The 115,343-nt window shown below is 66.7% G+C and carries 97 protein-coding genes, 1 tRNA gene, 1 pseudogene and 2 riboswitches (2 of these 101 cut by a window edge); of the genes and pseudogenes, 37 read left to right on the top strand and 62 right to left on the bottom strand.

Annotated features, from left to right (window positions below; all coding sequences use genetic code 11):
- The 4 genes from SB771_RS28625 to SB771_RS28640 form a co-directional block, all read left to right on the top strand.
- A protein-coding gene (locus SB771_RS28625) for a class I SAM-dependent methyltransferase (RefSeq protein WP_175661370.1) crosses the window boundary here: on the top strand, positions 1 to 369 show its 3' portion. Its footprint begins 282 nt before the window's first position; 369 of the gene's 651 nt are visible here — the last part of the coding sequence; its start codon lies beyond the left edge, outside the window; it ends in the stop codon at positions 367 to 369.
- Between the two features lie 60 nt (positions 370 to 429).
- Positions 430 to 1,638 carry a dTDP-4-amino-4,6-dideoxygalactose transaminase gene (gene rffA / locus SB771_RS28630; protein ID WP_175661369.1) on the top strand — a complete coding sequence of 403 codons (1,209 nt, stop codon included), beginning with the start codon at positions 430 to 432 and terminating at the stop codon, positions 1,636 to 1,638.
- Positions 1,635 to 4,424: a glycosyltransferase gene (locus tag SB771_RS28635; protein WP_175661368.1), complete on the top strand. Its 2,790-nt coding sequence runs from the start codon at positions 1,635 to 1,637 to the stop codon at positions 4,422 to 4,424. Before rffA ends, SB771_RS28635 begins: the two co-directional genes overlap by 4 nt.
- A 309-nt stretch (positions 4,425 to 4,733) precedes the next feature.
- Positions 4,734 to 5,603: an ATP-binding protein gene (locus SB771_RS28640; protein ID WP_175661367.1), complete on the top strand. Its 870-nt coding sequence runs from the start codon at positions 4,734 to 4,736 to the stop codon at positions 5,601 to 5,603.
- Between the two features lie 465 nt (positions 5,604 to 6,068).
- Here the strand turns inward: SB771_RS28640 and SB771_RS28645 are convergent.
- Positions 6,069 to 6,144, bottom strand: a tRNA-Arg gene (locus SB771_RS28645).
- A 252-nt stretch (positions 6,145 to 6,396) separates the two neighbouring features.
- Here SB771_RS28645 and SB771_RS28650 point away from each other — a divergent pair.
- Complete coding sequence (locus SB771_RS28650; protein WP_175661366.1) at positions 6,397 to 7,305, top strand: c-type cytochrome; 909 nt, start codon at positions 6,397 to 6,399, stop codon at positions 7,303 to 7,305.
- Positions 7,306 to 7,393: 88 nt separating this feature from the next.
- On the opposite strand, the gene SB771_RS28655 is transcribed toward SB771_RS28650, so the two are convergent.
- A complete protein-coding gene (locus SB771_RS28655; RefSeq protein WP_175661365.1) occupies positions 7,394 to 9,481 on the bottom strand; it encodes a UvrD-helicase domain-containing protein in 2,088 nt (695 codons plus the stop codon).
- Between the two features lie 278 nt (positions 9,482 to 9,759).
- Between SB771_RS28655 and SB771_RS28660 the strand changes: the two genes are divergently transcribed.
- From SB771_RS28660 to SB771_RS28695, 8 genes are all read left to right on the top strand, one after another.
- Complete coding sequence (locus tag SB771_RS28660) at positions 9,760 to 10,482, top strand: SGNH/GDSL hydrolase family protein (protein WP_175661364.1); 723 nt, start codon at positions 9,760 to 9,762, stop codon at positions 10,480 to 10,482.
- 445 nt (positions 10,483 to 10,927) lie between these two features.
- Positions 10,928 to 11,980, top strand: a complete 1,053-nt coding sequence (locus tag SB771_RS28665) for an oxidoreductase (RefSeq protein ID WP_175661363.1) — start codon at positions 10,928 to 10,930, stop codon at positions 11,978 to 11,980.
- A gap of 225 nt (positions 11,981 to 12,205) precedes the next feature.
- Positions 12,206 to 12,574, top strand: coding sequence for a hypothetical protein (locus tag SB771_RS28670; protein WP_175661362.1), 369 nt, complete (start codon positions 12,206 to 12,208; stop codon positions 12,572 to 12,574).
- Between the two features lie 112 nt (positions 12,575 to 12,686).
- A riboswitch (glycine riboswitch) is annotated at positions 12,687 to 12,791 on the top strand.
- Between the two features lie 31 nt (positions 12,792 to 12,822).
- Positions 12,823 to 12,956, top strand: a riboswitch (glycine riboswitch).
- Positions 12,957 to 13,040: 84 nt separating this feature from the next.
- Positions 13,041 to 14,159, top strand: a complete 1,119-nt coding sequence (gcvT, locus tag SB771_RS28675; protein ID WP_006754102.1) for a glycine cleavage system aminomethyltransferase GcvT — start codon at positions 13,041 to 13,043, stop codon at positions 14,157 to 14,159.
- Between the two features lie 113 nt (positions 14,160 to 14,272).
- Entirely contained in the window at positions 14,273 to 14,653 is a 381-nt protein-coding gene (gene gcvH, locus SB771_RS28680) for a glycine cleavage system protein GcvH (RefSeq protein ID WP_041491064.1), read from the top strand.
- Positions 14,654 to 14,714: 61 nt separating this feature from the next.
- Positions 14,715 to 17,642, top strand: a complete 2,928-nt coding sequence (gene gcvP, locus SB771_RS28685) for an aminomethyl-transferring glycine dehydrogenase (RefSeq protein WP_175661361.1) — start codon at positions 14,715 to 14,717, stop codon at positions 17,640 to 17,642.
- Between the two features lie 152 nt (positions 17,643 to 17,794).
- Positions 17,795 to 18,931 carry an alginate lyase family protein gene (locus SB771_RS28690; RefSeq protein WP_138848425.1) on the top strand — a complete coding sequence of 379 codons (1,137 nt, stop codon included), beginning with the start codon at positions 17,795 to 17,797 and terminating at the stop codon, positions 18,929 to 18,931.
- 30 nt (positions 18,932 to 18,961) lie between these two features.
- Positions 18,962 to 20,350: an L-serine ammonia-lyase gene (locus tag SB771_RS28695; protein WP_175661360.1), complete on the top strand. Its 1,389-nt coding sequence runs from the start codon at positions 18,962 to 18,964 to the stop codon at positions 20,348 to 20,350.
- Positions 20,351 to 20,417: 67 nt separating this feature from the next.
- Here the strand turns inward: SB771_RS28695 and SB771_RS28700 are convergent, their stop codons facing one another.
- From SB771_RS28700 to SB771_RS28715, 4 genes are all read right to left on the bottom strand, one after another.
- Positions 20,418 to 20,819, bottom strand: coding sequence for a type II toxin-antitoxin system VapC family toxin (locus tag SB771_RS28700; RefSeq protein ID WP_175661359.1), 402 nt, complete (start codon positions 20,817 to 20,819; stop codon positions 20,418 to 20,420).
- The gene (gene vapB, locus SB771_RS28705) at positions 20,819 to 21,055 is read right to left on the bottom strand and encodes a type II toxin-antitoxin system VapB family antitoxin (protein ID WP_126228768.1); all 237 of its coding nucleotides are present in this window, start codon (positions 21,053 to 21,055) and stop codon (positions 20,819 to 20,821) included. Before vapB ends, SB771_RS28700 begins: the two co-directional genes overlap by 1 nt.
- A gap of 187 nt (positions 21,056 to 21,242) precedes the next feature.
- A complete protein-coding gene (locus SB771_RS28710; RefSeq protein ID WP_175661358.1) occupies positions 21,243 to 21,527 on the bottom strand; it encodes a type II toxin-antitoxin system RelE/ParE family toxin in 285 nt (94 codons plus the stop codon).
- The gene (locus SB771_RS28715) at positions 21,524 to 21,985 is read right to left on the bottom strand and encodes a hypothetical protein (RefSeq protein WP_410721835.1); all 462 of its coding nucleotides are present in this window, start codon (positions 21,983 to 21,985) and stop codon (positions 21,524 to 21,526) included. The genes SB771_RS28710 and SB771_RS28715 overlap by 4 nt, the downstream gene beginning before the upstream one ends.
- 280 nt (positions 21,986 to 22,265) lie before the next feature.
- Here SB771_RS28715 and SB771_RS28720 point away from each other — a divergent pair, with 280 nt between their 5' ends.
- Entirely contained in the window at positions 22,266 to 23,969 is a 1,704-nt protein-coding gene (locus tag SB771_RS28720) for a thiamine pyrophosphate-binding protein (protein ID WP_175661356.1), read from the top strand.
- The gene (locus SB771_RS28725; protein ID WP_175661355.1) at positions 23,966 to 25,069 is read left to right on the top strand and encodes an ADP-heptose--LPS heptosyltransferase; all 1,104 of its coding nucleotides are present in this window, start codon (positions 23,966 to 23,968) and stop codon (positions 25,067 to 25,069) included. Before SB771_RS28720 ends, SB771_RS28725 begins: the two co-directional genes overlap by 4 nt.
- Before the next feature lie 70 nt (positions 25,070 to 25,139).
- On the opposite strand, the gene SB771_RS28730 is transcribed toward SB771_RS28725, so the two are convergent.
- The 3 genes from SB771_RS28730 to SB771_RS28740 form a co-directional block, all read right to left on the bottom strand.
- A complete protein-coding gene (locus SB771_RS28730; protein ID WP_175661354.1) occupies positions 25,140 to 26,174 on the bottom strand; it encodes a helix-turn-helix domain-containing protein in 1,035 nt (344 codons plus the stop codon).
- A gap of 185 nt (positions 26,175 to 26,359) precedes the next feature.
- Entirely contained in the window at positions 26,360 to 26,902 is a 543-nt protein-coding gene (locus SB771_RS28735; RefSeq protein WP_175661353.1) for a hypothetical protein, read from the bottom strand.
- A gap of 326 nt (positions 26,903 to 27,228) precedes the next feature.
- Positions 27,229 to 28,755, bottom strand: a complete 1,527-nt coding sequence (locus SB771_RS28740; protein WP_011655645.1) for an aldehyde dehydrogenase family protein — start codon at positions 28,753 to 28,755, stop codon at positions 27,229 to 27,231.
- Between the two features lie 317 nt (positions 28,756 to 29,072).
- Here SB771_RS28740 and SB771_RS28745 point away from each other — a divergent pair, with 317 nt between their 5' ends.
- Positions 29,073 to 29,501 (top strand): pyridoxamine 5'-phosphate oxidase family protein, encoded by a 429-nt coding sequence (locus SB771_RS28745; protein ID WP_126226932.1) that lies wholly within the window; start codon positions 29,073 to 29,075, stop codon positions 29,499 to 29,501.
- Between the two features lie 174 nt (positions 29,502 to 29,675).
- On the opposite strand, the gene SB771_RS28750 is transcribed toward SB771_RS28745, so the two are convergent.
- The gene (locus SB771_RS28750; protein WP_175661352.1) at positions 29,676 to 31,283 is read right to left on the bottom strand and encodes an MFS transporter; all 1,608 of its coding nucleotides are present in this window, start codon (positions 31,281 to 31,283) and stop codon (positions 29,676 to 29,678) included.
- A 154-nt stretch (positions 31,284 to 31,437) separates the two neighbouring features.
- On the opposite strand from SB771_RS28750, the gene SB771_RS28755 reads away from it, so the two are divergent.
- On the top strand, positions 31,438 to 32,322 hold the full coding sequence (locus tag SB771_RS28755) for a LysR family transcriptional regulator (RefSeq protein ID WP_175661351.1): 885 nt from the start codon (positions 31,438 to 31,440) through the stop codon (positions 32,320 to 32,322).
- Between the two features lie 36 nt (positions 32,323 to 32,358).
- On the opposite strand, the gene eutC is transcribed toward SB771_RS28755, so the two are convergent.
- The 4 genes from eutC to SB771_RS28775 all read right to left on the bottom strand — a co-directional run bounded on the left by eutC (position 32,359) and on the right by SB771_RS28775 (position 37,750).
- Positions 32,359 to 33,153, bottom strand: a complete 795-nt coding sequence (gene eutC, locus SB771_RS28760; protein WP_175661350.1) for an ethanolamine ammonia-lyase subunit EutC — start codon at positions 33,151 to 33,153, stop codon at positions 32,359 to 32,361.
- Entirely contained in the window at positions 33,150 to 34,547 is a 1,398-nt protein-coding gene (locus SB771_RS28765; RefSeq protein ID WP_011655640.1) for an ethanolamine ammonia-lyase subunit EutB, read from the bottom strand. The genes eutC and SB771_RS28765 overlap by 4 nt, the downstream gene beginning before the upstream one ends.
- Before the next feature lie 111 nt (positions 34,548 to 34,658).
- A complete protein-coding gene (gene eat / locus SB771_RS28770; protein ID WP_175661349.1) occupies positions 34,659 to 36,071 on the bottom strand; it encodes an ethanolamine permease in 1,413 nt (470 codons plus the stop codon).
- A 215-nt stretch (positions 36,072 to 36,286) separates the two neighbouring features.
- Complete coding sequence (locus SB771_RS28775) at positions 36,287 to 37,750, bottom strand: mechanosensitive ion channel (protein ID WP_175661348.1); 1,464 nt, start codon at positions 37,748 to 37,750, stop codon at positions 36,287 to 36,289.
- A gap of 379 nt (positions 37,751 to 38,129) precedes the next feature.
- On the opposite strand from SB771_RS28775, the pseudogene SB771_RS28780 reads away from it, so the two are divergent.
- A pseudogene (locus tag SB771_RS28780) lies at positions 38,130 to 38,648 on the top strand (GyrI-like domain-containing protein); the annotation flags it as partial.
- Positions 38,649 to 38,952: 304 nt separating this feature from the next.
- Here the strand turns inward: SB771_RS28780 and SB771_RS28785 are convergent.
- The gene (locus tag SB771_RS28785; protein WP_175661346.1) at positions 38,953 to 39,318 is read right to left on the bottom strand and encodes a zinc ribbon domain-containing protein; all 366 of its coding nucleotides are present in this window, start codon (positions 39,316 to 39,318) and stop codon (positions 38,953 to 38,955) included.
- 10 nt (positions 39,319 to 39,328) lie between these two features.
- Positions 39,329 to 42,007, bottom strand: coding sequence for a heavy metal translocating P-type ATPase (locus SB771_RS28790; protein ID WP_410721836.1), 2,679 nt, complete (start codon positions 42,005 to 42,007; stop codon positions 39,329 to 39,331).
- An 81-nt stretch (positions 42,008 to 42,088) separates the two neighbouring features.
- Between SB771_RS28790 and cadR the strand changes: the two genes are divergently transcribed.
- On the top strand, positions 42,089 to 42,520 hold the full coding sequence (gene cadR / locus SB771_RS28795) for a Cd(II)/Pb(II)-responsive transcriptional regulator (RefSeq protein WP_011655635.1): 432 nt from the start codon (positions 42,089 to 42,091) through the stop codon (positions 42,518 to 42,520).
- Positions 42,521 to 42,588: 68 nt separating this feature from the next.
- On the top strand, positions 42,589 to 43,161 hold the full coding sequence (locus tag SB771_RS28800) for a PadR family transcriptional regulator (protein ID WP_175661344.1): 573 nt from the start codon (positions 42,589 to 42,591) through the stop codon (positions 43,159 to 43,161).
- A gap of 26 nt (positions 43,162 to 43,187) precedes the next feature.
- On the opposite strand, the gene SB771_RS28805 is transcribed toward SB771_RS28800, so the two are convergent.
- The 4 genes from SB771_RS28805 to SB771_RS28820 form a co-directional block, all read right to left on the bottom strand.
- Entirely contained in the window at positions 43,188 to 44,618 is a 1,431-nt protein-coding gene (locus tag SB771_RS28805; RefSeq protein ID WP_175661343.1) for an FAD-binding oxidoreductase, read from the bottom strand.
- 11 nt (positions 44,619 to 44,629) lie between these two features.
- Complete coding sequence (locus SB771_RS28810) at positions 44,630 to 45,418, bottom strand: ABC transporter substrate-binding protein (protein WP_175661342.1); 789 nt, start codon at positions 45,416 to 45,418, stop codon at positions 44,630 to 44,632.
- 115 nt (positions 45,419 to 45,533) lie between these two features.
- Positions 45,534 to 46,688 (bottom strand): pyridoxal phosphate-dependent aminotransferase, encoded by a 1,155-nt coding sequence (locus SB771_RS28815; protein ID WP_175661341.1) that lies wholly within the window; start codon positions 46,686 to 46,688, stop codon positions 45,534 to 45,536.
- Positions 46,689 to 46,916: 228 nt separating this feature from the next.
- Positions 46,917 to 47,585 carry a TetR/AcrR family transcriptional regulator gene (locus tag SB771_RS28820; protein WP_175661340.1) on the bottom strand — a complete coding sequence of 223 codons (669 nt, stop codon included), beginning with the start codon at positions 47,583 to 47,585 and terminating at the stop codon, positions 46,917 to 46,919.
- Positions 47,586 to 47,710: 125 nt separating this feature from the next.
- Here SB771_RS28820 and SB771_RS28825 point away from each other — a divergent pair, with 125 nt between their 5' ends.
- The gene (locus SB771_RS28825; protein ID WP_175661339.1) at positions 47,711 to 49,363 is read left to right on the top strand and encodes an acyl-CoA dehydrogenase family protein; all 1,653 of its coding nucleotides are present in this window, start codon (positions 47,711 to 47,713) and stop codon (positions 49,361 to 49,363) included.
- Positions 49,364 to 49,397: 34 nt separating this feature from the next.
- On the opposite strand, the gene SB771_RS28830 is transcribed toward SB771_RS28825, so the two are convergent.
- Complete coding sequence (locus SB771_RS28830) at positions 49,398 to 50,249, bottom strand: LysR substrate-binding domain-containing protein (protein WP_105830791.1); 852 nt, start codon at positions 50,247 to 50,249, stop codon at positions 49,398 to 49,400.
- Between the two features lie 113 nt (positions 50,250 to 50,362).
- Here SB771_RS28830 and SB771_RS28835 point away from each other — a divergent pair, with 113 nt between their 5' ends.
- The 5 genes from SB771_RS28835 (at position 50,363) to SB771_RS28855 (ending at position 53,949) form a co-directional block, all read left to right on the top strand.
- Complete coding sequence (locus SB771_RS28835; RefSeq protein WP_175661338.1) at positions 50,363 to 51,031, top strand: FMN-dependent NADH-azoreductase; 669 nt, start codon at positions 50,363 to 50,365, stop codon at positions 51,029 to 51,031.
- A gap of 626 nt (positions 51,032 to 51,657) precedes the next feature.
- The gene (locus SB771_RS28840) at positions 51,658 to 52,317 is read left to right on the top strand and encodes a PAAR domain-containing protein (protein ID WP_175661337.1); all 660 of its coding nucleotides are present in this window, start codon (positions 51,658 to 51,660) and stop codon (positions 52,315 to 52,317) included.
- 10 nt (positions 52,318 to 52,327) lie between these two features.
- A complete protein-coding gene (locus tag SB771_RS28845) occupies positions 52,328 to 52,873 on the top strand; it encodes a hypothetical protein (protein ID WP_175661336.1) in 546 nt (181 codons plus the stop codon).
- 4 nt (positions 52,874 to 52,877) lie between these two features.
- The gene (locus SB771_RS28850; protein ID WP_175661335.1) at positions 52,878 to 53,636 is read left to right on the top strand and encodes a M35 family metallo-endopeptidase; all 759 of its coding nucleotides are present in this window, start codon (positions 52,878 to 52,880) and stop codon (positions 53,634 to 53,636) included.
- Between the two features lie 16 nt (positions 53,637 to 53,652).
- The gene (locus SB771_RS28855; protein ID WP_244096816.1) at positions 53,653 to 53,949 is read left to right on the top strand and encodes a hypothetical protein; all 297 of its coding nucleotides are present in this window, start codon (positions 53,653 to 53,655) and stop codon (positions 53,947 to 53,949) included.
- 208 nt (positions 53,950 to 54,157) lie between these two features.
- Here the strand turns inward: SB771_RS28855 and SB771_RS28860 are convergent, their stop codons facing one another.
- The 4 genes from SB771_RS28860 to hemE form a co-directional block, all read right to left on the bottom strand.
- A complete protein-coding gene (locus SB771_RS28860; RefSeq protein WP_006751777.1) occupies positions 54,158 to 55,297 on the bottom strand; it encodes a branched-chain amino acid ABC transporter substrate-binding protein in 1,140 nt (379 codons plus the stop codon).
- Positions 55,298 to 55,381: 84 nt separating this feature from the next.
- Positions 55,382 to 59,314, bottom strand: a complete 3,933-nt coding sequence (gene putA / locus SB771_RS28865; RefSeq protein ID WP_175661333.1) for a trifunctional transcriptional regulator/proline dehydrogenase/L-glutamate gamma-semialdehyde dehydrogenase — start codon at positions 59,312 to 59,314, stop codon at positions 55,382 to 55,384.
- Positions 59,315 to 59,687: 373 nt separating this feature from the next.
- On the bottom strand, positions 59,688 to 61,949 hold the full coding sequence (locus SB771_RS28870) for a primosomal protein N' (protein WP_175661332.1): 2,262 nt from the start codon (positions 61,947 to 61,949) through the stop codon (positions 59,688 to 59,690).
- A 448-nt stretch (positions 61,950 to 62,397) separates the two neighbouring features.
- Complete coding sequence (hemE, locus tag SB771_RS28875) at positions 62,398 to 63,492, bottom strand: uroporphyrinogen decarboxylase (RefSeq protein WP_279607106.1); 1,095 nt, start codon at positions 63,490 to 63,492, stop codon at positions 62,398 to 62,400.
- A gap of 149 nt (positions 63,493 to 63,641) precedes the next feature.
- Here hemE and SB771_RS28880 point away from each other — a divergent pair, with 149 nt between their 5' ends.
- A complete protein-coding gene (locus SB771_RS28880; RefSeq protein ID WP_175661330.1) occupies positions 63,642 to 64,454 on the top strand; it encodes a transporter substrate-binding domain-containing protein in 813 nt (270 codons plus the stop codon).
- Between the two features lie 714 nt (positions 64,455 to 65,168).
- Here the strand turns inward: SB771_RS28880 and SB771_RS28885 are convergent.
- The 26 genes from SB771_RS28885 to SB771_RS29010 form a co-directional block, all read right to left on the bottom strand.
- A complete protein-coding gene (locus SB771_RS28885; protein ID WP_175661329.1) occupies positions 65,169 to 66,896 on the bottom strand; it encodes an AMP-binding protein in 1,728 nt (575 codons plus the stop codon).
- A 256-nt stretch (positions 66,897 to 67,152) separates the two neighbouring features.
- A complete protein-coding gene (locus SB771_RS28890; RefSeq protein WP_006477288.1) occupies positions 67,153 to 67,578 on the bottom strand; it encodes a F0F1 ATP synthase subunit epsilon in 426 nt (141 codons plus the stop codon).
- 150 nt (positions 67,579 to 67,728) lie between these two features.
- The gene (atpD, locus tag SB771_RS28895) at positions 67,729 to 69,123 is read right to left on the bottom strand and encodes a F0F1 ATP synthase subunit beta (RefSeq protein WP_175661328.1); all 1,395 of its coding nucleotides are present in this window, start codon (positions 69,121 to 69,123) and stop codon (positions 67,729 to 67,731) included.
- Positions 69,124 to 69,189: 66 nt separating this feature from the next.
- Positions 69,190 to 70,065, bottom strand: a complete 876-nt coding sequence (gene atpG / locus SB771_RS28900) for a F0F1 ATP synthase subunit gamma (RefSeq protein WP_006751770.1) — start codon at positions 70,063 to 70,065, stop codon at positions 69,190 to 69,192.
- A gap of 69 nt (positions 70,066 to 70,134) precedes the next feature.
- Complete coding sequence (gene atpA / locus SB771_RS28905) at positions 70,135 to 71,676, bottom strand: F0F1 ATP synthase subunit alpha (RefSeq protein WP_011655619.1); 1,542 nt, start codon at positions 71,674 to 71,676, stop codon at positions 70,135 to 70,137.
- 44 nt (positions 71,677 to 71,720) lie between these two features.
- Positions 71,721 to 72,260: a F0F1 ATP synthase subunit delta gene (locus SB771_RS28910; protein WP_006756468.1), complete on the bottom strand. Its 540-nt coding sequence runs from the start codon at positions 72,258 to 72,260 to the stop codon at positions 71,721 to 71,723.
- A 2-nt stretch (positions 72,261 to 72,262) separates the two neighbouring features.
- Positions 72,263 to 72,733 carry a F0F1 ATP synthase subunit B gene (locus SB771_RS28915; protein WP_006751767.1) on the bottom strand — a complete coding sequence of 157 codons (471 nt, stop codon included), beginning with the start codon at positions 72,731 to 72,733 and terminating at the stop codon, positions 72,263 to 72,265.
- A gap of 128 nt (positions 72,734 to 72,861) precedes the next feature.
- Positions 72,862 to 73,131: a F0F1 ATP synthase subunit C gene (gene atpE, locus SB771_RS28920; RefSeq protein WP_006482730.1), complete on the bottom strand. Its 270-nt coding sequence runs from the start codon at positions 73,129 to 73,131 to the stop codon at positions 72,862 to 72,864.
- A 75-nt stretch (positions 73,132 to 73,206) separates the two neighbouring features.
- A complete protein-coding gene (gene atpB / locus SB771_RS28925) occupies positions 73,207 to 74,055 on the bottom strand; it encodes a F0F1 ATP synthase subunit A (RefSeq protein ID WP_011655618.1) in 849 nt (282 codons plus the stop codon).
- 110 nt (positions 74,056 to 74,165) lie between these two features.
- Entirely contained in the window at positions 74,166 to 74,693 is a 528-nt protein-coding gene (locus tag SB771_RS28930; protein WP_175661327.1) for an ATP synthase subunit I, read from the bottom strand.
- Between the two features lie 572 nt (positions 74,694 to 75,265).
- Positions 75,266 to 76,396, bottom strand: a complete 1,131-nt coding sequence (locus SB771_RS28935; protein ID WP_175661440.1) for an SLC13 family permease — start codon at positions 76,394 to 76,396, stop codon at positions 75,266 to 75,268.
- A gap of 13 nt (positions 76,397 to 76,409) precedes the next feature.
- Positions 76,410 to 77,303, bottom strand: coding sequence for a ParB/RepB/Spo0J family partition protein (locus tag SB771_RS28940; protein ID WP_006751763.1), 894 nt, complete (start codon positions 77,301 to 77,303; stop codon positions 76,410 to 76,412).
- 31 nt (positions 77,304 to 77,334) lie between these two features.
- Positions 77,335 to 78,114, bottom strand: a complete 780-nt coding sequence (locus tag SB771_RS28945) for a ParA family protein (RefSeq protein WP_105830746.1) — start codon at positions 78,112 to 78,114, stop codon at positions 77,335 to 77,337.
- A gap of 51 nt (positions 78,115 to 78,165) precedes the next feature.
- Complete coding sequence (gene rsmG, locus SB771_RS28950) at positions 78,166 to 78,852, bottom strand: 16S rRNA (guanine(527)-N(7))-methyltransferase RsmG (RefSeq protein WP_175661326.1); 687 nt, start codon at positions 78,850 to 78,852, stop codon at positions 78,166 to 78,168.
- Positions 78,849 to 80,819 (bottom strand): tRNA uridine-5-carboxymethylaminomethyl(34) synthesis enzyme MnmG, encoded by a 1,971-nt coding sequence (mnmG, locus tag SB771_RS28955; RefSeq protein WP_175705066.1) that lies wholly within the window; start codon positions 80,817 to 80,819, stop codon positions 78,849 to 78,851. The genes rsmG and mnmG overlap by 4 nt, the downstream gene beginning before the upstream one ends.
- A gap of 484 nt (positions 80,820 to 81,303) precedes the next feature.
- On the bottom strand, positions 81,304 to 82,062 hold the full coding sequence (locus SB771_RS28960) for an ABC transporter ATP-binding protein (protein ID WP_138846902.1): 759 nt from the start codon (positions 82,060 to 82,062) through the stop codon (positions 81,304 to 81,306).
- Positions 82,062 to 83,846, bottom strand: coding sequence for an ABC transporter permease subunit (locus SB771_RS28965; protein ID WP_175661324.1), 1,785 nt, complete (start codon positions 83,844 to 83,846; stop codon positions 82,062 to 82,064). Before SB771_RS28965 ends, SB771_RS28960 begins: the two co-directional genes overlap by 1 nt.
- A gap of 4 nt (positions 83,847 to 83,850) precedes the next feature.
- Positions 83,851 to 84,906: a branched-chain amino acid ABC transporter permease gene (locus tag SB771_RS28970; RefSeq protein WP_175661323.1), complete on the bottom strand. Its 1,056-nt coding sequence runs from the start codon at positions 84,904 to 84,906 to the stop codon at positions 83,851 to 83,853.
- Between the two features lie 201 nt (positions 84,907 to 85,107).
- A complete protein-coding gene (locus SB771_RS28975) occupies positions 85,108 to 86,265 on the bottom strand; it encodes an ABC transporter substrate-binding protein (RefSeq protein ID WP_175661322.1) in 1,158 nt (385 codons plus the stop codon).
- Between the two features lie 82 nt (positions 86,266 to 86,347).
- A complete protein-coding gene (locus SB771_RS28980) occupies positions 86,348 to 87,082 on the bottom strand; it encodes a hypothetical protein (RefSeq protein WP_175661321.1) in 735 nt (244 codons plus the stop codon).
- Positions 87,083 to 87,368: 286 nt separating this feature from the next.
- A complete protein-coding gene (locus SB771_RS28985) occupies positions 87,369 to 88,343 on the bottom strand; it encodes a branched-chain amino acid ABC transporter permease (protein ID WP_164714849.1) in 975 nt (324 codons plus the stop codon).
- Positions 88,343 to 89,227, bottom strand: coding sequence for a branched-chain amino acid ABC transporter permease (locus SB771_RS28990; RefSeq protein ID WP_011655604.1), 885 nt, complete (start codon positions 89,225 to 89,227; stop codon positions 88,343 to 88,345). The genes SB771_RS28985 and SB771_RS28990 overlap by 1 nt, the downstream gene beginning before the upstream one ends.
- Before the next feature lie 119 nt (positions 89,228 to 89,346).
- Positions 89,347 to 90,546, bottom strand: a complete 1,200-nt coding sequence (locus SB771_RS28995; protein WP_012362755.1) for an ABC transporter substrate-binding protein — start codon at positions 90,544 to 90,546, stop codon at positions 89,347 to 89,349.
- Between the two features lie 77 nt (positions 90,547 to 90,623).
- Positions 90,624 to 91,379 (bottom strand): ABC transporter ATP-binding protein, encoded by a 756-nt coding sequence (locus SB771_RS29000; RefSeq protein ID WP_011655602.1) that lies wholly within the window; start codon positions 91,377 to 91,379, stop codon positions 90,624 to 90,626.
- Positions 91,376 to 92,155: an ABC transporter ATP-binding protein gene (locus tag SB771_RS29005; RefSeq protein ID WP_011655601.1), complete on the bottom strand. Its 780-nt coding sequence runs from the start codon at positions 92,153 to 92,155 to the stop codon at positions 91,376 to 91,378. The genes SB771_RS29000 and SB771_RS29005 overlap by 4 nt, the downstream gene beginning before the upstream one ends.
- A gap of 422 nt (positions 92,156 to 92,577) precedes the next feature.
- Positions 92,578 to 94,263 (bottom strand): GMC family oxidoreductase, encoded by a 1,686-nt coding sequence (locus tag SB771_RS29010; RefSeq protein ID WP_175661320.1) that lies wholly within the window; start codon positions 94,261 to 94,263, stop codon positions 92,578 to 92,580.
- A gap of 173 nt (positions 94,264 to 94,436) precedes the next feature.
- On the opposite strand from SB771_RS29010, the gene SB771_RS29015 reads away from it, so the two are divergent.
- From SB771_RS29015 to SB771_RS29030, 4 genes are all read left to right on the top strand, one after another.
- Positions 94,437 to 95,336 (top strand): LysR family transcriptional regulator, encoded by a 900-nt coding sequence (locus SB771_RS29015; RefSeq protein WP_175661319.1) that lies wholly within the window; start codon positions 94,437 to 94,439, stop codon positions 95,334 to 95,336.
- Between the two features lie 367 nt (positions 95,337 to 95,703).
- Complete coding sequence (locus SB771_RS29020) at positions 95,704 to 95,976, top strand: type II toxin-antitoxin system Phd/YefM family antitoxin (protein ID WP_105830758.1); 273 nt, start codon at positions 95,704 to 95,706, stop codon at positions 95,974 to 95,976.
- Positions 95,954 to 96,259, top strand: a complete 306-nt coding sequence (locus SB771_RS29025; protein WP_175661318.1) for a Txe/YoeB family addiction module toxin — start codon at positions 95,954 to 95,956, stop codon at positions 96,257 to 96,259. Before SB771_RS29020 ends, SB771_RS29025 begins: the two co-directional genes overlap by 23 nt.
- A 186-nt stretch (positions 96,260 to 96,445) precedes the next feature.
- The gene (locus SB771_RS29030; RefSeq protein ID WP_006751335.1) at positions 96,446 to 96,979 is read left to right on the top strand and encodes a class IV adenylate cyclase; all 534 of its coding nucleotides are present in this window, start codon (positions 96,446 to 96,448) and stop codon (positions 96,977 to 96,979) included.
- Between the two features lie 54 nt (positions 96,980 to 97,033).
- On the opposite strand, the gene SB771_RS29035 is transcribed toward SB771_RS29030, so the two are convergent.
- A complete protein-coding gene (locus tag SB771_RS29035) occupies positions 97,034 to 97,519 on the bottom strand; it encodes an Lrp/AsnC family transcriptional regulator (protein WP_006408082.1) in 486 nt (161 codons plus the stop codon).
- A gap of 140 nt (positions 97,520 to 97,659) precedes the next feature.
- Here SB771_RS29035 and phhA point away from each other — a divergent pair, with 140 nt between their 5' ends.
- Positions 97,660 to 98,553, top strand: coding sequence for a phenylalanine 4-monooxygenase (gene phhA, locus SB771_RS29040; protein WP_244096815.1), 894 nt, complete (start codon positions 97,660 to 97,662; stop codon positions 98,551 to 98,553).
- Between the two features lie 135 nt (positions 98,554 to 98,688).
- On the top strand, positions 98,689 to 99,054 hold the full coding sequence (locus SB771_RS29045) for a 4a-hydroxytetrahydrobiopterin dehydratase (protein ID WP_279607323.1): 366 nt from the start codon (positions 98,689 to 98,691) through the stop codon (positions 99,052 to 99,054).
- Positions 99,055 to 99,151: 97 nt separating this feature from the next.
- Here the strand turns inward: SB771_RS29045 and SB771_RS29050 are convergent, their stop codons facing one another.
- Positions 99,152 to 99,382, bottom strand: a complete 231-nt coding sequence (locus SB771_RS29050) for a DUF3717 domain-containing protein (RefSeq protein WP_041491056.1) — start codon at positions 99,380 to 99,382, stop codon at positions 99,152 to 99,154.
- Positions 99,383 to 99,504: 122 nt separating this feature from the next.
- Between SB771_RS29050 and SB771_RS29055 the strand changes: the two genes are divergently transcribed.
- Together SB771_RS29055 and SB771_RS29060 are read left to right on the top strand one after the other, a co-directional pair.
- Complete coding sequence (locus SB771_RS29055; RefSeq protein WP_006401494.1) at positions 99,505 to 100,197, top strand: response regulator transcription factor; 693 nt, start codon at positions 99,505 to 99,507, stop codon at positions 100,195 to 100,197.
- Positions 100,198 to 100,313: 116 nt separating this feature from the next.
- Positions 100,314 to 101,798, top strand: coding sequence for a sensor histidine kinase (locus tag SB771_RS29060; protein WP_105830761.1), 1,485 nt, complete (start codon positions 100,314 to 100,316; stop codon positions 101,796 to 101,798).
- A 90-nt stretch (positions 101,799 to 101,888) separates the two neighbouring features.
- On the opposite strand, the gene SB771_RS29065 is transcribed toward SB771_RS29060, so the two are convergent.
- From SB771_RS29065 to mnmC, 7 genes are all read right to left on the bottom strand, one after another.
- Positions 101,889 to 102,425 (bottom strand): SET domain-containing protein, encoded by a 537-nt coding sequence (locus SB771_RS29065; protein ID WP_175661316.1) that lies wholly within the window; start codon positions 102,423 to 102,425, stop codon positions 101,889 to 101,891.
- Between the two features lie 180 nt (positions 102,426 to 102,605).
- Positions 102,606 to 103,718, bottom strand: coding sequence for an NADH:flavin oxidoreductase/NADH oxidase (locus tag SB771_RS29070; protein ID WP_011655593.1), 1,113 nt, complete (start codon positions 103,716 to 103,718; stop codon positions 102,606 to 102,608).
- 215 nt (positions 103,719 to 103,933) lie between these two features.
- Complete coding sequence (locus SB771_RS29075) at positions 103,934 to 104,644, bottom strand: glutamine amidotransferase (protein ID WP_105830794.1); 711 nt, start codon at positions 104,642 to 104,644, stop codon at positions 103,934 to 103,936.
- A gap of 28 nt (positions 104,645 to 104,672) precedes the next feature.
- Entirely contained in the window at positions 104,673 to 105,311 is a 639-nt protein-coding gene (locus SB771_RS29080) for a MarR family winged helix-turn-helix transcriptional regulator (RefSeq protein ID WP_043173297.1), read from the bottom strand.
- 505 nt (positions 105,312 to 105,816) lie between these two features.
- A complete protein-coding gene (locus SB771_RS29085) occupies positions 105,817 to 106,932 on the bottom strand; it encodes a YbdK family carboxylate-amine ligase (protein ID WP_006751345.1) in 1,116 nt (371 codons plus the stop codon).
- Between the two features lie 14 nt (positions 106,933 to 106,946).
- Positions 106,947 to 108,161, bottom strand: coding sequence for a cation:proton antiporter (locus tag SB771_RS29090; protein WP_126226893.1), 1,215 nt, complete (start codon positions 108,159 to 108,161; stop codon positions 106,947 to 106,949).
- Positions 108,162 to 108,836: 675 nt separating this feature from the next.
- A complete protein-coding gene (mnmC, locus tag SB771_RS29095) occupies positions 108,837 to 110,795 on the bottom strand; it encodes a bifunctional tRNA (5-methylaminomethyl-2-thiouridine)(34)-methyltransferase MnmD/FAD-dependent 5-carboxymethylaminomethyl-2-thiouridine(34) oxidoreductase MnmC (protein WP_175661315.1) in 1,959 nt (652 codons plus the stop codon).
- Positions 110,796 to 111,185: 390 nt separating this feature from the next.
- Between mnmC and SB771_RS29100 the strand changes: the two genes are divergently transcribed.
- Entirely contained in the window at positions 111,186 to 111,464 is a 279-nt protein-coding gene (locus SB771_RS29100; RefSeq protein WP_006401505.1) for an HU family DNA-binding protein, read from the top strand.
- Between the two features lie 135 nt (positions 111,465 to 111,599).
- On the opposite strand, the gene SB771_RS29105 is transcribed toward SB771_RS29100, so the two are convergent.
- Together SB771_RS29105 and SB771_RS29110 are read right to left on the bottom strand one after the other, a co-directional pair.
- On the bottom strand, positions 111,600 to 112,910 hold the full coding sequence (locus tag SB771_RS29105) for a GTP-binding protein (protein ID WP_175661314.1): 1,311 nt from the start codon (positions 112,908 to 112,910) through the stop codon (positions 111,600 to 111,602).
- A 186-nt stretch (positions 112,911 to 113,096) separates the two neighbouring features.
- A complete protein-coding gene (locus SB771_RS29110) occupies positions 113,097 to 113,546 on the bottom strand; it encodes a lytic transglycosylase domain-containing protein (RefSeq protein WP_126226889.1) in 450 nt (149 codons plus the stop codon).
- Positions 113,547 to 113,915: 369 nt separating this feature from the next.
- Between SB771_RS29110 and gspD the strand changes: the two genes are divergently transcribed.
- Positions 113,916 to 115,343, top strand: the 5' portion of a protein-coding gene (gene gspD, locus SB771_RS29115) for a type II secretion system secretin GspD (protein WP_105830767.1). The gene runs 906 nt beyond the window's last position; 1,428 of the gene's 2,334 nt are visible here — the first part of the coding sequence; it begins with the start codon at positions 113,916 to 113,918; its stop codon lies off the right edge, out of view.

Below are 115,343 nucleotides of genomic sequence, written 5' to 3' on the forward strand. Positions count from 1 at the left end.
GATGCGGCCCGGCAGCGCTATCGCGGTCGCGCCGACGTGTCGTTCCACGTCGGCGACACGCCGTCGTCGGTCGCCGACTACGGCATCGCGTCGGGCATCTTCAACGTGCATCGCGGCCACGGCGACGACGCATGGCTCGACTACATCCACGCAACGCTCGACACGCTGCACGCGACGAGCCGTCTCGGCTTCGCGTTCAACTGCCTGACGTCGTATTCCGATCCGCCGCACATGCGTCCCGAGCGGCTGTACTACGCCGATCCGTGCGCGCTGTTCGATCGCTGCAAACGCCGCTACTCGCGCCACGTCGCGCTGCTGCACGACTACGGACTGTACGAATTCACGATCCTCGTCCGGAAGGACGGCTGAGCGCCCACGCGCAAGCCGCCGGCCCCGTTGCCCCTCTTCACGCCTTCGCGGAGTTCCGTCATGTTCGCTCCTCCCAATCTCGACCGCATTCCGTTCGGCCGTCCGTTCATCGTCGGCAAGGAGCTCTACTACATCGCGAAGGCAGTCGAACAGGGCGGACTCGCCGGCGACCAGGCATTCACGAAGCTGTGCCACCAGTGGCTCGAAACGCGCATCGGGTGCCATCGCGCGCTGCTCACGCACTCGTGCACGGCCGCGCTCGAGATGGCGGCGATCCTCACCGACGTCGGCCCGGGCGACGAAGTCATCATGCCGTCCTATACGTTCGTGTCGACCGCCAATGCGTTCGCGCTGCGCGGCGCGACGCCCGTGTTCGTCGACATCCGTCCCGATACGCTGAACCTCGACGAAAAACTCGTTGCCGCCGCGATCACCGAGCGCACGCGCGCGATCGTCCCGGTCCACTATGCGGGCGTGTCGTGCGACATGGACACGATCGCGCACCTCGCCGACGACTACCGGCTGTGGGTCGTCGAGGACGCCGCGCAGGCGATCCAGTCGACCTGGAAAGGCAAGCCGCTCGGCAGCCTCGGCCACCTCGCGTGCCTCAGCTTCCACGAGACCAAGAACGTGATCGCCGGCGAAGGCGGTGCGCTGCTCGTCAATGACGAGCGACTCGTCGAGCGCGCGGAGATCATCCGCGAGAAAGGCACCAACCGCAGCCAGTTCTTTCGCGGCCAGGTCGACAAGTACACGTGGGTCGATCTCGGTTCGTCCTATCTGCCCGGCGAATTGATCGCCGCGTTCCTGTACGCGCAGTTCGAGCACGCGGACGTGATCACCGCGCAGCGGCGCGCGACCGTGAAGCGCTACGAGGATGCGCTGCGGCCGCTGCACGACGCCGGCCACCTCACGCTGCCCGCGACGCCGCTGAGCGAAGCCGGCAACGGCCATCTGTTCTATTTCCTCGCGCGCGACCTCGGCGAGCGCACGGCGCTGCTCGAGCGGATCCGCGCCGCGGGCGTGTTCGCCGTGTTCCATTACGTGCCGCTGCACAGTTCGCCGGCGGGCCGCCGCTACGGCCGTTGCGGCTCCGGCATGCAGGTGACCGACGACGTCGCCGACCGGCTCGTGCGCCTGCCGCTGTACCACGCGATGAGCGACGCGGAGCAGGACCGCGTCCTTCAGGTGGTATCCGACTTCTACCGCAGCGGCGCGCGACCGGCCGTCCGTCCTGCTTCGCCGCACCTCGAGCCCTCCCTTTCATGAACGACTCACCCCGCATCTTCGCGTCGCTCGGCCATCCGTACTACGTCTTCGCACCGCCGTACCTGCAGACCTCCGGCGGCGTGCGCGCGATGCACTACCTGTGCCACGCGCTGAACCTGCTCGGCTGCGAGGCCTATGTCAACACGACGGTCGTGCACCGCGATTTGCGCACGCCGTTGCTGACGCAGGAAGTCGCGCACGCGCATGGCGCCGCGGGCCGCAGCCCGGTCGCCGTCTATCCGGAAATCGTCGACGAGAACCCGTTCAACGCGCGCTGCGTCGCGCGCTACCTGCTCGCGGAGCCGGGCCGCATCAACGCGAAACCGATCGCGCTCGCGCCGACCGATCTCGTGTTCGCGTTCGGGCCGTCGATCGTGCCCGACGGATGGCACGCCGACCTGCTGAGAATGCCGCTCGTCGATACGCGCATCTTTCACTGCGACGGTGTCGACGACGCAGCCCGCAGCGGCACGGCCGTGTTCCTGAACCGGCATCTGCGCCGCGGCGGCAACCTGCATCCGGCGACGGCCGACTCGATCGAGATCTCGGGCCGCGTGGCGCCGCGCTCCGCGCACGAGCTCGCCGAGCTGTTTCGCCGCGTCGAATGCCTGTACCTGTACGAGTGGTCCACCGCGGCCTTCGAGGCGCTGCTGTGCGGCTGCCCGGTCGTCTGCATCCTGAACGACGCGTCGATGCCGAATGCGGAACGCTGGGTGATGGGCGGCAAGGGCATCGCGTGGGGGCTCGATCCGCATGAAATCGCACATGCGAAGGCGACCGTGCACGAAGCGCGCGACGTGTATCGCGAAGAAGAGACGACGTTCTGGCGGCAATTGCGGCAGTTCGTCGACAAGACCCAGGCGCGCGCCGATGAGCTCGATCGTCTCCATGAGCGTGCCGGCCCGAACGGTGCGGCCGCCGCGCGAGCGCCCGCGACGCGGCGCATGGCCGTCGTGTGCGCGGAGCCGGCCGTGCACGCGCATGTCTCGGCGCGGTTCGCGCTGCCCGCTCGCGAATGGACCGTGGACTTTCCCGTCGGCGCGAACGGCATCGACCTCGACGTGCTGCAACGGGCCGACCTGATCGTCCTGCACGACGCGACGCCGAGCCTGCTGTCAGGCGCCGCGCTCGAGCAGATGTTCGCGCTCGGCAAGCCGGTCGTCTGCGAGCTCGACCGGCCGCTCGACGCGTTCTCGCTCGACGATCCGCACATCGCCGGCAGCGCGCGCCGGCTCGCCGCCATGCGCGACGCGATCCGCCGCGCCGATGCGCTGGTGGTGCCATCGGAAGCGATGGCCGCCACGTATCGTCACATGAACGCGGCGGTACACGCGCTGCCCGTCGATGCCGAGCCCGCGCGACGCGGCGCGCTGTACGCGCGACTCGCCGAACAGGGCCGGCGGCCGGCCGCCGCGGTTCCAGCACCCGGCGAACCGCCCGCGACGCGCGCGCAGCAGAAGAAGCGCCTTGTCGCGTACGCGATCGATCCCGTCGACGGTGCGTCCGTGCAGCGCCGTTTCGCGCTGCCGTTCGCGCGGCTCGAGGACGACTGGGCGCTCGTCAGCGGGCTGGCCGACAGCGCGGCGATCGCCACGGCCGATGCCGTGCTGCTCGATCGCCACACGCCGGGCCTGCTGCCGCTGAAGGCGCTGAGCGCAATCTTCGAGTTCGACAAGCCCGTGATCTATGCGACCGATCTTCCGCTCGCCGCGCAACCGACGACACAGGCCGACTCGACGTGGACCGGCATCGCGTTCACGCTCGGCAACGCGCACGCGATCATCGTCCCGACGCCGGACCTCGCGCGCCAGTACCGGCCGTGGAATCCGAACGTGTTCGTGCTGCCCGACAGCGTCGATCTCGACCTGTTCCTGCGCCCGGTGCCCGCACGCGGCGATGCACGCGTGACGATCGGTGTCGCCGGCGCATCGCTGCTGCCCGCCAACTTCGCGCGGGTGGACGCCGCGCTGCGTGCGCTCTGCGAGCGCCATGCCGGCCGCATCGCCGTGCAGTTCTTCGGCGCCCAGGTGCCGGCCGGCTGGGCGGATCAACCAGCGGCCGAGTTCCGGCCCGCACCCGACGGATACCGCGCCTACGCGCAGCAGTTGCGCGCGCTCGACTGGGACGTCGCGCTGATGCCGCTCGCCGATACCGACGATGGCGCGACCAGCGCGATCCAGCGGCAGGAATTCGCGGCCGCCGGCATCGCCGTCGTCGCGAGCGACCGGCCGGCCCTGCGCATCACGTTGAACGACGGCGACGACGCGCTGCTCGCCGGCGATACCGCGCACGCATGGGACGACGCGCTCGAGCGCGTGGTCACGCAGCCGGCGCTGCGCCGGCGGATCGCGCGTACCGCGCAGGCGCGCGTGCGCAAGCACGACGCGCTGCAGGTGCGCCTGCCGCTGATTCGCGAGATCTACCGGATGTGCGCTGAAGGCGAAGGCACGGCGGTGCGGTCGCCGCTGCGGGATGCGCCGATTCCCGGTGCGCTGATCCTCGACGCCGCCGGCGACGCCGAGCGCGTGCAAGCCGCGCTGCGCATCGTCGCGGCGCGTGACGAGCGGGATCTGCTGAGCGTCGTGCTGAAGACGTCGTCCGGACCGTTGCCCGAATGGACGGACCGGCTGCGCTATCTGAGTACGTCGGCGCAGGAGTATGCGGCCACCGCCGACCAGCTGGCCGCGATGCCCGCGTTCGACTGGGTCGCGATCATCGACGCGGCGGACATGGAGGCTGGTGCCAGCGCGCCGGAAACGGCGATCGCGGACGCCGCGATCGATTGACGACGGCGGCGCACGGAGGAGCTTCGTGCGTCAGCTGCTCGACGAACACCGTGAACGCAAATCCGACTGATTGCGGGGTTCTACTTCAATGCATATCGGCTGGGGGCTTGATCTTATACGGAAAATGCGGGGCGCTTGATCGTCGCGCATGCGCGCTACACGCTATCCACAGGGATGTCTCAAAAACAGTGACATATGCCAGACTAACGTACAGGGTGCAGGCCTCTGTGTTGCCGACAGATCACACGCCCGGGTGAATGAGATGCCGCAATCGCCCCATCTACAGATAGGCGGACCAAGGGAAATCGCATGAATTTCACGACACTGCAGGACATCAACTCCTGGTTGGCTGCGCTCGATCAATTCATTACGGACGGCCAGGCAGAAGCCCCAGATTTCCTTCGTCCATATCACTTCGCAACCCTCGCGATGGCGATCAATCGGAATGAGAGCGGCGTTACATGGGATTGCAACGACAACCTCCTTACGTACGCCACCCGAATGCATCTGTTCGAGGCGATAGGTCAGCCTCGGCCGAAGTACATTAACGAATACGATGCGGGAGGGCGATTCCACCCGCTGGAGCCATTGACCAATGAGCAAGTAGTAGGCGAAACGGCAGCGCAGATCATCCAAATCCTCGACCCAGCCGCCGGCCGAAAGGGTGACAATTCGGTCAATAGCCTTGAAATATTGGCGCAAGAATTGCTCGGTAACTGTTATGCCCATTCCGAGTCTCAACTCGGAAACCATGGACTGGTTACCGCTCAGATGTGGCCGCGCGCTCACAAGGCTCAACTTGCGATTATTGATGGTGGCATAGGGATTCGAGCGTCGCTCGGTCAGAACGAGGCCTACAGAGAGGCACTCAAGGAGCTCAACAGTTGCGAGTTCGCGACGCGTTTCGAGGTGACAAGCAAGCCAGGGCGAGGGCACTCCGGCTATGGATTGACTGTCGCCAAGCAACTAATCCAACAGAACAAAGGGGCATTCTTTCTCGTGTCGGGGGATGAATACCATAGCTGCGTACGCGGGAAGGAGGCATCTGGTACCATCCCTATTGCTTTTGACGGCACTTTGGTGGTATTCGAGTGGAACACGAACGTTCCCCTTGATGTAAAACAGGTATATGACAGTTGGCCTTCGCCAGATGGAGAAGATGATGACTTCGACTTTTAGGGTTGCGATCCCCGAGCGCTTCAAGCTTGCGACGCGCCCAAACGGCGTCGAGGCACGCAACTTCGTTCTGCACGCCCTTGAGGAGCATGATCTCGTCGAGCTCGATTTTATGGGGGCTCATCTTTCCCCATCGTTTGCCGATGAATGCGTGGGCATACTTTGCCAAGTGATCGGATGGGATGCGTTCCGCTCCAGGGTCAGACTTTCAAACGTAGCCGACGACTCCAAAAGTCTGATACGGCACGTCGTCGCAAGGCGCAGATCACAAGACCACGTATCGGCGCACTAACTCACGCCCCGCTTCCCGCGGGGCTTTTCATTTCTGTGACCGGTCAGTCTGGCACGTCGAGATAATGTTCGGCAGCGGGAAGGTGGACCCGCATCGCGCGCAGAATTTGCCCTCATGCTGCCCTAATCGAGCACGACCAATTTGAGGGGATAAGCTGCTGAAAGCCTTACTAGACTTGGCGCGCCCGGCTGGGATCGAACCAGCAACCCCTGCCTTCGGAGGGCAGTACTCTATCCATTGAGCTACGGGCGCGTGTGACAGTGAACCGACCCTGATAAACCGGCCGCCCACCATTGGCAAGACGGCAAGGATACCCGGTTTCCCATGACGCGTCCACCGTGCCCGCCCGAATCCGCACCCGGCCCTCTTTCGTGCGGGTAAACACGCGCCTTCGCACCGCTCGCCGTGATGTAAACGTTCCGTCTATAATCGTCCGTGCTTCATTGGACTGCCATTTGCCGTTGCACCGCGCTCACAATTCCTATTAATGGAGACGAGGCAAGCATGAGCGAAGCACCCCACGAATCTCCCGTCAAAACTCCCGGGCAGCTGATTGCCGTCATCATTGCGTCGTTCGCGATTCCGATCGCCGTGATCGTCCTGTTTGCCACCTATGCCAACCATGCGTTCCGTGCGGGCGCAGGCACGGACGCGCTCTCCGACGAACAGGTCGCCGCGCGCATCGCACCGATTGCGAAGGTCGACGTGAAGGACGCCAACGCGCCCCGCACGTACAAGACCGGCGAGGAAGTCTACAAGGCCGTGTGCGTGACCTGTCACGGCACGGGCGCCGCCGGCGCGCCGAAGGTCGGCAACAAGGACGACTGGGCGCCGCGCATCTCGCAGGGCTTCGACACGCTGCTGAAGACGGCGCTGTCCGGCAAGGGCGCGATGCCGCCGCGCGGCGGCACGAACCCCGACGACGTCAGCGACTCTGAAATCGCCCGTGCGATCGTCTACATGGCGAACAACGACGGCGCGAACTTCCCCGAGCCGGCTGCCCCGGCCGCCAATGCGGCGCCGGCAGCAAGCGGCGCGGCGGGCGCGGCGGCCACGGCAGGCGCATCGGGCGCCGACGCATCCAACGCGCAAGCCGCCGCCGCGATGGCCGCGATCGCCGCGATTCCGAAAGCCGGCGAAAAGCCCGCGGCCGCACCGACCAGCGCCGACGCCGCATCGGCCGGCAAGGCGCTGTACACGCAGGTGTGCCAGGCGTGTCACGCGGCCGGCGTGCTCGGCGCGCCGAAGTTCGGTAACAAGGACGACTGGGCGCCGCGCCTGAAGGAGTCGATGGATACGGTCTACAACTACGCGCTGCACGGCAAGGGCGCGATGCCGCCGAAGGGCGGGTCGAACGCGTCCGATGCCGACGTGAAGGCGGCCGTCGACTACATGGTCAACGCGTCGAAGTAACGCCTGCCGGCCAGAAAACCCCCCCGCGGTGCACGCGCATCGCGGGGGTTTTGTTTTGCGGCGGCCGAATCGAAGGCCGCCGCGCACGTCACTTCTGCAACAACGCCTTCAGGCTCGCGAGCCGGTCCTTCGGCGTCATCGGCGCTTCTTCCGGCGTCGGCGGCGGTGCTTCGTCGAGCCCCATCTCGGGGATGAAGCGCGACGGCTCGCACACGACCGTCTCGCGCGCCCGCTTGCGCTTCTTGCACCAGTTCAGATGCAGACTGCGCTGCGCGCGCGTGATCGCGACGTACATCAGCCGGCGCTCCTCCTCGATCCGCTCGCTGTCGATCGGGCCGTCGTCCTCGCTGCCGCCGCGGTGCGGCATGATGCCTTCCTCGACGCCGACCAGGAACACGTGCGGATACTCGAGGCCCTTCGATGCATGGACGGTGGACAGCCGCACGGCGTCCGGATCCTCGTCCTTGCCTTCCAGCATCGACATCAGCGCGACGGTCTGAATCAGGCCGAGCAGGTTCTTGCCGGTATCGGCGAGCCCGTCCGCGTTGTGGAACCCTTCCGCCTCGCCGTCGACGGCTTCCGTCTCGGGCTTCGTGCCCTTGCGCTTCAGCCACTCGAGGAATTCGAGCACGTTCTGCCACTTCGACTGGGCCTGCCGCTCGTCAAACGCGTCGTACAGGTAGGCCTCGTAGTGGATGGCCTCCATCATGTCGTCGAGCACGACAGTCGCGGGCTCCTTGTCCGCGCGATCGGTCAGGCGCTGGATGAAGTCGCAGAACATGCGCAGCGGCTCGACCTGCCGCGCGGACAGCCGCGCCTCGATCCCGCCCATGTACACGGCCTCGAACAGCGACACCTTGGCCTGGCCGGCGAACGAGCCGAGCGCCTCGAGCGTCGTGTTGCCGATCCCGCGGCGCGGCGTCGTGACCGCGCGGATGAACGCGGGATCGTCGTCGGCGTTCGCGATCAGGCGCAGGTACGCGCACAGATCCTTGATCTCGGCCTTGTCGAAGAACGACTGGCCGCCCGACAGCACGTACGGGATCCGCTCGCGCCGCAGCACCTGCTCGAAGATCCGCGCCTGGAAGTTGCCGCGATACAGGATCGCGTAGTCGCGGAACTGCGCGCGCCGCTCGAACTTGTGCGCGGACAGCCGGAACACGACCGATTCGGCTTCGTGTTCCTCGTCGTTGCACGGCGTGACGGTGATCGAGTCGCCCATCCCGTGCTCGGACCACAGCTTCTTCTCGAACAGCTTCGGGTTGTTGGCGATCACGTTGTTCGCGGCGGTCAGGATCCGCACGGTCGACCGGTAGTTCTGCTCGAGCTTGACCAGGTGCAGCTTCGGGAAATCCTTGCCGAGCTGCGCGAGGTTTTCGAGCGTCGCGCCGCGCCAGCCGTAGATCGCCTGGTCGTCGTCGCCCACCGCCGTGAACGCAGCGCGCGGGCCGGCGAGCTGCTTCAGCAGCTCGTACTGGCACGCGTTGGTGTCCTGGTATTCGTCGATCAGCAGATAGCGCAGCTTGTTCTGCCAGCGGTCGCGCACCTGTTCGTTCTTCGCGAACAGCTCGGCCGGCAGGCGGATCAGGTCGTCGAAGTCGACCGCCTGGTACGCATGCAGCGTCGCGACGTAGTTGCGGTAGACCAGCGCCGCCTGGTGCTCGTCCTCGTTGGCCGCGATCGTCATCGCCTCGTCGGGCATGATCAGGCCGTTCTTCCACAGCGAAATGGTGCTCTGGATCTTGCGGATCAGACCCTTGTCGGTGGTGCCGATCTGCTCCTGGATCATCCCGAAGCAGTCGTCCGAATCCATGATCGAGAACTGCGGCTTCAGCCCGACGTGCTCGGCCTCCTGGCGCAGGATCTGCACGCCGAGCGAGTGGAACGTGCACACGGTGAGCTGATTGACGGGCACCTTGCGGCCTTCCTTGCCGGGCGTGGTGAGCGTCTTGCCCTCCAGCAGCTTCGACACGCGCTCGCGCATTTCGGCGGCTGCCTTGTTCGTGAACGTGACGGCCGCGATGTGGCGCGGCTCGAAGCCTTTCGCTTCGATCAGGTGCGCGATCTTCTGCGTGATCACGCGGGTCTTGCCGCTGCCCGCGCCGGCGAGCACGAGGCAGGGACCGTCGAGGTAGCGCACCGCTTCGTTCTGAGCGGGGTTGAGGCCTGCGGACATGATGGCGGATGATGTTGCGGTTGACGGCGGAACGCCGGGAGGATGCCGCGCGCGGCAGGCCTGGAATGCAGGCGGACACACGGGCAGGACGCGCATGTTAACACGTCGACGGCGCACTTTTCGGGAGCCCCGCCGGACGGGGGCCGCGCAGGCAGGCCACCGTTTCGTCCCCTGTCCGATCGGCCAATCCGGCCCCATCCGCGGGCCAATCGGCCACAATGGACGCATGTCGGCGCGCCCCGCGCCGGGCCCGCCAGCATCGTTACCGGATCGATTTCATGGGATACCCGTTCGCCACCGCCGCCCTCGGCCCGCTGCTGTTCCTCCAGGGGCGCCACGTGCGCCGTGTCACGCCGCGGCTGCCCGAGGCGGCCGGCCCGCGCGACGGTGTGGCCGGCGACGGCCCGCCGCTGCGCGTGCTGGTGGTCGGCGATTCGGCCGCCGCAGGTGTCGGCGTCGCGTCGCAACACGACGCGCTGTCCGGGCAGTTGGCGCGCTCGCTCGCGGCCACCCACCGGGTCGGCTGGAAGCTGCTCGCGCGCACCGGGCTGACGACGCGCGAGCTCGTCGACTGGCTCGCGACCGAGCCGGCCGAGCCGTTCGACGTGGCCGTGACCTCGCTCGGCGTCAACGACGTGACGGGCGGCGTGCCGCCGGCGCGCTGGCAGGCGCAGCAGGCCGAACTCGTGCGGCTGCTCGCCGCACGCTTCCAGGTCGGGCACGTGATCCTGTCGGCGGTGCCGCCGATGGAGCGCTTTCCGGCGTTGCCGCAGCCGCTCGCGTGGTATCTCGGGCTGCGCGCGAAGCGGCTCAATGCCGCGCTCGCCGACTGGGCCGCGACCCAGCCGAACTGCACGTTCCTGCGCGTCGCGCTGCCGCTCGAACGCCACCTGATGGCGGCCGACGGCTTTCATCCGGGCGCTGTGGCCTGCGCCGCGTGGGCCGCGCAAGTGGCCGACGCACTGCCGCGGCAGCGGGCGCCGGGTCACGCGGCACGCTGACGGACTGCCGGTCGGCGCCCCATGCGGCCGCCATGCGGTGGCAGCGCGCGCCGGATCTCGCGATACGCTGACGACCTTCCGGCCGGCCGCCATATGCCGCCGCCGCCATGCGACGGCAGCGCGCCGGATCTCGCGATACGCTGACGGCCTTCCGGCCGGCCCGCACATGCCGCCGCCGCCCTGCCGCGGCAGCGCGTGCCGGATCGCGCGATACGCCGACGGCCTGCCGACGGCGATCCCATGCCGCCCGCGGCACGACCAACCGCGCGCCAGTACCCTTCCAGTGCGGCGCCAAACGCCGGCACCGTCCGCGCATCCGCCGCCTCCTGCCGCGCGTTTTGCCGACGGCCGCGATGCGTGCCGCCGCGCCATGCCAAAATAGCCGGTCATCCACGCGCCGCCACGGCGCGCCATCCTTTCGTTTCGTACGCAGCCAGGGATTGCCATGTCGTCATTGCTCAGGATTGGTTTGATGGGTTTCGGTTTCGCCGGCGCGACGTTCCACGCGCCCGTGATCGCCGCGAGCGGCCGCACCGAGGTCGCCGCGATCGCGACGGGGCAGCCCGATCGCGCACGCGCCGCGTATCCGGGCGCGCGCATCGTCCCCGATCTCGATACGCTGCTCGGCCTCGACGATATCGACTGCGTGGTGATCGCCACGCCGAACGACACCCACTTCACGCTCGCGCGCCAGGTGCTCGAAGCCGGCCGGCACGTCGTCGTCGACAAGCCGGTCACGCTCACCGCCGACGAGGCGCTCACGCTCGCGCGGCTCGCGAACGCGCGCAGCCGCCTGTTCGCGCCGTTCCACAACCGCCGCTGGGACGGCGACTTCCTCACCGTGCGCCGCATCGTCGAATCCGGCGAACTCGGCCGGCTGACGTATTTCGCGTCGCACTTCGACCGTTTCCGGCCGACCCCGCGCACGCGCTGGCGCGAGGAGCCCGGACGCGGCGGCGGCCTGCTGCTCGACCTCGGCCCGCACCTGATCGACCAGGCGCTCGCGCTGTTCGGGCTGCCGGACACGGTCAGCGCGACGGTCAAGACGCGCCGCGACAACGGCACGGCGCCCGATTTCGTGCACCTGCTGCTCGGCTATCCGGACAAGGACGTCGCGCTGCACGCGAGCGCGCTGTCGGCGATCGAGCCCGCGCGCTTCACGCTGCACGGCACGTGCGGCAGCTATCAGAAGTTCGGGCTCGATACGCAGGAAGACCAGTTGAAGGCAGGCCTCACGCCCGATCACGTCGAGTTCGGCGGCGGCAACCCGCCCGGCGTGCTGCGCACGCTCGAAGGCGAGGTCGAGGTCGAGCGGCCGGTGCCGACGCTCGACGGCCAGTATGCGGAGTTCTATCGCGCGCTCGCCGCGTCGGTCCACGACGGCGCACCGTTCCCGGTCACGCCGCAGGACGCGGTCGACGTGATGACGATCATCGAGCTTGCCGCGCAGAGCGAGCACGAAGGCCGTCGGGTACCATTCGTGCGCCGCATCGTCTGACGGCCGCCGGCCGGGTCGATGCCGCCCCGGCCACAAAGCCGCCATCTCGCGGCAATCCGCGCCATTGCGCGCCGCCCCGCACGCCGGCGGCGGCCATCCGTCAGCCCCACGGCGCCCTACCCCGAACATTCCGTTACAAATGGTGCGGGAACGAAAGTCAGCGGTCGGCCGGTCTGACGCGTTTCTCAAAAAGTCGATCCGACTCCAAACCGTCAGGAGAATGTGATGCAACGGTTGATTCGCGCAGCGGCATGCTGCGTCCTGGTTTCCTCGCTCGCCGCGTGTGTCGTGCAGCCGCAGCGGCCGGTCCGGCAGGCGCCGCCGCCTCCCGCGCGGCCGAACCCGCAGGTCATCGCGAACGACCGCATGCAGGAGGTCCAGGGCCGGATCGACAACCTGCACCGCCGGATCGACACGCGCGTCAATGGCGGCTACTACCCGCCGCCGTACGGCGCGCAGCTGCACCATCGCCTCGACGTGATCCGCCAGGAAGCGAACGACATGTCGACCCAGCACAACGGCGGCCTGTCCGGCGACGAGCAGCGCGTGCTGAACCAGGAACTCGACACGGCCGCGCGCGCGATCGGCGAGTGACGCCGGCGCCCGCCCGCGCCGGCAAAAGCGGCGGCGCCCCACGCCGCCGCTTGTCGCGAAGCGACATTCTTTTGCTCAAATTGACAACGCCCACCCGCTCGCGTACAGTCGCCCGCACGCGTCGGGAGAGCGTGTGACCGCGTAGCTAGGAACGCCGGTCGCGCCGCCGAAGGGGCACACCCGCAAACTCTCAGGCAAAAGGACCGACCGCGTCGGGGAATCCCGTCCGCGCATTGCGCGGGCCGCACTCCCCGCACTCTGGAGAGCGGCAGTAGCCCATTGCGCCCATGCGGCGCGGGCAAGCTGCCCACCGAAGGGGCGCGCGTTCGCAGGCTCACGGCCGCAGCGCAATCTCTCAGGTATCGAGGACAGAGGGGCATGTACCGGCTCGCTCGCAGGCACACGGCCGCGGCGGTCGGCACATGGCCGTTCTGACCCGCGCGCAAGCGCCTTGCCTGAGGCCTCGATGACTGCACTGAATCACACCCCGCTCAACGCCGCGCATCGCGCGCTCAATGCCCGCATGGTCGACTTCGGCGGCTGGGACATGCCCGTCAACTACGGCTCGCAGATCGAAGAACACGAAGCCGTGCGCACCGACGCCGGCATGTTCGACGTGTCGCACATGTGCGTCGTCGATTTCACCGGCAGCCGCGTGCGCGCATTCTTCGAGCACGCGATCGCGAACAACGTCGGCAAGCTCAAGACCCCCGGCAAGGCGCTGTACTCGTGCCTGCTCAATCCGCAGGGCGGCGTCATCGACGACCTGATCGTCTATTACTTCACCGAAGACTTCTTCCGCGTCGTCGTCAACGCCGGCACGGCCGAGAAGGACATCGCGTGGTTCAACCAGCTCAACGAGCAAGGCGGCTACGGCCTGACCATCGCGCCGCGCCGCGATTTCGCGATCGTCGCCGTGCAGGGCCCGAACGCCCGTGAAAAGGTCTGGACGACGGTGCCCGCCGCGCGCGCCGCCACCAGCGAACTGAAGCCGTTCAACGCCGCACGGGTCGCCGGCACGCCGTTCGGCGAGCTCACCGTTGCGCGCACCGGCTACACCGGCGAAGACGGCTTCGAAGTGATCGTCCCGGCCGTGCACGTCGAAGCGCTGTGGACCGCGCTGCAGCAAAACGGCGTACGCCCGTGCGGGCTCGGCGCGCGCGACACGCTGCGCCTCGAGGCCGGCATGAACCTGTACGGCCAGGACATGGACGAGACCGTGTCCCCGCTCGACGCGGGCCTCGCATGGACGGTCGACCTGTCGGCGCCGCGCGACTTCGTCGGCCGCGCCGCGCTCGAGCGCGACGGCACGCGCGCCGCGTTCGTCGGGCTGATCCTGCAAAAGGAAAACGGCAAGGCGGGCGGCGTGCTGCGCGCGCACCAGAAGGTCGTCACGCCGCACGGCGAAGGCGAGATCACGAGCGGCACGTTCTCGCCGTCGATGCAGGAATCGATCGCGTTCGCACGCGTGCCAGCGGCCGTCCACGTCGGCGACACCATACATGTGCAGATTCGAGACAAGCAACTTCCCGCGCGCGTGGTAAAACTGCCGTTCGTGCGCAACGGCAAGGTCCTCGCTGCGTAACGACCGGGGGGCCACCTCCCGGAAGCCGGGAAATGGCGCCCGGCGCAACCCCATCCGGCGCGCCCCGGCGGCGCGCCAGCATAACGAACATACCTTTTATCCAGGAGCATCCGATGAGCAACGTCCCGGCCGATCTGAAGTACACCGACGAACACGAGTGGATCCGCACCGAAGCCGACGGCACGCTGACGGTCGGCATCACCGATCACGCGCAGAGCACGCTCGGCGACATCGTCTTCCTCGAGCTGCCGGCAGTCGGCAAGTCGGTGAGCGCAGGCGACGCAGTCGGCGTCGTCGAATCGGTGAAGGCGGCATCCGACATCTACTCGCCGGTGTCCGGCGAGATCATCGCCATCAACGAAGAAGCCGCCGACTCGCCGGAAGAAGTGAACAGCGACGCATACGCCGTATGGCTCTTCAAGATCAAGCTCGCGGACGGCGCATCGACCGACAAGCTGATCGACGCCGCTGCATACAGCAAGCTGATCGACTAATTTTCCTTACCCGAACCGCGCGCGGCCGGCCAGCCGGCCCGCGCGGGACCAGAGTCACGCCATGAAGCTCGAACACCCGGACCGTCTGATGAACCGCACGCCCCTCTCGCTCGCCGCGCTCGAAACGCATGATGCGTTCGCAGAACGCCACATCGGCCCCGATGCCGCCAGCCAGCAGGCCATGCTCGACACGCTCGGCTTCGCGTCGCGCGCCGCCCTGATCGACGCCGTGATCCCGGCCTCGATCCGCCGCGCCGAAACGCTGCCGCTCGGCCCGTTCGCGCAACCGAAGAGCGAGGCCGAAGCCCTCGCCGCGCTGCGTGCCCTCGCGGACAAGAACCAGGTGTTCCGCTCATACATCGGCCAGGGTTATCACGACACGCACACGCCGGCCGTGATCCTGCGCAACGTGCTCGAAAACCCGGCGTGGTACACGGCCTACACGCCGTACCAGCCCGAAATTTCCCAGGGTCGCCTCGAGGCGCTCCTGAACTTCCAGCAGATGGTCGCCGACCTCACGGGCCTCGCGATCTCGAACGCATCGCTGCTGGATGAAGCCACCGCCGCGGCCGAAGCGATGACGCTGCTGCAGCGCACCGGCAAGCCGGCGTCGAACGTGTTCTACGTCGCCGACGACGTGCTGCCGCAGACGCTCGAAGTGATCCGCACGCGCGCGCTGCCGGTCGGCATCGAAGTGAAGACGGGCCCGGCAGCCGACGCCGCGCAGGCCAACGCGTTCGGCGTGCTGCTGCAATATCCGGGCGTCAACGGCGACGTGCGCGACTACCGCGCGCTCACCGAAGCGATCCACGCGGCCGGCGGCCATGTGGTCGTCGCGGCCGACCTGCTCGCGCTGACCGTGCTGACGCCGCCCGGCGAATGGGGCGCGGACGTCGCGATCGGCAACACGCAGCGCTTCGGCGTGCCGATGGGCTTCGGCGGCCCGCACGCCGCGTATCTCGCGGTGCGCGACGAATTCAAGCGCCAGATGCCGGGCCGCCTCGTCGGCGTGACCGTCGACGCACAGGGCAAGCCCGCGCTGCGCCTCGCGCTGCAGACGCGCGAACAGCACATCCGCCGCGAGAAGGCGACGTCGAACGTGTGTACCGCGCAAGCGCTGCTCGCGATCATGGCGAGCATGTACGCGGTCTACCACGGCCCGCACGGCCTGAAGACGATCGCGCTGCGCGTGAACCGCATTGCGGCGCTGTTCGCCGCCGGCGTGAAGCAGCTCGGCTTCGCGCCCATCAACGACACGTTCTTCGACACGCTGACGATCGACACCGGCGCGCGCACCGCGCAGGTCCACGAATTCGCGAAGGCCCGCCGCATCAACCTGCGCCGCGTGAGCGACACGCAAGTGGGCGTGTCGATCGACGAAACGACGACCCGCGACGACCTCGCCGCTCTCCTCGCCGTGTTCGCGCAGGCCGCGGGCGGCACCGCGCCGTCCGTCGACGCGCTGGACGCGGGCCTCGCCGGCGTCGCCGCACTGCCGGCCGGCCTCGAGCGCACGAGCGCGTACCTGACGCACCACGTGTTCAACCGCCACCATTCCGAGACCGAAATGCTGCGCTACCTGCGCAGCCTGTCGGACAAGGACCTCGCGCTCGACCGCTCGATGATCCCGCTCGGCTCGTGCACGATGAAGCTGAACGCAACGTCGGAAATGCTGCCGGTCACGTGGCCCGAGTTCGGCAGGATCCACCCGTTCGCGCCGGCCGAGCAGACCGTCGGCTACCGCGAGATGATCGACCAGCTCGAGCAGATGCTCGTCGCGGCCACCGGCTACGCGGCCGTGTCGCTGCAGCCGAACGCCGGCTCGCAGGGCGAATACGCGGGCCTGCTGATCATCCACGCGTACCACGCATCGCGCGGCGACGCGCATCGCGACGTGTGCCTGATCCCGGCCTCCGCGCACGGCACGAACCCGGCCTCCGCACACATGGCCGGCATGAAGGTCGTGGTCGTCGCGTGCGACGCGCAGGGCAACGTCGATATCGCCGATCTCAAGGCGAAGGCCGAGCAGCACGCGAACGACCTCGCGGCGATCATGATCACGTATCCGTCGACGCACGGCGTGTTCGAGCAGAACGTGCGCGAGATCTGCGAGATCGTCCATGCGCACGGCGGCCAGGTGTACGTCGACGGCGCGAACATGAACGCGATGGTCGGCCTGACCGCGCCGGGCCAGTTCGGCGGCGACGTGTCGCACCTGAACCTGCACAAGACCTTCTGCATCCCGCACGGCGGTGGCGGCCCGGGCGTCGGCCCGGTCGCGGTCGGCGCGCACCTCGCGAAATTCCTGCCGAACCAGCGTTCGACCGGCTACACGCGCGAAGAAGACGGCATCGGCGCGGTGTCGGCCGCGCCGTACGGCTCGGCGTCGATCCTGCCGATCTCGTGGATGTACATCGCGATGATGGGCGCGAAGAACCTGACCGCCGCCACCGAGACCGCGATCCTCAACGCGAACTACATCGCGAAGCGCCTCGCGCCGCACTACCCGGTGCTGTATTCGGGCCCGGGCGGGCTGGTCGCGCACGAGTGCATTCTCGACCTGCGCCCGCTCAAGGAAACGAGCGGCATCAGCGTCGACGACGTCGCCAAGCGCCTGATGGACTACGGCTTCCACGCGCCGACGATGAGCTTCCCGGTGCCGGGCACGCTGATGGTCGAGCCGACCGAATCGGAATCGCAGGAAGAACTCGACCGCTTCATCGCCGCGATGATCGCGATCCGCGAGGAAATCCGCGCCGTCGAGGAAGGCCGCGCCGATCGCGAGGACAACCCGCTGCGTCATGCGCCGCATACGGCCGCCGTCGTCACCGCGAACGAGTGGCCGCACGCGTACTCGCGCGAGCAGGCCGCGTACCCGGTCGCATCGCTCGGCACGAACAAGTACTGGCCGCCGGTCGGCCGTGCGGACAACGCTTACGGCGACCGCAACCTGTTCTGCTCGTGCGTGCCGATGTCGGACTACGCATAACGCCTGCCGCGCGCCGGAGTCCGATCGTGACCACACCGCACGCAACCGCCGGTTGCGTGCGGTTTTTGCGTTCGCCGCCCGGCCAATCGATTCACGCTCGCCCGCCAATCCGGCTAACATCACACGCGATCCAGCCAATCAAGGAGTTCCGCATGGTGCGTCCGATGTTTCCGGGCCAGGGTGCAACGCAGGAGCGGCCGCGCACGCGCCGCTTCGTGCCGCTGCTCGTCGCGTCGCTGTCGTTCGCTACCGTCGGCCTCGGCACGGCAGGTAGCGCGCGCGCGGCGATGAATTTCTGCGCGGCGCCCGCGTTGCAGGCGAGCGAGACGATCCAGGCCGAGCCGGGCGTGCAGGCGCTGATCCGCAGCGTCGACGCGCGCATCGGCGAGCAGCCGAAGGCGATGCCGCGCGTGCACACCGAGGGCACGCTGCCGCACGAAGGCATCTACGACCAGAGCGCCGACGCGCTGAAGGACATGGAGCTGATGCGCGACGCCGCGCTCGCGTGGCGCGTGACGAATGCGCCGCGCTATCTGCAGCTCGTCGACCGCTTCCTGTCCGCGTGGGTGTCGACCTACCAGCCGAGCTTCAACCCGATCGACGAGACGCGCTTCGACAGCCTGATCGTCGCGTACGACATGACGGCGAGCGCGCTGCCCGTCAAGACGCGCAACGCCACCGCCGCGTTCATCGCGAAGCTGGGCGCCGGCTATGTCGCGCAGATCGACGCGCAGAAGCGCCCGCTCACCGGCACGTGGCGCAACAACTGGCAGAGCCACCGGATCAAGCTGATCGCGCTGTCCGCGTTCACGCTCGGCGATCGCAAGATGATGAACGCCGCGCAGCGGCTGTTCGTCGAGCATCTCGCCGACAACATCGGTCCGGACGGCAAGACCTGGGATTTCGACGAACGCGATGCGCTGCATTACGCGGTGTACGACCTGCAGCCGCTGGTGACGGCCGCGCTCGCCGCGCGCCGCTTCAACCGCAACTGGCTGCGCGAGCGCGGCGCGAACGGCGCGTCGCTCGCGGCCGCGCTCGACTGGCTGGTGCCGTACGCGCTCGGCGAGAAGACCCACGAGGAATTCGTGAATTCGCCGGTGCCGTTCGATGCGAAGCGTCGCGAAGCCGGCTTGCCGGGCTACACGGGGCAGTGGGACCCGAAAAACGCCACCGAACTCTTTCATCTGGCCGCGCGGCTCGACGGGCGCTATGCCCGTGTCGCGCGGCAGTTATCCGTCATGCCGCCCGCATGGCTGGCCGCGTGCCTGCCATTGCAGGCGCGCTAGCATCATTCTCAAAGCAAGGCAGATATCAAAATGGCAGTCAGCGTGTTTGACCTCTTCAAGATCGGCATCGGCCCGTCCAGTTCGCATACGGTCGGACCGATGCGCGCGGCGCTGATGTTCGTCCAGGGCCTCGAGCGCGACGGGCTGCTCGACGTGACGGCCAACGTGAAGGTCGAGCTGTACGGGTCGCTCGGCGCGACCGGCAAGGGCCACGGCACCGACCGCGGCGTGATGCTCGGCCTGCTCGGCGACGCGCCCGACACCGTCGATCCCGACACGATCGACGCGCGGCTCGACGACGTCCGCAAGTCGAAGAAGCTCGCGCTGCTCGGCACGCATCCGGTGCCGTTCGTCCTGAAGGAGCACATCGCGTTCTACCGGCAGGCGCTGCCCGAGCACCCGAACGGGATGAAGCTGCGCGCGTCCGACGCGAACGGCGACGTGCTGGTCGAGCGCACCTACCTGTCGGTCGGCGGCGGCTTCGTCGTGACGGCCGGCGCGCCGAACACGAAGGTGCTGAGCGCGGCCGAGCAGATGACGCACCCGTTCCGCACCGGCGCCGAGCTGCTCGCGCTGACCGAGGCGACCGGCAAGTCGATCGCGCGGCTGATGTGGGAAAACGAGCGCGCGTGGCACACCGAGGAAGAGACGCGCGACGGGCTGCTGAAGATCTGGGCCGTGATGCAGTCGTGCGTGTCGCGCGGCTGCGGGATCGGCAACCCGGATGCCGACGGCAACCTGCCCGGCCCGTTCCAGGTCAAGCGCCGCGCGCCGCAGCTGTATCGCACGCTGACCGGCAACCCAGAACAGGCGCTGCAGGATCCGCTGTCGATGATCGACTGGATCAACCTGTATGCGATCGCCGTCAACGAGGAAAACGCGGCCGGCGGCCGCGTCGTCACCGCGCCGACCAACGGCGCGGCCGGCATCATTCCGGCCGTGCTGCACTACTACACGCGCTTCACGCCGGGCGCGAACGAACAGGGCGTGATCGACTTTCTGCTGACGGCCGCGGCGATCGGCATTCTGTACAAGCTCAACGCGTCGATTTCGGGCGCGGAAGTGGGCTGTCAGGGCGAAGTGGGCGTCGCATGCTCGATGGCGGCCGGCGCGCTCGCGGCCGTGCTCGGCGGCACGCCGCGCCAGGTCGAGAACGCGGCCGAGATCGGGATGGAGCACAACCTCGGCCTCACCTGCGACCCGGTCGGCGGGATGGTGCAAATCCCGTGCATCGAGCGCAACGCGATGGCGTCGGTGAAGGCCGTCAACGCGGCGCGCATGGCGCTGCGCGGCGACGGCTCGCACTACGTGTCGCTCGACTCGGTGATCAAGACGATGCGCGAGACGGGCGCCGACATGAAGACGAAGTACAAGGAAACCTCGCGCGGCGGCCTGGCGGTGAATATCGTCGAGTGTTGATGCGGGGTCGGACGGTAATGCGGGGCGGATCGATGCCCCGACTTACCGTCGAACGTAGCCTCGGACACTAATCGTTCAGCCAGTTCTCCAACCGCAACCCCGGGTAGCTGACGAAATCCCGCGCGTTGTTGGTCACGAGGACGACATCGAGCGACACCGCATGAGCGGCGATCAATTTGTCGAGGTGATCCTTCTTTCGCTCGCGGGTTGCCTCGCGGACCGGACCATACGCTTGCGCAGCCGCGACGTCGAACGGCGCAACCGGAATATCGTCGATCAGCGCGGCAAGATGGCGACGCTCGCGGGCAGGACTCGCGCACACGGTAACGCCGTACTCGAGTTCGGCATAGGTGATCGCCGACATCACGACGTCTCCGGTGTAACACTGCGCGAACCGCCTCGCGACCTGCTCCGGCTGATTCTTCATCAAATAGATGCAGATGTTGGTGTCGAGCATATAGCGCGGCATCACAAACCCTCGCGGTCGGCCTGCTCCTGGTCACCCCGCCCTTCGGCCATGAAATCCGGCCCGAATTTCGCAAATTTCTCGAGTACGTGGGTCAGCGGCTGCCGCGTCGGCCGAATACGGATTTCGTCACCGACGCGCTCGATTTCCAGTTCGATATCGCTGCGCTCGTAGGCAAGGTCCGCAGGAATTCGCACGGCCTGCGAGTTGCCGTTCCGAAATACCCTCGTGGTGTGCATGTTGATCTCCCACATTCGGATGTACAGTGGATGTACATCATATCATGCAGCGGGCGATGTAAATCCATGTGTGTACATGGTCCTTCATCCCGCATCGATTGCTACGCGAACGCCGACATGCCGGCCTCTTCGTACCGCAGTTGGCGCGATCCATGCGCCGTTGACCGGGCCGGCGGCGAATATTGCATCACGGCCACTGCCGTCGCGCATGCAACACCCGGAGGACCTCCACGATCCGGTCGACTGGGCGGATGCGATACACGAGCACATAGTTCGGCGCGACCACCAGCTCACGCGTGCCCGCCACCCGCCCTTGCCGATACAACTCGGCATCGGCCGGCAGCGACCGTGCCCTTTCTTCCAGCAGTTCGTCGAGTTCGAGCGCGGCCAGCGGGTCGTCCTCGCCGATGTGGTCCATGATCGCGGCGCGATCCTCGTACGCCTTCGGATTCCAGTACAGCGCAAGGGTCAAGAAGCGTCCCCTCGCCTGCCCGTGAGCCGCTCACGCAGCGCCGCACGGCGCGACGCAAAGTCGGCGCTGACCTCGGCGTCGGCAATCGGCGCCCGCGGATCGTCCAGCGCCTGCTGCACCTGCTCGCGAAACCAGCGATCGTGGGCCGCTGCCTCGTGCGCCGCCTTCAACGCGGCTGCGCGATCGGGCCGGGTCGCCCGGCCGGCCGCATCCGGGTCGAATGCCGACGCATCCACATCGAACCGGGTGATGCCGATGTCGCGTAGAAATCCGACCAGTGTTTCGAAACGGCGAAACACCCGCACGTCGCCGCGCTTGGCCGACAGGAAACGGTCGCGCGCGCCGCACCGGGCCGAGAGCGCCCAGCCGTTGCCGCAGCCGACCACGCGGGCCGCGCGTACGGCACCGGCTTCAACCAGCTCCATCAGCGTCTTTTGATCGATCGTTTCGGTTGCCATGGCGATCCTCGATGCGGTTTATCCATCCCTTCCTTGAATTTTACTATTGAGCGGCCTCCCACTTTATTGTTGATTGGGATACGCCATTTCCGAGTCGGCACAAATTCCGACCCAACATCCATAGCGCTTACTTTTCACCGCCGAGCGCATAGGCACAAGCCGGCCGTTCGGCCAGCCGAAACCCCGACGCCCGTTCCGAAGTCGCCGGGGATCCGACACTTTTCAGCGGCCCGCCAACCGGCGTAAGCTGTACGTCCCGCTACCAAGGAGACGGCAGCCCATGTCGCATTCCAAGGATCTCGAGCAGAGCGTCACCACCGGCGCGCGACTGCTCGTCGATGCGTTGCTCGCCAATCACGTCGAACGCGCGTTCTGCGTGCCGGGCGAGAGCTTCCTCGCCGTACTCGATGCGCTCGCGGATCACACCGCGCGCATCCAGACGGTCGTCTGCCGCCACGAGGCGGCCGCCGCGAACATGGCGGAGGCGGTCGGCAAGCTGACCGGCCGCCCCGGCATCGCGTTCGTGACGCGCGGGCCCGGCGCGACCCATGCGTCGATCGGCGTGCACACCGCGTTCCAGGATTCGACGCCGATGATCCTGTTCGTCGGCCAGTGCGCGCGCGAGCACCTCGACCGCGAAGCGTTCCAGGAAATCGACTACCGGCGGATGTTCGGCCAGATGGCGAAATGGGTCGCGCAGATCGACGACCCGCGCCGCATTCCCGAATACCTGAGCCATGCGTTCCACGTCGCGACCGCCGGTCGCCCGGGCCCCGTCGTGCTCGCGCTGCCGGAGGACGTGCTGTCCGAAGCGTGCGTGTCGCAGCCGGTCTTGCCGGCCGCGAAACGCGTCGCGGCGTCGCCGTCGGCCGCGCAGCTCGACGAGCTGCGCGAACGGCTCGCGCGCGCGGAACGGCCGTTCGCGATCGTCGGCGGCAGCGGCTGGACGCCCGACGCATGCGCGGACCTGCGCACCTTCGTCGAGCGCTGGCAGTTGCCGGTCGCGTGCGCGTTCCGCTTCCAGGACACCTTCGACAACGCGCACCCGAACTATGCGGGCGACGTCGGCCTCGGGATCAATCCCGCGCTCGGCAAGCGGATTCGCGACGCCGACCTGCTGCTGGTGCTCGGCCCACGCCTCGGCGAAGCGACGACGGGCGGCTACACGCTGCTCGACATCCCGAAGACGCGCCAGACGCTGATCCACGTGCACCAGGGCGCGGACGAGCTCGGCCGCGTGTATGCGGCCGACCTGCCGATCGTGTCGGGGATGCCGGAGATCGCGGCGCCGCTCGCCGCGCTCGAACCGCCGGCGCACCCCGTGTGGGCCGGCACGGCCGCCGACGCGCACCGCGCGTACCGCGAATGGCATGCGCCGCTGCCGATGCCCGGCGATGTCCAGCTCGGCGACGTGATGGTGCAGCTGCGCGAGCGCCTGCCGCACGACGCGATCCTGACCAACGGCGCCGGCAACTACGCGATCTGGCTGCATCGCCACTTCGCGTACCGGCACTTCCGCTCGCAGCTCGCGCCGACCAGCGGCGCGATGGGTTACGGGCTGCCCGCCGCGCTCGCGGCCAAGTCGCTCTATCCGGAGCGGGCCGTCGTCGCGCTCGCCGGCGACGGCTGCTTCATGATGGCCGGCAACGAACTCGCAACCGCGATGCAGTACGGGCTGAACATCGTCGCGATCGTCGTCAACAACGGGCATTTCGGTACGATCCGCATGCATCAGGAGCGCAACTATCCGGGGCGCGTGCACGGCACGGGGCTCACGAACCCCGATTTCGCCGCGTATGCGCGCGCGTTCGGCGCGCATGGCGAGACGGTGGAGCGCACCGCCGACTTCGCGCCGGCACTGGAGCGCGCGCTGACCTGCGGGCTGCCGGCGCTGATCGAGATCCGCATTCCGCAGGACGCCAGCACGCCGGCCGCGACGCTCGAGCAGATCCGCGAGCAGGGCCGCCGGGCGCGCGGCGCATGACCATGGGCATGCACGCCGCACCGGCCAGTCTCGCGTTGTCGCACGACGACGCACTCGTCCTCCCCGGCACGCTGCTCGCGCCCGACGGCACGCTCGTCGCGCCGTACGACATCGAGCACGGCAGCGATCGCGCGGAAGGCTGCGTGCCGGCCGCGGCGGCGCTCGGCCTGCTGCATGCCGTTCATCGGCCGTTCCGGCGCGATTACGGCCGTGCGTCGGACGTGCACGTGATCAACGGGATGGGTGTCGCACTCGGCGACTCGGTGATCGGGCTGACCGCGCTCGCCGCGCTGCGCGCGATGCATCCGGGCGTGCGCTTCACGCTGTACCGGCCGGCCCGCGCACCGCGCTACGTCGAAGCGCTGTATGCGCTCGCGGCCGACGTCGTCGCACCGTCACGTGCGCTGCCGTACCCCATCGACGCGCTGCCCGCGCACGCGCCGTGCATCGATCTCGGCAATCACCTGTACTGGCCCGCGTTCGCACAGCAGCCGATGATCGATTTCTTCCTCGACGCGCTCGGGGTGGATCCGGCCACGGTGCCGGCCGCCGCGAAGCGCAATCGCTGGCTCGCGCGGCTGCGGCTGCCCGCGCTGCCGGCCGAATGGCAGCGGCCGTACGTACTGTTTTGCCCGACGGCGAGCACCGCGGTGCGCAGCGTGCCGCCCGCGCTACGCGCGGCATTCGTGGAGCGGCTCGTGCAGCGTTATGGGCTGCCGGTGGTCGGGTTCGGCCCGGTCGAGCATCCCGCCTACGTCGACGTGAGCCGCGACGCGCCCGACACCGCGCACTTCATTGCCTGGGTCAAGGGTGCGAGCGTGCTGTTCGCGCCCGACACGGCCGCGCTGCATGTCGCCGACGGCTTCGACGTGCCGACGCTCGGTTGTTTCACGACGATCGGGCCGGCGCTGCGCGTGCGCGACTATCCGCACTGCGTGCCGGTCGAGCTCGACGTGCCGGCCGAATTGCGCGGGCTGCATCGCAGCGAGCGGCCGGAGGATCTGACGGCGGTCGAAGCCGCTTACCGCGCGATCGACTGGGATGCACTGCCGTGGCCGGCGCCGCGCGAAGCGGCCGCTGCGGGCGCCGCGGCCGAATAGAAAAACGGAAGTCGCCCCGAAAGATCGAACCTTCAGCGGCCTGCACGCGCTGCTGCCACGCTCACCCGGCTCACCCGGCCGCGACCATCACGTCGCGATCGCGCAGCGTCTCCGACGGCCGCTTGCCGAACAGCCGCCGGTAATCGGTCGCGAACTGGCTCAGGTGCCAGAAGCCCCACGCCTCCGCGACGTCCTGCACAGAGCCGGCCGCCCGCCCGCACAGGTCACGCCGCGCGCCGTTCAGCCGCAGCGTGCGCAGGTAGGTCGCGGGCGCCATGCCGAGCACGTCCTGGAAGCAGTACTGCAGCGTGCGCCGGCTCACGTGCAACTGCTCGCACAGCTCGGGCACGCCGACCGGGCGCGTACGGTGCGCCAGCACGTACTCGCGCGCCTGCTCGACGATCCAGCGCCGGGTCGACGGCGCGCCGCCCGCGCCGTCGTCCGCCGGTTGCGCGCACGCGTCGAACAGCGCGCCCAGCACCTCGGCCTGCAGCTCGTCGCGCTGCGCGTCGGGCAGCGGCCCGCCGACGGCCGCCGCGCCGTCGAGCCGGCGGCCGAGCAGCGCGCACAGGCGCGCGAGCCGCGTGTCGCCAACCTGAATCACGTGCTGCGTGAACAGCCGCTCGTCGAGCGCGCGGTGTTCAACCTCCTCCGCGTAACGGCGCAACACGTCGCCGCGCACGACGACGCCGTAGATCGAAAACTGCGCGGGCGTCAGCAATTCGAATTCGACGTTGCCGGGCCGGAACGCGAGCGCGCCGGGGCCGATGCGGCATGCATCGACGCGCGCGCTGCCGTCGCTCACCAGCGGGATGCCGAACCAGTACGCGTCGCCGCGCACCTCGCACGCCTGGCGCAGCAGGTGGCTGGTCGATTCGCGAAACAGCTTCATTGTGTCGAGCGGCAGCTCGGTCAGCGTGCCGACGAAGCGGCCGGCCGCGAGCTGGTCGTAGGTCTGCCGCCAGCCGATCAGGTTGCGCGCCTGCTCGTCGGCGTCGTGCGCGACGCTGACCACGGCCTGGCCGGCCAGCGCATCGTCACCCTGCGCGCTGCACCGCGTGTCCTCGGCCGTCGGTTCGGCCATGCACTCCACTCGTTGCTCCATCGTGTTCTCCTCACCTGCCCGGGACCGCGTCCATCACGCAAGTCTCGTGCCGAACCGCGCGGCCCGGCGACAAGCCCGTCATTGCACGCCGGACGGCCGCCGCGCGCCATGCGGGCGCACCCGGAGGCGGCGTGCCGCGCACCGCGCGGGTGCGGCATGCATGCCGCCGGCCGCCCGGCCACGCGCTAGGTGCGCGGCTGCAGCCGCACGACGCGCGTGCCGCAGTTGCCGTACGCCTGCGCGACCGCCAGCTCGACGATCGGGCTGCCGGCCGGCCAGGGCGCCGCGTCCGCTTCCGGCAGATCGGCCCGCAGCGTCGCACGGCCGTTGATCCGGTAGCGGATGCCGCGCACGAAATCGATGAACAGCAGCCCGACGCCGCGGCCGTCGCATCCGCGCGCATCGATCCGGTCGCCGTCGCCGGGCGTCGGCAGCGCGAAACGCAGCGTCTTCGTGTCGATCACGCGCACGACCGGCCACAGATCGCCGTTCGCGTCGCGCACGCCCTGCACGATGTCGCAGGTCACGCGCGCCGGTTCGCCGCCAGTTGTGCCGACGAACATGAACGGCTGCGACTCGACGAACTGGCGCACGCCGATGCTCAGCCACGTCGTCACAACGTCGCTCATCCGCTCGGCTTCGTCGGTGACGCCGAACCGGTGATGCGCGTCGAGCTCGCCCGCGTGGAACACCGGGTGGCGCGGATAGGATCGGGATGGTTCTGCCATGCTGGTTTTCCGTCAGGCCCACCGGTGCGCGATGCGGCCGCGCGACTGCCGGGGGTGGGCAACGCCGCGAGTCGAATGTCTCGAGGCGAAAGCGGCGAAGTGCCGGGCGAGCGGCCGTCGGCGCATTGCATCGCCGCGGGCACCGCTCGACGGCGGCAGATGCGTCACCCGAGCGTCGAACCTTGCGCGGAATCGGCAATTGGCCACCGCCAACCGGCAACCGGCAACCGGCAACCGGCAACCGCCAATCGTGAACCGGCAACCGTACCAGGCAGCATTCCCCCGCCGCCCGGCCGGCCCCGGCACTTCGCCCCCTGCTTCGGCGATCAGAAGAACCCGAGCGCCTCGGCCTGGTAGCTGACCAGCAGGCACTTCGTCTGCTGATAGTTCGACAGCGCCATCTTGTGCGTCTCGCGACCGATGCCCGACTGCTTGTAACCGCCGAACGCCGCGTGCGCCGGGTACAGGTGGTAGCAGTTGGTCCACACGCGGCCGGCCTCGACCTCGCGGCCCATCCGGTACGCACGCGTGCCGTTGCGCGTCCACACGCCCGCGCCGAGCCCGTAGAACGTGTCGTTCGCGAGTTCGATCGCTTCCTGCTCGTCCTTGAACGTCATCACCGACGCGACCGGCCCGAAGATCTCTTCCTGGAACACGCGCATCTTGTTGTTGCCGAACAGCATCGTCGGCTTCACGTAGTAGCCCGTGCCGAGATCGGCGCCCGGTGCCGTGCGCTCGCCGCCCGTCAGGCATTGCGCGCCTTCGTCGCGGCCGATGTCGATGTACGACAGGATCTTGTCGAGCTGCTGCTGCGACGCCTGCGCGCCGATCATCGTCTGCATGTCGAGCGGGTGGCCGGACTTGATGCGCTCCACACGCGCGACGGCCTTCTCGATGAAGCGTTCGTAGATCGATTCCTGGATCAGGATCCGCGACGGGCACGTGCACACCTCGCCCTGGTTCAGCGCGAACATCGCGAGGCCTTCGAGCGCCTTGTCGAGGAACGCGTCGTCCTGGTCGAGCACGTCGGCGAAGAAGATGTTCGGGCTCTTGCCGCCCAGTTCCACCGTGGACGGGATCAGGTTGTCGGCCGCCGCTCGCAGGATGTGCTTGCCGACCGGCGTCGAGCCGGTGAACGCGATCTTCGCGATCCGCTTGCTGGTCGCGAGCGCTTCGCCCGCTTCCTTGCCGAAGCCGCTCACGATGTTGATCGTGCCGGCCGGGAACAGGTCGCCGATCAGCTCCATCAGCACCATCACCGACGCGGGCGTCTGCTCGGCCGGCTTCATCACCACGCAGCAGCCGGCCGCGAGCGCCGGCGCGAGCTTCCACGCGGCCATCAGCAGCGGGAAGTTCCACGGGATGATCTGGCCGACGACGCCGAGCGGCTCGTGGAAGTGATACGCGACGGTGTTGTCGTCGATCTCGGAAATGCCGCCTTCCTGCGCGCGGATGCAGCCCGCGAAATAGCGGAAGTGGTCGATCGCGAGCGGCAGGTCGGCCGCCATCGTCTCGCGCAGCGGCTTGCCGTTGTCGATCGTCTCGGCCACCGCGAGCAGCTTCAGGTTCTTTTCCATCCGGTCGGCGGCGGCCAGCAGCAGGTTCGCGCGCTCGGCGACCGACGTCTTGCCCCACTTGCGGCGCGCGGCGTGCGCGGCGTCGAGTGCGACCTCGATGTCGTCGGCGCTCGAGCGCGGCACGCGGCAGAACGGCTTGCCGTTGATCGGCGACACGTTCTCGAAATACTCGCCCTTCACCGGCGGAACCCACTTGCCGCCGATGTAGTTGTCGTACTGCTGACGGTACGGATATTCGACGTCGAGGCCCAGTTGTTTCAGGTCAAACGGGTTCATACATGTCTCCTGTTCATCGTGCTTGTGTGAATGCAGCGCCGGTTGGATCGCGCTGCACGGTTTACGCAACATGCGTGCCACACGGGCCGAAAACGGAACAGGAGCGGTGCGTCCGGCCGCCCGCCGGGCGCAGTGCCGGCGCACGGGAAACGAGTGTGCCGATTCTGAACACCGCGACGGCACAGCGACGCGGCGGGTGTTCGGATTTTTCACAGCGCACCTGTGCACGCGTCGCCTCGCGCCACGCGCGCCGCATGGCATGTCGCTTGCGTGAGCAACGCGAATCCGCACGCCGCGGCCACGCACCGACCGACACCATGAACGAACCGGGCCCCCTTAGCGACGATGCCGTCGCGTTCATCCGCGAACAGGCGTTCCTGCTCGTCGCGACCGCCAACACGGCGGGCGACAGCGATTGCTCGTATCGCGGCCGGCAACCGCGCGCGGACGGCTCGTTCGCCCCGCTCGTCGACCTGCCCGATCGCCGGACGCTCGTGCTGCCCGACTTCGCGGGCAACAACCTGTTCAACACGATCGGCAACCTGCTCGTGAATCCGGCGATTGCGCTGCTGTTCGTCGATTTCGTCCGGCAGACGACGTGGCTCGTGCAAGGGCGCGCGACGATCGACGAGGACGCGGGAAGCCACGCGCACCTGTGGCCGGCTGCGCTGCGTTACGTGATCGTTGAAGTCGAGAGCGCGCACGCGCGGGCGGAAGCGGGACTGCCGCCGCTCGTGCTGGCGTGATGTTGCGCCATGTCGCCGTTGAAACGGCGGGTGCATGCGCGCGCACCGACGCGGCGGCGCCCACCGCGCGTGCCGACATGACGCGGGAGCCGGCTCCTCCTGCAGCGGGGTGACGCGCGCGAAATACCCGACCGCTCCTGCGGAGGCGCCAGCCCCCGTCGACGCCCCCACCCTTCACCGCCCGTTTGCCTCCGCACAAGCCGGCTCGGTCCGGCGCCGCGCCGGTGCGTCGGCACGCGCATGGTCGCTTTCATCGCCGCGCCCCTCCGCAATCGCCGGCCGAGCGCCAAGAAACGCGAACACCACACCCGCGCACAGCACCGTGACGACCGCGAGGCCGATCAGCAGCCGGTCGAACGCGTGCGTATAGCTCGCGAGCAGCGCCGCACGATCGACGCCCGGCAACACGGCCGCCGCGCCGGCGAGATCGCCGGTCGCGAGCCGCGCGGCGGCCCGCAGCGTCGCGCCGGACGCGCCGGCCGCCATCCGCCGCAAATCGGCGTGCGCGAGCGTCGCGAGCACCGCGCCGACGATCGCGAGCGCGATCCCCTCGCCCGCCACGCGCGTCGTGCTGAAGATCCCGGTCGCCATCCCCGCGCGCTCCTTCGGCACGACGCTGACCGACAGCCCGTCCATCAGCCCCCACGGCATGCCGGCCCCGACGCCGATCGCGAGCATCGGCGCGATCGCCGCCGGCCCCGCGCCGCCGCGCAGCGCGACGCCCAGCCACACGAGGCCCGCCGCCGCGAGCAAGAGCCCGAGCCCCGAGATCACGCCGGCCGACAGCCGGCGCGTGAGCGTCGCCGCGACGAACGGCACGACGAGCATCGGCGCGGAGATCGCGAGCATCAGCCAGCCCGCGTCGATCTCGCTGAAGCCGTCGATGCCGATGAAGCGCAGCGGCAGCACGACGAGCAGCACGATGTAGCAGCAGCAGGTCGACACCGGCAGCACCTGCACGCCGACGAAGCGCGGAATCCGGAACAGCGAAAGATCGAGCATCGGCCGCGCGACGCGCGTCTCGATCGCGACGAACGCGCATGCGCCGAGCGCCGCGCCCGCCAGCAGCGCGACGACGAGCGGATGCATCCAGCCGCGCGCGGGCGCCTCGATCACGCCGAACGTGAACAGCGTGAGCGCGGCGGTGAACGCGGTCGTGCCGGGCCAGTCGAGCCCCGTCGCGTGCGGGTCGCGCGATTCGTGCATGCGCGGCAGACCGAACGCGAGCGACAGCGCGCCGGCCGCCGCGCCCGTGACGAAGATCGCGCGCCAGCCGTAGTGCGCGATCAGGCCGCCGGCGAGCACGGGCCCGAATGCGAGCCCGATCCCGAACGTCGTGCCGAGCAAGCTGAACGCACGCGTGCGCGCCGCGCCGTCGAACTCCTGCGCGAGCGCGGCCGTGCCGCCCGCCAGCGCGGCGGCCGCCGCGAGCCCCTGCGCGGCGCGCAGCAGGTCGAGCGCGAGCATCGACGGTGCGAACGCCAGCGCGACCGACATCAGCGTGAAGCCGCCGACGCCGATCGCGAACACGCGCTTGCGACCGAACTGGTCGGCCAGCGCGCCCGCCGCCATCAGGAAACTGCCGAACGCGAGCATGAACGCGTTGGTGATCCAGTTCATCGCGACCGGCCCGCCGTGCAGGTCGCGGCCGATCGCGGGCGTCGCGACCGCGCCGCCCGAAAACGACAGCGGCAGCGCGACGGCGGCCATGCAGACGGCGGCCAGCACCCATGCGCGCCGGCGCGCCGAGCTGGCCGAATCGGGTGAAAACGGGTGATCCATCATCGCTCCTCGAAAAGCGGGCGCGGATGCGCCGCCAGAGCGATCAAAGATAAATCCGATTCAATCGACGAAAAACCGTGCAAGACTCCGGATATAACGGACTAATATTCCGCAATCCACCTCTTCGCCACTGCTTGCCGGCCCGCTTATGTCGATGGAAAACCTGAACGGCATCGCCGCCTTCGTCCGCACCGCCGAAGCGCTCAGCTTCGTCGCGGCCGGCCGCGCGCTCGGCATTTCCGCGTCCGCCGTCGGCAAGACGATCGCGCGGCTCGAGCAGTCGCTCGGCGTGCGCCTGTTCAACCGCACGACGCGGCGCGTCACGCTGACCGACGAAGGGCGCCATTTCTACGAACGCTGCCAACGGATCCTCGAGGATTTTCGCGATGCGGAAGCGACTGTGACGGCCTCCGCGCAGCGCCCGCGCGGCAAGCTGCGCGTGAGCCTGCCGGTGATCGGCTACCGGTTCCTGCTGCCGGTGCTGCCCGAATTCAGGCAGCGCTATCCGGACGTCGAGCTCGACCTGGATTTCAACGACCGGATGGTGGATGTCGTCGAAGGCGGCTTCGACGCGGTGATCCGCAGCGGTCCGCTGTCGGATTCGAGCCTGATGTCGCGGCGGCTCGGCCCGTTCGCGTTCGTGCTGTGCGCGACGCCCGCGTATCTCGCGCAGGCCGGCACGCCGCGCGCGCCGCACGATCTCGAAGCGCACGATTGCGTGCGCTACTGCTTCCCGACCACCGGCAAGCTGCAGGACTGGGCGCTCGCCGCCGCCGACGGCACGCCGCTTAAGCTGCGCACCGCGATGACCTGCAACAACATGGAAGCGCTGCGCGGCGCGGTCATGGCTGGGCTCGGCATCGGCTACATGCCCGACTTCCTCGCGCGCGACGCGCTGGACACCGGCGCGCTCGTCACCGTGCTCGACGACTACCGGATCGCGCCGGGGCAGTTCTCGATCGTGTGGCCGTCGAGCCGGCAGTTGTCGCCGAAGCTGCGCGTGTTCGTCGACTTCCTGTGCGAGCGGCTGTTCAAGTAGATAGGTAGACGGCTGGCGCGCTAGGCCCCCGCCCCGTCATTCCACGCCGATCCGCTGCTCGTCCGCCTGCGGCAGCAGCGCATCGCTGTCGTCCTTCAGCCCGACACCCGTGAGCCCGAGCCGGCGCGCATGCGTCATCAGGTAATGCAGCTTGTGCGCGGCGGCGGCATGCGGCAGCCCCTCGGGCCGCACGTTCGAGATGCAGTTGCGCAGCGCGTCGTGGCAGCCGACCTTCGGCGCCCACGTCAGGTACACGCCGAGACTGTCGGGCGAGCTGAGCCCCGGCCGCTCGCCGATCAGCATCGCGACGACCTTCGCGCGCAGCAGCTCGCCGATCTCGTCGCCGAGCGCGACGCGCGCCTGCGTCGCGACCACCACCGGGCCGATCCGCCAGCCGTCCGCGTCGAGCCGCGGCCGCACGGCCTGCAGCAGCGGCAGCGCCTGCTTCGCGGCGGCGAACGCCGACAGCCCGTCGCCGACCACGAACACCACGTCGGGCGCGTCGTCCAGCGCCGCGCCGTAGCCGGCCAGCAGCCCGCGGCTGTCATCCGACAGCTTGCGGCCGAGGTCGGGCCGGCGCAGATAGTGGTCGCGGTCCGGCGCGGCGCTCTGCACGCCGAGCGTCGGCAGCAAGCCGGCCGCCTCGATCTCGCGCCGCAGCGCGTCCGCGTCGAGCGGCTGGTGCACGGCGTCGCGCGCCTGCGCGTGAGACAGGTTGAACGCGAGCAGCGGCGCGGTCGGCAGGCTGTTGCCCGCGCGGCCGAGCGCGATCCGCGCGTTCGTGAACGACCTCAGCTGCGCCCACGGGTTCTTTTCGACGGCGTCGCTCATGCGGAAATCCCCATCCAGTCGTTCGCGCCCGCGAGCAGCGGCACGCGCGCGCTCGCTACGCGCAGCGCGCCGTGCGCGTCGGCGATCTCCATCGTCTCCAGCCATTCCTCGAACTCGGGCGCGCGACGCAGGCCGAGCACTTCGCGCACGTAGAGCTGGTCGTGAAACGACGTGCTCTGGTAGTTCAGCATCACGTCGTCCGCGCCCGGAATCCCCATGATGAAGTTGATGCCGGCCGCACCCAGCAGCGTCAGCAGCGTGTCCATGTCGTCCTGGTCGGCTTCCGCGTGGTTCGTGTAGCAGATGTCGCAGCCCATCGGCACGCCGAGCAGCTTGCCGCAGAAGTGATCCTCGAGCCCCGCGCGGATGATCTGCTTGCCGTCGTACAGGTATTCGGGCCCGATGAAGCCGACCACCGTGTTCACGAGGAACGGGTCGAACTTGCGCGCGACCGCGTACGCGCGCACCTCGCAGGTCTGCTGGTCGACGCCGAAATGCGCGTTCGCCGACAGCGCGCTGCCCTGGCCCGTCTCGAAATACATCAGGTTGTTGCCGACGGTGCCGCGCCCGAGCGACAACGCGGCCTCGCGCGCCTCGCCGAGCAGCGCGAGCGAGATGCCGAAGCTCGCGTTCGCCTTCTCGGTGCCGGCGATCGACTGGAACACCAGGTCGACCGGCGCGCCCTTCTCGATCGCGGCGATCGTGTTCGTCACGTGAGTGAGCACACACGACTGCGTCGGCACGCCGTAGCGTTCGCGGAACCCGTCGATCATCGCGAGCAGCTTCACGATCGCCGCGAGGCTGTCGGTCGCCGGGTTGATGCCGATCATCGCGTCGCCACAGCCGTACATCAGCCCGTCGAGCATCGACGCGGCGATGCCCTTCACGTCGTCGGTCGGGTGGTTCGGCTGCAGCCGCACCGACATCCGGCCGGGCAGCCCGACCGTGTTGCGAAAGCGCGTGACCACGCGGCGCTTCCGCGCGGCCGCGATCAGGTCCTGGTTGCGCATCAGCTTCGACACGGCCGCGACCATCTCCGGCGTGAGGCCCGGCGCGATCCGCTCGAGCGCGGCGCCGTCGGCCACGGGCGACAGCAGCCAGTTGCGGAAATCGCCGACCGTCAGGTGCGAGATTTCCGCGAACGCGGCCGCGTCGTGATCGTCGAGGATCAGGCGCGTGACCTCGTCGTGTTCGTACGGAATCAGCGCCTCGTTCAGGAATGCCTTCAGCGGCACGCCCGCGAGCGCGATCTTCGCGGCGACGCGCTCCTCCTCGCTCGCCGCCGCGACGCCGGCGAGCTGGTCGCCGGAGCGCAACGGGCTCGCCTTCGCGAGCAGCGTCTTCAGGTCCGCGAAGCGGTACGTGCGCGGGCCGATCGTCTCCGTATAGGCCATCGTTCGAATCTCCTTGCCAGTCCTTGCTCATCCGTGCCAGACGCCGACGGCGCGCCCGTTCGACGGGGCGCGCCGGATGCCGTCAGGCGCGGCCGTGCGGGTTCGCCATCCTCACTCCTCGAGCGCCACGTCGCCCGGCGCGCTCGCGCGCTGCGAACGGGTCGCGAGGAAGTACGCGTAGCCGAGCGCGAGGAAGCCGACGAACACCATCGCCACCAGCCCGTTGAAGTACACCATCGTCCCGAGGCAGACCAGCGCCGCCAAGATCGCGAACGCCGGGAAGAACGGGTACAGCGGCGCGCGGAACGGCCGCGCCATGTCCGGGTGCGAACGGCGCAGCTTGAACAGCGCCGCCATGCTTACGATATACATCACGATCGCACCGAACACCGACATCGTCACGATATTCGCGGTGAGCGTCTGGCCGCCGAACTGGATCAGCTCGTCGCTGTAGATCGCGGCGATCCCGACCACGCCGCCCGCGAGAATCGCGCGATAAGGCGTGCGAAAGCGCGGATGCACCTTCGCGAGCCATTCCGGCAGGTAGCCCTCGCGCGCCAGCGCGAAGATCTGGCGCGAATAGCCGAGGATGATCCCGTGGAACGACGCGACCAGCCCGAACAGCCCGAGCCACACGAGCATGTGCATCCAGCCGCTGTTCGCGCCGACGATGTACTTCATCGCCTGCGGCAGCGGGTCGTTGATGTTCGCGAGCTTGGTCCAGTCGCCGGCGCCGCCGGCGAACACCATCACGCCGATCGCCAGCGCGACGAGGGTCAGGATGCCGGCCACGTACGCGATCGGGATCGAGCGCTTCGGGTTCTTCGCCTCCTCGGCGGCCATCGCGACGCCTTCGATCGCGAGGAAGAACCAGATCGCGAACGGGATCGCCGCGAACATCCCGTGGAATGCGCCGACGCTGAAATGATCGGCGCCCGACCAGCCGCCCTTCATGAAATTGCTCCACGCGAAGCCCGGGGACACGACGCCCATGAACACCAGCAGCTCGAAGATCGCGAACAGCGTGACGACCAGCTCGAACGTCGCGGCGATCTGCACGCCGACGATGTTCAGCGCCATGAAGACGAGATACGCACCCATCGCCGCGTGTTTCGGTTCGAGCCCCGGAAACTGCACGTGCAGATACGCGCCGATCGCCAGCGCGATCGCGGGCGGCGCGAACACGAACTCGACGAGCGTCGCCGCGCCGGCGAGATAGCCGCCCGTCGGGCCGAATGCGCGGCGCGCATACGCGAACGGGCCGCCCGCGTGCGGGATCGACGTCGTCAGTTCGGTGAAGCTGAAGATGAAGGTGGTGTACATCGCCGCGACGAACACCGCGGTGATCACGAAACCCAGCGTGCCGGCACTCGCCCAGCCGTAGCTCCAGCCGAAGTATTCGCCGGAAATCACGAGGCCGACTGCGATGCCCCACAGTTGCCAGGTCCCGAGCGTCTGCTGCAGCGCGGGCTGGCCGGACGACTTGGCGCCGGCGGTGGGCCGGCCATTCGACTCTGCTTTCATCGGATTCTCCTGAAAGGCGCCGGCCTGTCGGCCCGCGCGACTGAGAATCGATGCTAGAGAGTCATTAAAGGACGTGTTATCGAAATTCGGCAAAGATGGCGGCTGGCGTTTCGCCGGCGGCAACGCCGGCCGCGGCCCGCGATCGTCGTGCGCTCCTTCATGCGCGCGCCATCCGGCCGCACGGAGCGGCCGGATGGGCGGCGACACGACGCCGCTTACTGGCCGCCGCCGCGCTGGTTGAACCAGCGGTCGAGCAGCTTGCCGGCTGCTTCGCGGCCGCCAAGACCGAACGACAGCGCGACCGCCACCGCAATCGCGCCGAGTACGAGGCCGAACGCGAGCTGCACGATTTCGTTGGCGATGCCCATCGCGCGCAGCCCCATCGCGAACACGAGGCCGAGGATCGCGAATTGCGCGATCCGCGCGAACAGCACGCTGTGTTCGCGGTCGGCCTGCTCGATCACGCGGCGCGCGACGCTCGCGAGCCACACGCCGATCACGAGGATCACGCCGCCCATCAGCACGTGGCCGCCGAATTCGATGAACAGCGTGACGACGTCGCGCACCTGCGTGAAGCCGAGCCGGTTCGCGGCCTCGACCGCCGCGAACAGCATCGCGAAGAACACGATCAGCCGCGCGACCAGCACCGACGGCTGCAGGATTCCCGAAAACACGCGCTCGACGCCGAGCATGGCCGGCAGCCCGTCGACGCCGGCGGCTTCCAGCAGCCGCTGCGCGAGCGACGCGACGAAGCGCGCGAAATAGTACGTGACCAGCACGATCACGATCGCCGCGACGATGTCCGGCACCGCGCCGAGAAACTGGTTCAGCATGTTGGTGGCGGGAATCGAGATCGCGTCGATCTTCAGCGCGTCGAGCGCGGAGATCAGCGTCGGCACGAACACGAACACGTAGACGATCGTGCCGATCAGGCTCGACACGCGCACCGGCGTCGGGCTGTCGAGGCTCGCGGTGAGGCGATCGGCGCCGGCGGCGACCAGCAGGTTCGTCACGAGGCCGCGCAGCACGCGCGCGACGATCCAGCCCACGACGCCGATCACCGCGGCCGCGAACAGGTTCGGCACGATCGCGAGCAGCTTGTCGACCATCCCCTGCACCGGCGACAGCAGGCCGGACAGCGCGAACGACCCGAGGATCGCCGGCAGGAACATCAGGATCACGAGCCAGAACAGCACGTCGCCGAGATAGCCGCTCATCGGCTGCATGCCCGCGCTTTCGGACAGCTTGTCGTCGACCTTGCTCGCTCGCAGCGCGCGGTTCGCGAGGCTGCGCAGCAGCGACGCGATCAACCACGCGATCAGCGTCAGCGCCGCGCCGCCGATCAGGTTCGGCAGGTAGTTGACGATGTGCGTGACCAGCAGCGAGAACGGATTGGACACCGCGTACAGGTTGAGCACATTGAAGATGCCCACCGCGGTGACGAGCAGCACGAGCCAGAACAGCCCGCCGGCGATGATCCGCTCGACATACGCGCCCTGCCCGGTGCTTTCGTTGATCCGCTGATCGACCTTCAGCGCGTGGAGCAGCCGGAGCGCGCCGGCCCGCACCACCACGGCGATCAGCCAGCCGATCACCAGGATGCCGATCGCACCGGCGATCTTGGGCAGGTATCCGCCTAGCGTGGTCTGCAGCGACGTGATGAAGCTGGAAGCATCCATTTCTTGTTCTCCCGAAAAACGTGGCGTTGCCATTGGACATCGACGAACTACCTGCGTACTTCGAAAACCGTGCGGTGCGGCCCGACCAACTTACCCGAGAAAAATGACACGTTCACCCGATTTCACCGTCTTTAACTTTAGACAAGATCGACGGGGACGAGACCCAATTTGTTCGAAATAAAAAGGGGCAGATTTTGTGGTCCTACGTATCTCGGCGAGATTTGTCGATCGGCGGCGTGCTACCGTGGCCTCGGTTCGTGCCGGGGATGCACGCGGGAGCGTCGAGACGAAAGCCGGAGCGGTGGCGTGGGTCCCCATGCGACACGCGTCGCGCGCTGTGCGGCGAGTCGATCGGGCGGAGGGTGCGACGGGGCGAGTCCACCGTCCGATTTATCCGTTACAAAGAGGAGAGGAAGACATGTTCAGGCATCAAGTCGAGATCCGGCGGCTGCCGGAACTGCGCGGTTATGCGGTGCCGCATACGGGCGCGTACCTGAAGATCGGCGACGCGTTCGGGCAGATCGGCGCGTGGGTCGCGCAGCACGGGCTGATCGGCCCCGGCGCGAAGATGATCGGGATCTTCTACGACGATCCCGATACCACGCCGCAAGCGCAATTGCGCGCGAAAGCGTGCTTCGTGCCGGCCGACGGCGCGCCGGACGTCGAGCCGGCGCCGCCCGTCGAGCGCGTGACGGTCGCCGGTGGCGAGTACGCGGTGCTGCTGCATACGGGGCCCTATGCGGACCTGAAGGCGGCCTACCAGTGGCTGTACGGCGACTGGCTGCGTCACTCGGGCCGCGAAGCCGCCGACGCGCCGCCGTTCGAGTTGTATCTGAACACCCCGATGGATGCGGCGCCGGCCGACCTGCGCACCGAGATTCATTTGCCGCTGCGTTGATCGGCGGGCCGGGGGCGGGGATTCGGGCGTTGCGGTGTTGTGACGTTATGGCGTTCCGGCGTTCTGGCGTTCCGGCGTTCCGGCGTTCCGGCGTTCCGGCGTTCCGGCGTTCTGGCGTTCTGGCGTTCGGTCAGTCGGACCGCCGGTCAGTCGGTCAGTCGGTCAGTCGGTCAGTCGGTCAGTCGAGCTGTCGCGCTGTCGGGCGGCGCGAGACAGTGCCTTGTTGCGACACCATGGCCGTTTCAGGCGCCATCCCGAAGTCGAGATCGGCTGTCACGCCAGCCACAAACCCCGCGAGCGAGCCTTACCCGGCCTGCGTCCCGCAGTTCGGACAGAAGCGCGCGTCGGCGGCCAGTGCCGCGTGGCAGCGGCTGCACGCGTTGCCGCGCTGCGATGCGCCGCACTGCGCGCAGAAACGCGCATCCGCCGCGTTGATCGCGCCGCAGCCCGCGCAGGCGAGCTGGCGCAGCGGCACGTTTCCGCCCGGACCGCCTTGCGCATCGGCCGGCGGCTGCCAGCCCCACCCATGACGGTCGCGGCCGCGCGCATCGTGGCCGTCGTGGCCTTCCCGGCCCGCTCCGCCATGATGCCCGTCTCCATGGCCGCCACCACCGTGCCCGCCGCCATGACCACGCCCGTGGCCGCCCAGGATCCGTTTCAGGAAGCTCATCACCGGCACCTCATCGCTGCGTCTGCGCGCCGTCGAACACGCCTGTTTTCGACAACAGCCGCAACCCGTTGCCGACGACGATCAGGCTCGCACCCGCATCGGCGAACACGGCCATCCACATCGTGCCGAGCCCGGCGACGGTGAGGCCGAGGAACACGATCTTCACGCCGAGCGCGAAGCCGATGTTCTGCACCAGCACGCGGTGCGTCGCGCGCGACAGCCGCACGAACGCGGGAATCTTGCGCAGATCGTCGTCCATCAGCGCGACGTCGGCCGTCTCGATTGCCGTGTCGGTGCCCATCGCGCCCATCGCGAAGCCGATGTCGGCGCGCGCGAGCGCCGGTGCGTCATTGATTCCGTCGCCGACCATCCCGACCGCGCCCGCGCCGCCCGCCGACAGCTCCTCGACCGCCGCGAGCTTGTCCTCGGGCAACTGGTTGCCGCGCGCATCGTCGATGCCCGCCTGCTGCGCGATCGCCTGCGCGGTGTGCGGGTTGTCGCCGGTCAGCATCGCGGTGCGGATGCCGAGCGCATGCAGGTCGGCGATCGCCGCGCGGCTGGTGTCCTTGATCGTGTCGGCCACCGCGAAGATGCCGAGCACGCGCGTATCGTCGACCAGCATCACGACGCTCTTGCCCTGCCGCTCGAGCGCGTCGAGCTTCGCCTCCAGCGCCGGCGAGCAACGCTCGAGCTCCTCGACGAGCCGGTGGTTGCCGAGCCAGTAGCGTGCGCCGTCGATGGTGCCGCGCACGCCGCGCCCGACGAGCGCTTCGAACGCGTCCACCTCGGCGAACGCCGTCGCCTGCGCGTCGCGGGCCGCCGTGGCGATCGCCTGCGACACCGGGTGATCGGAGCGCGCCGCGAGGCTCGCGCCGAGGTGACGCACGCGTGCGGCGTCGACGTCCGTTGCATGCAGGTCGAAATCCGTCTGCACCGGCTTGCCGTGCGTGATCGTGCCGGTCTTGTCGAGCGCGAGCCACGCGAGCTTGCGGCCTTCTTCCAGATACACGCCGCCCTTCACGAGTATCCCGCGCCGTGCCGCGGCCGCGAGCCCCGACACGATCGTCACCGGCGTCGAGATCACCAGCGCGCACGGGCACGCGATCACGAGCAGCACCAGCGCGCGGTAGATCCAGTCATGCCACGCGCCGCCCATGACCAGCGGCGGCGCCACCGCGACCAGCAGCGCGATCGCGAACACGATCGGCGTGTAGACGCGGGCGAACTGGTCGACGAAGCGCTGCGTCGGCGCCTTCGCGCCCTGCGCTTGCTCGACCGCGTGGATGATCCGCGCGAGCGTCGAGTTGGCGGCAACCGCCGTCACGCGATAGTCGAACGAACCGGCCTCGTTGATCGTGCCCGCGTACACCGCGTCGCCTGCCGTCTTGTCGACCGGCAGGCTCTCGCCGGTGATCGGCGCCTGGTTCACCGTCGAGCGGCCCGCGACGACTTCGCCGTCCAGCCCGATCCGCTCGCCCGGCTTCACGCGCACGACCGCGCCGAGCGCGACCTGCGCGGCCTCGATCGCGCGCCACGTGCCGTCGGCGTCCTGCACGGTCGCGGTGTCCGGCGCGAGCTGCATCAGGCCCTGGATCGCATTGCGCGCGCGGTCGAGCGACTTCGCCTCGATCAGCTCGGCGATCGTGAACAGCACCATCACCATCGCGGCTTCAGGCCACTGGCCGATCGCCATCGCGCCCGTCACCGCGATGCTCATCAGCGCGTTGATGTTCAGGTTGCCGTTGCGGATCGCGATCCAGCCCTTCTTGTACGTGGTCAGCCCGCACGCGAGCACCGCCGCGAGCGCCAGCACGGCCGACAGCCACACCGGCAGGCCGGCCCAGCTCACGGCCTCGGATGCGATCGCGGCGACGCCGGCCAGCGCGAGCGGCCACCACGGCTTCGCGGGCGGCGGCGCGACGGGTGTTGCCGGCGCGTCGGCCGCTGCGGCCTCCGGCGTCATCCCGAGCGTGCGGATCGCGCTTTCGATCGCGGGCTGCGCGCCCGGCACGTGTTCGACGGTCAGCATCCGCTGCATCAGGTTGAATTCGAGCGCCGACACTTGCTGCATCCCGCCGAGCTTCTTGCGGATCAGCGTTTCCTCGGTCGGGCAGTCCATCTGCATGATCCGGAACGCGGAGCGCACGTGACCCGACGCGGTCGCCCGCGCGACCGGCAGCGGCGCGAGCGTCAGCGCGGCAGGCGCGCAGCAGGCGCCGGCGGCGTGGTCGTGGTCGTGGTCGTGGTCGTGGTCGTGGTCGTGACCAGCATGGTCATGCGCCGCATGGTCGTGCGAGCACGCAGCGCCGTGCACATGCCCGTCGCCAGGCGCGTGGTCCGCGTGGTCACCATGGTCGCCGTGGTCGTGCGCCGTGCCGTGCGCGGATGCGTGATCGTCGTCATGGTTGTGACCGCATCCATCCGGCTGCGCGCCGCCATGCGCGTGCTCGCCGTGGTCGCCGTGATCGTGCCCCGTACCGTGCGCGGACGCGTGATCGTGGTTATGGTTGTGACCGCATCCATCCGCCTGCGCGCCGCGTGCTGCCGCGTCGCCGTGCGCGTGCTCGCCGGCCGCCGGCCCCGCATCGGCAACGGTCGCCGCCTGCGTGTCGCGCGCGTCGGCGCTGCAGGTGGCGCCGCCGCCGGCATGACGGTGTCGTGGGTCGTGGGTACGCTGCGCGTCGGTCATGACAACCTCCTCTATGGCTTGACGGTGTAGAGTTAACACCCTGAAGCCACTACAAGGTCAACCCTTGCAACGGAGAAAGCCATGAAGATCGGCGAATTGGCCAAGGCGGCCCGCTGCACGCCCGAAACGATCCGCTTCTACGAGCGCGAGGGGCTGATGCCCGACGCCGAGCGCACCGATGCGAACTACCGCAACTACACCGACGTGCACGTCGAACGGCTGCGCTTCATCCGCAACTGCCGCGCGCTCGACATGGCGCACGACGAAATCCGCACGCTGCTGCAGCTCACCGACACGCCGGCCGACCCGTGCGATTCGGTCAACTCGCTGCTCGACGAGCATATCGGCCACGTCGATGCGCGCCTCGCCGAACTGACGCATCTGCGCGACCAGCTCACCGAATTGCGCCGCCAGTGCGTCGGCGAACATTCGGTGGAGGATTGCGGAATCGTGCATGGTCTCGCGACGATGGAAACCGTCGCGCCGGCCGCGAAGCGCTCGCACCTCGGCTGAAACCCTTGTGGAATATGATGGTCTAGTTAATACTAGTCATATTCTTACTAGGCATAACATAACTATTCATGACATCGAGCCGCCCGTCTCCGCTCGCGCTCGCGGTCCTCGCGACACTCACCGAAACGCCGATGCATCCGTACGGGATGCTGCAGCAGTTGAAGGCGCGCGGCTACGACGAAGTCGTCAACGTGCGGCAGCGCACGAGCCTCTACCAGACGATCGACCGTCTGCTGCGCGACGGGCTGATCGCCGTGCACGACACCCAGCGCGATGGCGCGTTTCCCGAGCGCACGCTGTACACGCTGACCGAGACCGGACACACGGCCGGGCAGGCGTGGCTGCATGCGCTGCTCGCCGAGCCCGCGCGCGAGTTTCCGGCGTTCGGCGCCGGCCTTGCATTCCTGCCGCTGCTAGACGCGGAGGACGCACGCCACCAACTCGAGCGCCGCATCGCCGCGCTCGAAGCCGAACGCGAACGTCTCGAGTCGTTGCGCAACGCCGCGCAGAACGACCAGGTGCCGCGCCTGTTCCTGCTGCAGAACGAGCATGCGCTCGTGCTGCTCAACGCAGAGCTCGACTGGGCCCGCAGCGTCGTCGAACACCTGAAGATCGGCGCGCTGCGCTGGGTCGACGGCTGACGCGCGTCACCGTCGGCTCGCGCCGCTCAAAGCACCTTGCCGGGATTGAGTAGGCCGGCGGGATCGAGCGCGGCCTTCAGGCGCCGCATCAGGCCGATTTCGGCTTCGCCGCGCGTGTGGCCGAGATAGGCGCGCTTGAGCATGCCGATGCCGTGCTCCGCCGACACCGAGCCGTCCATGTCGCGCACCACCGCATACACGCACCGATCGATCGCGTCGGCGTCCGCGTCGCGCATGCCGTCGAGCGAGACGCCGATATGCACGTTGCCGTCACCGACGTGGCCGAAGCACAGACACACGATATCGGGCCAAAGCGCGCGCAATGCCCCTTCGCAGCGCTCGGCGAACAGGCCGAGTTCGCCGGTCGGCAGGCTCACGTCGAAGTTCACCAGATGCGGCAGCGCATCGATGGCGAGGCCCTCGCGCAACGTCCACAGGTCGCGCGCCTGCCGCTCCGAGGTCGCGAGCGCGGCATCGTCCACCAACCCCATGTCGATCGCATCCGCGAGCGCGGTTTCCAGTGCCTCGCGCGCATCACCGCGCGGGGCGCTCGTCGCGCACTCGATCAGTACCGCGAAGCTGCCGTCGCCCGCGAACGGCGCGACCACGCCGGGCGTATGACGCGCGACGTAGTCATAGAAAGCCGGCCACATCGCTTCGAAACTGACGATCTCCGGTAGCGCGCGCATGCGGTTCCACAACGCGACGACGGCGTCGTAGCCATGCACCCGGCAGAGTGCGGTGGCCGGTGCGGCGAGCTTGGGATGCAGCCGCAGCACCGCGCGCGTGACGACGCCGAGCGTGCCTTCGCTGCCGATGAACAGCTGCTTGAGGTCGTAGCCCGCGTTGTTCTTCAGCATCCGGTTCATCGACGACACCACGGTGCCGTCGGCCAGCACGGCCTCGAGCCCGAGCGCCTGCTCGCGCATCATGCCGTAGCGGATCGCGCGCGTGCCGCCCGCGTTGGTCGCGAGCATGCCGCCGATCTGGCACGAACCCCGCGCGCCGAGATCCACACCGAACGTGAAACCCGCCGCGTCCGCCGCTTCCTGCACCGTCTGCAGCGGCGTCCCGGCGCGCACCGTCATCGTCCCTGCCGCCGCGTCGATCGCTTCGACGCCGGCGAAACGTTCCAGCGACAGCACGACCTCGCCGCCCAGCGCGACCGCACCGCGCGCAAGCCCCGTGAGGCCGCCCTGCGGCACGACCGGCTGCCCGAGCCGCGTGCACAGTGCAAGCGCGCGCGACACGTCGTCGACGCTGCGCGGCCGCACCAGCGCGCGCGGCCGCACGCCGGCCGGCTCGTTGTACGCGGTGAAGTAGCGCGGATCGATGTCGGCCGCCCGCGTGACGAGTGTGTCGCCCAAGCCGGCGACGAGCGCCGCCTCGAGCGCGTCGTCCGTCAGCGGTGCCGCGCCGTGACCGCTTTTCGCCGCAGCCGTATCGAAGCTCTGCATCGCGCGCCCGCTTACCGGGTAGAAATGTCGATGTCGCCGAAGTACTTCTGGCCGAGCGACTTCACCGTGCCGTCCGCCTTCAGCTTGTCGATCGCCGCGTCGAGCTTCGCCTTCAGCGCGTCGTCGCCCTTGCGCAGGCCAAATGCGATCCCGCTGCCGAGAATCTTGTCGTCGCGCACCGGCTGACCGACGAACGAGAAGCCCTTGCCGTCCGGACGCGACAGGAAGCCGCGCTGGCCGGCCGGCGCGAGCACCAGCGTCGCGTCGACGCGGCCCGCCACGAGATCCGCATACGCCTGGTTCTGGTCCTGGTACGCGACGATCGACACGCCGGCCGGCTCCCAGTGCGCCTTCGCATAGGTTTCCTGGATCGACGCCTGCAGCACGCCGACGCGCTTGCCCTTCAGCGATTCCGGCGTCGGCAGCAGGCCGCTGCCGGTGCGCGCGATCAGTTGCGTCGGCACGCGGTAGATGATCGTCGTGAAGTCGATCGCCTGACGCCGCTGTTCGGTCGCATTCATCGCCGAGTTGATCGCGTCGAACTTGCGGCCCTTGAGCGCAGGAATCAATCCGTCGAACGACGTCTCGACCCACTTGCACGACAGCTTCGCGCTCTGGCAGACGGCGTTGCCGACGTCGATGTCGAAGCCCTGCAGGTCGCCGTTCGGCGCCTTCGATTCGAACGGCGGGTATTGCGCCTCCAGGCCGAAACGCAGGGTCTGGCCGTCGGCGAACGCCGCACCGGCGCCGAGCGCGCATGCGAGTGCGAACGCGAGTTTCAGGGTGTGTCCGTGCTTCATCGTGATCTCCTGACTTGTCGACCGGCGCCGCGCTTCGGCGCGTGCTCCGGTCCCATCCGTGGCCTTCGGTGCGACGTACATGTCGCCTGCTTGGGTGCGGGCTCGCGCCCGCGATTTACAGCGACCGCAACCGCCGCGCGCCTTCGATCAGCGTCGCGTCGTCCTTCGAGAAACTGAGGCGAATCACGCCCGCGTCGGTGCCGTCGGCATAGAACGCCGACAGCGGAATCGTCGCGACGCGCGCATCGCGGATCAGGCGCAGCACGAAGTCGCTGTCGCGCTCGTCCGAGAAGTGCCGGAACCGCGCGAGCATGAAGAACGAGCCTTCGCTCGGCAGCAGCTCGAAGCGCGAATCGGCCAGCTCGCGCGCGAGCAGGTCGCGCTTGGCCTGGTAGAACGCCGACAGGCCGAGATAGCTGTCGGGCCGCGCGAGGATCTCCGCGAACGCGACCTGCATCGGCGTATCGGCCGAGAACACCATGAACTGGTGCACCTTGCGGATCTCGCCCATCAGCTCGGCCGGCGCGAGGCAATGACCGACCCGCCAGCCCGTCACGTGGAACGACTTGCCGAACGACGACACGATCACGCTGCGCTCGGCCAGCGCGCGATGACGCGCGACGCTCTGGTGCTGCGCGCCGTCGAACACGACGTGCTCGTAGACTTCGTCGGACAACACCACGATGTCGGTATCGCGCGTGAGCTGCGCGAGCCGTTCGAGATCGTCGGCGGAAAACACCGTCGCGGTCGGGTTGTGCGGCGTGTTGACGATGATCATCCGCGTGCGCGGCGTGATCGCCGCGGCCACTTCGTCCCAGTTCACGCGGAAATGCCCGGACGACAGCTTGATCGCGACCGGCGTCGCGCCCTGCATCCGCACGATCGGCGCATAGCTGTCGAACGACGGCTCGAAATAGATCACTTCATCGCCCGGATGCACAAGCGCGCTGATCGCCGCGTAGAGCCCTTCGCTCGCGCTCGCAATTACCGTGATCTCGGTGCCTGGGTCGTAGCGCGCGCCGTACAGCGCCTCGGTCTTCTCCACGAGCCGCTCGCGCAACGACGCGAGGCCGGCCATCGGCGCGTACTGGTTGTGGCCGTCGCGCATCGCGCGCGCGACGCCCTCGACGAGCGCCGGATCGGGCGCGAAATTCGGCGCGCCCTGCGACAGGTTCAGCGCATCGTGCTGCGCGGCGAGCTGGCCGATCACCGTGAAGATCGTCGTCCCGACGTCCGGCAATTTCGAACGGGGCGTGGTGGCGCTTCGCATGACTCCTCCTTCTGATGTCCCTTCTGGCTGGCCCGCGCAACGCACGCGGCCCGGCTCATGCCGCATGATTTAGCCCGAGCCAATAACCGTGGACAACCGAAAGTTCGTCATGGAGGCCATGCATTTTTCTCATGGCCTTGCATCAGAAAGGCGCGACGCCACCGTGGTGCCGCCGGCCACGCATGCGAATCAGGCATTACCCCTAGGGCCGCGCGGCCGCGGCGCGCATTATTCGCCCACGGCCGCCAGATAGCCGCGCACCACGGCGTGAAGCTCCCTGCGCAACGCGGCGAAATCGAGCGAGGGCCCGAGCGTGAGCAGCGCCTGCGACACGCCGCCGTAGCAGATCGTATGCGCCATCCGTGCGATCCCGTCGAGCCGCGCGGCCGGCGGCGGATCGGCGGCCTGCGCGAACGCGTCGCGCCACAGCGCGACGTATGCGTCGTAATGCCGGCGATACGCGGCGAGCGGCGACACCTGCCGCTCCAGCGCGAAGAAAGCGCTCCAAAGCGCGGCGTCGGCGCCGATCGCGTCGATCTGCACATCCACCAGCGCAGCCGCGAGTTCGGCGCGCGGCGCGCCGCGCAAGCCGTGCGCCGCGTCGCGCAGCCGATCGGCCAGCGCCTGCACGCGCCGGTGGATGCACAGCGCGGCGAGGCTCTGCTTGTCGCCGAAGTATTCGTAGAAGGTGCCGATGCTCACGCCCGCGACGGCCGCGATCTCGCGGATCGTCGCCTTCGCGTAGCCGCGCTCGAGCAAAAGCTGAACGAAGGCCTGCTGGAGCGCGTCGGACGTGGCCTGCGCGCGCGACTGGCGCGGCCGGCGGCGCAATGCGGGCGCGGGTTGCGCCGCCGGCTGGCCGGGCGGCGCCGGAACCTGAACATGTCGCGGCGGCATATTTGCTACTCTGAAATTCAGCGGATAGACGTTTGACCCGGAGCCGGCACCGGCGCTGGCGCGCGAACGCCAGCGCTGCGGCCCCCGAGCGGCAGACCGCGAAGCACGAGACCGGAGACAGCCCGATGACCGAATCGAACCATGCCGTCACGAACCAGTTCGACGAACTGGTCGACTATAACCTCTTCGCCACCGACATCGCGCTGCGCGACGCACTGGCCCGCGCGGGCGCCGACTGGGCCGTGCCGCAGCTCGACGCATACGGCGCGCGCCTTGGCAGCGCCGACACCGCACAGCTCGCCGACGAAGCGAACCGCCACACGCCGGAGCTGAACGCGTTCGACCGGCGCGGCCGGCGCATCGACCGCGTCGACTTCCATCCGGCCTGGCACACGCTGCTCGGCCTGTACCGCAACGAAGGCTTCGTGTCACTGCCGTTCCGCGATACGCGCCCCGGCCGCTGGGCCGCAAGCGCGGCCGGCTTCTACCTGCACGGCCAGATCGAGGCCGGCACGCTGTGCCCGGCGACGATGACGCAGGCCGCGATTCCGGTGCTGCAGAAGGAGCCCGCGCTGTGGAACCTGCTGCGCGACAAGCTGTACAGCGACGACTACGATCCGCGCGACGTGCCGGTCGCCGACAAGCGCTCGATCTGGTTCGGCATGGGGATGACCGAGAAACAGGGCGGCTCCGACGTGCGCGCGAATACGACGCTCGCGACTGCCGTCGGCGCGGGCGGGCGCGGCGGCGAATACCGGCTGCGCGGCCACAAGTGGTTCTTCTCCGCGCCGATGTGCGACGCGCACCTGGTCGTCGCGCGTACCGAGGCCGGCGGCCCGTCGTGCTTCTACGTGCCGCGCTGGCGGCCGGACGGCACGAAGAACGCGGTCGAGATCCAGCGGCTGAAGAACAAGGTCGGCAACCGTAGCAACTCGAGCAGCGAGATCGAGCTGAACGACGCGTGGGGCATCATGCTCGGCGACGAAGGCCGCGGCATTCCGACCATCATCGAGATGGCCACCTACACGCGGCTGAGCTGCGTGCTCGGCAGCGCGGCGATGCTGCGCCAGGGCGTCGTGCAGGCGATCGCGTACACGCGCCAGCGCCATGCGTTCGGCCGCGCGCTCGCCGAGCAGCCGCTGATGCGCACCGTGCTCGCCGATCTCGCGCTCGAAAGCGAGGCCGCGCTCGTGCTCGCGATGCGGCTCGCCGATGCGTTCGAACGCGACGACTCGCCGCGCGAACGCGCGTGGAAACGGATCGTCACGCCCGCCGCGAAGTTCTGGGTCTGCAAGCGCGCGGTTGAGCTGACCGGCGAGGTGATGGAAGTGTTCGGCGGCAACGGCTACGTCGACGACGGCCCGATCGCGCGGCTGTTCCGCGAAGCGCCGGTCAACTCGATCTGGGAAGGCTCCGGCAACGTGATGTGCCTCGACGTGCTGCGCGCGGTGTCGCGCGAACCCGACGCGGCCGCGGCGCTGCTCGCCGAACTGACCGACCTCGGCGCGGGCGAACCGCGCATCCGCGCGGCGCTCGATGCGCTGCGCGCGATGCTCGCGGCGCCGGCCGACACGCTCGAGGCGTCCGCCCGCCTGTTCGCGCAGCGGCTCGCGCTCGTCGCGCAGGCGTGCCTGCTGCGGCGCGACGCGCCCGCGGCAGTGGCCGACGCGTTCGTCGCGACGCGGCTGGGTGAATCGTCGTGGGGCCGCATTGCAGGCGGCTTCGATCCGCATGCGCTCGACGTCGCCGCGTTGCTGCAACGGGCCTATCCGGCTTGATGGCCTCCCGCGCCTGTCGTCCCGATGATCGTCGTCATCCTTTGTGCGCGAATGCCAGCACGATCGCGTTGCCCAGTTCATCGACCACCCGTGCCGACGCGCCCGGCGCCGCGAACATCGTGAACTCGACATCGGGCAGGGCCGGCAGGCCCGCATCCGGCGGGATCGCACGCAAGCCGTGCGCAAGTTGCGTGTGCACGATCGGCGTCACCGCAAAGCCCGCGTGCGCGGCGGCGCACAGGCCGGCGCTGCTCGGGGACACGAGCACGATCCGGTAATCCACGCGCGTGCGGGCCAGTGCTGCCAGCGCGGCTTCGCGATACGGGCACGGTTCCGGCAGCAGCGCGATCGGCACCGGTGCGCCAGGCGTGAGCGACGCCCAATCCGCACCGGCCCACACGAGCGGCTCGCGCCAGAGCACGCGTCCGGTGGGCCCGTCGTGGCAGCGCCCACCCATCACCACATCCAGTTCACCGTGATCCAGCGCCTGGAGCAGTTCGCCCGGGATGCCGACCCTGATGCTGAATGCGATGCGCGGGTACCGCACGGCAAACGCCTGCATCACATGCATCAGCCTGACATTGGCGAGGTCTTCCGACAGACCCACGCGGATCGTGCCGGCGCTCGGTTCGCGCATCAGCTGCGCCCGCGCGTCCTGATTGAGCGCGAGGATGGCGCGCGCGTAACCGAGCAGCAGTTCGCCGTCCACGGTGAGCGTGACCGAGCGGGTGGTGCGCACGAGCAGATCACGGCCGATCTGTTTTTCCAGGCGCCGCAGATGCGCGCTGACCGCGGACTGCGTCAGATTCAGACGGGCCGCGGCATGCGTGAACCCGCCTTCCTGGACGACGGCCACGAAGGAGCGCAGCAAAACGGTATCGAACATGAGATGCCCCGCCATATAGTGCGAATGCTACTGATTAGTGCGATGATACTTCGTTTATATTTTGAATCGAACTATGTTCTGATGAGGGCCGTCAACCTGTCAGGAGTGGTTCCATGTCGACCTTGCTGCATATCGAATCTTCCCCGCGCAAGTCGCGGTCCGCATCGCTCGACGTCGCGCACGCGTATCTCGACGCCTGGCGCGACGCGCATCCGGAGCATCGGGTCGACATGCTCGACCTGTGGGCGACGCACTTGCCGGAACTCGACGGCGATGCGCTCGATGCCAAATACGCGGACTTGAGCGGCACGCCGCTCAGCGAAGGCCAGCAGCAAGCGTGGGCAGGTTTTCGGCAGCTGGCGCAGCGGATGCACGACGCGGATACGCTGTTGTTCTCCGTGCCGCTGTGGAATTTTTCCATCCCCTACAAGCTCAAGCATTTCATCGATGCCGTGTCCCACCGCGGCATCCTGTTCTCATATGACGAGCGCGGGTTGGCGGGATTGCTGAACGGCAAGAAAGCAGTCGTGATCTATGCGAGAGGCCTCGACTATTCAAGGCAATCGAGCACGCCCGCCGAGTCGTTCGACTTTCAGCGGCCGTTTCTCGAAGCGTGGCTGCGCTTCATCGGTATCACGGACATCGAATCGATCGTCGTCGAGAAAACGCTGTTTGGACCTGAAATCGATCACGCGGGCAGAGAGGCTGCGCGCGAACGGGCCGTGACGCTGGCACACGCGGCTTCGTCATCATCGGCAGCGTCGGCTTCGGTTGACGGCTGAACCGGCCAATGGCTGGAGATCGCCGCGCACCGTGCGGTCGTCGGCGATCGAAAATTATTGCAGACGTAAAAAAACGCCTGCCACAAGCGCATCGCGCTTGCCGCAGGCGTTCGACGCTGGCCGCCGACACCGCGAAACTCCCGTTTCACGGCGCCGCGAACCCCGTCATACCATCATCGTGCTTACTTGCCGCCGATGCTCTTCAGCGGCTTCCACTCGCCCTTCTCGACCTTGTACATCGTGATGCCGCCGTTCTTACGGCAAGCGGCTCGCCGCGTACAAGATCCCGCGCGAATTCGTGTTCGCCGAAACGCTGCCGCGCTCACCGACGGGAAAATTGCAGAAGTTCCTGCTGCGCGTGCGCAGAGACTAAGTATCCGCGATGGAGGCGGCGCACTGGTAGCTCGCACACTCATACCCCCTTGCGAACCCAAAAAGCAGGAAACGGCACCATTGCCTACCCACCTGACCTACCGCATTCGCGCACGCGGTCAATGCAACAAGCGGAACGGAACAAGTAATAGTAGTTACCGGCACTGAATCATATTCGTCCGATTGATCGACGTTTCTTATCCGGAATAGCGTCTCTTGGCAGCCATTCCATTTACTGAAACAGGGGAAGCCGGATGAAAAACGAACTCAAAGCATCGACCCATCTTTTCGCCACCATTGGCGCGCTCACGGAACGCGGTGGACGTATCACCACCGCAACCAGCGGCCTGACCTTGGCTGGATTGGAAGTCGCCTGCGTCGGCGATGTAGTGACCTATGACGACGGCAGCGAGGCCGCGATTATCGACGGCGCGGGAAACAACCATAGCGGAGGCAAGCCATTCGCATTGGTGGGCAGCCGGTTGAGCAACGGCGACCGCATTACCGAAACGCTGCGCAGTTCATGGGGCATTAACGTGGGGGATGGGCAACGCGTTGAGGGCCTGTTCGATCCGACATATGTGCCGCCGCTCGCGCCGCCCGCCTACAGACTGGCGGTACGTGGCGCGACAACAGCGCGCGGCGGTGTATTGCGCGAGCCTTCCGGCACGTGGGAAGTAGCGCCGCACTTGGGAAAGGCTGCCACGGTGGGCGACCTGATCCACTATCCGGACGGTTCAACCGCGCGCGTGACGAGCGGTCTGGGTTTGGCCGACGGGCCCGACTTCGCGCCGCTCGCATTCGTTGGCAGCGGACTCGATAACGGCGACACGATCACCGATAGCCCCGAGCGACAAGGCGTAGCGTCGTCAGTTGTATTTAGCCTCGTCACCCGCTCGTCCATGCCCCACTGAGGTAGCGCCCATGATCCGCTACTTTCTTGCCAAAGGCGACCGCGCCGGGGAAGCGGTGATTGTTGAAGGCCTCGACACAGTGACCTGTTCCAATCCGCCGCCGAGGGTTCATATCGCCACGCTCGATATGAAGACCTACTGTACGGCCTGCAAGCGTGAAGGGTACATCGCACCGCAAGGGCCGCGCTGGCCCGGTACCGGCCCGAACGGCAAACAGTGGGCATTGAGCGGGGATATCAATGTCTGCGGATGCAACCCGCCGCCGATCTTCTATGCGGAGCGCGGCATGCGGATGATTTTTACTGCAGGAGAGACTGCGGCGCTGAATGGGCGCAAATCTGATGCAGCCGTGCGGTCATTTGCTCGATCGGCTGCCGTACACGACGAGCAATTCACCTTGCTCGATGACTCCCGCCGCCCGCTCGCGAACATCCGCTACCGAATCGTTACCGACACTGGCCAGATTTTCACGGGCACCACGGACACGGCCGGGCAAACACATCGGATCGCCACCGACGTCTCGGCAACTCTGAAAATCTATACGACGGAACATTGAAGCAATGAAAAATTTTGATGTGAATGACGGCGGAGAATGGTTCCTCGTACACTCAGGTGCAGTCACCAACACCAATCCTGGATCGATGGTGGAAGTAACAATCAATACCGAAAAAATATGTCACAACATGACAAACAAGCAATTCCGGGAAATGGTATTGAGTAAGCGCGATCGAGCCATTTCTCTCGTCGACAAAAGAATCGAGGATTTGCAGCGCTGGTCGAACGCTGATAAGGCACGCGTATTACAGTGGTTCGGCAGAACCGATGAAGGCACCCGCATAACGCTATTAACAGGCCTGACTGCAATCGCTCGAGTACTAAAGGCACTCACAGGCTACAATTTCACGCGATGGGATAGCGAGCGATTCAAACATATTGGATGCGTTCCAAATCCGAACAAATCGGGCGTCGCTGCATCAGTGTGTTCGCCGGATACCGTAACTCATACGATCGCAATACATCCCGATTTTTGTACAATGCGAGACTTCTCATGGGAAAAAGATTCCGTAGTTTCCATTCTGATTCATGAGGTGAGTCATTTCGATGACACAATGGGAACCAAGGATCACAGATACTTCATGGAGGAGTGTTTGGCGTTTGGAGCCGAAAATCCGAATCAAGCAATCAACAATGCCGACAGTATTGCAGGATACGTCATTTACAATGCTTCAGTTTATTCTTGGCCTAAGTCTTCTCGCCTCCAATCCGGTATTCGCATGCATCGCCAGCGAGAACTTCGACGTCTACTTTTCGAGAGATAGCTCGCACATATCGAATTTGGAGATCGTCCGCATTGCAAAATGGGTAGCCGACCAAAAACTCAATTATGCAAATCACCTGACCAACGAAACGACACTGATCAGCGGCCATGCCGAGGAAAGTGAACCGGGAGCACTGGCCCTCGCGCAATCGAGATTGCAAACCGCGTATGCGCTGTTGGAGGAACTAGGTTTTTTACGCGGGACCATCAAGAAGAGCGCTCGCGTCTATGCGCATGGCGACGTGGACAATGGGCGGCGTGTGGAAATTTCCTTCCTGCCCGATTGCCCTAACAAGTGCTGCGACGGCAAGTAACATCATACTGCCGCCGATCACGGCGATGCGGTGGCACGTACGCATGCGGCGACCCGCCTGCCCCCCCGCCTGCAAGCCCCCTATGTCCTGCCGCCTGCAACCCCCAAAGAAAAAGCCACCGGCCCCGACGGACTGGTGGCTTTTTCGCACGAGGCACGAGACGGCAACGTTGTGCCGCCCCCCCGCTCCCCACGTCAAGACTGACTGCTTACTTGCCGCCGATACTCTTCAGCGGCTTCCACTCGCCCTTCTCGACCTTGTACATCGTGATGCCGCCGTTCTTCAGGTCGCCCTTCGCGTCGTACGCGACGTGGGTCGACGTGACGCCGGCCATGTCGGTCTTCGCGAGCACCGGCAGGTACTTCGCCGGATCGGTCGAATCGGCCTTCTTCATCGCGTTCAGCATCGCCATCGCGCCGTCGTACGCGTACGGCGAGTAGGTCTGCACGTCTTCGCCGAAGCGCTTCTTGTACTTCTCGGCGTACGACTTGCCGCCCGGCATTTCGTCGAGCGGGAGGCCGGCCAGCGATGCGATCGTGCCTTCGGCCGCGTTGCCCGCGATCTTCAGGAACGTCGGCGTCTTCACCATTTCGCCGCTCATCAGCGGTGCGGCCATGCCAAGCGCCTTCATCTGCTTGACCATCGGCGCTGCCTGCGAATCCGCGCCGCCGTAGTAGACGAGGTCCGGCTTCGCCGCCTTCAGCTTGGTCAGGATCGCCTTGAAGTCGACGGCCTTGTCGTTCGTGAACTCACGGTCGACGATCGTCGCGCCGCCGGCCTTCGCGGCCTTCTCGAACTGGTCGGCGAGACCCTGGCCGTAAGCCGTGCGGTCGTCGACGATCGCGATCTTCTTCATGCCGAGATCCTTCGACGCGAACGTGCCCGCCACCGAGCCCTGCTGCGTGTCGGACGTCATCATGCGGAAGGTCGTCTTGTAACCCTGCTGCGTGTATTCCGGCGCCGTCGCCATCGCGATTTCCGGAATGCCGGCGTTCGCGTAGATGCGCGAGGCCGGGATCGTCGTGCCCGAGTTGAAGTGGCCGAGCATGCCCTTGATGCCGTCGTCGACGAGCTTCTGCGCAACCGTCGTGCCGGTGCGCGGGTCAGCCTGGTCGTCCTGCGTCTCGAGCATGAACTTCACCGGCTTGCCGCCGATCTTCGGGTTCGTCGCGTTGAAGTCTTCCAGCGCGAGCGCGATCCCGTTCTGCATATCCTTGCCGTAGTGAGCCTGGGCGCCCGTCATCGGCCCTGCGTAACCGATCTTCACGTCGTCCGCATGGGCCGTCCCCGCCAGCGACATGACAGCGACGAACGTCGCGCCTGCCACCTTTTTCATCGTGTGTTGCATAGCATCTCCTTGGTACCAGGGTAAATGGAGCGGCTTCGGGATCGCCTTGCCGCTTCCTTTGTTTGATCCGAACGGCAAGGATGGTCAGCCGATCGTCATCAAATTCGCATTGCCGCCCGCCGCGGCCGTGTTCACGCTGACCGAGCGCTCGGTCAGCAGCCGCTCGAGCGCGTAGTCTTCCGCGTCGCCGTTCTCGAACGCGCCCGCCGACACGCCCTGCACCGACACGATCGGGCCCGGGCGCTGCGCGACGTCCTTCACGAGCGTCTGCAGTTCGTCGCTGTCGCCTTCGAACAGCACCGCGTCGAACGGCGCGTCGGGCTGCTTGCGCACGGCCGCATGCGCCTTCAGCGCAGCCGGCAGCGCCGCGACCAGCGCCTCGCCCGCCGCACCGGCGAACAACGCGCGGTTGCCCGTCGCCAGCACCGCCGCGAACTGCGCGCGCGCACCGCTCGGCGTCGCCGCGACGCACAGCACCGTGCCGCGCGGGCCGAGTGTATACGTGTTTCGCTCGCCCGTCGGGCCGGTCAGCACCGCGGTCGCGCCGGCCGGCACCTGCGCCAGATAGCCGTCGCAGCGCGCGGCCAGCGCCGGTTCGCGCTGCTCGATCAGCCAGTCGCGCAGCGTGGTGAGCGCCGCCGCCGGGTTGCCGCGCTGGTCGCCTTCGACCGCGCCGTCCGCGATCAGCATCTGCGCGAGCGAACGCGGCAGGCCCGACGGACGCGTCGCGAGCAGGCGCTGCAGGTACAGCGCGCCGCCGGCCTTCGGGCCCGTGCCCGACAGCCCTTCGCCGCCGAACGGCTGCACGCCGACCACCGCGCCGATCACGTTGCGGTTCACGTAGATGTTGCCGACGTGCGCGTTCGAGATCACGTGCGCGATCGTCTCGTCGATCCGCGTATGGATGCCGAGCGTCAGCCCGTAACCGGTCGCGCGGATCTGCTCGAGCAGCTTGTCGAGCTGATTGCGGCGGTAGCGCACGACGTGCAGCACGGGGCCGAACACCTCACGCTTGAGCTCGTCGATGCTGCCGATCTCGATCAGCGTCGGCGGCACGAACGTACCGTGCGCGCAGGCTTCCGGCGCCGGCAGCTGCGTGACCGTGTGGCCCTTGTCCGTCATCGTCGCGACGTGCGTGTCGATCGTCTGCTTCGCTTCGGCGTCGATCACCGGGCCGACGTCGGTCGACAGACGGTCCGGATTGCCGAGCGCCAGCTCGTGCATCGCGCCCTTGAGCATCGTCAGCGTGCGGTCCGCGACGTCGTCCTGCAGACACAGAACGCGCAGCGCCGAACACCGTTGACCGGCCGAGTCGAACGACGACTGCAGCACGTCCGCGACCACCTGCTCCGCGAGCGCCGACGAGTCGACGATCATCGCGTTCTGGCCGCCCGTTTCCGCGATCAGCGGAATCGGCTTGCCGTCCGGGTCGAGGCGCGCGGACAGCGTCTTGTTGATCAGGCGCGCGACTTCGGTCGAGCCGGTGAACATCACAGCGCGCGTGCGCGGGTCGGCGACCAGCGCCGCGCCGACGGTCTCGCCGGTGCCCGGCAGCAACTGCACCGCGCCGGCCGGCACGCCGGCCTCGCGCAGCAGGCGCACGGCTTGTGCTGCGATCAGCGGCGTCTGTTCGGCCGGCTTCGCGAGCACCGTGTTGCCGGCTGCCAGTGCAGCGGCCACCTGGCCCATGAAGATCGCGAGCGGGAAGTTCCACGGGCTGATGCAGACCACGGGGCCGAGCGGACGGTGCGTGTCGTTCGAGAATTCGTCGCGGATCTGCGCCGCGTAGTAGCGCAGGAAGTCGACGGCTTCGCGGATTTCGGCGATCGCGTTCGGCAGCGACTTGCCGGCCTCGCGCACGATCAGGCCCATCAGCGTGTGCATCTGCGCTTCGAGCAGGTCGGCCGCGCGCACCAGGCAGTCGGCGCGCGCATCGACCGGCGTCGCCTGCCAGATCGGCGCGGCAGCCACCGCATGCGCGAGCGCCGCGCTCACGTGTTCGGCCGTCGCTTCGCTGACCGTGCCGACCACGTCGCGCAGGTCGGCCGGGTTGCGCACGTCGCGCGCCGGTGCGTCGGCGAGCGCGTCGTCGGCGAGCATCGGCGCCGCGCGCCACGGATGATGCGCGCTCGCGAGCAGCGCGGACGACAGCGACGCGAGGCGGTGTTCGTTCGACAGGTCGAGGCCCATCGAATTGGGACGCTCGTCGCCGTACAGGTGGCGCGGCAGCGGAATCTTCGCGTGCGGCGCGCCGAGCGGCACGACCTTCGACGCCTCGTCGACCGGATCGGCGACCAGTTCCTTCACCGACACGGTCTTGTCGGCGATGCGGTTCACGAACGACGTGTTCGCGCCGTTCTCCAGCAGGCGGCGCACCAGGTACGCGAGCAGCGTTTCATGCGTGCCGACCGGCGCGTACACGCGGCACGGACGGTTCAGCTTGTCGCGGCCCGTGACTTCCTCGTACAGCGGCTCGCCCATCCCGTGCAGGCACTGGAATTCGTACTGGCCCGGGTAGTAGTTGTGGCCGGCCAGGTGATAGATCGCGGCCAGCGTGTACGCGTTGTGCGTCGCGAACTGCGGGTAGACGGCGTCCGGCGCCGCGAGCAGCTTCTTCGCGCACGCGAGGTACGACACGTCCGTGTAGATCTTGCGCGTGTAGACCGGATAGCCTTCGAGGCCGTCGACCTGCGCGCGCTTGATTTCGCTGTCCCAGTACGCGCCCTTGACCAGGCGGATCATCAGGCGGTGACGGCTGCGGCGCGCGAGGTCGATCAGGTAGTCGATCACGAACGGGCAACGCTTCTGGTAGCCCTGCACGACGAAGCCGATGCCGTTCCAGCCCGCGAGATCCGGATCGAAGCACAGCGCCTCGAGCAGGTCGAGCGACAGTTCGAGACGGTCGGCTTCTTCCGCGTCGATGTTCAGGCCGATGTCGTAGCGGCGCGCGAGCAGCGCCAGCGCGCGCACGCGCGGCAGCAGTTCGCTCATCGTGCGGTCCTGCTGCGAGCGCGCGTAGCGCGCGTGCAGCGCCGACAGCTTGATCGAGATGCCCGGGCCTTCGTAGATGCCGCGGCCGCCGGCCGCCTTGCCGATCGCGTGGATCGCCTGCTCGTACGATGCGTAGTAGCGCTGCGCGTCCTCTTCGGTCGTCGCCGCTTCGCCGAGCATGTCGTACGAGTAGCGGAAGCCGCGCGCTTCGTACTTGCGGCTGTTCGCGAGCGCCTCGGAAATCGTCTCGCCGGTGACGAACTGCTCGCCCATCAGGCGCATCGCCATGTCGACGCCCTTGCGGATCAGCGGCTCGCCGCCGCGGCCGATCAGGCGCGTGAGCGCCGACGACAGGCCCGCTTCGCTGTTGGTCGTCACGAGCTTGCCGGTGATCATCAGCCCCCAGGTCGCCGCGTTCACGAACAGCGACGGCGCGTGGCCGACGTGCGAGCGCCAGTCGCCCTTGCTGATCTTGTCGCGGATCAGCGCGTCGCGCGTCGCGCGGTCGGGGATGCGCAGCAGCGCTTCGGCGAGACACATCAGCGCGACGCCTTCCTGGCTCGACAGCGAGAACTCGTGGATCAGCCCTTCGACGCCGCCGCCCGAGTTCTTCTCGCGCAGCGCCTCGACGAGCGTCGTCGCGAGCGCCTGCGCGTCGGCCTGCAGGTTAGCCGGCAGGCGCGCCTGGCCCAGCAGGAACGGCACGCATTCCGGCTCGGGGCGGCGATACGCGGCCGTGATCGCCGCGCGCAGCACCGATTGCGGCTGCACGTTCTGCGCGAACTCGAGGAACGGATGCGGCGAGTTGTCGTCGTCGCTGTCCGTCGCCTGACCGTCGGCGAGCTCCGTCACGCCGCTGTGGCCCGACAGCTCGGGCGGCAACTGGCCGTGCTCGATCCGCTCGAGATACGCGAAGATCGCCTGCTTGATCAGCCAGTGGGGAGTGCGCTCGAGACGCGCGGCCGCGTCTTTCAGGCGCGAGCGGAGAAGGTCGTCGACTTTGACGCCGAGAGTCGTGCTTGCCATGGTGGGTTCGTGCGCCGGTGCGGGCCCGGCAATGTGGTGTGAGAGGATGCGCGAAATCCTACGGCACGCAATAAAAAGGTGCAACCGAATTGCGAGATTGGTTGCACCCACAAGTTAGCCAATATAATCAGCCACTTAGATCGTTGCAACCTAGGGGTTGCCCGTGGTCGGCGGATCGGTGTTTTCCCTGATCGGGCCGATTTGAGGCGCGTGGGCAACCCGCGGGGTGAAGGGCGGAGAGGAAAAACGGTTGCACTGGGCGGCCGGGCGGGCGCCGCAAGCGGGTGTGGAAAGGGCCTCGACGACGGGCCCGGGTGTCATAGGGCGTCACATGGTGGCGCGCGGAACGACGGCCGCGGCCGTTGCGCTCGATTCAGATATCGAGCGGGTCGACCTCGAGGCTCCACCGATGGACGCCCTTCAGCGCGCGCAGCTCCGGCTGCCACGCGCGCAGCGCATGCTGCAGTGCCGCCCGCGACGCGCTTTCGAGCAGCAGCTGCGCGCGGTGGACGTTCGCGACCTTCACGATCGTCATCGGCACCGCGTCGTATACGGTCACCCGATCGGCGCCCGGCAGCCCCGGCAGCGCGGCGGCGGCCTGCAGCAGGAACGCGAGCGCCGCGTCGAGCGTGCGTCCTTCGGCGCGCAGCAGCGCCTGGTAGACGAACGGCGGCAGGTGCGCGTCGCGGCGCTCGCCGAGCGTCGAATTCGCAAAGCCGACGTAATCCTGCCGCCCGAGCGCGTGATACAGCGCGTGACGCGGATAGCGCGTCTGCACGAGCACCTCGCCGGGCAGCCCGGCGCGCCCCGCGCGGCCGCTCACCTGCATCAGTTGCGCGAACAGCCGCTCGCTCGCGCGGAAGTCGTGCGAGAACAGCGCGGTGTCCGCATTGAGCACGCCGACGAGCGACACGCGCTGGAAGTCGTGCCCCTTCGCGATCATCTGCGTGCCGACCAGGATGTCGACTTCACCGGCGTGCACGTCCGAGAACAACGCCTGCGCGCTGCCCTTGCGTCGTGTGCTGTCCGCGTCGATCCGCAGGATCCGCGCGCCCGTCACGGCCTCGGCGAGCGCCTCCTCGATGCGCTGCGTGCCGCGCCCGAGCGGCGCGATGTCGACGTTCCCGCATTCCGGGCACGAGCGCGGAATACGCGCTTCCCAGCCGCAGTGATGGCAGCGCAGCGCATGCTCGGGCTTGTGCAGCACGACGTACGCGCTGCAGCGCGGGCAACCGGCGACCCAGCCGCACGCGTCGCACGCGAGCTGGGGCGCGTAACCGCGCCGGTTCAGGAACACGAGGCTCTGTTCGCCGCGCTCGAGCCGCGCCTTCAGCGCCGCGACGAGCGGCCCCGACAGCCCGCCCAGCGACGCGCGCCCGCGCCGCCGCTCCTCTTCGAGATCGATCAGCCGCACGGTGGGCAGCGTCGCGTCGGCCACCGCGCGGCGCGACAGCGTGAGCCGCGTGTAGCGCCCCTGCTCGGCTTGCCACCAGCTTTCGAGCGACGGCGTCGCCGAGCCGAGCACGACCGGAATGCCGAGATGCTTCGCGCGCCATACCGCGAGATCGCGCGCCGAATAGCGCAACCCTTCCTGCTGCTTGTACGCGGGCTCGTGTTCCTCGTCGACGACGATCAGCGCGAGCGTCGGCAGCGACGCGAGCACCGCGAGCCGCGTACCGAGCACGATCCGCGCGCGGCCCGTGTGCGCGGCGAGCCAGTTGCGCGCGCGTTCGCCCTCGGCGAGCCCGCTGTGCAACGTGACGATCGCGTCGTCCGCGAGCGTGCCCGCGAAGCGCGCGCGAAACGCGGCCTCGAACTGCGGCGTCAGGTTGATTTCGGGCACGAGCACGAGCGCCTGCGCGTCGGGCCGCGCGTCGAGCAGCGCGGCCAGCGCATGCAGATAGACCTCGGTCTTGCCGCTACCCGTCACGCCATGCAGCAGGAACGGCGCGAAACCCTGCGCGGCGCGGATCGCATCGAGCGCCTCGGCTTGCTGGTCGGTGAGCGCCGGCGGCACAGCTCGTCCACTGGTTGTCGACAGGTTATCCACAGCTTTGGGCACAGGCGCATCGGCCCAGCCGATCTCCTCGATCGCCACCCAGCCGCGTGCCGCCCAGTCGTCGAGCGTGGCGGCCGCCTTCGGATGCAACGCACGCACGTCGGGCAAGGTCAGCGAATCGGTGTCGGCGAGTGCCTGCGCGAGCCGCCGCAGCGCGGCCCCGCGCGCGGGCAGTGCGTCGGGAAGCGCGGCGCGGCCGGCTTCGCTCAGCCGGTAGCGCACTTCCGGCGCCAGCAGCCGCCCCCAGCGCTGCGCATCGCGCAACGCCTGCGGCAACGCCGGCAGCGCGACTTCGCCGCGGCCGCGCTGGTAGTAATCGGCCGCGAACGACACGAGCGCGAGCCAGTCGGGCGCCAGCGGCGGCAGTTCGGTACAGATTGCGTCGATCGCGCGCAACCGGGACGGCGGCACGTCGGTGTGAGTCGTCACTTCGCAGACGAGCCCGACGACCTGCCGCTTGCCGAACGGCACCTGGACGAGCGTGCCGGGCTCGGGCGCCGGCTGGACGTCGCAGCGGTAGTCGAACAGGGTGGCGAGCGGGTGGTCGAGCGCGACGCGCAGGTAGGTATCGGCCATCAGCGCGCTCCGGCGGCGGTTCGCGACGCGCGAACGGCCGGCGCCCACGTTCGCGTCAAGGTGGCGAACTTAAAGTAAAACTTCAGATTCGGCGCTAAGTTTTGGATTCGCATTAGGAATCGCCGTATACCCTGAACTGCCTGTGGATAACTTTGTTGAGAACTCGCCGTTCAACAGCCGCAAAGCGCGTGGGGCCGTGCTTTCCGCCGATTTGGCCCGCCCGCTGCCGCATCCCGCGAAGCCTTATTCCATAAGGCTGCTATTCAAATTCCCAAACCATAGCGAGACAATTCGACCGATACAGGGCTCTACCGCGCTGCAACGTGGAAAATGTGCATAAGTCAAGTCTTGACAAGCGATGAATCGGCAACCGGTGCGGGCTTGCGCCCTGTTTAGTGCCGACCGCGAAACGCTGTCACGCCGCAGTGCAGCATGACGGCGCTTGCGCTCAGACGGCCGCTCCGCTAAGGATCTTGCGGCTGTGGCTATGCACTTCGTCGACGAGTTCGGCGACGTGATCCGGCGACGTGAACTGCGAAATACCGTGGCCGAGGTTGAATACGTGGCCCGGATGATTGCCGTAGCTGTCGAGTACCGCGCGCGCCTGCTCGCGCACCGCGGCCGGCGGTGCAAACAGGATCGTCGGGTCGAGGTTGCCCTGCAGCGCGACGCGCCCCGCGACGCGCTCGCGCGCGGCGCCGAGGTTCACCGTCCAGTCGAGCCCGACCGCGTCGACGCCGGTCGCCGCGATTTCCTCTAGCCACAGGCCGCCGCCCTTCGTGAACGTGATCACCGGCACGCGCTCGCCGTCGTGCTCGCGCTTGAGCTGGCTGACGACGCGGCGGATGTAGTCGAGCGAGAAGCGCTGGTACGCGCCGTCCGCCAGCGCACCGCCCCACGTATCGAAGATCATCACGGCCTGCGCGCCGGCTTCGATCTGCGCGTTCAGGTACGCGGCCACGGCTTGCGCGTTCACGTCGAGGATCCGGTGCATCAGGTCGGGGCGCGAATACGCCATCGACTTCACCGTGCGGAAATCGTCCGACCCGCCGCCTTCGACCATGTAGCACGCGAGCGTCCACGGGCTGCCCGAGAAGCCGATCAGCGGCACGCGCTGGCGGCCCTGGCCGTCGGTCAGCGCGCGGCGGATCTCGCGCACGGCGCCCGTCACGTAGCCGAGCGTCGCTTCGATGTCCGGCACCGCGAGCTTCGCGACGTCGGCCTCGGTGCGCACCGGATGCGCGAACTTCGGCCCTTCGCCGACCTGGAAGTCGAGGCCGAGACCCATTGCGTCGGGAATCGTCAGGATGTCCGAGAACAGGATCGCGGCGTCGAGCGGGAAGCGCTCGAGCGGCTGCAGCGTCACCTCGGTCGCGTAGTCGGGATTCTTCGCGAGGCCGAGGAAGCTGCCGGCGCGTGCGCGCGTCGCGTTGTATTCGGGTAGGTAGCGGCCCGCCTGGCGCATCAGCCAGATCGGCGTGTAGTCGGTCGGCTCGCGCAGAAGCGCACGCAGGAAGGTGTCGTTGAGCAGGTTATGGGCCACGGTAGGAGCGACGATGCGAAGGCAAAGCGGCATTTTACCGGAGCGGGGCCGTGCCGCTGCGTATGCCGATGCGATGGCGGCCATATGACGCGCGCGAGGGCTCCGTTATGATCGGACGCTGATATCAATCCGAACGAAGGAGGAGACCGATGAAGACATTCGCCCCGCTGGCCGCGCTCGCCGCAGCCACCCTGCTTTGCTGCGCCGCCGCGCACGCTCAGACCGCCGCAGCCGCGTCCCCGGTCGCCGGCGCCAACGCCGGCTCGCGCCTCGACGACGTGCTCGCCCGCGGCACGCTGCGCGTGTGCACGACAGGCGACTACAAGCCGTATTCGTACTACCGCACGGACGGCCGTTTCGAGGGCATCGACATCGACATGGCCGAATCGCTCGCGAAATCGCTCGGCGTGAAGGCCGACTTCGTGAAGACGAGCTGGTCGAACCTCACCAACGACTTCGTCGCGAAGTGTGATATCGCGGTGGGCGGCGTATCGACCACGCTCGAGCGCCAGAAGCGCGTGTTCTTCACGCAGCCATACGTGGTCGACGGCAAGACGGCGATCGCGCGCTGCGCGGATGCAGACAAGTACCAGACCGTCGCGCAGATCGACCGGCCCGAGACCCGCGTGATCGTGAACCCGGGCGGCACCAACGAGCGCTTTGCGAAGCAGTTCTTCACGCATGCGAACCTCACCGTCTACCCTGACAACGTGACGATCTTCAAGCAGATCCTCGCGGGCAAGGCGGACGTGATGGTGACGGACGCGTCCGAGACGATGCTGCAGCAAAAGCTGAATCCGGGCCTCTGCTCGGTGCATCCGGACAAGCCGTTCCAGTTCGGCGAGAAGGCGTACATGGTGCCGCGCGGCGACGTCGCGTTCCAGCAGTACGTCGACCAGTGGCTGCACCTCGCGCTGTCGAGCGGCGAGTATCAGGCGATTTCCGACAAGTGGCTGAAATAAGCGCGATCGCGCACGGCAACGGCCGCCGATAACGCGCACCGACCCCGCGTCCCTCTCATCGAATGCGAAGCGCCGTTACATCTCGGCGCGGGACGCGGCGGTCGCAAAACCGTGAAACTGGCCGAATGGCCGACTATCGCCGCCGCCGATCACGTTTCAAAATCTTTCCGACGAATGAATCGTCATACGCGGTAGCTGTCATGCGATGCACGTTCGGTCGTGTAAATCGGCAATTCGCTGATGCCGATACGCATGAAAAACGCATTGCGCGCACACGATGAAAACTCTGCGGAAAGGATAAGTAAATATGACCATTTTCAGGATCCCGAAAACAGCAAAAAATCCCGGAAAGCCTTATCTGGCGGGCGTTACAACCTGAAACACTTTGTTACCGCGAGGGGTCATTAATTCGCCCACAATGGGCCTCAACGGTTTCAACACGGATGCGGTCTCGTGTGCCAAGTGTGAGCGGACGCGAAGCGCTGCGAGCCAGTCGGTCACGTACCGAAGCCCTTCCGAGGGGCATCCCTGTTGGAGTCGTTTCCGGCCCCCGCCGGACACGGTTTCATCTTTGGTCTCCTCGCGCTAACCCCGTAGCGTGTGGTTTTTAGCGGGCTAATAAGCCCGCTTTTTTTCGTCCATCGAAAACGCAGCGGCCCGCATCGGGCGGCCCGAAGGCCGCCGCGCTTTTCCGCCTCCGGGCCGCCCGTCGTTTCAAGCGGTCTTCTGCACGTCGAGCTTGAGTTCCTCGATCATCCGTTCGCGCATCACGAACTTCTGCACCTTGCCCGTCACCGTCATCGGCAGCTCGTCGACGAAGCGGATGTAGCGCGGAATCTTGTAGTGCGCGATCTGGCCATTGCAGAACGCGCGCACGTCGTCCTCCGACATCTGCTCGTCCGCACGCAACACGATCCACGCGCACAGCTCCTCGCCGTACTTCGCATCGGGCACGCCGAACACCTGCGCGCTCTGAATCTTCGGATGCCTGAACAGGAATTCCTCGATCTCGCGCGGGTACACGTTCTCGCCGCCGCGGATCACCATGTCCTTCAGCCGGCCCACGATGTTGCAGTAGCCATCCGCATCGAGCGTCGCGAGGTCGCCCGTGTGCATCCAGCCGTCGACCAGCACCTCGCGCGTCTTCGCGTCGTCGTCCCAGTAGCCGAGCATCACCGAATAGCCCTTCGTGCACAGCTCGCCCGTCGCGCCGACCGGCACGATGCGCCCTTCCGGATCGACGATCTTCACTTCCAGATGCGGCTGAATGCGGCCGACCGTCGTCGTGCGCTTCTCGAGCGGATCGTCGGTCGAGCTCTGGAACGACACGGGGCTCGTCTCCGTCATCCCGTACGCGATGGTGATTTCCGACAGATGCATCTGCGACACGACGCGCTTCATCGTCTCGATCGGGCACGGCGAGCCGGCCATGATCCCGGTGCGCAGCGTCGACAGGTCGAATTTCGCGAATTCCGGATGATCGAGTTCCGCGATGAACATCGTCGGCACGCCATGCAGCGCGGTGCAGCGTTCGTCGGCGACGGCCGCGAGCGTCGCGACCGGGTCGAACGCCTCGCCGGGGAACACCATCGCCGCGCCCGTCGATACGCACGCGAGCACGGCCAGCACCATCCCGAAGCAGTGATACAGCGGCACCGGGATGCACAGCGCGTCCTGCTCGCTGAACCGCATCGCCATCGCGATGAAGCGCGCGTTGTTGACGACGTTGCGGTGCGTGAGCGTCGCGCCCTTCGGGCTGCCGGTCGTGCCGCTCGTGAACTGGATGTTGATCGGGTCGGTGGCCGCGAGCGTCGCGCCGATCGCATCGAGCCGCGCGACGTCGAGCGTGTCGCGGCCGCGCGCGATCACGTCCGCGAAGCGGAACATGCCGGCCGGCGCGACTTCTCCCATCGACACGACCGTGCGCAAGCTGGGCACGCGCGCCGCCCGCAGGTCGCCCGGCGTCGCGCTCGCGAGCTCCGGCGCGATGGTCTGCAACATCTCGACGTAGGCCGACGTCTTGAAGCGCTCGGCCGCGATCACGGCCTTACAGCCGACCTTGTTCAGCGCGTACTCGAGTTCCGCGAGCCGGTAGGCCGGATTGATGTTGACGAGGACCGCGCCGATGCGCGCGGTCGCGAATTGCGTGAGCAGCCATTCGCTGCGGTTCGGCGACCAGATGCCGACGCAATCGCCCTTCACGATCCCGAGCGCAGCCAGGCCGGCCGCGAGCACGTCGACCTCGTGCACGAACGCGCGCCAGGTCCAGCGCACCTGTTGTTCGCGGAACACGACGGCCGGACGATCGGGAAAGCGGCCGGCCGTGTCGAGCAGGAACCGGCTGACCGTCGCTTCGGATAGCGGCACGTCGGTCGCGCCGCGCACGTACGACAGTCCGTTTTCGGGCGCGATCAGCGCCCCCACGTCAAGGTCTGCTGCCATCGATGTCTCCGTCCGTTTTTGTCTGATCGGCCCGGCACGCGGCTCACGCGCGCCTGCTCCGCCGCGATCGCGGCGGACCGCCTCTGCACGCATGATGCCGCGCGCCGCTGACGACACTCTGACATCAAATCACGGCGGACGGACGAAATAGCACGACCGGACGATACGATCCGGCCCGCAAAAAACAGACGAAAACGAAGGACGAAAAAAAAGCAGCCCGAAGGCTGCTTCCTTTCGCGGGATACGCGCGCGCGGCTTAGTGCCGGCTGCGAATCTTCGCGAGGCGCTGGATCGCCTCGAGCTGCGCCATCGCGGTCGCGAGCTCGGATTGCGCCTTTGCGAGGTCGAGGTCCGACTTCGCGTTCTGCAGCGTTTCCTCGGCACGCTTGCGCGCTTCCTCGGCTTTCGCCGCATCGAGGTCCTTGCCGCGGATCGCGGTGTCGGCGAGCACCGTCACGGCGCCCGGCTGCACTTCGAGAATGCCGCCCGCGACGAACACGAATTCGTCGTTGCCGCCCTCGACTTCGATGCGCACCGCACCCGGACGAATCCGCGTGATCAGCGGCGTGTGACCCGGCAGAATGCCCAGCTCACCCGTTTCGCCCGGCAGCGCGACGAATTTCGCCTCGCCCGAGAAGATCTGCTCTTCCGCGCTGACGACGTCTACTTTGATGGTTGCCATATGAACTCCTGTCGATCGGAGTGAGCGCTTCAGCGCTTACTCCGATCCCATGCCGTGGTTGGCCTGAATTAGCGCTTTAGCGCTTACTCGGGCCCCATGGCGGTCGGCAGAAGTGAGCGCTTCAGCGCTCCCTTCCATCCCACATGACCCTTACTGGATCTTCTTGGCCTTTTCGAAGGCTTCGTCGATCGTGCCGACCATGTAGAACGCCTGTTCCGGCAGGTGGTCGCACTCGCCGTCGACGATCATCTTGAAGCCACGGATCGTTTCCTTCAGCGGCACGTACTTGCCCGGCGAACCCGTGAACACTTCAGCGACGTGGAACGGCTGCGACAGGAAACGCTGGATCTTACGCGCACGTGCGACCGACAGCTTGTCTTCCGGCGACAGTTCGTCCATGCCCAGAATCGCGATGATGTCGCGCAGTTCCTTGTAGCGCTGCAGCGTCTGCTGAACGCGACGGGTGATCGAGTAGTGCTCTTCACCGATCACGTTCGGGTCGATCTGGCGCGACGTCGAGTCGAGCGGGTCGACCGCCGGGTAGATACCCAGCGAAGCGATGTCACGCGACAGAACGACGGTTGCGTCCAGGTGGCCGAAGGTCGTGGCCGGCGACGGGTCGGTCAAGTCATCCGCAGGGACGTACACGGCCTGAACCGACGTAATCGAGCCCTTCTTGGTCGACGTGATGCGTTCCTGCAGCTTGCCCATTTCTTCAGCCAGCGTCGGCTGATAGCCCACTGCCGACGGCATACGGCCGAGCAGTGCCGACACTTCGGTACCGGCCAGCGTGAAACGGTAGATGTTGTCGACGAAGAACAGCACGTCGAGGCCTTCGTCACGGAAGTGCTCGGCCATCGTCAGGCCGGTCAGCGCGACGCGCAGACGGTTGCCCGGCGGCTCGTTCATCTGGCCGTACACCAGCGCGACCTTGTCGAGAACGTTCGAGTCCTTCATTTCGTGGTAGAAGTCGTTCCCTTCACGGGTACGCTCGCCCACGCCCGCGAACACGGAGTAACCGCCGTGTTCCTTCGCGATGTTGTTGATGAGCTCCATCATGTTGACGGTCTTGCCCACGCCAGCACCGCCGAACAGGCCAACCTTGCCGCCCTTCGCGAACGGGCAGATCAGGTCGATGACCTTGATACCCGTTTCGAGCAGTTCGGTCGACGGCGACAGTTCGTCGAACGCCGGAGCCTTCTGGTGGATCGAACGCGTCACTTCGCTTTCGATCGGGCCAGCTTCGTCGATCGGACGGCCAAGCACGTCCATGATTCGGCCGAGGGTCGGCTTGCCGACCGGCACCGAGATCGGTTTTGCCGTGTTCTTCACGGTCAGGCCGCGGCGCAGGCCGTCGGATGCACCCAGACAAATGGTACGGACCACGCCGTCACCCAGCTGCTGCTGGACTTCGAGCGTCAGTTCCGAGCCATCGAGAATGAGCGCGTCGTAGATCTTCGGCATGCTCTCGCGCGGGAATTCCACGTCGATAACGGCGCCGATGCACTGTACGATCTTGCCTTCTACCAAAGCAGCAGTACTCATCGCTTTTCCTTTAAATACCTGATTCTTTACTCGCGCAAAGGCGCAGTTGTCGTCCCGGGCGCGCGCTTAAACAGCGGCTGCGCCGCCGACGATCTCCGACAGTTCTTTCGTAATCGCGGCCTGGCGGCTCTTGTTGTATACGAGCTGCAGTTCGCTGATCACCGTCTTCGCGTTGTCGGACGCGGCCTTCATCGCGACCATCCGCGCCGATTGCTCGGACGCCATGTTCTCCGCGACAGCCTGGTAAACCAGCGCCTCGACGTAACGCACGAGCAGTTCGTCGACGACTGCCTGCGCGTCCGGCTCGTAGATGTAATCCCACGACGTGGCCGGCGTACCGTCATCGGCCTCGAAGTGCTCCGACGACAGCGGCAGCAACTGCTCGATCACGGCTTCCTGCTTCATCGTGTTGACGAAGCGCGTGTAAGCGATATAAACCGCCGACAGCTTGCCTTCCGAGTACAGGTCGAGCTGCGTCTTCACGGCGCCGATCAGCTTGTCCAGATGCGGGGTGTCGCCGAGGTGCACGACCTGCGACATCACCTTCGCGCCGAAGCGGTTCAGGAACCCGAGGCCCTTGCTACCGATCGCGGTGGCTTCGACCTTCTGGCCCTTCTCTTCCAGCTCCTTGAACTTCTGCACCGTCGCACGCAGCACGTTGGTGTTCAGACCACCGCACAGACCCTTGTCCGTCGTGACAAGGATGATGCCGGCCGTCGTCGCGCCGTCGTTCGCCACCATGAACGGGTGGCGGTACTCCGGGTTCGCACGGCTCATGTGCGCGGCGATGGCTCGGACCTTGTCCGCGTACGGACGAGCGGCGCGCATGCGTTCCTGCGCGCGGCGCATCTTCGATGCGGCCACCATCTCCATCGCCTTCGTGATCTTGCGCGTGTTTTGCACGCTCTTGATCTTGCCGCGAATTTCCTTCATTCCAGCCATAGCTTGCTCCTTGACCGAAGCGGCGCGGGCGCATCAGCACCCGCGCGGCCTCAGTGTGTCACTCGCGGATCAATAGGCACCCGACTTCTTGAAGGACTCGATCGCCGCGCGCAGCGCGCCTTCGTCGTCCTTCGAGAGATCCTTGGTGTCTTCGATGCGCTTGATGAGGTCAGCGTGGCTGGTCTTCAGGTTGTCGCGCAGGCCCTTCTCGAACGGCAGCACTTGCTTCACGTCGAGATCGTCGAGGTAGCCGTTGTTCGCGGCGTACAGCGACACGGCCAGTTCCCACACCTGCAGCGGCTGGTACTGCGGCTGCTTCAGCAGTTCCGTCACGCGGCGGCCGCGCTCGAGCTGCTTGCGGGTCGCTTCGTCGAGGTCCGATGCGAACTGCGCGAATGCGGCCAGTTCACGGTACTGCGCGAGGTCGGTACGGATACCGCCCGACAGCTTCTTCACGACCTTCGTCTGAGCGGCGCCACCGACTCGCGACACCGACACGCCGGCGTTGATTGCCGGGCGGATGCCTGCGTTGAACAGGTCGGTTTCCAGGAAGATCTGGCCGTCGGTAATCGAGATCACGTTCGTCGGAACGAACGCGGTCACGTCGCCAGCCTGCGTTTCGATGACCGGGAGTGCCGTCAGCGAGCCGCTCTTGCCCTTCACTTCGCCGTTCGTGAACTTCTCGACGTACTCTTCCGACACGCGAGCAGCACGCTCGAGCAGACGCGAGTGCAGATAGAACACGTCACCCGGGTAGGCTTCACGGCCCGGCGGGCGGCGCAGCAGCAGCGAGATCTGACGGTATGCCCAAGCCTGCTTGGTCAAGTCGTCATAGATGATCAGCGCGTCTTGACCGCGGTCGCGGAAGTATTCGCCCATCGTGCAGCCGGCGTACGGTGCGAGGTATTGCATCGCGGCCGAATCCGAAGCCGAAGCGGCGACGACGATCGTGTATTCCATCGCGCCCGTTTCTTCGAGCTTGCGCACCACGTTCATGATCGACGAAGCCTTCTGGCCGATCGCGACGTAGATACAGACCAGGTCCTTGCCCTTCTGGTTGATGATCGCGTCGATCGCCACCGCGGTCTTGCCGCACTGACGGTCGCCGATGATCAGCTCACGCTGGCCACGGCCGATCGGCACCATCGCGTCGATCGACTTGATGCCCGTCTGCACCGGCTGCGACACCGACTTACGCCAGATCACGCCCGGAGCGATCTTTTCGATCGCGTCGGTCAGCTTCGCGTTGACCGGACCCTTGCCGTCGATCGGGTTGCCGAGCGCGTCGACCACGCGGCCGACGAGTTCCGGACCGACCGGGACTTCGAGAATGCGGCCCGTCGTCTTGACGACGTCGCCTTCCGAGATGTGTTCGTATTCGCCGAGAATCACAGCGCCGACCGAGTCGCGCTCGAGGTTCAGCGCGAGGCCGAACGTGTTGCCCGGAAACTCGAGCATTTCGCCCTGCATCACGTCCGACAGGCCGTGGATGCGCACGATACCGTCGGTCACGGAGATCACGGTGCCCTGGTTGCGAACGTCTGCGCTCGCTTCAAGGCCCTGGATCCGGCTCTTGATCAGCTCGCTGATCTCAGAGGGATTGAGTTGCATTATTCGCTCCTGATAGTCAATTCTGTTGCGTGCCGGCGTGGCGCTCAGGCGGTCAAGGCAGCCTGCATCGATGCGAGGCGCGCGCGAACCGAGGTGTCGAGCACTTCGTCGCCGACCGTCACGCGCACGCCGCCGATCAGCGACGAATCGACTTCGACCGTCGGCTTCAGCTTGCGCTTGAACTTGCGTTCGAGGCCAGAGACGAGACTTTCGAGATCCGCGCCGTTCAGCGGGAACGCGCTCACGATCTCGGCGTCGGCTGCACCTTCACGTTCGTTCTTGAGCGCCTCGAACTGCTCGGCGATTTCCGGCAGCAGCGCGATACGATGATTGTCGACCAGCATCTGCACGAAGTTCTTCGCTTCCGCGCCGGCCGCGACCGGCGACTTCACCGCAGCAAGCAGCAGCTCGACCACTTGCGTGCGCGTCACCTTCGGGCTCGACGCGACCGACAGCACTTCCGGCAGACGCGCAACCTGGGCCAGCTCTTGCACGAGCGTGGACCAGGCGGCGATGTCACCTCCCTCGGCCACGCGGAACAGCGCTTCTGCGTAAGGGCGGGCGATGGTTGCAAGTTCGGCCATGATCAGAGCTCGGCTTTCAGTTGATTCAGCAGTTGGGCGTGGGCCGTTTGATCGACTTCGCGCTTCAGGATCTGCTCGGCGCCCTTCACGGCCAGCGAGGCGACTTCGCCACGCAGCGCTTCGCGCGCCTTCACGATTTGCTGTTCTGCTTCCGCTTTCGCCTGGGCGACGATGCGGGCGGCTTCAGCCTGGGCGTTGGCCTTGATTTCCTCGGCGACCGCCTGGGCACGCTTTTCAGCGTCGGCGATGCGCTGCTGGCCGTCGTTGCGGGCCTGCGCGAGTTCCTGGTCCACGCGCTTGTGCGCTGCGTCGAGTTCCGCCTTGCCCTTCTCCGCGGCGGCGAGGCCGTCGGCGATCTTCTTCGAACGTTCGTCGAGGGCGTTGATCAACGGCGGCCACACGAATTTCATCGTGAACCACGCGAGGACCAGGAACACGACCATTTGCGCAAACAGAGTTGCGTTGAGATTCACGGTGTTTCCTTATCTGCTATCCGGAAAAATGAAACGGTAAGGCGCTCATCGAGTTGCATTCGATCAGCGCCCCAAGTCTCCGTTCCGCCCTGCGCCGGCTTGCGCCGGGCGCATATTTCCGAGGAACCTTAGCCTGCGAGCTTCGACAGGAGCGGGTTCGCGAACGCGAACAGCATTGCGACACCAACACCGATCAGGAATGCAGCGTCGATCAGGCCGGCCAGCAGGAACATCTTCGTTTGCAGCGGGTTGATGAGTTCCGGCTGACGTGCGCACGCTTCGATGTACTTGCCACCCATCAGCGCGATACCGATACAGGCGCCGATTGCACCCAGGCCGATGATGATGCCGATACCGATGGCGGTCAGACCCTGGATGTTGGCGATGTAAGCTTGCATGATCACTCCTTTGTGAAAAGACTTGGAACTGAGATTTAAAAAACTAAAACGAAGACTCTTTGTTGCACGCCGCGCTTAGTGCTTGTCGTGCGCCTGGCCGAGATACACCAGCGTCAGCATCATGAAAATGAATGCCTGCAACAGAACAATCAGGATGTGGAAGATTGCCCAGACGCTGCCCGCGATCACGTGACCAATGAAGCCGAGGAACGTTGCGTCGCCACCGAAGCTCCACATGCTGCCGAGCAGGGCGATCAACAGGAACAACAGCTCACCCGCGTACATGTTGCCGAACAGCCGCATGCCGAGCGAAACGGTCTTTGCGACGTATTCGACGATGTTGAGCGCGAGGTTGGGGATCCACAGCAGCGGGTGGCCGCCGAACGGGGCCGACAGCAGCTCATGCACAAAGCCGCCCGCGCCCTTGATCTTGATGCTGTAGTAGATCATCAGGACGAACACGCCGAGCGCGATGCCGAGCGTGCCGTTCAGGTCGGCCGTCGGGACGATGCGATGGTGGGAAATCACGTCCGACAGACCGAGCAGGCCGATCACGCGGCCCGGCAGGTCGACCGGGAGGAAGTCGAGGGAGTTCATCAGCGTGACCCACACGAACACCGTGAGGGCGAGCGGAGCGATGAACGTACGATTGCCGTGGACGATGGCCTTCGACTGGTCTTCGACCATTTCGACGAGCATCTCGATCGCGCACTGGAAACGGCCCGGCACGCCCGACGTCGCCTTGCGGGCGGCCAGACGCAGCACGAGGATCGTCACGATGCCGCACACGATCGACCAGAACAGCGTATCGAGATTCCAGACGTGGATATCGAAAATCGACGTCTGATGCGAGGTGGAGAAATTCTGCAAGTGGTGCGCAATGTACTCGGACGGATCCGGACGCGTGCCTTCGCTAGCTGCCATATCGTTAATGCCACCCAAATTGTCGAAAATCGTTTTGCCCCGTTCCGCAATACGCTATTGCGGGAACGGGCCGGTGCGGTTCGTTGTCGAAACCGCACGCTGCTTGTTTCTTACCGCCAGGCCAGCGCGATCCAGTACGTCTTCAGCACGACGAGGTACGTGACCAGGAACGGCACCCAGTGCACGCCGGCCCAGCCGAACGCCACTGCTGCGAACATCCCGATCGTCAGGCCGAGTTTCAGGGCTTCGCCCATTACCCAGCTCATGACGGTGGCCGAGCCACCTGCCTTCAGTCGTGCCACGAACAACGCGCTTGGCACCCAGCCGATCGCCCCGCCCAGAAACGCGGACTGCGCAGCGGCGCCCGGCGACTTTGAAAACAGCCACCACGCCAGCGTTGCAACCAGGGACAAGACCACCTGCGCGGCCACCACCATGGAGGGGGTCACGCGCGACGGCTTGCTCACGTTCGGACCGAACAGCCTCTCGGCTTCCGTCCGCGTGAGCGGAACGATGTTGTTATCTTGTTGCTCGGCATCCCAGTCGTCGGCATCGGACTCGCGCCGTTCGCCGGCCGCTGAAGCGGTGCGTTGCGCTCGGTGATCATCGTGCCTGTCGTTCGGCGCCTGACCCGCCATCGCAATTTTCCGCAAAATCCTTGAACCCGGCCCCAGACTTTCCGAAAGCTTTCAGGGGTGCCTAGCTAACAAATCCGGGCGATTGTAAGCGATAGTTGCAAGTGATTCAAGGCTTTAGACGCGACAAAAACCTGTGCAAAACGACGCCTCATCATGTGAAAAACGCGCGAATCGACGACGTACGATGACAGTTGTAAGGTCGCTTTCCCGCACCGGTATTTCTTGCCCGGAAAAGTGCGGCGACGGGGAAATGATGCGACATCGATGCCTGGCACGGGCGTCATCGGCGCGACGCGATCGCAGCAGGAATGCTGCTGTGACGCGACTGCGGAAAACGACCCAGCGCAACGATGTGGAACGAAGGAAATAGCGTGACCACCGCGTTGGGCGCAACGCACGAAATGCGCCCGGGCGCGAGCGGGCCGAGGCTCGCAATCAGTTGTTGTGCCGCCACAGAATATCGACTGTGAATCGCCGCACTTATCAACAGCCCGGGTTCGCGACGGCCGGGAGCGCCGCGCGCCCTCCCCGTCACGCTTGCAGCACGCCTGCACCGCAGGCGGCCGCGCCGCTCAACCGTGAACGAGCAACCACGCCCCGAGTGCCGCGCTCACGATCGCGAACGGAATCGATACAAGGTGAAACGGCAGCCACATGCGCGGCTCCTTCGCGAGACGCACCGCGATCAGGTTCGCGAGCGAACTGATCGCGAAGCCGAAGCCGCCGACCGATACGCCGAACGCGAGCGCGCGCCAGTCGTGCGTGAATTCCGACAGCAGGATGGCCGCCGGCACGTTGCTGATTCCCTGTGACAGCACCACACCTGCCCCGAACACACGCAGCGGCGAATCGAGATGGGTCCGCGCGATCGCGTCATGGACGACAGGCAGCGCGGCCGCGCTGCGCAGCACGACGAACATCAGCACGAAGATCAGCAGCAGCAGCCAGTCGATCTTCAGGACTGCGTCACGTTTTGCCACCAGCAGCGCGATCACGACGGCGAGCAGCGCCGGCACCGGATGATGCGCGTCCGCCAGCAGCACGAACGCACCGAACAGCACCGCCGCGAGCAGCGCGTGCATGCGCTGCACGGGAACGGCCTCGACGGCGCCCGACAGGTCGAGCGGTTTCGCGCGAAACGCGCACGCCGTCAGCACGAGCAGCAGCGCCATCAGCGCCAGTGCGAGCGGACCGAGCGTGACGACGAAGCGGCCGAACGACATGCCGCTCAATTGCCACAGGAACAGGTTCTGGGGATTGCCGAGCGGCGTCGCGACGGACCCCGCGTTGACGGCCAGCGCGACCACGATCACGAGCCGCCGGAACGGCAGCGGCGTCAGCGCGCGCAGCGACACCATCAACGGCACGACGACGAACAGCGCGACGTCGTTGGTGAGCCACATCGCGAGTGCCGCCGCGAACACGACGAGCAGCATCGCGAGCCCGCGCTCGGAATGCACGTGATGGACGATGCGATGCGCGAGCCACATCAGGCATCCGGACAACTCGAGCGCCTTGGTCAGCATCAGCAGGCCCGCGAGCGTCGCGACGGTCTGCCAGTCGACGCGCCCGGCCAGCACGGCGATTGGTTGCGGATGCAACCATTGCAGAATGATCAGTGCAAGCGCCAGTACCGACAGCACCGGCTCCTTCAACAGCCAGGCAAGCCAACGGCGTGGCGCCGCCGCGCCCGTGTTCTCTATCAATCGCGCCTCGTTATTCTTCGGTCGCGACGTTGCCGCGCAGGCGCACGAGAATGCCCTCGAGCGCATCGAGGTTGCCGAAATCGATCATCACCTGCCCTCGCCCGCGGCGGCCGAGCTTGATCTTCACCGTCGACGCGAGCAGGTCGGACAACTCCTCTTCGAGACGGCGCGTGTCGCGGCCGCCATCATCCTTGGCGCGCGCCTTCACCGTCGGTGCTTCCTTCGTCGTGTGCGCGACCAGCTTCTCGGTCTCGCGCACCGACATGCGCTTGTTGACGACCTGGTGCGCGAGCGTGATCTGCGTCGCCGCGTCGACCGCGAGCAGCGCACGCGCGTGGCCCATGTCGAGATCGCCGGCCAGCAGCATCGTCTGCACCGGCGCGGCGAGGTTCAACAGGCGCAGCAGGTTCGACACCGCGCTGCGCGAACGGCCGACCGATTCGGCCGCCTGTTCGTGCGTGAAACCGAACTCGTCGAGCAGGCGCTGGATACCGTGCGCCTCTTCCAGCGGATTCAGATCCTCGCGCTGGATGTTCTCGATCAGCGCCATCGCGGCCGCAGCCTGATCGGACACGTCCTTCACGAGCACCGGCACTTCGTCGAGACCGGCCAGGCGCGCCGCGCGGAAACGTCGCTCGCCGGCGATGATCTCGTATTTGTCAGACGAAATGGGCCGCACCAGGATCGGCTGCATCACGCCTTGCGCGCGAATGCTGGCCGCCAGTTCCTGCAGGCTGCCTTCGTCCATCCGGGTCCGCGGCTGGTACTTGCCGGCCTGCAGCTTGCCGAGCGCGAGCGTGTTCGGCGCCCCTTCGATCTTCACCGCTTCGGTGATGTCCGCACTGCCGCCGAGCAGCGCTTCGAGGCCACGTCCCAAGCCCTTCTTCTTTGGTACCGCGTTCATGTCTTTCTTCCTCGCTTCGCTCATGTCCGGATCACGACACCTCGAACGCGCGCACGCGGTCGATCATCTCGGCACCGAATTGGATATACGCCTGCGCACCGCGCGAGTTGCGGTCGAACACGACGCCCGGCAACCCGTAACTCGGCGCTTCCGCCAGGCGCACGTTGCGCGGGATCACCGCGTCGAACACCTTGTCGCCGAAGTGCGCTTTCAGTTGATCGGAGACTTGCTGCTGCAGCGTGATGCGCGGATCGAACATCACGCGCAGCAAGCCGATGATCTTCAGGTCGCGGTTCATGTTCGCGTGGACCTGCTTGATCGTGTTGACGAGATCCGACAGCCCTTCCAGCGCGAAATACTCGCACTGCATCGGGATCACGACGCCATGTGCCGCGCACAGTCCGTTCAGCGTCAGCAGCGACAGCGTCGGTGGGCAATCGATCAGCACGAAGTCGTAGTCGTCGGCCACGTGCTCGAGCGCGGCCTTCAGCCGACGCTCGCGGTTGTCGATGCCGATCAGCTCGATCTCGGCACCCGACAGCTCGCGGTTGGCCGGCAGCACGTCGTACGTGACGCCCTCCGGACGCACGCGCGCGTCCGACACCGATACGCCGTCGATCAGCACTTCGTACACGGTCGACTCGCAGGCGGCCTTGTCGATCCCGCTGCCCATCGTCGCGTTGCCCTGCGGGTCGAGATCGATCAGCAGGACTCGTTGCTCCTGCGCTGCAAGGCTTGCGGCGAGATTGACCGATGTCGTCGTCTTGCCGACGCCCCCCTTCTGGTTCGCAACGCAGAAGATCTTTGCCATCGTTGGTGTGTTCCCTTTACCTTCAAACAAATGGCGCGCTAACGCGCGCCTTCAATTCGCCTCGTCGACGATCACCTCGATCAGGTGCCGTTCGGCATCGAGCATCGGTACTGCAAGCCGCATCGTCTGCTTTACGCGGCTGCCTTCCGGCAGTCGTGCAATTTCGTCGTCCGGGTGAACACCCTTCATTGCCCAGATCGATCCGCCGGGCGCGACGAGATGACGAGCAAGTTTAACGAAGTCGGATAGATCCGCGAAGGCGCGGGACACGATCATGTCGAATTTTTCCGGCACGTCGACACCGGGCTGCAGCAATTCGACCCGCCCGGTGACGACCGACAGGTTCGCGAGCTTCAGCTCCGCGCGCATTTGCGTCTGGAATGCAGACTTTTTCTGCACGATATCGTTCAACGTCACCTGCCAGTCCGGCTGGACGATCGCCAGCACGATGCCGGGCAGCCCGCCGCCCGACCCCACGTCGAGCACGCGCGCCGATGCACGGTCGCGCAGATGCGGAACGATGGAGAGCGAATCGAGAATGTGCTGGATCAGCATCTGCTTCGGGTCGCGGATCGCGGTCAGGTTGTAGACCGCGTTCCACTTGCCGAGCAGCGCGACATAGTCGAGCAGCTGGTTGCGTTGTGCATCCGTCAATGCGATGTCGAGCGCGGCCGTGCCGTCGACGAGCATCTGTTCAAGTACGTCCCGATTAACCGCCGGCGCGCGACGCGCCGTCATTGTTGCGTCGGGACGGTGCCATCCCCCTGCTCCGTCGCCTCTGCGGCGGTGCCGTTACGACGGCCGAGGCCACGGCGCTTCAGGTGCACCATCAGCAGCGAGATCGCGGCCGGCGTGACGCCCGAGATCCGCGATGCCTGGCCGATCGTTTCCGGCCGGAACTCGTTGAGCTTCTGGCTCACTTCGAACGACAGGCCGCGAACCTCGCGGTAGTCGATACCGTCCGGCAGGCGCGTGTTCTCGTTCGCATCGTTGCGCTCGATCTCGCTCGCCTGCCGCTCGATATAGCCCTGATACTTGATGCCGATCTCGACCTGCTCCTTGATCTGCTCGAGCAGCACCGGATCGTCGGCCAGCGGTTCGGTAGGTGCGCATTCGCCACCCTTCAGGCTGCACACGCCGTCGTAGCTGATGCCCGGGCGGCGCAGCAGCTCGGCGAGGCTATATTCGTGATCGATCGCCTTCCCGAGCAAAGCCGTCGCCTCTTCCGGCGGCAGCGTCTTCGGCGTGACCCACGTCGACTTCAGGCGTTCGGTTTCACGTGAAACAGCGTCGCGCTTCCGGCTGAATGCGTCCCAGCGCGCGTCGTCGACGAGCCCCAGTTCGCGACCGATCTCGGTCAAACGCATGTCCGCGTTGTCTTCGCGCAGGCTGAGGCGGTACTCGGCACGGCTCGTGAACATCCGGTACGGCTCGGCCACGCCGCGCGTGACGAGGTCGTCGACCAGCACGCCCAGGTAGGCCTGGTCGCGACGCGGGCACCATGCGTCCTTCTCCTGCACGTAGCGGCCGGCATTCAGGCCGGCCAGCAGGCCTTGCGCGGCCGCTTCTTCGTAGCCGGTCGTGCCGTTGATCTGGCCCGCAAAGAACAGTCCGTTGATCGCCTTCGTCTCCAGCGACGCCTTCAGCGCGCGCGGGTCGAAGTAGTCGTACTCGATCGCGTAGCCGGGCCGCAGGATGTGCGCGTTCTCGAGGCCGCGCATCGAGTGCACGAGCTCGAGCTGCACATCGAACGGCAGGCTCGTCGAAATCCCGTTCGGATAGAACTCGTTGGTCGTCAGCCCTTCCGGCTCCAGGAAGATCTGGTGCGATTCCTTCGACGCGAACCGGTGAATCTTGTCCTCGATCGACGGGCAGTAACGCGGGCCAACGCCTTCGATCACGCCTGTATACATAGGCGAACGGTCGAGGCCGCCGCGAATGATGTCGTGCGTACGCTCGTTCGTATGCGTGACCCAGCATGGCAGCTGCTGCGGATGCTGTTCCGCGCGGCCCAGGAACGAGAACACGGGAATCGGATCGAGGTCGCCCGGCTGCTCGTCCAGCTTCGAAAAGTCGATCGAGCGGCCGTCGATACGCGGCGGCGTACCGGTCTTCAGGCGGCCCTGCGGCAGCTTCAGCTCCTTCAGGCGCGCTGACAACGACACGGCCGCCGGATCGCCCGCGCGACCGCCCGTATAGTTGTTCAGACCGACGTGAATCTTGCCGTCGAGGAACGTACCTGCCGTCAGCACCACCGCGTGCGCGCGGAAGCGGATGCCGATCTGCGTGACGGCGCCGACCACGCGGTCGCCTTCGACCATCAGGTCGTCCACGGCCTGCTGGAACAGCCACAGGTTCGGCTGATTCTCGAGCCGATGGCGGATCGCGGCCTTGTACAGAATACGGTCGGCCTGAGCGCGCGTCGCACGCACGGCTGGGCCCTTCGACGAATTGAGGATCCGGAACTGAATACCGCTCTCGTCCGTCGCGGCCGCCATCGCGCCGCCGAGCGCGTCGACTTCCTTGACCAGATGGCCCTTGCCAATGCCGCCGATCGACGGATTGCAGCTCATCTGCCCGAGCGTTTCGATGTTATGGGTCAGCAGCAGCGTCTTCGCGCCCATACGGGCCGAGGCCAACGCGGCTTCCGTGCCCGCGTGCCCGCCACCGACAACGATGACGTCAAATTCTGTGGGAAAAAGCATGGTGGATTCCGCGCACAGGACTGTGCACGAACCTATCTGAGAAATGTATGGGGCGAATTATAGCGGGTTCGCTTTTCACCCGAAGGCCATCCGAATGGTAGGGCCGGTTCATTTCGGCGTTTTTTTGGCCGATTGGCCGAGCTGTGCCGGCCCAGCGTGCTACGGCGATGTGCGCCCGCGGCCTCGACGCACATTGCCAAACTGTGCAAAACAGGCGTCGACATCCGTCCGAGGTCACAGTATTTCCGATCGATCGCCCGATACTTATCCACTGTGCCATTCGTCTCACGGCAATAGCGGGCTGTCGTGCACACAATGCTCGTTATCCTGTGCAGCCCGGCGCGATAGCCCGCGCCCCCATCACAGCACTTCGGCTGGTTGCTCCGGCACTCATCCCCAACGACGCCTCGCCCTGCCCCCAAAAACAAAAACGGCGTGTTTCACGTGAAACACGCCGCCCGTTTCCCGCCAACCGTCCTAACGATCAAGCCGTCTTCTTCGCCAGCCCGAGGTAGGTTTCGATCACGCGCGGATTTTGTGCCAGCTCGGCCGCCGGCCCTTCCAGCGCCAATTCACCCGTTTCCAGTACATAGCCGTAGTCCGAGATCTGCAGCGCCGCCCGCGCGTTCTGCTCGATCAGCAGCGTCGCGACACCTGTGCCGCGCAACGCGCTGATGATATGAAAAATCTCCTTCACGATCAGCGGCGCCAGCCCGAGGCTCGGCTCATCGAGCATCAGCAGGTCGGGTTTGCCCATAAGCGCGCGGCCCACCGCAAGCATCTGCCGCTCACCGCCCGACAGCGTACCGGCCGCCTGCTTGCGCCGCTCCTTGAGCCGCGGAAACAGCGCAAACACATGATCGAGCTGGTCTAGGAAGTTCGACTCGCCCGCGAGCTTGCGGCGATACGCGCCCAGCACGAGGTTGTCCTCGACCGTCATCGTGCTGAACAGCTCACGCTTTTCCGGCACGAGGCACATCCCGCGCGCGACGCGCTGCTCGACCGGCAGCGCGCCCACGTCGTGGCCGCGGTACATGACCGCGCCCGACGCATGCCCGGTCACGGGCAATGCGCCCATGATCGCGTTCAGCATCGTCGACTTGCCGGCACCGTTCGGGCCGATCACGCTGACGATCTGCCCGGCGCCCACCTTGATCGCCGCACCGTGCAGCGCCTCGACTTTCCCGTACCGGACCGCCAGTCCGCGCACCTCGAGAATCGGCATCGTCGTATCCGCCGTCATCACTCCACCCCGCCCAGATATGCTTCGAGCACCGCCGGGTCCTGCTGCACGTCTTGCGGCAGCCCTTCCGCGATCCGGGTGCCGAATTCCATCACCACCAGCCGGTCGGTGAGATTCATCACGAAATCCATGTCATGTTCCACGAGCAACACGCTCATCCCTTCGGCCTTCAGGCGCCGCAGCAGATCGGCGAGTTGCTGCTTCTCCTGGTAGCGCAGCCCGGCGGCCGGCTCGTCGAGCAGCAGCAGCGTCGGGTCGCAGCACAGCGCGCGGGCGATTTCGAGAATCCGCTGCTGGCCGAGCGCGAGGCTGCCGGCTTCGTCGTACATGTGCTTTTCGAGCCCGACGCGGCTGATCTGCCGTGCCGCTTCGGCCAGCAGTTGCGCCTCCTCGTGCGCGTTGAGCCGCGCGATGCTGCGCCATACGCCCGTATGGCCGCGCAGATGCGCGCCGATCGCGACATTCTCGAGCACCGTCATCGTCGGGAGCAGCTTCACGTGCTGGAACGTACGGCCGATCCCGCGCCGGACGATCTGACGCGACGTGAGCCCGTCGATCCGCTCGCCGCGGAACGTGATCGTGCCGCCGGTCGGCTGCAGCACACCGGTCACGAGATTGAACGTGGTCGACTTGCCGGCGCCGTTCGGGCCAATCAGGCCGATGATCTGCCCCGCCTTCACGTCGAAACTGACGTCGTTGACGGCCACCAGCCCGCCGAACTGCTTGCGCGCGTTGTCGACGACGAGCAGCGGCTCGCCGGCCACCGGTTTCGCGCGCTGCGGCAGCGGGTCGGCCTGGTCGGGCACATGGGCGCGCGGCCCGCGCGGAAACAGCTTCGCGACGAACGGCCACACGCCCTGGCGCGCGTACTGCAGCAGCAGCACCATCAGCACGCCGAACACGATGATCTCGAAGTTGCCTTCCGAGCCGAGCAGCTTCGGCAGCAGCGTCTGCAGGTAGTCCTGCAGCACAGTGAGGATCGCTGCACCGAGCACCGCGCCCCACACGTGCGACACGCCGCCGACCACGGCCATGAACAGGAATTCGATCCCGTGGTTCAGCCCGAACGGGGTCGGGTTCACCGCGCGCTGGAGGTGTGCATACAGGAAGCCCGATACCGCGGCGAGCACGGCCGCGTAGACGAAGATCACGACGCGCATCCATGCGGTGTTCACGCCCATCGCCTCGGCCATTACCCCGCCGCCGCGCAGCGCGCGGATCGCGCGCCCGGGGCGGCTGTTGAGCAGGTTCTGCACCGACACGATCGCCGCCAGCACGACGGCCCAGATCAGGAAGTACAAGCTGCGGCCGCTGCCGAGCTCGATGCCGAACAGGTTCAGCGCCGGAATCCCGTTGATCCCGTCGTACTTGCCGAGCAGCTCGAGGTTGCCGAACAGATAGAACAGCGCGAGGCCCCACGCGATCGTGCCGAGCGGCAGGAAGTGCCCGGACAGCCGCATCGTGACCGCACCCAGCACGAGCGCGACGAGCGCCGTCAGCACGACGCCGACGATCAGCGCGAGCCACGGCGACACGCCGTATCGCGTCGTGAGGAACGCCGTCGCATACGCGCCGATGCCGACGAACGCGGCCTGCCCGAAACTCGTCATCCCGCCGACACCCGTCAGCAGCACGAGCCCGATCGCGACGATCGCGTAGAGGCCAATGTAGTTCAGCAGCGTGATCCAGTATTCGGGCACCTGCAGCGCGCCGGGCAGCACCGGCAGCGCGAACAGCACCACGAGAAACACCCAGAAGGTCTTGTTGCGTACCATCGTCTTCATCGCGTCACTCCTCTTCCTCTTCCGCATGCGGCGTCGCGAAACTGCGCCACAGCAGCACCGGGATGATCAGCGTGAACACGATCACTTCCTTGTACGCGCTCGCCCAGAACGACGAATACGATTCGAGCACGCCGACGAGCAGCGAGCCCGCGGCCGCGAGCGGATAGCTGACCAGCCCGCCGATGATCGCGCCGACGAAGCCCTTCAGGCCGATCAGGAAGCCGGAGTCGTAATAGATGGTCGTCAGCGGGCCGACGAGGATGCCGGACAGCACGCCGAGCCCCGCTGCCAGCGTGAACGCCAGCCGCCCCGCTTCGGTCGTGCCGATGCCCACGAGCCGCGCGCCGAGCCGGTTCACCGACGTCGCGCGCAGCGCCTTGCCGGCGATCGTGCGACCGAAGTACACGTAGAGCGCACCGATGAGCACCAGCGCGGTCACGACCACGAGAATGCTCTGCACCGACACCGTCATGCTGCCGATCGACAGCGACGCGTCCGCGAATCCGTTGGTGCGCGAGCCTTCCGCGCCGAACATCACGAGCCCGAGGCCGACCATCGCGAAATGGACCGCGACCGACACGATCAGCAGCAGCAGCGTCGTGCCTTCGGCGATCGGCTGATAGACGAGCCGGTAGACGAACGGCCCCATCGGCACGACGATCGCGAGCGTCAGCGCGATCTGCGCGAGCATCGGCAACGGCTGCGCGGAAAAGCTGCGCGTGAGCGCGAACACCGCGAGCGGCAGCAGCACGTAGCGGCTCGCCAGCGTCGCGAGCGTGCGACCGAGCTGATGGCGCCGTTCGCGATGGCGGACCAGGCCGCCGACTTCCAGCATGAAGCATGCGATGCCCATCACGAACAACAGCCAGCAGGTCGCGGGAAATTTCTGCGCCTGCAACGCTGCCAGCGTGAGCGCGCCGTAGGCGACGAATTCGCCCTGGGGAATGAAGATCACCCGCGTGACGGAAAACACCAGCACGAGCGCCAGCGACAGCAATGCATAAATGGCGCCGGTCGTGATGCCGTCTTGCGCGAGGATCGCCGCAATCGAGAAATCCATACGTTTCGTGTATCGAGAATGCTGCGGAGAAACGGCGACGGGAGCGGCCCGCGCACGCCGACGGCAAGACCGGAAGGTCAGGCGTCGTGCGGCGGCTTCCCGGACATTCCATGCGGTGCGAGCGCGGGCAGCCAGGCCCGCCGCGCTGCCGACGGCGCGCACGGCGCCGTTCGCGCCGCGCCCGCCGGTTTCACGTGATGCTTACTCGGCCTGCAGCTTCCACTTGCCGTCGACGATCTGCACCATCACGCGCGCACGCGTGTCGAAGCCGTTGTGGTCGGTCGACGTCATGTTGATCACGCCGTGCGACACGGGCAGGTCCTTCACGCTTTCGAGCGACGCGCGCAGCGCCTCGCGGAACGCCTCGGTGCCCGGCTGGCCCTTCTTCAGCGCGTCGGGGATCGCACGCTGCAGCAGCAGCCCCGCATCCCACGCATGCCCGCCGAAGGTCGACAGCGAGCCCGCGCCGTATGCCTTCTCGTACGCAGCCTTGTAGCCGAGCGCCGGCTTCTTCACCGGATTCGAATCCGGCAGCTGGTCGGTCACGAGCACCGGGCCGGCCGGCAGGATCTCGCCTTCGCAATCCTTGCCGCACACGCGCAGGAAGTCGTTGTTCGCGACGCCGTGCGTCTGGTACACCTTGCCCTTGTAGCCGCGCTCCTTGAGCGTCTTGGCCGGCAGCGCGGCCGGCGTGCCGGAACCGGCGATCAGCACCGCGTCGGGGTTCGAGCCCAGCAGCTTCAGCACCTGCCCCATCACCGACGCATCGGTGCGGTTGTAGCGCTCGTTCGACACGACCTTCAGCCCGTTCTTCGCCGCGGCCGCGTTGAACGTGTTGTACCAGCTGTCGCCGTACGCGTCGGCGAAGCCGATGAAGCCGATCGTCTTCACGCCGTGCTTCGCCATGTAGCCGGCGATCGCGTCGGCCATCAGCTGGTCGTTCTGCGGCACCTTGAACATCCACGCGCGCTTCGCGTCCATCGGCGCGATGATCTGCGCGCTCGCCGCGAGCGAGATCGTCGGCGTCTTGCCCTGCGACACCGGGTCGAGCATCGCGAGCGAATTCGGCGTGACGGACGAACCGATGATCGCGTCGACGTGATCCTCGTCGATCAGCTTGCGCACGTTCTGCACCGCGCGGCTCGTGTCGGACGCATCGTCGAGCACGATGTACTGGACGCTCTTGCCCGCGATTTCCTTCGGCAGCAGCGCGATCGTGTTCTTTTCCGGAATCCCGAGCGATGCGGCCGGCCCGGTGGCCGACAGCGTCACGCCGATCTTCACCTGCGCCGACGCCGCGGCCGCCGCACACACGAGGCCCGCGGCAAGCAGAACCTCCATCCATCGATTCATCTTCATTTATGTCGTCTCCAAACGCTGCTCGAAAAATCCACGGGTCGCTCGGGCGGCTCCCGGTCCTCAAAACAAGTTAATAATTTAACTATCTCGCCATGCCGCGCCTACGCTCGTTTTCCCGTGAAACGCGCGCGCCCGCCGCGCATTCCGAAGCGGTCGTTCGACCGTCACGATGCGCGGCAGCAATGTCGTCAGGATGAAGCAAGCGCGGAAAGGCGGCTTGGCGGGAAAGGCGATCGATGCGCACGCAACGATCGTCGGCAGATCGACCGGCCAAAGCGAATTCGGCCACGCGCGCGGGCGGCGCAAGATCGGAAGCGCGGCAGTTCATGTGGATGCGAACGCAACGACCGGAGAAAGAGCCGTGCCGGCCAATCGTGCCGGAGCGCGCATACCGGCCGCAGAACGGCTCGCGAAAGCGCGGGCATACCCATGCGCTACCCACCCCGTACGAGCGGCGCCAGCCGCCCGTCGTGCCCCGATCCATCGTCCTGCGCTTCTCATCCAACCGTACTCCCTCTTCTGCATTTTGCTTGTAGGAGAACTGCCGACCGATTTTCCCGACCGCGCGGTCGGCGAAAGCTGAGTGTAACGGACGCTTTTTGCGCACGCCAACCGGGTAAGCCCGGACGGCATGCACGCGGCTGCGCGCCAGTGGCGATCGACCGGCAGGCATGACGAAAACGGGAGGACGGGGGTGAAACTGAAACGCGGGCAGTGCGAAGCCGAATACGGGCGCGCGGAACGCGGCGCCGCTTCCCTGCACCATCGAGGGAAATTCGCGCACACAAATGAAAAAGCGCTGTTGGATTCCGTCCAACAGCGCTTTGGGGTCCGGGCACTTTGTGCCTCGATTGTCTCCTCGTTCTCCACCTGCAAATTCGTTTCGCGGTGCATCAGAACTGAACGAAGATTAAAGGACCTTTCATGCCGGGACAACTTAGCATTTACCCCTATGGTGCATCGCCGCACGAAAATGGGGCACCAGCGCTGCCGCGCGGGGCCGGCCGGAGGGCGCCGAAACGCCCTTCCCGGCCACGCCGGATGGTGCTTCGCATCAACCTCGCGTCCACCTCGGAGCAATCCGCCGCACCGGCGCGATGCACTCAGGACGGCCGGAGCGTCTTGACCCGCGCGACCATCTCGCCAACGATCCCGCGCCGGAATGCCAGCACGCACGCGATGAAGATCAGCCCCGTGACGATCGTCGTCGATTCACCGAGCGAGTGGAACCAGCCGATCCCGGTGACCGACGCGAGCCATTCGCCGATGTCGCCGAGCCGGTCCTCCAGCGCGACGATCAGCGCCGCGCCGAGCAACGGCCCGAACAGCGTGCCCATCCCGCCGACGAGCGTCATCAGCACGACGAGGCCCGACATCGTCCAGTGCGCGTCGGACAGCGTCTCGAAGCCCAGCACCAGCACCTTCAGCGAACCGGCCAGCCCCGCGAGCCCGGCCGACAGGATGAACGCGAGCAGCTTGAAGCGATCGGTGTCGTAGCCGAGCGAGATCGCACGCGCCTCGTTCTCCTTGATCGCGACGAGCACCTGGCCGAACGGCGAGTGCACGATACGCACGATGAACGCGCACGCCGCCACGATCACCGCGAGCACGACGTAGTAGAGCGCAACGTCGTTCGACAGGTCGACGAGCCCGAACAGGTGTCCGCGCGGCACGCCCTGCAGGCCGTCCTCGCCGCGCGTGAACGGCGCCTGCAGGTAGATGAAGTAGACCATCTGCGCGAACGCGAGCGTGATCATCGCGAAGTAGATGCCCTGTCGCCGGATCGCGAACAGCCCGACGACGAGCCCGAGCAGCGTCGCGGCGAACGTGCCGACCAGCACGCCGAGCTCCGGCGTGAAGCCGAGCGTCTGGATCATATAACCGGTGCCGTAGCCGGCGGTCGCGAGGAACATCGCGTGGCCGAACGACAGCAGCCCCGTATAGCCGATCAGCAGGTTGAACGCGGCCGCGAACAGCGCGAACGTGAGCACCTTCATCACGAAGACCGGATACGCGCCGATGAACGGCGCGGCGAGCAGTGCGGCGAGCAGCACGCCGTAGAGCACTTTTCTCTGCATCATTTTTCCTTGCCGAACAGGCCCGCCGGGCGGATCAGCAGCACGATCGCCATGATCACGAACACGACCGTGGCCGACGCTTCCGGATAGAACACGCGCGTGAAGCCCTCGATCACGCCGAGCATCAGCCCCGTGATGATCGAGCCGAGAATCGAGCCCATCCCGCCGATCACGACCACCGCGAACACGGTGATGATCATCGGCTGGCCCATCAGCGGCGACACCTGGATCACCGGCGCGGCGAGCACGCCGGCAAACGCCGCGAGCGCGACGCCGAAGCCGTAGGTGAGCGTGATCATCATCGGCACGTTCACGCCGAACGCCTCGACGAGCTTCGGGTTCTCGGTACCGGCGCGCAGATAGGCGCCCAGGCGCGTCTTCTCGATCACGAACCAGGTCGCGAGACACACCGCGAGCGACGCGACGACCACCCACGCGCGGTAGTTCGGCAGGAACATGAAGCCGAGATTGGTCGCGCCGGACAGCTGCGACGGCACGTCGTACGGCTGGCCGGACGAGCCGTAGACCGAGCGGAACACGCCTTCGACGACGAGCGTGAGGCCGAACGTGAGCAACAGCCCGTACAGGTGATCGAGCTTGTACAGCCAGCGCAGCATCGACCGCTCGACCAGGATCCCGAACGCACCGACGAGCAGCGGCGCGAGCGCGAGCATCGCCCAATACGGCAACCCGAGGTACGACAGCCCCATCCATGCGAGCATCGCGCCCAGCATGAACAGCGCGCCGTGCGCGAAGTTGATCACGTTGAGCAGCCCGAAGATCACCGCGAGCCCGAGGCTCAGGATCGCGTAGAACGAGCCGTTGACGAGCCCGAGCAGCAACTGGCTCAGCATCGCCGGCAACGGAATGCCAAAGATTTCCATCGACTTAGCCGTCAGTATGAGTTTCGTTGCGTGCGCAACCTTCAAGCCGCGGCGCACGCGGGCGGCGCAGCGAGTACATCGCCGCGGCCGCCGCGCGCCGCTACACCGCTACGTCGCGCTTACTTCCACAGCGCGCAGCGCGATTCCTTCTTGGTGCCGAACGCCTGATCGCCCGGAATCGTCGCGAGCACCTTGTAGTAGTCCCACGGCTCCTTCGATTCCGACGGCTTCTTCACTTCCATCAGGTACATGTCGTGAATCATGCTGCCGTCCTGGCGGATCGCGCCCTTCGCGTAGAAGTCGTTGATCTTCATCTTCTTCAGCTCGGCCATCACCTTGTCGGAGTCGGTCGTGCCGGCGGCCTGCACGGCCTTCAGGTAGGTCGTCACCGACGAGTAGTCGGCCGCCTGCAGGCTCGACGGCATCTTCTTCATCTTGCCGAAGTAGCGCTGCGCCCACTGGCGCGATGCCGCATCGCGGTTCCAGTACCAGCTGTCGGTCAGCACGAGGCCCTGCGTCGTTTCGAGGCCGAGGCTGTGCACGTCGTTGATGAACATCAGCAGCCCGGCGAGCTTCATCGTCTTCGTGATGCCGAATTCCTTCGCGGCCTTGATCGAGTTGATCGTGTCGCCGCCCGCGTTCGCGAGGCCCAGGATCTGCGCCTTCGACGATTGCGCCTGCAACAGGAACGACGAGAAATCCGACGCGGACAGCGGGTGGCGCACCGTGCCGAGCACCTGGCCGCCATTCGCCTTCACGACGTCGGACGTGTTCTTCTCGAGCGCCTTGCCGAACGCGTAGTCGGCGGTCAGGAAGAACCACGTCTTGCCGCCCTGCTTCACCACCGCCGAGCCGGTGCCTTTCGCGAGCGCCATCGTGTCGTACGCATAGTGCACCGTGTACGGCGTGCATTCCTCGTTCGTCAGCGTGTCCGCGCCCGCACCGATGTTGATGTAGACCTTCTTCTTCTCCGCGGCGAGCTTGGCCATCGCCAGCGCCGTTCCCGAATTCGTGCCGCCGACGAGCAGGTCGAGCCCGCCGCGGTCGATCCATTCGCGCGCCTTCGACGCGGCAATGTCCGCCTTGTTCTGGTGATCCGCGTACACGACCTCGATCGGCTTGCCGAGCACCTTGCCGCCGAAGTCGGCGACCGCCATGCGGATCGCCTCGAGGCCGCCCTGACCGTCAATGTCCGCATACAGCCCCGACATGTCGGTGACGAAACCGATCTTCACGGTATCCGCGGCATGCGCGGCGCCGGCGGTGAACGCGGCGGTCGCGAGCGCGAGACAGGCCTGCGCGAGGGTCTTCATTTTCATTGACGTCTCCTGTTGTTCTGATGCGTTGTGGTTATTCGAGGGCCGCCACGGCTAGCGGCAAGGGAAACGGGGCGGCGTCACACCCCAAGCAGGTCGTGAAGGATCGGCATCTTGCCTTCCAGTTCGGATGCACGGAAATGCTCGACGATGCGGCCATGCTCCATTACGTAGAAGCGGTCGGCGAGCGGCGCGGCAAAACGGAAATTCTGTTCGACCATCACGACCGTGTAGCCGCGCGCCTTCAGCGCGATGATCATGCGCGCGAGCGCCTGCACGATCACCGGCGCGAGGCCTTCGGAGATTTCGTCGAGCAGCAGCAGGTTCGCGCCGGTGCGCAGGATCCGCGCCACCGCGAGCATCTGCTGCTCGCCGCCGGACAGCCGCGTGCCCTGGCTCTGCCGGCGCGACGCGAGATTCGGGAACATCGCGTAGATCTCGTCGAGCGGCATCGCATGCTCGCGCGGCCCGATCAGCGGCGGCAGCATCAGGTTTTCCTCGCACGACAGGCTCGAGAAGATCCCGCGCTCCTCCGGACAATAGCCGACGCCGAAATGCGCGATGCGGTGCGTCGCGAGGCCGATCGTCTCGTTGCCCGCGACCTTGATCGAGCCGCTGCGGCGGCCGGTGAGGCCCATGATCGCGCGCAGCGTCGTGGTGCGGCCCGCGCCGTTGCGGCCGAGCAGCGTCACGACCTCGCCGCGATGAACGCTCAGGTCGACACCGTGCAATATGTGGGATTCCCCGTACCAGGCCTCGAGGCCCGTGATCTCCAGCGCGGGCGTGCCGCTCTCGACGCCGCTCAATTCGCGTTCCTCCCGTTCGCTGCGCTTCATGCGTGCGCCCCCGCGAGCGCCGCGTCGGCGCTGCCCATGTAGGCTTCGATCACGAGCGGATTCTTCGACACCTCCGCATACGAGCCTTCGGCCAGCACCTCGCCGCGCTGCAGGACGGTGATCGTGTCGGAGATGCCGGCGATCACGTTCATGTTGTGCTCGACCATCAGGATCGTGCGGCCGCTCGCGACCTTCTTGATCAGCGCGGTCACGCGGTCCACATCTTCGTGGCCCATCCCTTGCGTGGGCTCGTCGAGCAGCATCAGTTCGGGTTCCATCGCGAGCGTCGTCGCGATCTCGAGCGCGCGCTTGCGGCCGTATGCGAGCTCGACGGTCGGCACGTGCGCGAAATCGGTGAGGCCGACCTGCGTGAGCAGGTCCATCGCGCGATCGTCGAGCCGCTTCAGCGTGCGCTCGCTGCGCCAGAAATGGAATTCGGTGCCGAGCGAGCGCTGCAGGCCGATGCGTACGTTCTGCAGCGCGCTCAGGTGCGGGAATACCGCCGAGATCTGGAATGAACGGATGATGCCGCGGCGCGCGACCTGCGCCGGGCGCTCGTCGGTGATGTCGATGCCGTTGAAGACGATCTGACCGGCCGTCGGTGTCAGGAACTTGGTCAGCAAGTTGAAGCAGGTGGTCTTGCCTGCGCCGTTCGGTCCGATCAACGCATGGATCGCACCGCGGCGCACACGCAGGTTGACACCGTTCACGGCGGTGAAGCCCCTGAATTCCTTCGTCAGTCCGCGTGTTTCGAGAATCGTGTCGCCGAGAATCATGTTCCCTTCCGTACGAAGTCAGGCGAACCACCGGGAAGATTCGCGCAAGCGACCGCGAACAGGTCTGCGGATGAGCGGGCTGTCCCCGGACGCCGTATTACGCATCGAGGGTGGTCTCCCGCGCCGACGCGTCTGCATATTGCGCCACATTGTCGCCCCGTTGGTGCAGTGCAATCATCGGGATTTGCACTTATAGGGCTGGCCGCCATATCCGATGCGGCGCTTCGCGAATTTGCGGCGTGTTTTTTTGACACGCGCATCGTCGGTGCGCGCATGCGCATCGCGCGTGCCTGCGCGAACGCACGCACACTGTGCACGTTTATCTCACCAATCCGGTGCGATCCGCTCGCTTCGGCTTGCTTCGCATAGCGAATCAGCGGGCGACTGGATGACGGCCCGCTGTCGTGGATGTCAGCGTGGTGTCACGCCGCCGTCACCACCGCTTCCGTTCGCGCGTGCGTCGCTTCGTGCGCCGCGCGTCGATCGGCGCGGATCATGTCGCTCGCGCGCTCGGCGATCATCAGCGTCGGCGAATTCGTGTTGCCGGACGTGATGAACGGCATCACCGATGCATCGACGATCCGCAGCCCCGCGATGCCGCGCACGCGCAACCGGCTGTCGACGACGGCCCGTTCGTCGTCCGCGCGCCCCATCCGGCACGTGCCGACCGGATGGAAGATCGTGGTGCCGATCGCGCCCGCCGCATCGATCAGTTCGGCTTCGGTCCGATACTGCGTGCCCGGCAGGATCTCCTCCGGACGATAGCGGGCGAGCGCCGGCGCGGATGCGATCCGGCGCGTGAGACGCAGCGCGTTCGCGGCGACATGACGATCGTGGTCGGTCGACAGGTAGTTCGGCGCGATCGATGGCGCCACGCTCGCATCGGGGCTCGCGATGTGCACGCTGCCGCGCGAGCTCGGCCGCAGATGGCAGACGGACGCCGTAAATGCGTTGAACGCGTGCAGCGGCTCGCCGAAGCGTTCGAGCGACAGCGGCTGCACGTGATATTCGAGATCGGGACGTGTGAGCGCGGGATCGTCCGGATCGGACTTCGCGAACGCGCCGAGCTGCGACGGCGCCATCGACATCGGCCCACGCTGCAGCAGCGCATATTCGGCGCCGATCATCAGCTTGCCCCACCAGTGCGCGGACAGCGTATTGAGCGTGCGCACGCCATCGACGCGAAACGCCATCCGCAACTGCAGGTGATCCTGCAGGTTCTCGCCAACACCGGGCAGATCCTGCACGACGTCGATGCCGAGCGCCTGCAATCGTGCGCCCGCGCCGATGCCGGATAGTTCGAGCAGCTGCGGCGAATTCACCGCGCCGGAAGTCAGCAACACTTCGGCGCGCGCGTGCGCGACGTAGTCGGTGCCGCCGCCGCGATACTCGACGCCAACCGCGCGCCGCCCGTCGAAGATCACGCGCTGCGCGTGCGCGCCGGTGATCACGGTCAGGTTCGGGCGCGTCATCGCGGGCCGCAGGAACGCCTTCGACGTATTCCAGCGCACGCCGCGCTTCTGGTTCACTTCGAAATAGCCGACCCCGGTGTTGTCGCCGCGGTTGAAATCGTCGGTGGCGGGAATGCCCGTCTGCTGCGCGGCCTGCGCGAACGATTCGAGGATCTTCCAGCGCAGCCGCTGCTTCTCGACGCGCCAGTAGCCGCCCGCGCCGTGCGCATCGCTCGCGCCCGCGTGGTGGTCTTCGCTGCGCTTGAAGATCGGCAGCACGCTGTCCCACGACCAGCCGGCGTCGCCGGTTTCCTGCGCCCAGCCGTCGTAATCCTCGCGCTGGCCGCGCATGTAGATCATCCCGTTGATCGACGAGCAGCCGCCGAGCACGCGGCCGCGCGGATACGACAGCGCGCGGCCGTTGAGCGCCGCCTCGGGCTGCGTCTTGTACAGCCAGTCGGTGCGCGGATTGCCGATGCAGTACAGATAGCCGACCGGGATGTGGATCCAGTGATAGTCGTCCTTGCCGCCCGCCTCGAGCAGCAGCACGCGGATCTCGGGATCCTCGGTCAGGCGGTTCGCGAGCACGCAGCCCGCGGTGCCCGCGCCGACGATCACGTAATCGAATTCGCCCTCGAGCGTACGTTGAGTACTCACGACATGTCTCCTTACGTCTTCTTCCTTGTTGTACGCCGTGCAGCACGCTCGCGCACGTCGTTTTCAGCATGGTGCGCCGCGGGCGACGCGATCGATGAAGCGTACTCGCGCCCCGGCCGTCGATCCAATGAGTTATGCTGAACTGCGTTATAAGCTGCGCTCATATCACGACGATGGATCTCACCCTGCTCCGCGCGTTCGCGACGGTCGCCCGCGAAGGCAACCTGACGCGCGCGGCCGTGCAGCTGCACCTCACGCAGCCGGCGGTCAGCCTGCAGATCAAGCATCTGCAGGAAACGCTCGGCATCACGCTGTTTACGCGCACGTCGCGCGGGCTCGCGCTCACGCGCGACGGCCAGACGCTGCTGCCGCACGCGGAGCGCGCGCTCGCCGCGGCCGCCGACGTGCAGCGCGCCGCTGCCGCGCTGCGCCATGAAGTGCGCGGCCGGCTGCGGATCGGCACGATCCTCGATCCGGGCTTTTTGCGGCTCGGCGGCTTCCTGCGCGCGCTGGTCGAAACCCATCCGCAGATCGAGACGGCGCTGCGACACGGGATGTCCGGCTGGGTACTCGAGCAGGTGCGTGCGCAGGCGCTCGACGTCGGCTACTACATCGGCCGGCCCGGCGAGGACGATCCGCGCGACGACACGCTGTTCCATACGGTCACGCTCACGCATTTCCAGTATCGCGTGCTGGCGCCGGCCGGCTGGAAGGAGCGTGTGCAGCGCGCGCACGACTGGCGCGCGCTCGCCGCGCTGCCGTGGATCTGGACGCCGCCCGCGTCCGCCCATCACCGGCTGCTGTCGCGACGCTTCGCGGCGGCTGGCGCGCAGCCGGTCAAGGTCGCCGAGGTCGATCAGGAGCAGTCGATGCTCGACCTGGTCAAATCCGGGATCGGCTTGACGCTCGCGCGCGACTCGACCGCGCTGGCCGAAGCGCATGCGCATGCGCTGACGATCGTCGAACGCGTGACGGTGCCGACCGAACTGACGTTCGTGACGCTCGCCGAGCGGCGCGACGAACCGGCGATCGCGGCCGCGCTGCGGCTGATCGAAGCGCAGTGGGCGATATGAGCGGCGCTCATCGTGGGAAACCAGGCTGAGGGGCGTAAAAATTGCGCGCTGTGTTCGGGTCACACTCCCAACCACGCACAATTCGGCCAGAACACGTTCCCAATCGACACGCTTCATGTTGCACGCATCGCGGCGGCCTTGAAACATGGTACAGAACTATGTACAATACCGTCTGCATTCGCCTACCCTTGTGAGGGTCGATCATTGGGCAAGAAGAATGCGTAAGCGATAAGGCGCGTAACGCCTCCACTGAATGCCGTCCCCATCAAACTCGGGACGGCGAAAACGTCGCTCCGGTCATTTCGGTCGGGGCATGAACGTAGAACGCCTGCACTCGGCGTGCCGGGCAGCGGGCAAGTGAGAAGAGATGAACATCCTGACTTTTAGTGAGGCGCGAGCCGGCTTTAAGCAGGCTCTGGATGCGGTGTGCAAAGATCACGAACCGACGGTAATCACCCGTCAGCGTGGGGAACATGTCGTGATGATTTCGCTGGAGGACTACAACAGCCTGCAGGAGACCCTGCATCTGTTGGGCACCCCCAAGAATGCTGATCGACTGCGCCAATCCGTTGCTGAGTTCAAGGCCGGCAAGACCTTTGTAAAGGAATTGCTGACACATGACACAGAAGAAGAAGGCTAAAAACAAAGCCGCAGCTATAAGTCACTGCAAAGTCGCGTGGTCGACAAACGCTTGGGACGATTACCTGTACTGGCAGGGAAAGGACCACGCGATCGTCGCCGAGATCAACAGCTTGATTGAGGAAATCTCCCGAGATCCTTTCAGGGGCACCGGCAAGCCGGAACCTTTGAAAGGCGACCTGACCGGTTTCTGGTCACGTCGCATCACGAAGGCTGATCGCCTAGTGTATATCGTCCAGGACGGCATTATCTATGTGATGCAGTGTCGGTACCACTACGGCTGAGGCAGTGCAGTACCCGAAAGCACCGGCAACGGTGCTTTTTTTGTGGCCCGCTGGCATGCACGACCAGCATTGCGCCCCTGCCTCCCGCATCCGATCTGCTCGCAGCACGCGTCACGCCACCATCGCGGGCTTTTTGCTAGATTGTGCGTTCGCAAACCGCGAGATCCATGATTGAAGGAGACCCGCATGGCCCGCAACATCGAGATCAAAGCCCGCGCCCGTGAATTCGACCGGCTGCGCGAACAGGCGGCTACGCTCGCGACCGAAGCACCGCTTTTCTACCGCCAGCAGGATTTCTTCTACGACGTACCCCGCGGCCGGCTGAAGCTGCGCCGCTTCGAGGACGGCACGCCGGCCGAACTGATCTTCTATCAGCGCGACGACCGCGACGGCCCGAAGGCGTCGTACTACACGCGCAGCCCCGTGACGAACCCGGACGCGATGCATTCGCTGCTCGCGACCGCGCTGACCACGCGCGGGATCGTGACGAAGGAACGGCACGTGTACCTCGTCGGCCGCACGCGGATTCACCTCGACCGCGTCGACGGCCTCGGCGATTTCATCGAACTGGAAGTGGTGCTCGGCCCCGACGACGACGAAGCCGGCGGCGAAGCCGAAGCGCATGACGTGTTCGCCAAGCTGGGCGTGGCGCAGGACGATCTCGTCGCGGTCGCGTACGTCGACCTGCTGAACGCCGACGCGCAATCCGAAGCGGCCTGATCGGTCCCTATCCGCGGCGGGATCCGGCATCCCGCCCGCGGCCCGGCGGCCGCCTCACGCGGCGCCGGGCGCCAGATGCGCGAGCGGCAGCGCGCCGTTGCGCTTGAAGGTCGTCAGCACGATGTTCGAGCGCACGCTGTCGACGCCCGGCACGCGCATCAGCTTCTTCATCACGAACTGCGACAGCGCGTTGAGATCCGGCGCGACGATCCGCAGCAGATAGTCGGCGTCGCCGACCACCGCATGGCATTCGAGCACCTCGGGCAGCACGTCGATCTGCTGCTGGAACTGCTCGATGATCGAATCGCCGTGGTGCTTGAGCTTCAGGCTCGTGAACGCGGTGACGCCGAGCCCGAGCTTTTCGGGGCGCAACATCACGCGATAGCCTTCGATCACGCCGGCCGCCTCGAGCCGCTGCAGCCGCCGGCCGATCTGCGACGGCGAAAGCGGCACTTCCTCGCCGAGCTGCTGGTGCGTCGCGCGGCCGAAGCGCTGCAGCACGTCGAGAAGCGCGAGATCGAAGTGATCCAGTTCCAGCATGAGCATACTCCGCATTGATTCGTGTTTTAATGCGCGATTATCGCACCAACGACCGAATTCACGCCATCTTTGCGCCCATTCCGCACGTCGCCCGCTCTACACTTGCATGGTTCCCAACCACAGCCGTGCAGAGCCTGATCATGTCCACCGTCGTCACCGCGAAACTGCAGGAGCAGTTCGATGCGGGCCTCGAAACCCGCGCCGATTTCACCATCGACCAGCCGCTCGAACGCTACGGCCAGGTCGACCACGCGGTGTGGCAGCAGCTCTATGCGCGCCAGTCGGCGTTGCTGCGCGGACGCGCATGCGATGCGTTCGTCACCGGCCTCGGGAAGATCGACTTGCCGGCCGACCGCGTGCCGTCGTTCGCCGACGTGAACCGCCAGTTGAAGCGGGCAACCGGCTGGGAGATCGTCGCGGTGCCGGGCCTCGTGCCCGATCGCGTGTTCTTCGAGCACCTCGCGAACCGGCGGTTTCCGGTCACCTGGTGGATGCGCCGCCCGGACCAGCTCGACTACCTGCAGGAACCCGACTGTTTCCACGACCTGTTCGGCCACGTGCCGCTCCTGATCGAGCCGGTGTTCGCCGACTACATGCAGGCCTATGGCCGCACGGCGCTCGCGGTCGCCGACGACGAAGCGGCGCTCGCGCGGCTGGCGCGCCTCTACTGGTATACGGTGGAATTCGGGCTGATTCGCGACCCGAACGGCACGAACGGGCTGTCGATCTACGGCGCCGGGATCGTGTCGAGCAAGGGCGAGAGCCTGTACAGCCTCGAAAGCGCGGCGCCGAACCGGCTCGGCTTCGACCTGGAGCGCGTGATGCGCACGCAGTACCGGATCGACACGTTCCAGACGACCTACTTCGTGATCGACGATTTCGCGCAGCTGTTCGCGCTCGCCGACGTCGACGGCCGTGCGCTGGCCGACCGGCTAGCCGCGTTGCCGGAATTCCCGGCCGGCGCGGTGCTCGAGCGCGATCTCGTGCTGCATCGCGGCACGGGCGAAGGCTGGCCGGACGACGCGCACGCGTAACGCGGCCGGCCACGCCGGCATGCTTCGGGCGCTGGCGCCCGCCTGCCTCCGGATGCCCGTCCCCGGATGCCCGTCCCCGGATGCCCGTCGCCGGATGCCCGTCGCGCAACTATGAAACAATGACCGGTACCGGCTTTGCCGCGTGGCTTTTGCCCGCGCGCGGGCGCCGCTGGTTACCGAACGAGGTGCAACATGATCCACAAGCTCACATCAGAAGAACGCAAGACCCGGCTCGAAGGGCTGCCGCACTGGACGGCCGTGCCGGGCCGCGATGCGATTCAGCGCAGCCTGCGCTTCGCCGATTTCAACGAGGCCTTCGGCTTCATGACGCGTATCGCGATCAAGGCGCAGGAAATGAACCACCATCCGGAATGGTTCAACGTGTACAACCGTGTCGACATCACGTTGTCGACCCACGATGCGCACGGCCTGACCGAGCGCGACATCTCGCTCGCGCAGTTCATCGACCACGTGTGCGCGCACACCGAGCCGGCCGCCTGAGCTTCCCCTGCCGCCGCGCATCCTGCGACGATCGACGCGCGGCGCGTCAACTTTTCATTTCGCTGAACGTTTTCTAGGATGTACTCAGCGAAAGCCTTCAGCTTTCCAAGCCATCCTTAAGGCGCACGTAAGTCTCGTACGCTTTCCGCGCCTTGGGGTCCAAACCTTCCAGTTGCAGCGCGGCTTCGCGCTGTACAATCAGCAGCGCATACGGCTTGGAGAGCGCGCTGGCCTCTTCGCAGAGTTTGAGTTCGTCGCCGCTCGACGGCGAGCGGGCGCGCCAGAAATTGATCGCGGCTTCGAGGTCGTGGATCGAGATATCGGACATGATTGGATGTAATCGTTCGCTGGCCGCCATGCTTGATGTCAGGCGATGCGGCGCCCCTGTGGAAACGGTGTCGTGCTGTCCGCGTGCCTGAACCGCCAACCCATTGTACTTGAGCGAACTTCATGCGACTCCTTCTGATCGAAGACGACCGCCCCATCGCACGCGGTATCCAGAGCAGCCTCGAGCAGGCTGGCTTCACCGTCGACATGGTGCATGACGGCATCTTTGCCGAACAGGCGCTGGCACAGAACCGCCACGAACTCGTGATCCTCGACCTCGGCCTGCCGGGCATCGACGGCATGACGCTGCTCACGCGTTTCCGCCAGACCAACCGCCACACGCCCGTCATCGTGCTGACCGCGCGCGACGAACTGAACGACCGGATCCAGGGCCTGAACTCCGGCGCCGACGACTACATGCTCAAGCCGTTCGAGCCGGCCGAGCTCGAAGCGCGCATCCGCGCGGTGATGCGTCGCAGCGGCCCGCACAGCGACATGCCGCGTCCGGAAGTGTCGCTCGGCGGCGTCCGCCTGTCGGGCGTCGATCGCCGCATCTTCAACGACGACAAGCCGCTCGAACTGTCGCCGCGCGAGTTCGCGGTGCTCGAAATGCTGCTGCTGCGCCACGGCCGTGTCGTCAGCAAGGCCCAGCTGCAGGATCACCTCACGCATTTCGGCGGCGATCTCGGCGACACCGCGATCGAAGTCTACGTGCACCGCGTGCGCAAGAAACTCGAGCAGTGCCGTGTCGAGATCGTCACGGTGCGCGGCTTCGGCTATCTGCTGCAGGAAATCCGCCAGACCGCGAGCGTCTGAGCGGCGCCGCATGCCGGCCGGCCAGGTGCCGCCGGCGCGCCGCCCTGCCCGCGTCGCCGTCCGGCGCACGACCGCGCCGCTCCCCGTGAGCGGCGCTTATCCATTTGCCCGTCGAAATGTCTTCTGATCCGGCTGTCACCACCAGCCTGCGCCGCTCGCTGCTCAGACGCCTCGCCGCACCGCTGTCGATGCTCGCGCTGATGAGCGGCCTGATTGCCTACTGGCTCGCGTGGCAATACACGCAACACGTGATCGACCGCTCGCTCGCCGATCTCGCCACCGCCATCTCCAAACAGATCCAGATCGCCGGCCCCGACGCGCCGTTCACGGTGCCGCCGCTCGCGCAGGCGATGTTCTCCGATCCGGCCGAAGCGCTGATCTACCGGATCAGCGACGGCGAGGAGGAGCTCGCCGGCGATCCGAAGCTGCCGCTGCGCGGCATCAACGTGCGCCGCATGCATCACGCGTACGTGTTCGAGGCCGAGTACGACAACCGCGCGGTGCGGGTCGCGCAGGTGCGCGTCGAGGAAGTCGACGGCGGCCGGCCGATGGTGGTCGAGGTCGCGCAGCCGGTGCGGCACCGCTACCGGATCGCCGCCGAATTCCTCGTCGCGATCATGATGCCGCTGCTGCTGTTGCTGCTGGCGGGCTGGGGCATCGTGTGGCGCGTCGTGAACCAGCAGCTCGGCCCGCTCACGCATCTCGCCGATTCGCTGAACCGGCAGACCCACACGTCGCTGGAGCCGGTCGACGAAACCGACGTGCCGCTCGAGATTCGGCCGCTGACGAGCGCGATGAACGCGCTGCTCGGCCGCCTGAAGACCGCGCTCGACGCGCAGCGCAAGTTCATCGCCGATGCCGCGCACCAGCTGCGCACGCCGCTCACCGCCGTGAAGCTGCATGCCGAGCAGGCCGCCGTCGCGCGCGACCCGCAGCAGACTTACGCGGCAGTGCGCGAGCTGCGCGCGGCCGCCGACCGCGCGGTGCGGCTGTCGAACCAGTTGCTGTCGCTCGCGCGGGCGGAGCCGGGCGAACAGGCCGCTCGTTTCGTCGACGTCGACCTGGCCGCGATGGCATTCGAGACGGGTGCCGAGTGGGTGCCGCGCGCGCTCGCATCGCATGTCGACCTCGGCTTCCAGCGCAGCGACGAACCCGGCGAAGACGAAACGCTGAACGTGCGCGGCAACCCCGTGCTGCTGCGCGAGGTGATCGCGAACCTGCTCGACAATGCGCTGAAATACGTGCCGCTCGCACGGCCGAACGGCGCGCGGATCACGGTGAACGTCGCGCGCGGCGCGCTCGAGGACGGCCAGCCGGCCGCCGAGATCGTCGTCGAGGACAACGGCCCGGGCGTGCCGGCCAGTCAGCAGGCCGACCTGTTCAAGCGCTTCTTCCGCGGCGATGCGCAAAGCGGCAACGGCGTCGAGACGGGCGCGGGGCTCGGGCTCGCGATCGTCCACGACATCATCGCGATGCACGGCGGCACGGTGTCGTACGAGGATGCATCGGAAGGCGGTTCGCGCTTCGTGGTGCGCGTGCCGCTCGCCAAGCGTACCGAGAAGCCGGCGAGCGAAACGCCGGCCGCCGCGCCGACGCATTGAGCCGCGCGGTGCGCGCATCGGGTAGAGAGAAGAACGGCCGCGCGGCGGCCGTCCGATGAAGCCGCCGCGCGCGATGCGCGGCCGCCCCGGTCACTTCTTCTTTTTCTTGTCCTTCGCGGCGGACTCGGACTTGCCGTCCTTGTCCTTCTTGTCTTTCTTCTTCCTCTTCTTGCCGTCGTCGTCCGGTGTGGCGAGCAGCGTGCCGCGGCATGCGTCCGCGCCGCAATGGCACGCGTACTCGCGCTTGAGCTTCTTCGTCAGCTTCTCGTCGATCACGAGGCCATAGTCGTAGAACAGCTCTTCTTCCGGCTCGATGTCGCGCAGCGCGTGGATGAACACGCGGCCCTTCGTCTCCTCGGCCTCGCAGTTCGGCGCGCACGAATGATTGATCCAGCGCGCGCTGTTGCCGTCGATCTTGCCGTCGATCACCCCGCCTTCTTCCAGTGCGAAGTAGAACGTATGGTTGGGCTCGCTCGGGTCGTGCGGATGCCGACGCAGCGCTTCCTTCCATGAAATCCGCTCGCCCTTGTATTCCACTACGCGCTCGCCGGCCTTGATCGGCGCCACCGCGAACACGCCCTTGCCGTGTATTCCCGAGCGGCGCACCGCGATCCTGCGTGAACTCATCGAACGAATCCTTGTGAAGACGAATTGAATGGAAGACGGCCGCGCTCACGGCCCAGCGTCGCGCAAAACGAAAACGCGGCACCGGTGGGTGCCGCGTCGGGCCATGCGGCGAATCATCCGCATCCTACACGTTCAAGATTGCTTCGTTCAACATCGTGCGCAATATCACGCGCATGACGCTCAACGCTGGCCGAATGCGATGTCGCCGAACAACGCCTTGTGCTCGCGCGGCTGCGAACGCCAGTACTGCGGCGGCGCCGACACCTGCGCGCCGAGCTCGGCGGCCGCATGCCACGGCCAGCGCGGGTCGTACAGCATCGCACGCGCCATCGCGACCAGATCGGCGTCGCCCGCCTCGATCAGCCGGTTCGCATGCGCGGGATCGTTGATGAGGCCGACCGCGATCGTCGGCATCCCAACGGCGCGCTTCACGGCCTGCGCGAACGGCACCTGGTAGCCGGGCGACAGCGGAATCTTCTGCAGCGGCGACACGCCGCCGGACGACACGTCGATCCAGTCGCAGCCGCGCTGCTTCAGTTCGTGCGCGAACGCGATCGTGTCGTCGAGTTCCCAGCCGCCCTCGACCCAGTCGGTCGCCGACACGCGCACGCCGACCGGCCGGTCCTCCGGAAACGCCGCGCGCACGATCTCGAAGATCTCGAGCGGAAAGCGCATCCGGTTCTCGCGCGAGCCGCCGTATTCGTCGGTACGCTGGTTCGAGATCGGCGACAGGAACTGGTGCAACAGGTAGCCGTGCGCCGCATGCACTTCGATCGCGTCGATGCCGAGGCGCGCGGCACGCTTCGCGGCGGCCGCGAACGCGTCGCGGATCCGGTTCAGGCCGGCCGCGTCGAGTGCGAGCGGCGGCGTCTCGCCGTCCTTGTGCGGCAGCGCCGACGGCGCGTGCGGCAACCAGCCGCCATCGGCGACGGACACGAGCTGGCCACCGTTCCACGGAACGTCGCTCGATGCCTTGCGCCCTGCATGCGACAGCTGCATCGCGACGCGGACCGACGAATGCTTGCGGATCGACGCCAGCACGGGCTTGAGCGCCGCTTCGGTCACGTCGTCCCACAGCCCGAGGTCGCCGGCCGTGATGCGCCCGTCGGGTTCGACGGCGGTCGCCTCGATGCAGAGCAGGCCCGCGCCGGACAGCGCGAGATGGCCGAGATGGATCATGTGCCAGTCGGTCGCCTCGCCGCGCTCGGCGGAGTACTGGCACATCGGGGAGATCACGATCCGGTTCGGAAGGGTCACGCCGCGCAGCGTGAACGGAGAAAACAGCGCAGTCATGGGTGCCGCTCGCCAGGAAAGAGAAAGAGCTGACGAGCGTAGCACGCAGGCTGGAAGGCTGCTGGCGGCCGGTTCGGCAGTAAGCCGATGGTCAGGGACAGTCGGCGTGAAGCCGGCGGCAATGGCGACGGTGAGGCAATGCGCACGCGCGATGCCGCGGTGCGCCGGCCGGTTTTGCCGGCGGGCCGCTCACGCGCGGTGCCGCATGCTCGGCATCAAAGCCCGACGCTGTCGAGCCACTCCGCGAACATGCGTCGCGCGGCCGCCTCCAGCGCGGGACCGTGCTGCACGGTGTCGGCGCGCAGCTGGCGCGCGTCGATGCCGGGCGTCGACGCGATTTCGCCGGCGTTACCGATCAGCCAGGGTTCGAAGCGGTCGGCGCGGATTTCAGGATGGCATTGCAGCGCCAGCACGTGCTGCCCCCACGCGAATGCCTGGTGGCGGCATGCCGGTGTGGACGCGAGATGGATCGCGCCGCCCGGCAGGTCGAACGTATCGCCGTGCCAGTGCAGCATCGACGTGGCCGCGCCGTCGAGATGGCGCATCGGCGACGCACGGCCCGCGTCGGTAAGCGTCAGCGGCGCCCAGCCGAGTTCCTTTTGCGCCGCCGGATAGACGCGCGCGCCGAGCGCACGGGCGATGAACTGCGCACCCAGGCAGATGCCGAGGATCGGCAGCCCCGCGTCGATGCGCTGGCGCACCAGCGCGGCGAGCGGCGCGATCGACGGATACTGCGCATCGTCGTACACGCTGAGCGGGCCGCCGAGCATCACGAGCAGCGACGGCTGCAGCGCGTCGAGCACCTCGACGCGCGACGATCCGACGTCGACATAGCGCACGCGCCGCCCACGCTCGCCGAGCACCTGCTCGAAGCTGCCGAGGTCCTCGAAATGCACGTGGCGAATCGCCACCACTTCAGCGTTCATCATCGGCCTCCCGGTCGATCGACGGACGTCAGCCGGCGAACACCTTCCAGGTCTTCTTTTGCGTGGCCGCGTCGCCTTCTTCGTGCACCGAACAGTCGAGACGCAGATCGCTGTCTGCCATCGACAGGTCGAGCGCCGCGCAGTAATGCACGGTCTTCTTCGACTGCTTGCCCGGCTGGAAATGCGCGCACGTCAGGCACATGCGCTGCGGCGGCGTCGCGCCGGCCACCTGCAGTTCGCGCAGCGTCTTCAGCAGCGCGCGGTACAGCGCGCCCTGCTCGTCCGCGCCGAGCTTGCCGACTGCTTTCGTCAGGAATTCCGGCCATTGCAGCGCCTTCTTGGCCGCGGTACGGCCGCGGGCCGACAGGCGCACGGCGAGCGCGCGGCCATCGTCCAGTGCGCGACGCTTCTCGACGAGCCCCTTCGTTTCGAGCGTGCTGACCGCATCGCTGGTGGTCGCCGCGGTGAGCTGCGTCTCGCGTGCGATCTCGCCGAGCCGCATCGGGCCCTTGCGTTGCAGCAGCAGCACGAGGATCTCGCCCTGCGTCGGCGTGAGACCCGCGCCTTCCGCCCAATCCCATGCCTGGCTTCGCATGGCCGTACTCAATCGCAGCAAGCTGTGGGTCACACGTCCCGAAGCCTGATTCCCGTAAACGCCTTCGCTCATAGTCTTTTCGCTTTGCCGCCGCCCGGATTGCCGAGCAGCCGTAGTGTGGAGATCGAATGTCTATCTCAAAACAGACGCTCATCGAGGAGCATCGACACGGCCGTCGCGAGGCACACGCGGCGGTCGCGTTCGCGGCGACCGGTGAGACACACGTCGTTCCGGTGTCCGCAAAGCCGACATTCTAAGCGAGAGCGGAAAATCGCACAGCTAAGTTATCCCCTTCATTCTGTGGAAAATCACTGGATAACCGGACTTTTTCGTTGTGCCGGCAATCTCTGCCGGCCCTACGGCGCCACGCGCAAACATTTTCCTGTTCGGATCGGCCACCATGCCGAGGGCACCGATCCACCGGGTTATCCATCCCGCAGAGCGTTGACTTTGAAGCGGAATATTGAGTTATCCACAGATTTTCAGGACGACTGGCGACGTGCCGCACGCGAATCGGCACCGAACGGCGTTCAGTGAATCGCCGCGCGGTCGAGTCCGTAATCTGCAAAACATTTTTTCATTCGCGCCAGCGCAGGCACTGCTGGCGAACCGTCTCGTTCAGCGATTTTTCCTGCTTGAAAACGGTTCTCAACCACGATGCGTCATTCACGCGCGCCTTCGCGAGCGCGCCGATCTCGTCGAGCGCCGCGCGCGAGCCGAGCGCGGCCGCATGCGGCGCGATCCGGTCGAGCGTGTCGAGGATGTCTTCCGCGATCGTGCGGCGCTCACCTGTCTGAGGATTGACGCAGGTGCCCTCGAGCCCGAAGCGGCACGCTTCGAAACGGTTGAACGTGTAGACGAGATAGTCGTCCTCCGACAGCTTCAGCGGCCGGTCGGTCAGCAGGTAGCGCGCGAGCGTCTGGATGTAGCACGCGATCGCGGCCGCGCGATCGACCGACAGCGGCGTGTCCATCACGCGCACCTCGATCGTCCCGTAGCCGGGCTTCGGCCGGATGTCCCAGTAGAAGTCCTTCATCGAGTTGACGACGCCCGTGTTGACCATCTTCGTGAAGTACTCCTCGAAGCTGTCCCAGGTCAGCACGAACGGCGCGCGGCCCGACAGCGGGAACGCGAACACCGAATTCAGGCGTGCCGAATGGAAGCCGGTGTCGACGTTCTGCACGAACGGCGACGACGCGGACAGCGCGATGAAGTGCGGAATGAAGCGCGACATCGAGTGCAGCAGGAACAGCGCGCTGTCCGGATCGGGACAGCCGATGTGCACGTGCTGGCCGAACACCGTGAACTGCTTCGCGAGATAGCCGTACAGCTCGGAGATGTACTGGAAGCGCGGCGCGTCGTAGATCTGCCGGTCGCTCCATTGCTGGAACGCGTGCGTGCCGCCGCCGCACAGCCCGACGTTGAGCTGGTCGGCCGCCTTTACGAGCACGTCGCGAATCGCGTGCAGCTCGGACACTGCCTGCTCGTGCGAGTGGCAGATGCCGGTCGACAGCTCGATCATGCTCTCGGTGATTTCCGGCGTGATGTTGCCGGGGAAGGTCTCGCCCTGGATCAGGCGCATCAGGTCGGACGCAGCCTTGGTCAGGTCGTAGTTGTGCGTGTTGACGACCTGGATCTCCAGTTCGACGCCGAACGTGAACGGTTCGGAATTGACGAAGGTTTCGAGTGCCATGGCAGGTTCCGGAATCAGTTTCTGTCGCTGCGTTCGCTGACCGCCGACAGGCAGCGGTAGACGACGAACGGGCTGACGAGCTGCAGGATCACGATCGTGCACATCACGATCGCGCGCAGATGGGGGTCGAAATTAGGATAGAGCTGGTAGGTGTCGTCGACGAGCAGGTACGACAGCGCGGACATCGGTGTCAGCGCGATGCCGAGCGCGACGCCCTGCTTCATCCCGAGCCCGCTCGGCTTCGCGAACACGACGACGCCGGCCAGCTTGGCGACCAGCCGCGTGACGATCAGCACGATCGCGAGCAGCCCGCCGATCGCGATGTCGCCCCACGTGAACGACGTGAGCGTCAGCACGAACAGGATCACCGTCAGCAGCCAGCCGGCCGTGCCGAAATGCTCGGGCCACAGCTGCGGACGCGCTTCGAGGTTCTTCACGATGATGCCCGCGAGCAGCAGCGTGAGCAGCGTCGACAGCTTCAACGCCTGCGCGACCGCGATCGCGAGCATCACGAGGCCGAACAGCGCGACGAACGAATGCTCGTCGCGCATCGTCGAGGTCATGTGGCGGAACAGGTAATTGCATGCGCGCGCAACCAGATACGCGACGATGAACGAACCGGCGATCAGGTAGACGGGTTGCAGCACCGTTGCGAAAACGTTCCCGTACGCTTCCTGGTGCAGCCAGCTCGTCACGAGCTTGGTCAGCACGATCGCGTAGACGCTGTTCAGCGCGGTCAGCGTGATGAGGCGCTGAGACACCTGCCCTTCCGCGCGCAGTTCGGTCTTCAGCTGGATCACCATCGACGGCGACGTCGCGATCGCGATCGCGGACAGCACGAGCGCGACCATGCCCGACACGCCGAGCGCGAGCATCACGAACAGCACGAGCACGAACGTCAGCGTCGCCTCCGCGAGGCTCGACGCGATGAGCCACGGATTGCGGCGGATCCATTTCAGATCGAGACGGCTGCCGAGCTCGAACAGCAGCAGCCCGAGCGCGACGTTGATCAGCAGCCGCGAGGTTTCGTCGGTGCTCGCGTCGATCACGCCGAATCCGAACGACCCGGCAATGAGACCGATCACCGCATAACCGGTGATGCGCGGCAGCCGCCATGCGCGATAGCACAGCTCGCCGCACAGGCCGGCCGCAAACAGCGCAAGCCCGGCCCAGAACACGGCATCCGGCGCAAGCGGCCAGTTGGGCAGGAATGAGAACGCCGACTTCATCGTGGTGACTTCTCCTTTGGAAGCAACCGCCAGCGACGCGGGGTCAAGCGTCGGAAATGAGATGCGCGCCGGCTGGGTGTCGCCCCGAATGTGATTGTTGTGGTCGACGACGGCAGGACATGGGATCCGCCTCTTCCGCCATCAGGCGGAACTGTCGTTCAGGCTGCCGATCTGGATTGTCGGCCTGGTGTGTGAACGGACTGCGCGGTCTCGAAGACTCAGATTCGAAATCGTGCCGACCGTTCCGTTGAAGCATGTCCGGCGCCAGGGCCGAACGAACGCGAAGGAAACCGATTGTGCCACAGCTTTTTCGCTCCGGAACCGATCGAATCGACTCGCGGCGCTGTGAGGCACCGCAGGTCTTTGGTTTCAAAGGTTTACTTGTATGTATACATAGTAGAAGTTAACAAGGCGCCCACAGTTCTGTGGATAACTTCGGTTTACGCAACAAGATCAACAGGTTGGCGCCGCCACAACCCGTTGCACAGGCTGTTTGCTCACAGACGTTTGAGTGGGGCAACTTTCGGGCCGTTTCACAGCTGTGCCGAGTTGCCCAGTTTACGTCCACTGTGATTACACACGAAGTGCGCGCGGATTCCTCGCGGTTATCCACAGCATCGCGTGGATAACTTTGCACAGAAAAATCGAAGCACTGTGAGGATCTGACTGACGAGATCAGCCGATCTGGCGGCCGCGCAGCGCGCGGATCAGGAACCGGGCCGGGTCGACGGCGTCGACGAGTTCCCGCTCGAGCGGCAGCGGCTCGCCTTCGAGTTGCGACGCGATCAGCTCGGCGCCGAGCGCCGCCCACACGAGCCCGCGGGAGCCGTAGCCGAAGGCGCCGTAGAGGCCCGCGGCGCGCGGCAGGTCGCGCGCTTTTGCACCGCTCAGCGCGCGGGCGTTCGTGACGGCCTGCGCTTCGTCGGCGAGCGGGCCGATCACCGGCACGCGGTCGGCGACGACCCAGCGAAACGCGACGCGCCCGCGCAGCGTATCGACGTCCGGCAGCTCGCCGAGCAGGCCGGGCAGCAGATGCCGGACGCGCTCGAGGTTTTCGATATGTCCGGCGGTGCGCATCGTCCGGTCGACGTCGTCGGGTTCGAACGTCGCGCCGATCAGCAGCGTGCCGTCGTCGAGCGGCACCGCATAGCCGTCGCCGATCGTGGGGCACGGCAGCGGCGCCGTGCTGCCGGGCGGCAGCAGCGTGAGCTGGCCGCGCACCGGTTGCAGCGCGACGTGCCGCAGGCCGGCGAGACGCACCGCGTCGCCCGCGTTCGCGAGCACGACGACCGGGGCTTCGGCGAGCATCGCGCCTGCCGCATCGACGGCGCGCCACCTGTCGCGATCACGCTCGAGCCGCGCGACTTCGGTGCCGGCCAGCAGTGTTACGCGTGCGCCGGCCGCCGCGATTTGTGCCGCGCACACCCCGGCCGGCCAGACGGCGCCGCCGTGCGGAAACAGCAGGCCGCCGTGTGCGACCGGCAGGTTCAGATGCGCGCGGGCGGCGTCCGTATCGAGCAGCGACACATAGTCGGAAGGTGCGCCGAGCGCATCGAACGCATCGCGCATCCGCGCGAAATCGTCGGCCGATTCCGCGAGATGGATCATCCCGTGCGTGCTGCGCGCGAACGCATGGCCCGCGTCCTCGAGCGCGCGCCAGCGTGCGAGCGCATGCAGGAACCCGCTGCGGGTGAGGCGGCTCGCGACGTTGTCGTCGCGCGTCATCAGCGGATGGAATACACCGGCCGGATTGCCCGATGCCTCGCTCGCGATTCGTTCGTGCCGCTCGATCAGCGTGATGTTCCAGCCGCGCGCGGCGAGCCGTTCGACGACCGCGCAGCCTGCCAGGCCCGCCCCGATCACGATCGCTTCGCGCGCGGCAACCGGCAATGCACGCGGCGGTTCGTGCCGCCGCATCCGCCAGCGCGGCGCGTATTCGCCGACGCGCAATGCGGGCTCGCCTGCGCAATCATCGACGTCGCGACTTGTGAAACCCGTTTGCTCGAGCGCATGTTTCACGGCGTCGTCGTGCGAATGCGTCGCATAGGTCGCACCGTCGGCGGCGATGCGTGCGAGCGCGCGGATCACGTCGGCCGACAGCACATCGCCGTGCGCGGCCGACACGACATTGCCGAGATAGAACGCATCGGCGCGCGCGACGAGCCGTTGCAGCATGTCACGCGCATCGCCGAATGCGAGCGTGAGCACCACGCGCCCCGCGTCGAATTCGAGCCGGTGCAGGCCGGGCACATGCATCGGCCACGCGTCGATCAAAGCGTCGGCGTTTTCCGAGATGGTTGCGTCCGCAACCAGATGAGAAACGGCGCGGCGCAGGTCCTCGCGCGTGAACGGATGCGGTTCGATCGCGACGAAATGCAGCCGCTCGCAGCGTGCCGGGTCGTCGCGCCATGCGGCCCACGTCGCGAGAAAACGGCTGCCCGCGCCGAATCCCGTCTCGACGATCGTGAACGTGCGGCGGCCCTGCCAGCGGGCCGGCAGGCCGGTGCCGGCGAGCATTCGGTTCGCGTGCGCGCGAGCGCGCGACGCGTCGCGAGGGAGCTCGCCGTACTCGGGCGAGACGAGAATGCCGTCGTCGCGGCGGGCGAGCGTGGCGGGAACGAGTCGGTCGGGCATGCGAAACAAAAAACGTGGCAGCCAAGCCTGGCAAGGGTTTGCGCGGAGGCGTCCGGCGCGCCGTTGGCAAAATCCAACGGCGTTGCGTGCGGGCGGACGCGGCTGCGTATCCTGTCCGGTTGGCGCAGGTCAAAAAACGGGCAATCGACGATTCATTCGGCGAAATACCGATGAAAATCTTTGAAACCCTTGTCGTTATTGGGTTTGCGCTGCGCTATCATAGCAACGCCGTACCGCGGGGTGGCCGCCGGCCAAGCCGGACGGCACGTCGCGCGGGCCAGGATTCGGCGCTGTGTCGTCGGAGTCTGACTCTCGATGGCACGGTTCGCGCACGTATAATCGGCGCGTTCGCGCTGTTCGTGTCAAACCTAACCTGAAAAAGGAACCTTAATGAACAAACAGGAACTGATCGACGCCGTCGCCGCCCAAACGGGCGCCAGCAAGGCTCAAACCGGCGAAACGCTGGACACGCTGCTCGAAGTCATCAAGAAGGCCGTGTCGAAGGGTGATGCGGTTCAGCTGATCGGCTTCGGCAGCTTCGGTTCGGGCAAGCGCGCAGCACGTACGGGCCGCAACCCGAAGACGGGCGAAACCATCAAGATCCCGGCAGCCAAGACGGTCAAGTTCACGGCTGGCAAGGCGTTCAAGGACGCCGTCAACAAGCGTTGATTCAGCGCCTGTGCCTGGAAAAAAACCCGCCTTTCGGCGGGTTTTTTGTTGGGCGCGCGCGGCATTTTCGCCACAGTCCGCACACCTCTTGCAAGATTTAACGGTTAGCTTTCGCGCGCCGTTTTTTACCGCGCGTTACACGTGCACGATCTGCGCGTCGGGATCCTCGTCGTCGTGCGCGTCGACATCCCATGCCGGGAACGGATCGTCGAACGTGGTCCATTGCGCGGCACCGAGCGCGAATTCCGCATCGGTGAGCAGGCATGCGTCGAGCTTCGCGCGCCATGCGTCGGCATCGAGCCCGATGCCGATCAGCACGAGTTCCTGACGGCGATCGCCCACCGCGCGATCGTCGAGGTCGCCCTGCCACTCCGTGCGAATTTCCGCGAGCAGTTCGTCGTCATCCGGCCATTCCGCGCGATCCTGCGCGGCCCACCACAGGCCTGCCGGGCCATGCCGGCACACGCCGCCCGCCTGCGACAGCGAACCCGCGATGTCGTTGCGCGTCGCGAGCCAGAAGAAGCCCTTGCTGCGCAGCACGCCCGGCCACTCCTGATGCAGCAGCGCCCAGAGTCGCGCTGGATGAAACGGCCGGCGCGCGCGGTAAACAAAATTGCCGATGCCGAATTCGTCGGCTTCGCCGTGCACGTGCGCATGATGCGGATCATGGCACTCGGGATCGTCGCAGTGCGTGTGATCGTCTTCCAGCGACGCGAGCCAGCCCGGCGCATTCGCGGCTTCGTCGAAATCGAAGCGGCCGGTGTTCAGCACTTCGTCGAGCGGCACGTTGCCGAACGTCGACACGACCTGGTGCGCGCGCGGGTTGAGCCGCGCAAGGATGTGCCGCAGGCGCGCGAGTTCGTCGGCGCCGACGAGGTCGGCCTTGTTGATCACCAGCACGTCGCAGAATTCGATCTGCTCGATCAGCAATTCGACGAGCGTGCGATCGTCTTCGTCCGATGCGGCGATGCCGCGTGTCGCGAGCGCGTCGTCGGAACCGTAGTCGCGCAGGAAATTGTAGGCGTCGACCACGGTGACGAGCGTGTCGAGCCGCGCGACGTTCGACAGCGACGCGCCGTCGTCGTCGACGAACGTGAAGGTTTCGGCGATCGGCATCGGCTCCGCGATGCCGGTCGATTCGATCACGATCGCGTCGAAGCGGCCGTCGGCCGCGAGATTGCGAATCTCGACGAGCAAGTCGTCGCGCAGCGTGCAGCAGATGCAGCCGTTCGACATCTCGACGAGGCGTTCCTCGACGTGCGACAGCGCCTGCGCATCGCGCACGAGCGACGCGTCGATGTTGACCGCCGCGAGATCGTTGACGATCACGGCGACTTTCAGGCCCGCGCGGTTCGCGAGAATGTGATTGAGCAGCGTGGTCTTGCCGGCGCCGAGGAAACCGGACAGCACGGTGACGGGCAACGGCTGGTTCATTGCCGGATTCATAACGATTTGCACCAACGGAAAAGATGAAAAAGCGGCCGTGGGGCCCTGGCGGGGCGCGATCGGCCGGGGGCCAGTCGCCCGATGCCGGTCGCCCGGAACCGGTCGAAACCGCAGCGTGAGCCCGCATTGTGCATCAAACGCGCACAGGCCGAGCGGCCCGGCGTCAGCCCGCGGCGCGGCGCGACGTCACTGCTCGGGCGGCAGCAGCTTCCACTGCGCCAGGATTGCGGCGATCTGCCGCGCATACTTGTCGCGCAGCGACGGCGTTTCCGAATGATAGGCGCCGACGGCCTGCCATGTATTGCCGTAGCGATTCATTTTCTGGCGCAGATGCCATGCGGCGATATAGACGTTCTTGCACGGCTCCATCAGCGTGTCGCGGCCGATGCCGTAGCGCGACAGCGTCGGCAGGTGGATCGAATTGATCTGCATCAGGCCGTAGTCGACCGAGCCGTTCGTATTCTTGTTCAGCGCGGCGGGCCGGTTGCGCGATTCCTGCCACGCGATCGCGCGCAGAATCAGCGGATTGACCTGCTGGTACCGGGCGGCCTCGTCGAAACAATCCGCGCGAGCGTTTCCGCAGGCGAACCACACGCCGGCGGCGATCAACGCGATCGAAGCGAACCGTCTGTTCATGGTGCGGAAAACGAAAAGGAAGTGACGCAAAGATCGGGAAAACCCGTGCCTGTTATTCGTACGGATGGAAACGCGCCGCCCGTATCATACCGGCAGTCCGTTACGTATTGACACGCGAAAGACGGCAGCCCGTTTATACCGCATTTCGGTGTCGGTTCATCCCAAAACGGCGGCGATGGCCGGAATGCCTGGCGGAGGCCGAAATCTTACATATTGCATACGGTATGCCGAAACCATGTCGTATGTGAGACAGTCCTCAGCTCAATGTGATATTTCGGACATGAAAAACTGCTAATGTCGCCTCTTTAGGACTTGGATCCCAGCACTACCGCCGGAAGTGGCCCTGAGCCGGCATCGACCCATTCATCCATGACAAGAAATCGCTTCGTTATGCGGCGCGTCGCCACGACCCTGATCGTCGCCGGCATCATCGTCTCGCAAGCCGCCTACGCTCAGGTCACGCTCAATTTCGTGAACGCGGATATCGACCAGGTCGCGAAGGCGATCGGCGCCGCAACCGGCAAGACCATCATCGTCGACCCCCGCGTGAAGGGGCAGCTCAACCTCGTATCCGAACGGTCCGTGCCGGAAGACCAGGCGCTGAAGACGCTGCAATCGGCGCTGCGCATGCAGGGCTTCGCGCTCGTGCAGGATCACGGCGTGCTGAAGGTCGTGCCCGAGGCCGACGCCAAGCTGCAGGGCGTGCCGACCTATATCGGCAATGCGCCGCGCGCACGTGGCGACCAGGTCATCACGCAGGTGTTCGAACTGCACAACGAATCGGCGAACAACCTGCTGCCGGTGCTGCGGCCGCTGATCTCGCCGAACAACACGGTCACCGCCTACCCGGCGAACAACACGATCGTCGTCACCGATTACGCGGACAACGTGCGCCGCATCGCGCAGATCATCGCAGGTGTCGACAGCGCCGCGGGCGCGCAGGTGCAGGTCATCCCGCTGCGTAACGCGAACGCGATCGACCTCGCCGCGCAATTGCAGAAGATGCTCGACCCCGGCGCGATCGGCAACAGCGACGCGACGCTAAAGGTGTCGGTCACGGCCGACCCGCGCACCAATTCGCTGATGCTGCGCGCATCGAGCGCATCGCGCCTCGCGGCGGCGAAGCGCATCGTGCAGCAGCTCGACGCGCCGAGCGGCGTGCCCGGCAACATGCACGTCGTGCCGTTGCGCAATGCCGATGCGGTCAAGCTCGCGAAGACGCTGCGCGGGATGCTCGGCAAGGGCGGCAACGACAGCGGCTCGTCGGCGTCGTCCAACGATGCGAACAGCTTCAACCAGAGCGGCGGCTCGTCGGCGAGCGGCAACTTCTCGACCGGCACGTCCGGCACCCCGCCGCTGCCGTCCGGCGGCCTCGGCGGCGGTTCGTCTTCGTCGTCGGCCTACGGCAGCGGGTCGTCGGGCAGCGGTGGCGTCGGCAGCGGCGGCCTGCTCGGCGGCGACAAGGACAAGAGCGACGAAAACCAGCCGGGCGGGATGATCCAGGCCGATGCGGCCACCAACTCGCTGATCATCACCGCGTCCGATCCGGTCTACCGGAACCTGCGCTCGGTGATCGACCAGCTCGACGCGCGGCGTGCGCAGGTCTATATCGAGGCGCTGATCGTCGAGCTGAACTCGACGACGCAGGGCAACCTCGGGATCCAGTGGCAGGTGGCGAGCGGCCAGTTCCTCGGCGGCACGAACCTGGCACCGACGGCCGGAACCGGCCTGGGCAACAGCATCGTCAACCTGACGAGCGGCGGCACGGCCGCCACCACCGGGCTGGCCGCCAATCTC

It is taken from the genome of Burkholderia sp. SIMBA_051 (genome assembly GCF_046534915.1).
Taxonomy (GTDB): Bacteria; Pseudomonadota; Gammaproteobacteria; order Burkholderiales; family Burkholderiaceae; genus Burkholderia; species Burkholderia ambifaria.

What these genes read in the sequence shown, in the direction of transcription:
- SB771_RS28805 (WP_175661343.1), bottom strand. Translation starts at nt 44,618, where the DNA reads ATGCAGAGCTTCGATACGGCTGCGGCGAAAAGCGGTCACGGCGCGGCA.
- SB771_RS29060 (WP_105830761.1), top strand. Translation starts at nt 100,314, where the DNA reads ATGTCTTCTGATCCGGCTGTCACCACCAGCCTGCGCCGCTCGCTGCTC.
- SB771_RS28785 (WP_175661346.1), bottom strand. Translation starts at nt 39,318, where the DNA reads ATGAGCTTCCTGAAACGGATCCTGGGCGGCCACGGGCGTGGTCATGGC.
- SB771_RS28725 (WP_175661355.1), top strand. Translation starts at nt 23,966, where the DNA reads ATGACCATGGGCATGCACGCCGCACCGGCCAGTCTCGCGTTGTCGCAC.
- SB771_RS29055 (WP_006401494.1), top strand. Translation starts at nt 99,505, where the DNA reads ATGCGACTCCTTCTGATCGAAGACGACCGCCCCATCGCACGCGGTATC.
- putA (WP_175661333.1), bottom strand. Translation starts at nt 59,314, where the DNA reads ATGGCAAGCACGACTCTCGGCGTCAAAGTCGACGACCTTCTCCGCTCG.
- SB771_RS29110 (WP_126226889.1), bottom strand. Translation starts at nt 113,546, where the DNA reads ATGAACAGACGGTTCGCTTCGATCGCGTTGATCGCCGCCGGCGTGTGG.
- SB771_RS28885 (WP_175661329.1), bottom strand. Translation starts at nt 66,896, where the DNA reads ATGGCAGCAGACCTTGACGTGGGGGCGCTGATCGCGCCCGAAAACGGA.
- SB771_RS28835 (WP_175661338.1), top strand. Translation starts at nt 50,363, where the DNA reads ATGTCGACCTTGCTGCATATCGAATCTTCCCCGCGCAAGTCGCGGTCC.
- SB771_RS29050 (WP_041491056.1), bottom strand. Translation starts at nt 99,382, where the DNA reads ATGTCCGATATCTCGATCCACGACCTCGAAGCCGCGATCAATTTCTGG.
- SB771_RS28960 (WP_138846902.1), bottom strand. Translation starts at nt 82,062, where the DNA reads ATGACGGCGGATACGACGATGCCGATTCTCGAGGTGCGCGGACTGGCG.
- SB771_RS28755 (WP_175661351.1), top strand. Translation starts at nt 31,438, where the DNA reads ATGGAAAACCTGAACGGCATCGCCGCCTTCGTCCGCACCGCCGAAGCG.
- SB771_RS28985 (WP_164714849.1), bottom strand. Translation starts at nt 88,343, where the DNA reads ATGCAGAGAAAAGTGCTCTACGGCGTGCTGCTCGCCGCACTGCTCGCC.
- eutC (WP_175661350.1), bottom strand. Translation starts at nt 33,153, where the DNA reads ATGAGCGACGCCGTCGAAAAGAACCCGTGGGCGCAGCTGAGGTCGTTC.
- SB771_RS28840 (WP_175661337.1), top strand. Translation starts at nt 51,658, where the DNA reads ATGAAAAACGAACTCAAAGCATCGACCCATCTTTTCGCCACCATTGGC.
- SB771_RS28775 (WP_175661348.1), bottom strand. Translation starts at nt 37,750, where the DNA reads ATGGATGCTTCCAGCTTCATCACGTCGCTGCAGACCACGCTAGGCGGA.
- SB771_RS28810 (WP_175661342.1), bottom strand. Translation starts at nt 45,418, where the DNA reads ATGAAGCACGGACACACCCTGAAACTCGCGTTCGCACTCGCATGCGCG.
- rffA (WP_175661369.1), top strand. Translation starts at nt 430, where the DNA reads ATGTTCGCTCCTCCCAATCTCGACCGCATTCCGTTCGGCCGTCCGTTC.
- SB771_RS28640 (WP_175661367.1), top strand. Translation starts at nt 4,734, where the DNA reads ATGAATTTCACGACACTGCAGGACATCAACTCCTGGTTGGCTGCGCTC.
- SB771_RS28815 (WP_175661341.1), bottom strand. Translation starts at nt 46,688, where the DNA reads ATGCGAAGCGCCACCACGCCCCGTTCGAAATTGCCGGACGTCGGGACG.
- SB771_RS28880 (WP_175661330.1), top strand. Translation starts at nt 63,642, where the DNA reads ATGAAGACATTCGCCCCGCTGGCCGCGCTCGCCGCAGCCACCCTGCTT.
- eat (WP_175661349.1), bottom strand. Translation starts at nt 36,071, where the DNA reads ATGAAAGCAGAGTCGAATGGCCGGCCCACCGCCGGCGCCAAGTCGTCC.
- mnmC (WP_175661315.1), bottom strand. Translation starts at nt 110,795, where the DNA reads ATGCCCGACCGACTCGTTCCCGCCACGCTCGCCCGCCGCGACGACGGC.
- gcvT (WP_006754102.1), top strand. Translation starts at nt 13,041, where the DNA reads ATGACTGCACTGAATCACACCCCGCTCAACGCCGCGCATCGCGCGCTC.
- SB771_RS28890 (WP_006477288.1), bottom strand. Translation starts at nt 67,578, where the DNA reads ATGGCAACCATCAAAGTAGACGTCGTCAGCGCGGAAGAGCAGATCTTC.
- SB771_RS29035 (WP_006408082.1), bottom strand. Translation starts at nt 97,519, where the DNA reads ATGCTGGAACTGGATCACTTCGATCTCGCGCTTCTCGACGTGCTGCAG.
- SB771_RS29000 (WP_011655602.1), bottom strand. Translation starts at nt 91,379, where the DNA reads ATGAAGCGCAGCGAACGGGAGGAACGCGAATTGAGCGGCGTCGAGAGC.
- cadR (WP_011655635.1), top strand. Translation starts at nt 42,089, where the DNA reads ATGAAGATCGGCGAATTGGCCAAGGCGGCCCGCTGCACGCCCGAAACG.
- SB771_RS29020 (WP_105830758.1), top strand. Translation starts at nt 95,704, where the DNA reads ATGAACATCCTGACTTTTAGTGAGGCGCGAGCCGGCTTTAAGCAGGCT.
- SB771_RS29100 (WP_006401505.1), top strand. Translation starts at nt 111,186, where the DNA reads ATGAACAAACAGGAACTGATCGACGCCGTCGCCGCCCAAACGGGCGCC.
- SB771_RS28870 (WP_175661332.1), bottom strand. Translation starts at nt 61,949, where the DNA reads ATGGCCGATACCTACCTGCGCGTCGCGCTCGACCACCCGCTCGCCACC.
- phhA (WP_244096815.1), top strand. Translation starts at nt 97,660, where the DNA reads ATGTCCACCGTCGTCACCGCGAAACTGCAGGAGCAGTTCGATGCGGGC.
- rsmG (WP_175661326.1), bottom strand. Translation starts at nt 78,852, where the DNA reads ATGACGGCGCGTCGCGCGCCGGCGGTTAATCGGGACGTACTTGAACAG.
- SB771_RS29085 (WP_006751345.1), bottom strand. Translation starts at nt 106,932, where the DNA reads ATGGCACTCGAAACCTTCGTCAATTCCGAACCGTTCACGTTCGGCGTC.
- SB771_RS28990 (WP_011655604.1), bottom strand. Translation starts at nt 89,227, where the DNA reads ATGGAAATCTTTGGCATTCCGTTGCCGGCGATGCTGAGCCAGTTGCTG.
- SB771_RS28715 (WP_410721835.1), bottom strand. Translation starts at nt 21,985, where the DNA reads ATGGCAACCGAAACGATCGATCAAAAGACGCTGATGGAGCTGGTTGAA.
- SB771_RS29075 (WP_105830794.1), bottom strand. Translation starts at nt 104,644, where the DNA reads ATGAACGCTGAAGTGGTGGCGATTCGCCACGTGCATTTCGAGGACCTC.
- SB771_RS28750 (WP_175661352.1), bottom strand. Translation starts at nt 31,283, where the DNA reads ATGGATCACCCGTTTTCACCCGATTCGGCCAGCTCGGCGCGCCGGCGC.
- SB771_RS28940 (WP_006751763.1), bottom strand. Translation starts at nt 77,303, where the DNA reads ATGAACGCGGTACCAAAGAAGAAGGGCTTGGGACGTGGCCTCGAAGCG.
- atpE (WP_006482730.1), bottom strand. Translation starts at nt 73,131, where the DNA reads ATGCAAGCTTACATCGCCAACATCCAGGGTCTGACCGCCATCGGTATC.
- SB771_RS28965 (WP_175661324.1), bottom strand. Translation starts at nt 83,846, where the DNA reads ATGAAGACGATGGTACGCAACAAGACCTTCTGGGTGTTTCTCGTGGTG.
- SB771_RS28730 (WP_175661354.1), bottom strand. Translation starts at nt 26,174, where the DNA reads ATGGAGCAACGAGTGGAGTGCATGGCCGAACCGACGGCCGAGGACACG.
- SB771_RS28670 (WP_175661362.1), top strand. Translation starts at nt 12,206, where the DNA reads ATGCAACGGTTGATTCGCGCAGCGGCATGCTGCGTCCTGGTTTCCTCG.
- SB771_RS29005 (WP_011655601.1), bottom strand. Translation starts at nt 92,155, where the DNA reads ATGATTCTCGGCGACACGATTCTCGAAACACGCGGACTGACGAAGGAA.
- SB771_RS28930 (WP_175661327.1), bottom strand. Translation starts at nt 74,693, where the DNA reads ATGGCGGGTCAGGCGCCGAACGACAGGCACGATGATCACCGAGCGCAA.
- SB771_RS29070 (WP_011655593.1), bottom strand. Translation starts at nt 103,718, where the DNA reads ATGACTGCGCTGTTTTCTCCGTTCACGCTGCGCGGCGTGACCCTTCCG.
- SB771_RS28720 (WP_175661356.1), top strand. Translation starts at nt 22,266, where the DNA reads ATGTCGCATTCCAAGGATCTCGAGCAGAGCGTCACCACCGGCGCGCGA.
- SB771_RS28970 (WP_175661323.1), bottom strand. Translation starts at nt 84,906, where the DNA reads ATGGATTTCTCGATTGCGGCGATCCTCGCGCAAGACGGCATCACGACC.
- SB771_RS28800 (WP_175661344.1), top strand. Translation starts at nt 42,589, where the DNA reads ATGACATCGAGCCGCCCGTCTCCGCTCGCGCTCGCGGTCCTCGCGACA.
- SB771_RS28790 (WP_410721836.1), bottom strand. Translation starts at nt 42,007, where the DNA reads ATGACCGACGCGCAGCGTACCCACGACCCACGACACCGTCATGCCGGC.
- SB771_RS28655 (WP_175661365.1), bottom strand. Translation starts at nt 9,481, where the DNA reads ATGTCCGCAGGCCTCAACCCCGCTCAGAACGAAGCGGTGCGCTACCTC.
- SB771_RS29025 (WP_175661318.1), top strand. Translation starts at nt 95,954, where the DNA reads ATGACACAGAAGAAGAAGGCTAAAAACAAAGCCGCAGCTATAAGTCAC.
- SB771_RS28910 (WP_006756468.1), bottom strand. Translation starts at nt 72,260, where the DNA reads ATGGCCGAACTTGCAACCATCGCCCGCCCTTACGCAGAAGCGCTGTTC.
- SB771_RS29030 (WP_006751335.1), top strand. Translation starts at nt 96,446, where the DNA reads ATGGCCCGCAACATCGAGATCAAAGCCCGCGCCCGTGAATTCGACCGG.
- SB771_RS28825 (WP_175661339.1), top strand. Translation starts at nt 47,711, where the DNA reads ATGACCGAATCGAACCATGCCGTCACGAACCAGTTCGACGAACTGGTC.
- SB771_RS28665 (WP_175661363.1), top strand. Translation starts at nt 10,928, where the DNA reads ATGTCGTCATTGCTCAGGATTGGTTTGATGGGTTTCGGTTTCGCCGGC.
- gcvH (WP_041491064.1), top strand. Translation starts at nt 14,273, where the DNA reads ATGAGCAACGTCCCGGCCGATCTGAAGTACACCGACGAACACGAGTGG.
- SB771_RS28745 (WP_126226932.1), top strand. Translation starts at nt 29,073, where the DNA reads ATGAACGAACCGGGCCCCCTTAGCGACGATGCCGTCGCGTTCATCCGC.
- SB771_RS28850 (WP_175661335.1), top strand. Translation starts at nt 52,878, where the DNA reads ATGAAAAATTTTGATGTGAATGACGGCGGAGAATGGTTCCTCGTACAC.
- SB771_RS29080 (WP_043173297.1), bottom strand. Translation starts at nt 105,311, where the DNA reads ATGAGCGAAGGCGTTTACGGGAATCAGGCTTCGGGACGTGTGACCCAC.
- SB771_RS28695 (WP_175661360.1), top strand. Translation starts at nt 18,962, where the DNA reads ATGGCAGTCAGCGTGTTTGACCTCTTCAAGATCGGCATCGGCCCGTCC.
- SB771_RS28660 (WP_175661364.1), top strand. Translation starts at nt 9,760, where the DNA reads ATGGGATACCCGTTCGCCACCGCCGCCCTCGGCCCGCTGCTGTTCCTC.
- SB771_RS28975 (WP_175661322.1), bottom strand. Translation starts at nt 86,265, where the DNA reads ATGAAGATGAATCGATGGATGGAGGTTCTGCTTGCCGCGGGCCTCGTG.
- SB771_RS28735 (WP_175661353.1), bottom strand. Translation starts at nt 26,902, where the DNA reads ATGGCAGAACCATCCCGATCCTATCCGCGCCACCCGGTGTTCCACGCG.
- SB771_RS29090 (WP_126226893.1), bottom strand. Translation starts at nt 108,161, where the DNA reads ATGAAGTCGGCGTTCTCATTCCTGCCCAACTGGCCGCTTGCGCCGGAT.
- vapB (WP_126228768.1), bottom strand. Translation starts at nt 21,055, where the DNA reads ATGCACACCACGAGGGTATTTCGGAACGGCAACTCGCAGGCCGTGCGA.
- SB771_RS28650 (WP_175661366.1), top strand. Translation starts at nt 6,397, where the DNA reads ATGAGCGAAGCACCCCACGAATCTCCCGTCAAAACTCCCGGGCAGCTG.
- SB771_RS28845 (WP_175661336.1), top strand. Translation starts at nt 52,328, where the DNA reads ATGATCCGCTACTTTCTTGCCAAAGGCGACCGCGCCGGGGAAGCGGTG.
- SB771_RS28740 (WP_011655645.1), bottom strand. Translation starts at nt 28,755, where the DNA reads ATGAACCCGTTTGACCTGAAACAACTGGGCCTCGACGTCGAATATCCG.
- SB771_RS29015 (WP_175661319.1), top strand. Translation starts at nt 94,437, where the DNA reads ATGGATCTCACCCTGCTCCGCGCGTTCGCGACGGTCGCCCGCGAAGGC.
- SB771_RS28945 (WP_105830746.1), bottom strand. Translation starts at nt 78,114, where the DNA reads ATGGCAAAGATCTTCTGCGTTGCGAACCAGAAGGGGGGCGTCGGCAAG.
- atpA (WP_011655619.1), bottom strand. Translation starts at nt 71,676, where the DNA reads ATGCAACTCAATCCCTCTGAGATCAGCGAGCTGATCAAGAGCCGGATC.
- atpB (WP_011655618.1), bottom strand. Translation starts at nt 74,055, where the DNA reads ATGGCAGCTAGCGAAGGCACGCGTCCGGATCCGTCCGAGTACATTGCG.
- SB771_RS28700 (WP_175661359.1), bottom strand. Translation starts at nt 20,819, where the DNA reads ATGCCGCGCTATATGCTCGACACCAACATCTGCATCTATTTGATGAAG.
- SB771_RS28830 (WP_105830791.1), bottom strand. Translation starts at nt 50,249, where the DNA reads ATGTTCGATACCGTTTTGCTGCGCTCCTTCGTGGCCGTCGTCCAGGAA.
- mnmG (WP_175705066.1), bottom strand. Translation starts at nt 80,819, where the DNA reads ATGCTTTTTCCCACAGAATTTGACGTCATCGTTGTCGGTGGCGGGCAC.
- gcvP (WP_175661361.1), top strand. Translation starts at nt 14,715, where the DNA reads ATGAAGCTCGAACACCCGGACCGTCTGATGAACCGCACGCCCCTCTCG.
- SB771_RS29065 (WP_175661316.1), bottom strand. Translation starts at nt 102,425, where the DNA reads ATGAGTTCACGCAGGATCGCGGTGCGCCGCTCGGGAATACACGGCAAG.
- SB771_RS28995 (WP_012362755.1), bottom strand. Translation starts at nt 90,546, where the DNA reads ATGAAAATGAAGACCCTCGCGCAGGCCTGTCTCGCGCTCGCGACCGCC.
- atpD (WP_175661328.1), bottom strand. Translation starts at nt 69,123, where the DNA reads ATGAGTACTGCTGCTTTGGTAGAAGGCAAGATCGTACAGTGCATCGGC.
- SB771_RS28635 (WP_175661368.1), top strand. Translation starts at nt 1,635, where the DNA reads ATGAACGACTCACCCCGCATCTTCGCGTCGCTCGGCCATCCGTACTAC.
- SB771_RS28820 (WP_175661340.1), bottom strand. Translation starts at nt 47,585, where the DNA reads ATGCCGCCGCGACATGTTCAGGTTCCGGCGCCGCCCGGCCAGCCGGCG.
- SB771_RS29105 (WP_175661314.1), bottom strand. Translation starts at nt 112,910, where the DNA reads ATGAATCCGGCAATGAACCAGCCGTTGCCCGTCACCGTGCTGTCCGGT.
- atpG (WP_006751770.1), bottom strand. Translation starts at nt 70,065, where the DNA reads ATGGCTGGAATGAAGGAAATTCGCGGCAAGATCAAGAGCGTGCAAAAC.
- SB771_RS28765 (WP_011655640.1), bottom strand. Translation starts at nt 34,547, where the DNA reads ATGGCCTATACGGAGACGATCGGCCCGCGCACGTACCGCTTCGCGGAC.
- SB771_RS28690 (WP_138848425.1), top strand. Translation starts at nt 17,795, where the DNA reads ATGGTGCGTCCGATGTTTCCGGGCCAGGGTGCAACGCAGGAGCGGCCG.
- SB771_RS28860 (WP_006751777.1), bottom strand. Translation starts at nt 55,297, where the DNA reads ATGCAACACACGATGAAAAAGGTGGCAGGCGCGACGTTCGTCGCTGTC.